Raw genomic sequence first — 113550 nt, forward strand, 5'->3', positions numbered from 1 at the left:
AAAAACCGTTGAGTAAACAAGGTTGTGGGAAATTCATAACCCTGCGGGCGTTTCAAGGACAACGCTGGACTGCTGCTGGCAACTTTTCCCCGTTTTTCAGTACTGTAGAGTTATCCCCGATTCGTGCACAGTGATTTCCAGGGCTTTTCCTTGGGTTATCCGCAGAGGTCTGTGGATAGTTGCTCCGCAGGGGAGGAGCCGTTCCCCAGGCGTTGAGCGCTTGTTCAAAAACTGTCCGAAATCAATTCGAGAGCGCCGCTACGCCGCGAAAATAGCGAGCTACGCATCTTCACGTCTCGTTGTGTCCGGCCTGCGTCGTCAGGCGGTCCGCAGCGGCGCTTCCTACCATGGCAACCTCCGACACCGGGGCTCCCGGCGCGCTTCTCCCCGGCGACACGTTCGCAACTGCCGAGACCGCCTGGCACCGCGGCAAATCTGAAGCCGCGCGCGCGATGTGCAAGCGGCTTGTTGACGCGAATCCTCAAGATGCCGATGCGCTGCACCTTGCCGGCCTGCTCGAGTTGGATCGTGACCGTTTGGCAGCACGTGCACTGATTGGCCGCGCGCTCGCGGTGCGCGAGAGTCCGGTTTTTCTCGTCAGCCTGGCCCTGACTTGTCATTCCGCAGCCGAGCGAGGCATTGCGATTCATGCACTGAACCGCGCGATCGAGTTGCAGCCGGATTTCCCCATCGCGTTAAATAATCTTGGCCACCTTTACGGCGAGCAGGGAGAGACCGATCAAGCATTGCGGCTGTTCGAACGCGCAATCGCACTGGCGCCCGATCATGCGGGCATCCGCTTCAATTACGGGACCATGCTATTGAACTCGGGTGAGCCGGCGCGCGCCGAGGCCGTGCTGCGGCGCACGGTGGATATCGCGCCGGCCCACGCGAATGCATGGAACAACCTCGCCAAAGCCCTGCTGGCGATGAATCGCAACACCGAAGCGCGCGCTGTTCTCGAACGTGCCCGCGCGCTCGCGCCGGATTCGGTCGAAGTGCTCACGAATCTGGGCTGCGTCTTGTGGGGCGCGGGCCACCTCGACGAGGCGAAGTCGACACTCGAACGCGCGCTCGAGCTTGATCCGCTGCGGGTGTCGGCATGGAACAACCTCGGCAACGTCTTCATGAGCCGCGGCCACCTCGACGAAGCGCGGGCGGCGTTTTCCCGCGCCATCGAACTGAAGCCCGATTTCGCCGACGCACACCTCAATCTCGGCAACGCCATGAGCAAGAGCGGATGCATCGAGGCCTCCATCGCGTGCTATCGCCGGGCGATGGAATGCGACCCGGCCAATCTCGGCGCGAATAGCAACTTGCTATTCGCGCTGATGTTCGCTGCCGACGATGCTCACGCGGTTCGCGCGGAGGCCGAGGAGTTCTCCGCGCGGCACGAGGCGGCGCTGCTTGCCGCAAGTGCGACCGCACACTATGCGAGTGCGCCGGAGCCCGAACGACGGTTGCGCATCGGCTATGTCTCGCCCGATTTTCGCAACCACTGCCAGTCGCTTTTCACGATGCCGCTATTGCGTCATCACGATCACGCAGCGTTCGAGATCGTCTGCTATGCGTTGAGCGCGCAGCGCGACGACGTAACCGCGCGTCTCATGAAGCTCGCCGACGTGTGGCGCGATGTGCGCGATTTCGACGACGCGCGCCTTGCACAGCAGATTCGCGACGATCGCATCGACGTACTCGTCGACCTCACGATGCATATGGGCGGCGCGCGGCGCCTCTTGTTCGCGCGGCGGCCCGCGCCCGTTCAGGTCGCGTGGCTTGCCTACCCGGGGACGACCGGCAGCCCGTCGATCGGATGGCGGCTAACCGATCCGTGGCTCGACCCGGTGGACATGCCGCACGTCGACGACCAGTACACCGAGCGATCACTGCGCTTGCCCGACGCGTTCTGGTGTTACGACGCGCTTTCCCCGGGGCTGGAACCGGGTGCGTTGCCGGCACTTTCAACGCCTTCGGCTGGGCACATCACGTTTGGATGCCTGAACAACCCCTGCAAGCTCACTGATGCGACGCTGGCGCTCTGGTCTGGTGTGTTCGCGGCGCTGCCCCAGGCGCGCCTCATCCTGATGGCGCCGCCCGGCAGTGCGCGCGAACGGCTTGCGACGCGCCTCGCGGCACATGGCATCGATGCCGCGCGCGTGCGCTTCGTCGGCTTTCAGTTGCGCGAGGACTATTTGCGCACGTATCACCAGATCGATATCGCGCTCGACACATTTCCGGCCAACGGCCATACCACGAGTCTGGATGCTTTCTGGATGGGGGTGCCGGTGCCTACGCGCTATGGACGCTCGGCGGTGAGCCGTGCGGGGCTCTGCCTGCTCGCCAATCTGGGTCTGCCGGAGCTTGCCGCGCAGAACGACGCCGACTACGTCGCTATTGTGATCGCACTTGCATGCGACCTGCCGCGGCTCGCTGCGCTGCGCGCGGGGTTGCGCGAGCGCATGCAACGTTCGCGGCTCATGGACGGAGCGCGTTTCGCGCGGAATATGGAGGCGGCGTATCGGAGGATGTGGGAAGCCTGGTGTGTGGATGCCAGCTTCAAACGTCTGCCGAACGGGGACTAAAAAAGAAACAGACCCATAGGCTTTTCAACTTATGAGTCTGTTTTCCGCTGCTTATGCGTCGATCAACAAAGTGTAGACGGTCACATATCCGGAGAAATTTGCCCTTCCCAGGCAAGGCTTGCCAGCCGGTGCGGATGCATATCCTGAGAAAAACGGACGCATAAGCCGAGAAATTCCGACCAGGGCCACGTCAAACGCGGTGGGGTGGAAGCCCCAGAAGCGAGCTCTCCCGTCAGCGGACGACGGTCGCGCACGCGCGCCGTTTTCAAAAAACTGCGCTTGAAGTAAGGAAATTCTAGCGATTTTCGCGGGTGATGGGAATCTGCCGGATGTGCGCCGACGCCCCTTCTCTATCCCCTCTCCGGCCAGCGATTTTGCTGGTGGGTCAAGACGGCCGCGGGCGCCTGTCTCGACCCGACATGGAGGGGGCCCATGAAATCGACCCGCCTGCCTTGCCTGCGGCAACGCGTTCGTGCCGCTGCTGCATGTTCCCCGTCAGGGATATTGCTCCTCGAAGGAGTGCCAGCGCGCACGTCGGCGCGACTGGCAGCGCAACCGGCTCGGTATCGACAGCGACTACCGCGACAACCAGGCCAGCATCACCAGCGCGTCTTCGCCATAAACGCTTTACAACTGGTTAGAGCCGTTCGGCATGCTACGGCGTCGTCTCCGAACAGTCGCGCTACCGCATACGGCGACAAATCTTCGAGTTTCTCCAGGCTTTCCTCAATCCGGGTAAAGGCTCTGTCGCGGCTCTTCGCGGAGAAGTTGTAACGCCCTGGTGGGAACCAGCCGCCGAACTCAGATTTATCGTGCAAGGCACGCGCGCTCTGGCAGGCCAGTGCAGCCATAATTTCCACCCAATCGAAATGAACGTCGAATTCGGCTGGAGATGTGAATTCATGGCCAACTTCGGTCCAGAGAGTTCGATGCATCCACATGCTAAGCGGAACCCGATGCCGTTCAAAACCCTCAAGCAGCTTGTCCGCTCCGTCCTCAATAAAATATGCAGGAGGCAGTGCCTCTGCGAGCGGTACGTCGTATCCGCGGATATTCACTTCGCCTTCGAACAACGATGCCATCGCGGGCAGGTTATCGCCCAATGATGCGCCAAGCAGCGCAGCGTACGTGAGCAACGTGGTTGGATAGTGCTGGTACCCACGAGCAATACACTCGCAGTGAGTCTTGGGCTTTGTCTGAGTTTGCTGACCGAATCGACAAGCGAGCAGTTTTCCTGACCCCTCAGGGTGTCTTGTTTAACAAAGGCCAAGAACAACGTTTGCGAGAAACTTTACTTCGTCGCGATGGAAAGGGCAGTCGGATAAAAGCGGTTGTCACATTGCCGCCGGGCGTGTTTGGGTCTACTGGTATCGCGGGTGCTATTACCGTGATAAGCAACGATGCCGCTAAAGACACTATCTACATGGCCGACCTCGGGCATGGTCGACGCGCGCTTGTTGAGGCCGGTGACATTGTGTCGGCCGGCAGAGAGATTGCACTTGGCTTGCTCGAATCGGATAAGGCTTTGGTACAGCCCGGCGACATTGTCATCACCATTAAGGGTTCGGTCGGAAGGGTTGCGTTGATGGGGACGTCTGCGCATCGCCAACCAATCATTCTGTCGCAGAGTTGTCTCGCACTACGCTTACGCCCCAGTTTGGGAGACAAAAATCTGTCGCCCGAAGTTTTACTCATGTACCTGCGTTCGCCTCATGGCCAAGCTCAACTAACCGGACTTCAGGTCGGCGCTGGTGTTCAGCATATCAGTCCCGCCACACTGTTGGGGACGGTTTCTGTGCCGATACCATCCGAACAGGCTTATGTCGAAATTCGGCACGACTATGACCGGCTCTGCGAACTCGAAGACCAGATTACGAACATTGAGAGCGAAATCGTGAACATCTCCTCTCGGCGTTGGCCCGACAATAACTGTTCGGCTTTGAGTGTCAACGAAACAGCTTAACTAGACTAGAAATATCGACATGGCTAATCAACTTACCCTCGAAGCCCTGGAGAGTTGGCTCTGGGAATCCGCCAACATTCTGCGCGGCTCTATCGACTCGTCCGACTTCAAGAACTACATCTTCGGGCTCTTGTTCCTCAAGCGTTTCAACGACGTGTTCGAAGAGCGCGTCAACCAGTTGATGGCCGATGAAGGCTTGAGCCGTGCAGAGGCAGATGCCGAAGTCTGCGAGGACCAGGGCGCCTAATGGTTGTTGCATAGGCTGAAAAGACAACGGCCACCTCTATGAGGCAGCCGTTTCTTCGATTCAGGCGGCGTGAACGACGAAGGCATCAATCCAAGCTATCAAGAATGCATAACCATAAATTTATCACGTTATGCGTCCGTTTTTCTCAGGATATGCGTCCGTCTACACAAAGCCTGTAGCGAAACCCATAAGGCCGGATTTTTGGCCCCGTCAGATAAGGCTCATCGGACCGTGGGAAGTATCGGGTGGGATTTTGGGAAGCATCGCGTCGGATTTTTACCTCACGGCCGAGCCGACCTTGTCACGACATACGTTCCTGACGAACGTCGCCCGTCACCATCTCCCATCAATGATGGGCGAGTAAGTCGCCGCTCAGGTCTGCCTGAGGAACCGCGAAAATTTGCGTGTTGGATGCGCAGCAATTTAGCAATTCGCGCTCGGGGGCGAACCACCCCTTTGCACGTCGGCCGCCGGGAAATGTCCAAGTTGCTGAGGTTGGCCTACTAACGCGTCCGGCAGGTCGCGGCGGTAATTTAACGAAGTAATTACCGAGTAACGTTCCCTCCTACCCCGTTTCGCGACAGTGATTTCAGTGGCTGGTCGAGGCGTGCGCGTTCGCCCGCCCCTTCCCGGCGCAACCCGACTTCGAGGGCCCCCATGAAATCGCCCCGCCTTTGTCTTGCATGCGGCAACTCGTTCGTGCCACTGCTGCATGTTCCCCGCCAACGTTATTGCTCGTCGAAAGCGTGCCAGCGCGCCCGTCGACGTGACTGGCAGAACCACCGGCTCCGCACCGACAACGACTATCGCGACAACCAGGCCCGGGCGCAGGCGAAATGGCGCTCAAGCCACTCGAGCTACTGGCGCGAATACCGAGCTGCTCATCCGGCGTATCGCGAACGCAACCGCAGTATGCAGCGGTTGCGCAACGCACGACGGGGTCTCAGGCCAATTGCAAAGATGGATGTCATCAGGCTCCCGCGGCCGCTCGGCTCTGGCTTCTACCTGCTGTCTCGCGCGGACGATGTCGCCGTTGCAAAAATGGATGCGTGGACCGTTCACATAGCCGTGCTGTCTGCGCCGACAGCGCCGCCTTGTTGATTGCAAAGAGATGACCTGATACGCATTGGTGTCGGGCCTGCTACCTTTGCCTTGTCACCGTTCGTTTTCGAACGCGACCTTCTGATGTAAAGCCGCGACGCTCGCATCCGGCGCTCACTTGCGCCCGGTGCGTGCCGCGTGTCCGTCTCTGAGTTGCGGGGTGGAGCATGTCATTCAATAACGCGGATGCACCGGTCGCCGCCAGTTCGTCTGCCGGGCGCGCAGCGGAGTACGTCCGCATGTCGACCGAGCATCAGCAGTATTCGACCGAGAATCAGCGCGACCGGATTCGGGATTACGCAGTCCGCCGCGGATTCGAAATCGTCCGTACATACGCCGATGAGGGTAAAAGCGGTCTTCGAATCGACGGTCGGCAAGCTCTCCAAAACCTCATATCCGATGTGGTCAATGGCAACGCCGACTTCAGCGTCATCCTCGTCTACGACGTAAGTCGCTGGGGGCGATTCCAGGATGCCGACGAGAGCGCCTACTACGAGTACATCTGCCGCCGCGCTGGCATCCAGGTGGCGTACTGCGCCGAGCAATTCGAGAACGACGGGTCACCTGTCTCGACTATCGTGAAAGGGGTGAAGCGGGCCATGGCCGGCGAATACAGCCGGGAGCTGTCGGCGAAGGTGTTCGCCGGACAGTGCCGATTGATTGAGATGGGATTCCGGCAAGGCGGTCCGGCCGGCTACGGATTGCGCCGCGTGTTAGTTGACGACCACGGTCTCATGAAAGCGGAACTGCGCCGCGGCGAACATAAAAGCCTGCAGACAGACCGGGTAATTCTCATGCCAGGACCGGAAAGCGAAGTGCGAACGGTCAACCTGATTTATGACTGGTTCATCGACGGGTCGCTCGATGAATACGAAATTGCCGCTCGTCTGAACGGCATGCACGTGCGGACTGACCTTGACAGGGAATGGACGCGCGCCACGGTGCGGGAGGTATTAACCAACGAGAAATACATCGGCAACAACGTGTACAACCGCGTGTCGTTCAAGCTGAAGAAAATGCGGGTGACCAACACACCCGACATGTGGATTCGAAAGGAGGGTGCATTTCAGGCCATCGTGCCGAGCGAGACGTTCTACACCGCGCAGGGCATCATCAGGGCGCGAGCGCGTCGCTATTCAAATGAGGAGCTCATCGAGCGACTGCGCAACCTCTACCGAAGTCGTGGCTTCCTGTCTGGCGTGGTGATTGATGAGACCGAGGGCATGCCGTCTGCGTCGGTCTATGTTTACCGCTTCGGCAGCCTGATTCGTGCCTACCAGACAGTCGGCTTCACACCTGGCCGGGACTATCGTTACATCGAAACCAACCGTTTCCTGCGGCAACTGCATCCAGAAATCGTTGCGCAAACCGAGACGAAAATCGCGGATTTGGGCGGCACGGTGATGCGCGACCCGGCAACCGACCTGCTGACCGTCAATGACGAGTTCACAGCCTGCATCGTGCTCGCGCGCTGTCAGGCGCACGAAAATGGCAGCAACCACTGGAAAGTGCGCTTTGATACCAGCCTCCTGCCAGACATCACGGTTGACCGAAAACATCGCGCGCAGACAATGTCGTCCCATCGAACGGCTTGCCGGCATCCGGCAATTGCAGGAGCAGGGATATACGCCGAAAGTCATTGCCGAAAAGACGGGTCTGACGCAGACCTACGTCCACGGCATCCTCACGCTGCTGCATCAGGGAGAAGAGAGACTCGTCGTTGCCGTGGAGAAAGGGCTCGTTCCCTTGAATGCCGCCCTCACCATTGTGGGCGCCGGCGAAGACGACGCTGAAATTCAGGCTGCACTTCAGGAAGCCTACGAGTCGGGCAAATTGCGGGGCAAGCAGTTGATGAACGCTCGCCGCGTCATCGAACGCAGAAAAGCGCTCGGAAGAAGCACCGCGCGCAATATGACCAGCAAGGCCGCTGCCGTTACGACTTCGAGTCTCGTGCGCACGTACGAGCGCGAAGTGGAACGTCAGAAATCGATGGTCAGGAAGGCCGAATTCACACAACAGCGTTTGCTGTTCGTCGTCGGCGCATTGAGGCAACTGTTTGCCGATGAGAACTTCCTCAACCTCCTGCGTGCGGAAGGACTGGCCAGCCTGCCGAAATATCTTGCCGAACGCGTCTGGCCAAGCGGGAGCGTTACATGACTGGCGTCACCCTCGGATTCATTCCCGAGCCTCTGTCGGTACCAGTCGGCAACATCTTGCCATCACGCAGGATACCGGCGCCCGTGGTCGAATCGCGGAAATACAAGCAGATAAGGACCTCCATTGAGGAGGTCGGTCTCATCGAACCGCTCTCTGTAACGGCTGCGGACCAGACCTCCGGTCAACACGTTCTGCTGGATGGTCATCTGCGCTTGCTCGCCATCCTGGACCTGAGGTACGAGAGCGTTGCCTGTCTCGTTGCGACCGACGACGAGAGCTACACGTATAACAACCGTGTCAATCGCCTTTCGACAATCCAGGAGCACTATATGATACGGCGCGTAATCGACAGAGGCGTATCACCTGAACGATTGGCTAAAGCGCTTTCCGTGGACGTATCGCTGATTATAAAGAAGATGTCGCTCCTCGACGGTGTGTGCCCGGAGGCGGCCGAACTTCTCGGCGACCGGCAGTTCTCGCCGGAACTTGTTCGCGCAATTCGTAAAATGAAGCCGACGCGGCAGGTGGAATGCGTTGAGCTGATGGTGGCCGCGAACAACGTGACCGTCTCCTACGCCGAGGCATTGTTGGTGGCCACGCCTGCAGCGCTGCTTGTAGAGGGCAAGAAACCACGTAAACTGACGGGCGTTAGCCCGGAACAAATGGCGAAAATGGAGCGGGAAATGAGCAACCTGCAGGGACAGTACAAGCTCGTGGAGCAGACTTACGGTCAAGACGTGCTGAATCTGGTACTTGCGAAGGGGTATCTCGCCAAGCTCCTTGAAAACGAATCTGCACGGCAATACGTTGCCCAACGCCATCCGGACCTGATGGCGGAGTTCGAGTCCATTATCGCAACGATTTCACTCGACCAGCAGCAGTTCAGCGCGGTCCTATAGTCGGACCCTGAAATAGTGGCCGACCGGCCACATCGCGAGAGACGAGCTTCGAGAAGAGTTCCATTGCATTGGCGTCTGTCTCCCCTGCGCTGACTGAACCGCCATCGGGCACGTGTCGTGAGAATGGACTGGGTCTACTGCCAAGAACGTTGGTATCTCGCGGCGTCAGCTCGACGCGGCCCGTTCGACCAGCTCGAATGCGAAGCGCAGTCGAAACCGGGCCTTTTGGCTACGCCAAGGCTCTACACTCAATCCCTAATGGGCAGCAGCTTGCCCGTGCCGCGAAAGACGCCGCTTTTCGGACGACGTCTGCGGAAACCTCGCTTGCGATTCTTTTTTAGCGCGCGTCTCAGCATGGCTTTGAGCAAACGCCCTAGCTGTCGCGACGGGAGTTCGAGCACTTCATCAATGCTATCCGGCGCAAGTGAGCAGGCGATATAGGCAATCTGTACGATGGTGGCGTGTGCTTTGGCTTCAAGGTTTCTCTTCGGGCGCCGAAGATGAATACGGCAATACCGGATGGGCATACCACTACGTCCGCCAAGACGCATATACATGAAACCTTGGTCCACTGTCGGGACAATATCTGCGCCGCGACGCCTCATCTGCAACAGCTCGCGCGCTTTCGTCCGGTTATTTACCGTTTGCATCTTCGGCTCCTCCAAGCAGCAGTTGGGTGACGTCAACGCACGACGTGACGTCGTACAGTTCACACCATCTTTTCCAGACGTATTCAGCCTGTATTGCGTCGCCGGGCTTGCCCACGAGCTCGTAGATGCGTCCGGTGTGTGTGGTGCCTCGCATGGCGACCAGGTCGAACGTAGCTATCGGAGAGCTGACGCGTCCAGAACGGTCCCACATATCGACGCCAACAAAATGCCGGGTACCGTCCGACAGCTCGAAAATGCGCCATCGGGATAACGGAATCACGGACAACTCCGAGACGGGAAGTGGTTTCCAGATGGGCATCGTGGTCTCCTGATGAACAAGCCAGGCAATCAGGCCGCGGGTACAAACAGGTCTTGCCCGGCTCGCGCGCCGAGTACCGCCAGGCGTCCCAGGTCAGCGATACGAAGCAGACCACCGCGCATCGCGCCACCAGGCAGCTGTTTCGCGCCTACCAAGGCGACACCGGACAGGTGGCGCGACAGCGCCGAGGACTTCGTTCCCATTTCCCGCGCCAGGTCTGCGAGAGGAACATAGGTCCGTCGGAACGCGAGCAACTGGTGCGGCAGCACGACGCGACATGGCTGACCACGTCGGTGAATCAACTCAGATTCCAGCAGGCCTTCGTCCACCCAATGCTGAATGGACTCCCACTTCCACCCGGTTTCCCGGGCGAGCTGCTGAATCGACATGCCGGCTTCGAGCAGCGGCGTGCCGAAATACTCCGACACATCTGTGCGCCGGAAAACGAACTCTCCGAGCGTGCGGCCGTGAGCGACAGCCTTCACGGTTCCGTCCGCAATGGCGTTCATCAGCGCCTCGATGGCTTTGCGGTCGCCCATGCGACGACTGGTGAATTCAGCCCAGGTAAGCGTTGCATCCACTGGGACAATCGCGGGCTCGACGTGCCGCTCCACGCGCGCATACAAATCCAGCAGGGACTGGTATCGCACCGGACCGCCTTTCAGCAGGTCCTCGCGCCAGCGGATGTCCGAGCGGATAACGCCAGCGGCTTTCATACGTTCGAGCACGGCAACCGCGACGCTTGCCAGCTCGCATGCCGCAACATCCGAAATCCATTCGGCACGTTGCTGCAAGATGCGCTCTACTTCCACGCGCGGGATTTCATAGACTTGGCCGCGTGTGCCGGTGCGGCGCATGCGATGCTCGCATTCGCCAGTAGCAATGGCGTCGTGCACGCGCGAAGCGCTGACACCGAATGCCCTCGCGACATCCGGCACGCGCATGTAACCCGTTACCTCGCCGGCCATATCTTTGGCCGAGTCCAGCCCGAGGACGCAATCCGATTTCTCGGCCGCGACGTCGATGATGATTTGCAGGAGCGGCTCCAGTGGCGTGCCCTGGCAGAGCTTGCGCAAGCCGATGTACCACTCACCCAATAAGGTGTTCAACGTACGGGCGTCTTTTCGACCGGCCGCGATACGCTGTTCGACGTGTGCCTGAAATCCCTTCGGCCAGTCAGCCAGCAGGACTTCAAGTGGCGCGAGAAATTCGACCGCTTCGCCAACAGATTTCGGCATTGAAGCGCGCCGAAAAGCTGGTGGCCTCGTCGGCCAGGCTCTGATATAGCGTGTCGCCCCCAACCTGGTATGCAATCTCACCCCAGAGTGTGTAGGGCTGAACCTTGGCACCTTTCACAGCCTGGACAGGTAATTCATCGCCAACCACACCGACAACTACGACGGAGCCTTCGTCCGGCAGATATTTGCTGTCCAACAGCGCATCCGTAACACCTGCCAGCCCTTTGCCGCGTTTGGCAATATGGGTAAGACCAATCAGCGTGTGGGTCTTGCCACCGCCGAAACCCGTTTCGAGTCGATGAACGGCCGGAGCCGACAGGTCACCCGAGAGGCGGCGGAACACATCTCCAAGCACTTGCCTCATACCGTTGGTCGGATAGGTCGCCTCAGTAAAGAAGACTTTGGGGTCGGTATAGACGGCGCTGGCAGCACTGGTACTACCTTGATAATGCTCGAAGACGGCTGAAAGGCTGGCAGTGAAGACCTCTGGATTGAAGCTGCCCTGAATGAGGTCGGCGCGCGGCTGGCAAGCTTGGTAGATAGTATTCATTGGTCTATGTTTGTTCGAGTTTCTTGTAGGAGTACCTCATCCTGTCGCCGAGGTATCTCTAGGTATGTCGCGCCAAAGCAGTTCGAAACGCGGCCCTAATTAGATTCAGTAAGTGCAGCCAGGTACGGCTCAATCTCCGCACGATTCTTCAATACGATTTGCTGCACCTCAGGTCGAGACTCGGATTGATGCAGCAATCCGAGTCTCTTGAGAGAGTAGAACAGTAGCGCCTGTCGACACTTCAATTCGACCTGGCCATCCTTCATGCCGTAATCCAACTCAATGGCACGCTGCCCTCCCAACGACAATCCAGGGTTTGGCGCTATCAGCAAGGAAAGCACCGTATTCCAGGCCATGTCCTGCGCTGCTATCGCTTCCGAAGGCTCAAATTCTCGAGTTTCGAGAATTCGACCCAGTACAAAGTCACGGAATGCGTGACGTGCGTGACAGAACGCTCGCACATGCCAACGAAAGCCATCGTGCGCAAATGCGTGGGGGGAAATAGTTCGCTCACCCGGCTCGGGCTTCGACATCGACTGGTAAACAATTTTCAAACCAGATGCCTCGCGCATGGCTCTCAGAAGCGCAGCCAAGGTAGCCGGCTCGACCTCGCGTCCGGGATGAGGTATTCCAGCAGCTACAGGTTGCCATCCGATAAAACTGGCCTCTCGCTCGATAACGCCCTGAGTAGACGCTAGTAACTCGTTGAGATACCGCCCTGGCTGCGTATCGGCGTAAATCGGTTGAAAGCCTTCTTGCGCTAGATAGACCCGTGCACGACGGTCGTACAGGAGATTTCCTGGAGCCAGCTCCATATAGCGGGAGAGGTCCAAGGAGGCTTGAGGGACCGATATTCCGAAGAAATCGGTCAAGTCACTTCGATTGATACGACCATCCCACCGGAGGCGGAAATCAATGAATGCTAGCCGACGCTCTTGCCCCCAGCGGGGATTTCCCCTTGCGGGAGACGCGGGCGTGAAGTCGTCAGTGTCTTCGTTCATGCCGTGCATCCTACACAAAGACTAAAAACTAGACTAGCATAAAAAATATTCGTATAGTAAGTGTACTCCCTGCGCTACTGCCCCGGGAATGTATTCAGGTCTGGCGCTGACAAGGGTCCCAATATTGCACGCGGCTTATTAGGGCCAGCATGTCGTTGGCTAACAACAACGAGGAGAAGACGATGACAACCGGTATTGAAATTGATTTTTTGCCTGTGGGCGAGGGTGAGCACAGTGGCGACGCGATTGCAATTCGCTGGCTGGAAGATGGGCGCTACAGGGTCATGCTGTATGACGGGGGAACCAAGGACTACGGCCAAGCGCTAGTGAACCATGTCAAGACGCATTTCGGCGCGGATTACGTCGACTATGTCGTCAACTCGCACCCGGATAACGACCACGCCGGCGGTCTCCTCTATGTCCTCGAGAATCTGAAGGTTGGCGAACTCTGGATGCACCAGCCGTGGAACTATAGCAGTCACATCCGCCAGTACTTCCGGGATAAGCGCATCACTGACGACAGCCTCGCGGAACGTCTGCAAAAGAAGATGGCTGCGGCATTCGCACTTGAGGAAATGGCCGAAAGCAAGGGAATCGCGGTGCATGAGCCGTTCGCAGGTTCCAAGATTGGCATTTTCACAGTGCTGTCGCCAGAACGCGACCGTTACGTCCATGAGCTGATTCCGGCATTCGAGAAATCTCCCCAGCTGCTGAAGGCCGCTACCGTGATGGATTCGATTGCAGACGCGTTCAAGGGGGCGATTGGGTATCTTGCCGACGTCTGGGATAAGGAGTATCTCCCCGACACGGTCACGACGTCGGCTGAGAACGAAAGCAGCGCTGTTCTTTTTGCCGCGTATGGTGGGCGTGGTTATCTGCTGACCGGAGATGCAGGCGTCGATACGCTTCGTGCGTCAGCGGATTACGCTGCACGCATGGGAATCCACTTGCCTTCTCAGGTCGCGTTCGCCCAGATTCCCCATCACGGAGGACGGCACAACGTCTCTTCCGAGACTCTCAATCTCGTGTTCGGTGAGCCGTTGGCCTTTCGTCCGGAAAATCCGAACCGCGTCGCATTCGTATCCGCCGCGGCGAAAGCTCCGAGCCATCCGAAAAGGGTCGTCACGAATGCTTTCAATCGTCGCGGTTTCAGGGTTGCTCAGACCAAGGGAATTAGCATTTGGCACCGTCGCAACATGCCTGAGCGTGCCGGGTATGGTCCGCTCACCTACGTACCGTTCTACGACGAGGTTGAGCAATGAGCGACTCCACAAGTATGGTAGGCGCTCTGACGAGTATGGTCTCTGCCTTCGGCGACAGGTACGACCGCAACGCCCGCCTGAAACCGGCGCTGTTGATGCTGTTGCCTGCTCTCGTGGCAGTTATCGCGCTCTATCATGACGCACTGGGAATGCTAGGCACTATTGTCACTCTTGTCGGCGGCTGCGGCTTGCCGTTTCTACTCGCGGATTTCGCCCGAAGCCGCGGAGTCGCTGGAGAGCAGGAACTGTGGAAAAGCTGGGGTGGCGCGCCTAGTACCCAGCTGCTTCGCCACGCAGACTCGACGGTCGACCCCGTGTCGAAAGCGCGGTATCACGGCTTTCTTGCGGAAAAAATCAGTACGAAATTTCCTACGCCAGCTGCGGAGAAGCAAAATCCTGAGAAGGCAGACGCCGTTTATGCATCTGCGACGAAATGGCTGCGAGGTGCAACTCGTGACGAAAAGAAGTTTCGGCTTCTTTTGAACGATAACATCACTTATGGGTTTCGTCGCAATGCGTACGGTCTGCGGGGTTTCGGCATCGCGGTTTCTGCGTTGACGCTCGTCTGGGTCTGCCTACGCCATGGACTTTCGCCCTTCATTGCTCGCCTTCGCGACGCGAAGGAAATCGAAAGCCTGTTCTCCGCCGGGGAATGGACGTCATTGCTTTTCGCGCTGGTTATGCTGGTCGCGTGGATAACGCTCTTCTCGAAGGCGTCGGTGCGAGCGGCCGCGTTCTCCTACGCCGACAAGCTGATGCTCGCTTGCGAAACGCTGATGGGGCCGGAGAAACAATCGGCGATACGCGATAGCAAGAAAGCTTCATCTTCTACGCGCCCCACCCGCACAAAGCCGACCTTGTGATGTTATTCTGGGAGGGTTGTGCCGCAGCCCGGCCCTCCTCGGCATCCGACCGGACGGCGAAGCCCCGGACCCCGAAAAAAGCGCGGACAGCGATTGTTCCTTAATATGAAAAATTGGCCGCTTTAATTAGGCGGCCATTGCTTACTGCTGGCAACTTGCTCAACGAGAAGCCATCAATCTAAGCTATCAATGAGCATCCACCAATAAAAATCCAGATGGATGCTTCCCAAAATCCAGCTATATGGCTCCCGCTACAAAGCCGATCAAACATCAATATTCCCCGCACGCAACGCATTGCTTTCAATAAACGCGCGACGCGGCTCCACATCATCGCCCATCAGCGTCGTAAAGATGCCGTCGGCAGCAATCGCATCTTCAATCTGCACGCGCAGCAAACGCCGCACCGCCGGGTCCATCGTCGTTTCCCAAAGCTGCCCGGGGTTCATCTCGCCGAGCCCCTTGTAACGCTGCTTCGAGACATTGCGCTCGGCATCTGCGATCAGCCACTTCATTGCGCTCTTGAAGTCGGTCACCGCCATGCTCCGCTCGCCGCGCTTGATGAACGCGTTCTTGCCGATCAAGCCCTTGAACGTATTGGCCGTGTTCACGAGCTGCTGATAATCGGCGGTGAGCTGGAATTCCTCGTCGATGACCGAGACCTTCACGTTGCCATGATGACGACGCTCCACGCGCAGCGAACGTTGCTCGCGCACCGGGTCGTACATCGGCACCACGGTGACTTCGGGCTTCAGCGGGTCGTCGCGCAGTTGCGCTTCGAGCGCGCGCGCCGATGCCTCGGTCGATGCCTCGCTCGACAGGTCGATCGCCACGCCGTCCATGATCGCTTCGAGCGCACGCACGTCATACAGGCGGCTCAGGCGGTCCACCACGCCACGCGCGAGCTGGTACGAGCGCGCGAGTTCGCCCAGTGCGTCGCCCGAGATCGGCGTCGCGCCTTCGCTCGGCACGAGTTCGGAGCCTTGCAGCGCGAGACGCAGCATGTGCGCGTTGAGATCGGCGTCGTCCTTGAGGTAACGTTCGTCCTTGCCCGCCTTGAGCTTGTAGAGCGGCGGCTGCGCGATGTACACGTAGCCGCGCTCGATCATGTCGGGCATCTGGCGATAGAAGAACGTGAGCAGCAGCGTGCGGATGTGCGCGCCGTCCACGTCCGCGTCGGTCATGATGATGATGCGGTGATAGCGCAGCTTTTCCAGGTTGTAGTCGTCCTTGCCGATCCCGCAGCCGAGCGCGGTGATCAGCGTAACGATCTGCTCGCTGGAGAGCAGCTTGTCGTAGCGCGCCTTCTCCACGTTGAGCACCTTGCCGCGCAGCGGCAGGATTGCCTGGAATTTGCGGTCGCGGCCCTGCTTGGCCGAACCGCCTGCCGAGTCGCCCTCGACGATATAGACTTCCGACTTCGCGGGATCCTTTTCCTGGCAGTCCGCGAGCTTGCCCGGCAGGCCCACGCCGTCGAGCACGCCCTTGCGGCGCGTCATTTCACGCGCCTTGCGCGCGGCATCGCGCGCACGCGCGGCGTCGACGATCTTGCCGCAAATGGTCTTGGCGTCGTTCGGCGTTTCCAGAAGGAACTCTTCCAGCGCCTTCGCCACGACTTCCTCGACCGGCGCGCGCACTTCGGACGACACCAGCTTGTCCTTCGTCTGCGAACTGAACTTCGGCTCAGGCACCTTCACGGAAAGCACGCACGAGAGGCCTTCGCGCATGTCGTCGCCCGAGGTCTCGACCTTGGCCTTCTTGGCGATTTCGTTATCGGCGATGTACTTGTTGATCACGCGCGTCATGGCCGCGCGCAAGCCGGTCAAGTGCGTGCCGCCGTCGCGCTGCGGGATGTTGTTCGTGAAGCACAGCACGCTTTCGTTGTAGCTGTCGTTCCACTGCATCGCGACTTCCACGCCCACGCCGTCCTTCTCGCTTTGGATGTAGAAGATGTTCGGGTGCAGGACCTGCTTCGCCTTGTTGATGTACTCGACAAAGCCCTTCACGCCGCCCGCGAACGCGAAATCGTCTTCCTTGCCGGTGCGCTGGTCGGTCAGGCGGATGCGCACGCCGTTGTTCAGGAACGAAAGCTCGCGAATGCGCTTGGCGAGAATGTCGTAGTGATATTCGACGCTGCCGAAGATCGTTTCGTCGGCCATGAAGTGCACTTCGGTGCCGCGATTTTCGGTGTCGCCGAGCAACTGCATGGGCGAGACCGTCAAGCCGTCGCGCTCTTCGAGCACGCGGTTCTGCGGCACGCCACGGTGGAATTCCATGAAGTGCTTCTTGCCGTCGCGGCGCACCGTGAGGCGCAGAAAGCTCGAGAGTGCGTTCACGCACGACACGCCCACGCCGTGCAGGCCGCCCGAAACCTTGTAGCTGTTCTGGTCGAACTTGCCGCCCGCGTGCAGCTCGGTCATCACGATTTCGGCGGCGCTGCGCTTCGGCTCGTGCTTGTCGTCCATCTTCACGCCCGTGGGGATGCCGCGGCCGTTGTCGGTAACCGAGATGGAGTTGTCCGCGTGGATCACCACGTGAATGTCGTTGCAGTAGCCGGCGAGTGCTTCGTCGATGGAGTTGTCGAGCACTTCGAAGACGAGGTGATGCAGACCGGTGCCGTCCGACGTGTCGCCGATGTACATCCCGGGCCGCTTGCGCACCGCCTCCAGTCCTTCGAGGATCTGGATCGACGAGGCGCCGTAGCTGTTGTCGGGTTGCGAGTTGTTCGTATCAGTCATGGATTTTTTCCGGTTCTGCGTACTGCCTGTGTTACTGCTCGAGACTTTTTCGAAAAGCCATAAAAACGCCAAAGGGGCGCAGCGCCCCCTGGTGTTCTTCTTCTGTCGCGTTTTTTAGATGCGCATCGGCATCACGACGTATTTGAATTCCTCGTTCTCGGGAATCGTGATGAGCGCGCTGGAGCTGGCGTCGCCAAGGCTCACTTCCAGCGTGTCGACCTTCAGGTTCGCGAGGACGTCGAGCAGATACGTGACGTTGAACCCGATGTCGATGGTGTCGCCCTGGTAGGCGATTTCCAGCTCTTCCTGCGCCTCTTCCTGGTCGGCGTTAGTCGACATGATCTTGAGCTGGCCCGGCTCGATGATGCAGCGCACGCCCTTGAACTTGTCGGACGTGAGAATCGCCGCGCGTTGCAGCGAGCGTTGCAGCTCTTCGCGGCCGATCTGGAAGGTGTTCTTGTGCGCCTTCGGAATCACGCGCTGGAAGTCGGGGAACTTGCCTTCCACGAGCTTCGAAACCAGTTCGACCTGGCCGAACGTGAACTTCACCTGCGTGGAGCCGATGTCGATCTTCAGCGAATCGTCGATGTCTTCAAGCAGGCGCTGGAGTTCGAGAATGGTCTTGCGCGGGATGATGACTTCCTGGCGCGCGAACGAGCCTTCGATCTTCATCGACGAGAACGCGAGGCGGTGGCCGTCGGTGGCGACAGCCATCAACTGGTCGCCATCGACGACGAGCAGCATGCCGTTCAGGTAGTAACGGATGTCCTGCTGCGCCATCGCGAAGTAAACCATGCCGAGCAACTGGCGGAAGGTCTTCTGCGGCACCGAGAGGTTCGCGCCGAAGTCCTTGGCCTGCGCCACCGTGGGGAACTCGTCCGCGGCGAGCGTTTGCAGGGCGAAGCGGCTCTTGCCCGACTGCACCGTGAGGCGCTTGTCGGCGAGCGTGAGCGTGACCTGGCCGTCGGGCATCGCGCGCAGGATGTCGAGCAGCTTGCGCGCGGCGACGGTGGTGGCCACCTGGTCGTTGCCGACGCCGAAGTCGGCGGTCGTGGTGATCTGCAACTCGAGGTCGGTCGACAAGAACGAGACGTCGGAACCGGTTTTGGTGATCAGCAGATTGGCGAGGATCGGCAACGTATGGCGGCGTTCGACAATGCCACTCACCGTTTGCAGCGGCCTCAGCAGGTTATCGCGTTCGGTCTTGACCAGTTGCATAGAGTTCCTTCGTTGATGTGACGGTCTGCGCACCCCGTCCAGGGCTGGCATTCGGCGCTCGCTTGGTGTTCAGCCGGCGCCACAAGCCCTGGAGCCGCCCTGCAGCGCAGCCCGCGGCGTGAAAGCCGCGCGACGGCCTGGCCGCCGCGCGGATAAACCCACATTGTGCCTGAAAACGGACCGCTCCCCTAAATTGGGGGCGATCCGCAAAATAAACAGGTGGCGCCGCCGAGCTCGGCCGCGCCGGTGTTGCTGCGCCTGACGAGCCCAATCAGCCCTTGAGGGTCTGCTCGAGCACGTGCAGCTCGTGGTTGAGCTGGGCGTCTTTGGTGCGCTCGTCGGCGATCTTGCGCACGGCGTGCAGCACCGTCGTGTGATCGCGCCCGCCAAACAGCTCGCCGATTTCCGGCAGGCTTTTCTGCGTGAGCTCCTTGGCCAGGTACATGGCGATCTGGCGCGGCCGCGCGATGTTCGCGGGACGCTTCTTCGAGTACATGTCCGCGACCTTGATACTGTAGAAGTCGGCCACCGTCTTCTGGATGTTTTCCACCGAGATCTGGCGGTTCTGCACCGTCAGCAGGTCCTTGAGCGCTTCCTTGGTCAGCTCGATGGAGATTTCGCGGCCGTGGAATTTGGAGTACGCGAGGATCTTGCGCAGCGCGCCTTCGAGCTCGCGCACGTTCGAGCGCAGATGCTTGGCGACGAAGAACGCCACGTCCTCGTTCAGGCTCACGCCTTCCGACTGCGCCTTGCGCATCAGAATCGCTACGCGCATTTCCAGCTCGGGCGGCTCGATCGCCACGGTCAGGCCCGAGTCGAAGCGCGAGATCAAACGGTCGTCGATACCCGAGATTTCCTTCGGATAGGTGTCGCTCGTGATGATCACCTGCGCCTTGTTGGCGACCAGCGCCTCGAATGCGTAGAAGAACTCTTCCTGCGTGCGCGACTTGCCCGAGAAGAACTGGATATCGTCGATCAGCAGCAGGTCGAGCGAATGGTAGTAGCGCTTGAAGTCGTCGAACGCCTTGCGCTGGTACGCCTTCACCACGTCGGAGACGTACTGCTCCGCGTGGATGTAGCGGATGCGCGCGCCCGGCTTGTCGATCAGGAGCTGATTGCCGATCGCGTGGATCAGGTGAGTCTTGCCGAGGCCCACGCCGCCGTAGAGGAACAGCGGGTTGTACGAGATGCCCGGGTTGTCAGCCACCTGGATGGCCGCCGCGCGCGCAAGCTGGTTCGCCTTGCCGGTCACGAAGTTGTCGAACGTGAGCACCGGGTTGAGCTTGGAACGCTCGTAAGTGGGGTCGGGCTCGCCACTCGCTGCGGCTGCGGCTGCCGCGCTTTGGCCGGGCCGCCAGCCACGCCGGCCCGCCGCGGCTTCGTTGGCGTCGAGGCTGGGCAGATCGAGATCGGCAGCGTCTTCGGCGGCTTGTGCGGCAGCGTGCGACATACTCGCGAGGCTCGCCAAAGTCGCCGCGCCCGGGCTTGCCTGGGACATGACGGCTTGAGCGGCGGCATGACCGGAAACATGGCCGGCAACATGAGCGGCTTCGGCCTGCAGGGCGGCCGCCAGCGGCGCGCGCGGCGCCGGCGCGCTTGCCGCCTGCGGAGCACGCATGCCTGCCTTCGGGTCGAGGACGAATTGCACGTCGACGGGCGCTTGCCAGAAATCGCGGGCCAGATCGGTGATGCGGCCCGAAAACTGGCTCTTGACCCAGTCGAGCTTGAAGCGGTTGGGAGCGGCGATCTGCAGCGTGTTTGCCGCAGCATCGAAGGCAACCGGGGCCAACGGTTTAATCCACGTCACGTACTGCTGGGGCGTCAGCTCGCGCTCCAGCAGTGCGGAACAGTGTTGCCAGAATTCGTTCATCGAGTTGCTGTGGTCGTTTTGTTTGCATGCATTGCGGTCGCCGCCGTTCGTGTCGCACAATGCAACGAGGCCCTGACGGGGCGACACCAAATGCTCCGGACGCCCGCGCGGCAAGGGTTTTGCGGCAAGCAGGCGGGCCAGAGCGGCATGCAGGATTCTTGGGATAGGCGAGATTCTAACGCCGAAATCCCCTTCCCTGGAAGTTATCCACAGGGACGGATCAACGCATCGTGCAGCGGCCTGTTCAATTGGCGACAGAACGGCGGCAGTGGAAATTCGAACGTCGCGATCCTCTAACCTATTGACGGCCAAAGAAAATCGGGATTAAATAGCGGGTTCCGCGAAAACCAATCCCTTGTACCACCGGCCATTGCTTTTTCCGCGATGCTCGCCGCGGTCAATTCTCAACAAGTGAGAGCAACATGAAACGTACTTACCAACCTTCCGTTACCCGCCGCAAGCGTACCCATGGCTTCCGCGTGCGTATGAAGACCGCCGGTGGCCGCAAAGTGATCAACGCGCGCCGTGCGAAGGGCCGCAAGCGCCTCGCCATCTAAGGCGTGCCGCTTTCCAGTTTTGTCGATAGCACCGCTATCAGCAGAATCGACCACCATCGAAGATAGCGGGCCTGACGTGAAACTGTCGGAAGAAGCGGACGACGCGCGCACCACCTTGTTGCGAACGCAGGCCGCTTTCCCGAAAGCCGCAAGGCTACTGAAAACGGATGAGTTCTCATCCGTTTTTCGTTTGCGCCCCTGGCGTCGCACCGAGCACTTCGTCGTGTACGGACGTCCCACCGGCAAGGATGCGCGGCTTGGGCTCGTGATCGGCAAGAAGTACGCGCCGCGCGCGGTCACGCGCAACCTGGTGCGCCGCATCGCCCGCGAGGCGTTTCGCGTGCGCCGCGCGCAGTTCGAAGGTTTCGACCTGCTGCTGCGTCTGCACACGAAATTCGATCGCAAGGCCATGCCGGGCGCCTCGTCGCCGCCGCTAAAGGCGTTGTGCCGTACCGAAATCGAGGCTTTGCTCGACAAGGCGGCTCGTGAAGCCGGAAAGCGCCGCATGCATGAGTCTGGGCCGCAAGTGGTCGATCGGCCCGCTGGCTCATGAACACGGCGCACGAAACCGGTAGTCCCGCTGTGCGGACCGCGCCCGACGGCACGGCCCGAGGTTCGTATTCCCATGCGGAGCCGTCCGGCCGCCACGCCATGCAAACGGTACTGATCGCTTTACTGCGCTTCTACAAGCTTGCCGTGAGTCCACTTCTCGGCAACCGGTGCCGCTTTTACCCTTCCTGTTCGGATTACGCGCGCGAAGCAATCCAGTATCATGGCGCCGCGCGTGGGACTTACCTTGCCGCGAAGCGGCTATGCCGCTGCCACCCGTTTTCGGCGGGCGGCGTCGACCTGGTCCCTCCTGCACCCCCGAAAAAGCGCTGACGCGCCACTCCATCGACACTGAGACAACGCATGGATATCAAACGCACCGTCCTATGGGTCATCTTCTTCATGTCAGCGGTCATGCTGTTCGACAACTGGCAGCGCGACCATGGACGCCAGTCGATGTTCTTCCCGAGCGCGACGCAAACCCAGCAGAACGCAGCCAGCGGCGCGACGCCGACGAGTCCGGTCAAGGCGGGCAACGGTAGCGCCGCATCCGACCTGCCGGCCACGAGCGCAGGCCAGGCGCCTGCGACCACGGCCCAGCCTGCCGCAGCGGCCGCGCAGCTCGTGCACTTCCGCACCGATGTCTATGACGGCGAGATCGACACGCGCGGCGGCACGCTCACGAAGCTTTCGCTCGTGAAGGAAAGCGCCGACGGCAAGAGCCCCGATCAGTACATGACGCTGTTCGACCACACCAAGGATCACACGTACCTCGCGCGTACGGGCCTGCTGGGTGGCGACTTCCCGAACCACAACGACGTGTACACGGCCATCAACGGCCCGCGCGAGCTGAGCGGCGACGCCAACTCGTTCCAGATCAGTCTCGAGTCGCCCGAGAAGGGCGGCGTGAAGGTCACCAAGACCTACACGTTCACGAAGGGCAGCTATGTGATCGGCGTGGACACGAAGGTTCAGAACGTCGGCGGCACGCCGGTCTCGCCCACGCTCTACATGGAGCTCGTGCGCGACAGCGAGCCGGTGGAAACGCCGCGCTTCTCGCATACCTTCATCGGCCCGGCGGTGTACTCGAACGAGCATCACTTCCAGAAGATCTCGTTTAGCGACATCGACAAGAACAAAGCCGACTATGTGAACAAGGCCGACAACGGCTGGATCGGCATGGTGCAGCACTACTTCGCGACCGCGTGGATTCCGCAGCAAGGCGTCAAGCGTGACATCTACGTCGAGAAGTTCGACACCAACCTCTACCGCGTGGGCGTGAAGCAGCCGCTCGGCACGATCGCGCCGGGCGCGACCGACAACGTGCAGGCACGCCTCTTCGCCGGTCCGGAAGAAGAACGCATGCTCGAAAGCATCGCGCCGGGTCTCGAACTCGTGAAGGACTACGGCTGGGTGACGATCATCGCCAAGCCGCTGTTCTGGCTGCTCGAAAAGATCCACAGCTATGTGGGCAACTGGGGCTGGGCAATCGTGCTGCTCACGCTGCTCATCAAGGCCGTGTTCTTCCCGCTCTCCGCCGCGAGCTACAAGTCGATGGCGCGCATGAAGGAGATCACGCCGCGCATGCAGGCGCTGCGCGAGCGCTTCAAGAGCGACCCGCAGAAGATGAACGCGGCGCTCATGGAGCTCTACAAGACCGAGAAGGTGAATCCGTTCGGCGGCTGTCTGCCGGTGGTAATCCAGATTCCGGTGTTCATCTCGCTGTACTGGGTGCTGCTCTCGTCGGTGGAAATGCGCGGCGCGCCGTGGATTCTCTGGATTCACGACCTCTCGCAGCAGGATCCGTTCTTCATCCTGCCGGTCCTGATGGCCGTTTCGATGTTCGTGCAGACCAAGCTGAACCCGACGCCCCCGGATCCCGTCCAGGCCAAGATGATGATGTTCATGCCGATCGCGTTCTCGGTCATGTTCTTCTTCTTCCCGGCCGGCCTCGTGCTCTACTACGTCGTGAACAACGTGCTGTCCATCGCACAGCAGTACTACATCACGCGCATGATGGGCAAAAGCAAGGCTGCTCCGAAGAAGGACGCTGCCTGAGCACAGGGGCGGCGCTGGACCGCCGCCCTCGCCTCACAACGAGGCCCGCAAAAAATGAAGCCGCCCGGCTCAAACCGGGCGGCTTTTTTGTTACAAGCGCCACGAAAGCGCCTCTCGTATGCGGCGCTTTGTCTGCTTGCCGCGCCAAAGCGCGATCAGGCGATACTGACGGCTAGATCTTCTTGCCGGTGCCGTAAAACTGCGAAACCAGTTCTTCAACCAGGTAGCGGTGATGCACGCTCAACGCCTCTATCTTCGAAGCCAGTTCGAGCGTTTCTTCGGAAAGCGGATATTTCTCGTCGTGTTTGCGCGGCAAGGGAACGGCGCCCGTGACATTGCCCGGCGACGGTCCGTAATGGAGCCAATGCACATCCACGTCAAACCATTTCGCAAGCGTGTCCAGTTTGTCACTGGTGGGAATGGTGCGGCCGCTCAGCCACTTGTGAGCAGTTTGTGGAGACACAGGCTGCTCGCCGTGATGGCGGAGGTTGAACTTGTTGGCGAGGTCGGTGCTGCCACGCAGCTTTTCCGGAGCGCGCTTCATGGCGAACTTGAGACGTTCGGAAAAAGCGGCTTTTTCTTCGATGGTCGGCATGTTTTAAATTGTGCAACCAGCTTTCACCGAAGTTAGCAACCATTTGAGCTATACATAGCTCAAAAAGGCTACATATCGCCCGAAGATGCAGGCAGCGCAAGAATGTTGCAATATCGATAGATGCGCATTCCGCCCGGCCTTTTTGCTAGTCGTCAGGACCTTTTGTCTCAAGATGATCAGTTTTGTCCCAAGACAAATCTTATCTAAATTGAGATAAGAGCGGATAGATCTTGGTGGTAACCGGCGTGGGAGTTGCATGCGTGCCTCGCGTTACAATCCACGCACTTCTTCGGGCGCGGCTGCGCAACTTCGGCACGCCGCTTTCCGCGACACTTCGCCAGCCCTTCACAACCGGCCGCACATCGCACGCCGCACTTAACCAGCTGTACCTAACCTCGTCGAATCACGTTGAACCAGTCCGCCATGCTCGCCGCCGATACCGATCCCATAGTCGCCATTGCCACCGCGCCTGGACGCGGCGGGATCGGCGTGGTGCGCATCTCGGCCGGCCGGGCTGGCGCCGCCGCCGCCGAAATGGTGATGCAGGCGCTGACCGGCCAGACCTTGAGTGCACGTCATGCGAGTTATGTGCCGTTCCTCGACGGCGCGGGCACGGTGCTCGACCGCGGCATTGCGCTCTACTTCCCGGCGCCGCATTCGTACACGGGCGAGCATGTGGTCGAATTGCAGGGCCACGGCGGCCCGATCGTGCTGCAACTCGTCCTGCAGCGCTGTATCGATGCGGGCCGCGCATTCGGCTTGCGCCTCGCCGAGCCCGGTGAGTTCACGCGCCGCGCGTTCCTCAATGACAAGCTCGATCTCGCCCAGGCCGAGGCCGTCGCCGATTTGATCGAAGCCAGCACCGAGGCTGCCGCCCGCTCGGCGGGCCGCTCGCTCGATGGCGCGTTCTCGCGCGACATCCACGCGCTCGTGGACGACGTCGTCACGCTGCGCATGCTCGTGGAAGCGACGCTCGATTTCCCCGAGGAAGAGATCGATTTCCTGGAGGCCGCCGACGCGCGCGGCAAGCTCTCGAAGATTCGGGCGCAGCTCGATCGTGTGCTTTCGGAGGCGCGCCAGGGCGCGCTGCTGCGCGAAGGGCTCGCGGTCGTGCTCGCGGGGCAGCCCAACGTGGGCAAGTCATCGCTGCTCAACGCGCTAGCGGGCGCCGAACTCGCGATCGTCACACCGGTTGCCGGCACGACACGAGACAAGATTTCGCAGACGATCCAGATCGAAGGCATTCCGCTGCACGTGATCGACACGGCGGGCCTGCGCGACACCGAAGACGAAGTCGAGAAGATCGGCATCGAGCGCACCTGGAGCGAGATCGGTCGAGCGGACGTGGTGCTGCACCTGCTCGACGCGCGTGTTGGCATGACCGCCGAAGACGATGCGATTGCCGGACGCTTTCCCGCAGGTGTGCCCGTCGTGCGCGTGCTCAACAAGACGGATCTGACCGGTGTTGCGCCCGAGGTGACCCGGCGCGAGGCGAACGATGGCAATGCCGTGTGCGAGGTGCGCCTATCGGCAAAACAAGGCGACGGCGTTGCCTTTCTGCGCGCCGAACTGCTGCGCATCGCGGGCTGGCAGGCCGATGCGCAAAGCGTCTATCTCGCGCGCGAGCGCCATCTGATCGCGCTGCGCACGGCGCGTGAACATCTCGCACAAGCCGCGGCGCACGCGGATCAGAACGCCCAGGCACTCGATCTTTTTGCCGAAGAGCTGCGGCTCGCGCAAGAGTCGCTCAATTCGATCACTGGCGAGTTCACGTCCGATGATCTGCTTGGGGTGATTTTCAGCCGGTTTTGTATCGGAAAGTAACCCTCGTCTCCCGCTGCCCAAGGTCAACCCAATGAAACACGGCTCAATGAAACGCATTGTCGTATCGCTTTTTTCCGTGGCCATTGCAGCCGCGAGCGCATTCGCAGTGGCAGGCACATCTACGACCAGTGACGTCCCGAAGGAATCGTGCGCAATCGGATATGTCACCGGCGTGGGTGGATCGCCGCAAAGCTTTCGCGAATACCAGTCGAGCGACAACAAATATCGCTATCTGGCTGACAATCCCATCCAGTGCCAGGTTTCCGAGGAAGGACGCACGTCCGGCTGCGTTGGCGTGGTCAGCCTGCGCAACGAGCGAGTGAGCGTGTATGACGACGGCGGCGACACGACAATGTCGGTGGTCACGCGCGTGGAACTCGAGCGCGGGACCTACCCCGTGATCATCGTCGTGCGCAAACAGGACGTTCGGTGCGAGGAATGAGCGCCGCGCGGGGTCGCCAACGCGTCATCCCACCGCTCATATCACTTTCGCGACCGAGTGGGCAAGCATCAACAGATCGTTGAACTGCGTAACCAGCTCGAAGCACACGAAGAACGCGAGCACTGAAGCCGGCCCCGGGTAGCGCATCGTCCAGCGCAGCACCGGCGCTGCGGTGCGCTCGCGCACGGGGTCGCGCGTCAAGACCCAGGTAATCACAATGCCGATCGCAGCGCCGGCCAGCAAGTCAGTCGGATAGTGAAAGCCGAGATACGCGCGCGGCAGGCAGATAAAGATCGCCGTATATAAAAGCGCCAACACGCCCACGGTGCGCCAAACCAGAAAAATCCCCATGGCGATTGCGGCCCATAGCATGGCGTGGTCGCTCGGAAAGGAACTGAAGCCGGTCAGTCCGCTATCGCGCAACGATTCCATGGCGAAGTGCAGGTGCAAATCCTGATTGAAGATCGGTCGTTCCCGGAACGGCAGAAAATGCGCCATGGAACGGCCGACCGCAAGCGAGATCAAGCCACTCGCTATTGTCGCGAGCACCATTTCGCGCCGCCATTCGCGGCGCTCACCAGGCTGAAACCAGATCCACCACAGCAATGGGATCAGCAAAAAGCCCTTGAAAGTATAAAGCCCCGCAATTACCCGTATCGCGTGATCGGCGATAGCCGGGAGATGGATTTGTGTGAGAAAAGTCAGAATGACTAAATCAAAAGTATTCATTTATTGTGGGCCATTCCGCAGGTTTAATCATATGAATGCGGTCTGTCACTAAAATAAAGACACGCTATTTCGCCAAAAGCCGTCCAGGAAACAGCGCATCGTAAGTTCCCATAAAATTTGCAAGCGTAAAGAATCGAAAGCAAGTGTAAGCAGTAGGTGGAAACACGCAGCGTGCATAGAAACCGACCGCCCTCGCCGCCCGCCGCGCGGGTTGTGTGGCTTCGTAAACTCCTGTCACAACTCGTTTCGTTTTCCAACGAGGCGCCCACCGACAATACGGGCATTGGGAGAAAACGATGAAGACAATCCGACTCTGCTGTGCAATCGCGCTGGCCATGGCGCTCGCGGGCCTCTCCGGCTGCGTTGTCGCCCCGCCTTATGCCTACGCACCGGCGCCCGCCTATGGATATGGCTATGCGCCCGGTTACTATGCAGCCCCGTCGGTTGATATTGGGGTCGGCTTTGGCGGCTATTATGGCCACGGCTGGCGACGCTAAGCACACCACCGGCGCGGGTCCACGCTATGTCCCGACACCAGCCTGCCGATGATCCGTCGCGAGGGCTGGACACGCCGGCTGGCAAGGGTTCGGCGAACTGGCCGTGCAAGCCTCCCCGCGCCCTATCCATTGTGATAGCTGTTCACACTTCGCCGGCGCATTAGAGTGGCAACAAGTAGCCAAAAATGGAGCACCTTCAGGCAATGAGCGCGATAGCCTGTGTGCGCCCGCCTCGCCTGCCCAGTCAAACCTGCTAGCCGCCTTCGCTGCGCCTGGCATCGCCGATTAACCTCGCCATGTAACCCGAGCATGGATTAGCCCGCCAGGAAGCGGGCTTTTTTCTTTTTGGGCGCGCGATAGCGATCCGATCCCACAGATAAATTCGCAGACAAAAAAATGCCGCGGCACAGGCCGCGGCCAAGAGCTTGCCACTACTAACTACAACTACACGGCGCGAGGGGACGTCGCCGCCAGATCATTGTCGCGGGTCGCCCAAAAGCCATCAACGATTACAACGCCGACCTGACAATCGTTAACGTTTGTGCCCGTCGGATCTTCCGACCCTCGGTGCGCGCTTTCCCCGCCAAGTTGGAAATCGGCGGGATCTTGAAATTGCTTCTTGTTACCTGCATGTACGCCCACTTTCATCGGAGAATTCTGATCGTGGGAAGCCGTCCCTCCTTCATCGACGATCTCGCTCGCGACCTTTCGCCTGACAGCGCGCACCCCGTCGCCCCAAGCGACGACATCTTGCTTGACGCCTATTCGCGAACCGTCATCGGCGCGCTCGAGCGCGTCCAGCAATCCGTCGCTCATATCGCCGTCGAGCGCCGGACACCCGGTAGCGATGCCGCGCGCGGCGGCAGCGGCTCGGGCTTTTTATTCACGCCCGATGGCTATTTGCTCACCAACAGCCACGTCGTGCACGGCGCAAGTACGCTACGTGTCACGCTTGCTGACGGTTCGACCTACGAAGCCGATCTGGTCGGCGACGACCCGAGCACCGACCTCGCCGTGTTGCGCATCGGCGCGTCCGAGATTCTGCCGCACGCCGAACTTGGCGACTCGGCGAAGCTGCGCGTCGGGCAGATCGCGATTGCCGTGGGTAGTCCGCTGGGGCTTGCGCAGACCGTCACCACCGGCGTGGTTTCCGCGCTCGGCCGCTCGTTGCGCTCGAACTCTGGACGCATGATTTATGACGTGATTCAGACTGACGCCGCGCTCAATCCCGGCAACTCCGGCGGGCCGCTCGTGAACTCTGCGGGCCAGGTGATCGGCGTGAACACCGCGATCATTCCCGGCGCGCAGGCCATCTGCTTTGCTACCGCGATCGACACCGCGAAATGGGTCATCACACAATTGTTTGCTCACGGGCGCGTGCGGCGCGCACACGTCGGCATTGCCGGCACCACGGCGCCGATCGCGCGCAAGGTTCAGCGTTATTTCGAACTCCAAACGACTAGCGGCGTGCGTGTGATGGAAATCGTCAAGGGGAGCCCGGCGGCTCTCGGCGGTCTGCGGGTGGACGATACGATCGTCGCGATCGATGGCGTGGCTGTCGACGGAATTGACGCGCTGCAGCGCTTACTCGACGCTTCGCGCATCGGGCGCGAGGCCGAATTCACGGTGATCCGGCTCACGCAAAAATTGAATCTGCAAATCACGCCCGTCGAACAAGCGCTTTTGGTGTGAACGAAAGGCCGCTGCCGAAGAACGCGGCAGCGGCATTAATTTGGATGACGAACCATCTCGCTTACCAGTCGGAAGATTGTCCGTAGTCGCCATAGTAGGGTGCCGGCGGTGCGGGCTGCGGCGGAGCACACGGCACATAGCGGCCAGAGTATTGATCGTAGCAGCTGCTCGGCGCAGGCGTGACAGCATAGACGGGAGCCGGCTGCGCATAGACCGGCGCGGCGACCGGGGCCGGTTCGGCATAGACCGGCGGCGGCTCATACGCGACTGCCGGCGCGCTGTTCATCGCGGCGCCCACCACTGCGCCGATCAGCGCGCCGCCGATCAGCGCCCCTACCACGTCACCGCCGCGGTCGTGCGCGCTGGCCGGGCCAGCCGCTGCCAGGCAGCCTGCCGTCACCAGTAGTACCGCTGCAATCTTTCGCATGTCGTTCTCCTCGAGAACCGTTCGAAAACATGCGTGCGATTGTGGGTGCGATGCGCGGATACAGGTGCTGCAAGTGGTAACGACGCATTACGTCGGCAATGAACGGCGCGGATACGCGTGCAGGTTGGGAGGATTGGCAGCAGACGCAGGCACGCGCCGCGAACGGTTCGTCGCGATGTATACCGGGTCTGCCATGAGTGAGGTCAAGCGAGGACACGCGCGTGGCGCGCGCCCCATCTGTCCGGGATTCGACCCGGGCGGTAGTCCTGCCACTGGGGGTCAGTGGTGCAGGATACTGCGCAGCGGATGACGCCAGTCGATATGAGGAGCCCCCGCTTCCACGCGCTGCCTATGCTCCTCGAGGATTTCGTCCGAAAACAGAAAAACGACAATGACGAGGGGAATAACCAGAAACGCGCCCAGTATTACGTGTTCGATCACGATAACCTCCTGGTTGTCAAGCGGTTGCAATTCCATTGTAGCTGGAAAGCTACAGCTTGCGCGAGAGGGGGTTATCGATTCTCTGGGCGAAGGTGGGCCGCCGCACGTTCAGGCCGTCGACTTCTTCCAGACAGCCGCGAAAAGCCCCGCGCCGATCAACAACGAGCCGCCAGTACGATTGACGAGGCGCTGCACGCGCGGACTGCGCACCGCCTTGCGCGCAGCAGCCGCGAGCAGCGCGTAGCCGAACGCGTTGAGCGTGGCGAGCGCAAGGAACGTGGCCTCGAATATGACAATCTGCGGCATCGCAGCCGTATGCGGATCAATGAATTGCGGCACGAACGCGACAAAGAAAATGATGCTCTTCGGGTTGAGCGCGGTGACGGCATAGGCATGCGCGAAGATTCGGCCTGTGCGGGTTTCGGAGGTGTCGGGCGCGTCGGCGGTGGCAATCGGTGCGCGCCAGAGCTTGATGCCCAGATAGATCAGATAGGCGGCTCCGACCCACTTGAGCATCGAAAAAAGCGCTGCGGAGGCGGCGAGGATCACGCCGAGGCCAAGCATGGACGCCGTCATCGCGGTGAAGTCGCCGAGCGCGACGCCTGCGGTCGTCGCCAGCGCATAGCGGCGCCCATGGCCAAGCGCATAGGAAACGACCAGCAAGACCGTGGGTCCGGGAATGGCGACGAGAATGGCCGACGCAATCGCGAAAGGCAACCAGTGGGCGAGGGGCATAGGTTTCTCCAGTGAGGAAGCCCGATTTATCCACGAAGATCGCAGGGATGCAAGCGAAGGTGAGGGCACGCTTTAGGCACTGGGTGCGAGAGAAAGCAATGCATTCCACGCGCCGCTGGCATCGTTTTTATTCTGCGTTTGATGACGAAATGGCGTTGCGCCCAAGCCTTCACGCCGCGACTTTATGTGCACTGCGTCATACATTTGAAAAGCGGATTGAAACGGTAATTTTGAGTACTTTGCACTGGCGCTGGCTCACGGTCGACTTGCAGCTGCTGCGCTCGCACACAAGTTCTTCTTGCAGTCCTTTTGCGGTCTTCTAGATTTAAAAAAGTGTGCCGTGCGTAGAAGTTAAATACATAGCTAACCTGAGTATAAGCCTGCGGCGCTATACGGAATCGGAGTAAGCCGTAAAGTGCCAACTCTGATAAGACAGGAGACAACCATGAAAATGCTGTTCGCAATGACCGCATTCGCCGCCGGTCTCCTTTGCGCCGTTTCCGCACAAGCGCAGGATTCCGCCTTGAAGCCGCAGCAAACCGTTCAACTCAAGCCCGGCTCGTATGGCTGCCTCTCGAAGGACAAGCTCGACGCGGTTTCCTTGCACGAGCAGGCCGGCGAGCATCAGCAGATGCAGGAGTATTTCACCGATTATCGCTGCCTCTCCACGCCCGAGAATCAGTCGTTCCGCATCGTGCGCGTGGTAGGCCATGACGTCGAATTCGTCAATGCGGCGAACACCGACGACCAGGGCCTCTGGACCACCGACCGCTTCATCAAGCAGTAAATGTTGCGTAGCATCGGCGAGCCGCCCGCCATGAGCGGCTCACGCGCCCCGACTGGACCTTCGACCCAGTCGCTCGCCTGCATTTAATCGGCTCGTCATTGGCCTGTCATCGGCCCATCCGCCTCGATCCCGTCATTGCATCGTCATTTTCGCGACCGACCATCGCGATGATCCAGCACGTCGCCGTCCGATGAATCCGGCACAGGATCTGCTGGAAACTCGCTATCATGTGCGGCTTTTGCGCGGCGCGGAATTCACACGGGATTCGCACCCATTCGATATGGCACTCAAATCGACCATCTATAAGGCAGAACTGCAGATCGCGGACATGGACCGGCATTACTACGCCGACCATGCGCTCACCATCGCATGTCATCCGTCCGAAACCGACGAGCGGATGATGGTGCGCATCGCCGCGTTCGCGCTGTTCGCCAGCGATCGTCTCGAATTCTGCAAGGGCCTGTCGGACACCGATGAGCCCTCGCTCTGGTGCAAGGACTACACCGGCGCGGTGCAGACCTGGATCGAAGTGGGGCAGCCCGACGAGCGCCGCATTGCCAAGGCGAGCGGGCGTGCCGAGGAGGTGATCGTGATCGCTTACGGCGGACGCACCTCGGATATCTGGTGGCAGGGCGTGCGCAGCAAGGTGGAGCGGCTGCGCAACGTGACGGTCTGGTCGCTGGGCGAGGGCGTGGCAGCGTCGCTCGGGGCTCTGGCGGAACGGACCATGCGCCTTCAGTGCACCGTACAGGACCATGCTGCGTGGATCGGCAACACCGCGAGCGAACCCGTCGCGGTCGAATGGACCGTCCTCAAGGCGCCTGAAAACGTCTGATTGCGCGGCGCTCTCGCACGCGTGCCTTTGGGGGTTGTCCGCGGGTCAATCAACGCACCGGCGGCCCTTTCAATTCGACCATGTTGCCCTCGGGATCGAACAGGTACAGCGACGGCCCGAAGCCTTCCGAGCCAAAACGCTCGACCACTTCGCCCGGGCGCGCGCCCATCTGCGTGAGCCAGGCCTTGAGCGCCTCGCCATCGAACGGTTCCACCCGCAGGCATAGATGATCCATGTTGCCGGCAGCGCCTGATGGCGTCGCGCCGCTGTCGCGGTCCAGCGCACCGCCGATCGCGGCGAGGTCGACCAGCGAGCGGCCTGCGCGCAGCTGCACGAGCCCCAATTTTTTCTCCTCACGTTCGACGCGGCAGCCCAACACATCGCAATAAAAGCGCGTCATGGCGGCGAGATCGGCCGCGCGAATGACGACATGATCGATTTCGCGAATCTGGATAAGCATGGCTCTCCCCAAAACGGCGCGCGCGGGCGCAATCCACACAGTGTAGGGGAGGAAAATCAGGCGGAAAATGGCGAAGCGCGAGCGCTCGGATCGAGCCGGGCAGGGTGATGCGGTCCGCTGACGAATTCGCTGGACGAAAAAAAGCCCGCTGCTGTGAGCGGGCTTAATCCATATCAGGAGGAGACATGGAGGAGACAGAAACCACTATACACAGCGACCTGACGCGGCGCAACAAGTTTTTAAGGGAAAACCCGCAATTGGGCCAAATTGTCGCAGTCACCGCCCCGCTTTTATGGCAGGCGGTTGCTGGCTGGGCATCTGCGGCTGGCAATCGGCAATCAGGCCAGATCTCCTGAACGACAGCGCAAGATCCGGCAGGCCGGCATGCATGGGAGCCGCTACAGTGGGTCCATCGAGTCCACCATTTCCGGAGTCACGAAAAATGAACGCCATCCCGACCGCAGCTCACGGCGAGCTTATCGCCGCCTTCGGGTGGGTCCCCACACTGACTACCGACGACGAGCGCTGGGCCGCCATCGCGGCGCGCGACGCGCGTGCCGACGGCCAATTCTTCTACGCCGTGCGCACGACCGGTGTGTTCTGCCGCCCGTCCTGCGCGTCGCGCCTGCCGCGCCGCGAGAACGTGGCGTTCTTCGCCGATGCCGATGCCGCGCGCGCGGCCGGCTATCGTGAATGCAAGCGCTGCCGCCCCGGGGGCCTGCCGCGCGAGCTCGAGATCGTGCGCCGCGCCTGCGCTGCCCTCGACGCCGATCCCCAGGCCCGCCTCACGCTCGCGCAACTCGGCGAGCTCGTGCACCTGAGCCCGTTCCATCTGCAGCGTCTTTTCAAGCGCGTGCTGGGCGTCTCGCCGCGCCAATACCAGGCGGCGCGCCGCGGCGCGGTGCTGCGCGACGCGCTCGCACAAGGCGCCGATGTCACGCGCGCGAGTGCCGACGCGGGCTTCAACTCGTCGTCGCGGCTCTACGAGAGCGTGGCGGGAGAGCTGGGCATGGCGCCGTCGGCGTTCCGCCGCAAGGGCGCGGGACTCACGATCCGCTATGCGGGCGCGGCCACGCCGCTCGGGCGCGTGCTCGTCGCGGCAACGGACAAGGGCATCTGCCGGATCGCGTTCGGCGACGATCCCGGCGCGTTGAGCGCAAGCCTCGTGGCCGACTTCTCGAACGCACATTGCATCGAGGACACGGCAGGGCTCGCGCCGTTCGTCGCGCAGATCGACGCCTATCTGCATGGCCGCCGCGAGCACATCGAGCTGCCGCTCGACATTGCCGCGACGGCGTTCCAGCAGCGGGTCTGGGACGCGCTCCAGCGCATTCCGTACGGCGAGACGCGCAGCTATACGCAGATCGCCGAAACGCTCGGCGCGCCGCGCGCGGTACGCGCCGTGGCAAGCGCTTGCGCATCGAACCCGGTGGCGCTGGCGATTCCCTGTCACCGCGTCGTGCAAAAGGGCGGCGCGCTCGCCGGCTACCGCTGGGGACTCGCGCGCAAGGCCGCGCTGATCGACGCCGAAGCGCGTGCGGGCGAAGTCCTCGTCGCGGCCACGGCACAGGCCGGCGGCCCGCCTCCGCGCGACGCGAAACGAGACTCAAAGCGCGGCCGCGCCGACGCCACATCGGAGACCGCCGCTTGAGCGCCGTCCTGCCGAACGAACCACAACAGCCGCGAAGCGGCGGCCCGGATCCCGACGCCACCTTCGAGCTGCCGTTTCGCGCCCCCTACGACTGGCAGCGCATGCTGCGCTTTCTGGCGGGACGCGCGACGCCAGGCGTCGAAACCGTGGAAGACGGCGCGTGGCTGCGTGCAATCGACTTCCATGGCGTGAGCGGCACGCTCGCCGTACGCCGCCATGCGCGCAAGCACTGCCTCGTCGTCGAAGTCGACGGGCCAGTGAGCGCCCATGCAGCCGCATTGGCTGCGCCGCTGGCGCGCATCTTCGACGTGCGGACAAATCCGGCCGCGATCGGCGCGGGATTCGCCGCCGATCCATGGCTCGCGCCGCTCGTCGCCGCCGCGCCGGGGCTGCGAGTGCCGGGGGCGTGGTCGGGCTTCGAACTCGTGGTGCGCGCGATCGTCGGCCAGCAGGTGAGCGTGAAGGCCGCGACGACCATCGTGGGCCGCCTCGTCGAGCGCGTGGGCAAACGTATCGAGGGCCACGCGCACGCGCGCACCGCATGGCGCTTTCCCACGCCTGCCGCATTGGCCGCCGCCGATCTTGCCGGGATCGGCATGCCGGGCAAACGGGTGGCCGCGCTCCAGGGGTTCGCGGCGGCCGTGGCGAGCGGGACGCTCGTTATCGAACGTCCCGCGGAACGTGCCCCGGAGCGCGCGCGTGCGCAAGGCGCCGCGCTTCGTGCCACCGGCAGCCGGCGCAGTCGCCATGACGAGCCCGCTGGCGATCCCGGGACTGCGCCCGCTGCAGAACATGCCACCGAACGCGCCACCCTCGACGCCATGCGCGCCGGATTGCTCGCACTGCCTGGCATCGGCCCCTGGACCGTCGAGTACGTGGCCATGCGCGCCTGGCGCGACGCCGATGCGTGGCCCGCCACCGACCTCGTGCTGATGCAGGCCATCGCCGCGCGCGACCCCGCGCTCGTGCGCCCCACGCAGCAGCGCGCGCGCACCGACGCATGGCGGCCCTGGCGCGCCTATGCCGCGATGCACCTGTGGAACGAGATCGCCGATCGGGCCGGCGCGGCGCGCGGCGGCTAGCAGACCACCCGCAAAGTCTCGCCCGAAGGGGGCCCAAGCAGGTCTTTCAGCGAGATGTTAAAGTGCCCGCTACCGAAAATCCCTTGCCGGCGGCACGTGCCGCACCGCGTCGCCGGCCAGAGCCCGACCCGCCCTTCAATGCCAGACACGACCTCTACACGCACGAACGACGTTCTCACGCAGCGCCTTTCCGTGCTGAGCGCCGGGCCGCATCGCGACGCGCTCACGCGCGGTCTGCGCGGCATCGAAAAGGAAAGCCTGCGGGTGACGCGCGACGGCCAGCTCGCCATGACGCCGCATTCGGCGGCGCTTGGCTCGGCGCTCACGCATCCGTCGCTCACGACCGACTACTCGGAAGCGCTGATCGAGATCATCACGCCGGCCGAGCACGATGCATCCATCACGCTCGAGAAGCTCGACGAGCTCCATCGCTTTGTCTACGCCATGCTCGCGCGCGACGGCGAGATGCTGTGGAACGAGTCGATGCCGGGCCTCCTGCCCGCCACCGACGACGGCATTCCCATTGCACGCTACGGCGGCTCGAACATCGGCCGCCTCAAGTACGTCTACCGCATGGGGCTCGCGCTGCGTTACGGCCGCACCATGCAATGCATCGCGGGGATCCACTACAACTATTCGCTTAACGAAGAGGTGTGGCGCGTGCTGCACGCGCACGAGCAGTCCACGGCCACGCAGATCGACTATCAGTCGGAGCGCTACCTCGCGCTAATCCGCAATTTCCGCCGCACGAGCTGGCTGCTGATGTATCTGTTCGGCGCCTCGCCGGCGCTCGATGCGCGCTTCCTGCGCGGCCGCGCGCATGCGCTCGAACCCTTCGACGCCGACACGCTCTATCTGCCCTACGCGACGAGCCTGCGCATGAGCGACCTCGGCTACTCGAACACCACGGGCCAGGCCGCGCTGCACGCCGACTATGACACGCTGACGGGCTACCTCGACGCGCTCACGCAGGCGGTGAGCCAGCCTTATCCGCCGTACGAAGCCATCGGCACGCACCGCGACGGCGAATGGGTGCAGATCAACACCAACGTGTTGCAGATCGAAAACGAGTTCTATTCGACGATTCGCCCGAAGCGCGTCACGTATCCGGGCGAACGGCCGCTGCATGCGCTCGCCGCGCGCGGCGTGCAATACGTCGAAGTGCGCTGCATGGACATCGATCCGTTCGAGCCCACCGGCATTTCGCTCGAAGCCGCGCGTTTTCTCGACGCCTACCTGCTCACCTGCGCACTCGAAGAAAGCCCGCTGCTGCCGGCGGCCGACTACGCACAGGCGAACGAAAATTTCGGCCTCGTCACGAAGGAAGGGCGCCGCCCGGGCCTCGAGCTCAAACGCGGCAACGACACGGTCTCGCTGCAGGATTGGGCCGCCGAGCTGCTTTCGAAGATCGAGCGCAGTGCCGCCGTGCTGGACGCGCTGCGCGGTGGTGACGAGCATGCGCGCTCGCTTGCTGCACAGCGCGCGAAACTCGCCGATGCGTCGCTCACGCCCTCCGCTCGCGTGCTCGAAGCGATGCGCGGCAACCAGCAATCCTTCCTGCAATTTGCGCTCACGCAAAGCGAGCGCCATGCGGCGCATTTCCTCTCGCGTCCGCTTTCTCCCGAGGCGATGGCACAATTCGAGGCGCTCGCGCGCGAGTCGCTGGAAGACCAGGCCAAGCTCGAGCGCGAGGAGGTGGGCTCGTTCGACGCCTTCGTGACCGCGTATAGCTCCTACACGCTCAATCGCTACAGCGTTTAGCCCTGCGCTCGTGGAGTATTTTGGGCATTCCACTTGCTGGAAACACCAGCGTGCGGGCGCGGTCCAACAATGCATGGGCAGTACGCCCCGCCGACGCCACCGCGTGCCGACGACAAGATAACCGGGCCGCGCTCGACGCGAGCTCATACAGGGAGGAACCACACGATGAAACGAATCCTGCCGATCCTGTTCTGCGCGGCACTGACGGCCTGCGCGCCGCGCGGCCAGGTCAACCCCGACGTCATGCAGATCGCCACCGCGCCGCTCACGTGCAACGACAAGCCGCAGTGCGACATCTGGTGGCAACGTGCCCAGGACTGGGTGCGCGACCATTCGAAGTACGAAGTGCAAACCGTGACCGACACGCTGATCCAGACCGCCGGCCCCGGCGGCGGCAAGCGCGCGCTCGCCTACGAAATCACGCGGACCCACAACAGCGACGGCACGACCACCATCGGCTTTGCGGCCCATTGTGACAGTTCGCTCGGCTGCAAGCCCGATCCATGGGCGGCCGGCGCGGCCTTCAAGCAGTACGTGCGCACTGGTGTCGAACAGCCGATCCAGGGAATCAGCGGCGACGCGGAAAACCCTGACGCGTCCGGTGCGGATACGGGCGCCGCATCGTCGGCTGGGGCGCGCGCGGCGAATGAGTCCAAGTGAGCCCGGCTGGTTCGCACCGCGTGATAGCTCGTATTCCGAATCGAATCACTTCGATTGTGCATTTAAGCATTATCTGATTGGGTGACGTGTCGAGGGATCGTATTGTGGCTCTGCTTCGGCGTGCGCCGGACGACAGTACATTCCTCTTCCATCATTCGAATCGAAAATGAAAATGCGACTTCTGCCAGCCAGCGCACTGGCTGCCCTCATCGTCGTCGCGGCTGGTTGCACGACCGCGTCAGGCCCGACCTACAACCTCGACGTCGTGACGCTCGCCAACGGCTCGCAGGCGTATCGCGTACAGTGCTTGGGCCTGCTGGAAAGCTCGAAGGCCTGTATGAAGAAGGTCACCGAGATTTGCGGCAACAAGGAGCCGCTGCGAGTGTCCTCAACCGACCGCGCTGCGTCCGGATTCAAGGCCGAAAACGACCCGCGCGAAATCATGTTCGTTTGCCAGGCGCCGCAGCCCGCTGTCCAGACACCGCCGCCGCCTCCGCCGCCGGTCGTCGAAACGCAGCCGCGCACCATTACGCTCAGCGCCGACGCCAACTTCGAAATCAACAAGTACAACCTGTTGCCGGAAGGCAAGCAGGCACTCAACAAGTTCATCGCGGACAGCGACGGCGTGAACATCGGCACCGTCGTGATCAATGGCCACACCGATTCGACTGGTTCGAACGCGCTGAACGACCGCCTCTCGCTGCGCCGTGCGGAAGCCGTCCGCAACTACCTGCAGTCGCATGGCCTGCATGCGGGCAAATACGAAGTGCACGGCTACGGCAAGTCGAAGCCGATCGCGAGCAACGCCACGGCCGACGGTCGCGCACAGAATCGCCGCGTCGAGATTCAGACGAGCGGCATCACCGTCCGCTAATACACCACGTTTATCACGGCAGCAACAGCACACGCCCGCGTTTGTCGCGGGCGTTCATCACGGGATCGCCAGTGGGCCATCAATGGCCCATTGCCGGTCCCGTTCCCTTTCTGGGCTTCGTAATCCAGACCAGCGCCGCAAGCACGACGAACATCGCGCATGAGATGCGGAAGAAGTCGTTGGTCGCCATCATGTAGCCCTGCGCCGTCACCACTTCATTGAGCTTCGCGGTCAGGCCCGGCCCTGCATAGCCGAGACTCGTCAACGCATTGCTGTATGCGCTGGTGTTGGGCGAATATACGCTCACGGACTCCGACAGCACCGCGTGGTGATAAATCGCAGAGTTCTCCCAGAACGTCGTGCTCGCCGCCGTTCCAATCGCGCCCGACAGCGTGCGCAAGAAGTTGGACAGACCCGAAGCGCTCGCGAGGCGCTCGTCGGAGATGCTCGACAGCGTGATGGTCGTCATCGGCACGAAGAAGCAGGCCACGCCGATGCCCTGCACGAGGCGTGGCAGGATCACCTGGTCGAACGGCACGTCGAGCGTGAACGTGGCGTTCCATAGCGAGACCCCCGCGAACACGACGAATGCGAAGCTCGCCACCATGCGCAGATCGAGCTTGTGCATATTGCGCCCGATCAGCGGCGAGAGCACGAGCGCGAGCAGCCCCACCGGCGCCGTCGCGAGGCCGGCGACGCCGGCCGTGTAGCCCATCACCGTTTGCAGCCAGAGCGGGAAGATCACGACCGAGCCGAAGAACGCCATGAAGCCGAACGAGATGATCAATGCGCCGAGCGCGAAGTTGCGATCGCGAAAGAGCGAGAGATCGACGACCGGCTCTTTCTCGGTGGCCTCCCACGCAAGCATGAACGCCAGCGACACCGCCGCGATGACTGCGAGCGCAACGATGAACTTCGAGCTGAACCAGTCACGGTCCTTGCCGAGGTCGAGCATCATTTGCAGGCACGACACGCCGATCACGAGCAGCACGAGGCCCACAGCGTCGATGCGCTGTTTCGTGGTCTTCGTTTCGCGTCCGCGCAGCAGCAGGAACGCGCAAACCCCCGAGAAGAGCCCGATCGGCACGTTGATGTAGAAGATCCACGGCCATGTGTAGTTGTCCGTGATCCAGCCGCCCATGACCGGGCCGAAGATGGGCGCGACGATCACCGTCATGGCCCAGAGTCCCAGCGCAAGCCCACGTTTCTCGGGCGGGTAGGAGCGCATGAGGATCGTCTGCGAAAGCGGCACCATCGGGCCGGAGACGAGGCCCTGCACGAGACGGAAGGCGATCAGCGTCTCGAAATTGGCGGCGAAACCGCAGGCCGCCGAGGCCAACGTGAACAGGATCACCGAAAGCGTGAAGAGCCGCACTTCGCCCACGCGCCGCGCGAGCCAGCCCGTGAGCGGCACGGCGATTGCCGAGGCGACCGAATACGAGGAGATCACCCAAGTGCCTTCGCTGTTGGCGACGCCGAGCGTGCCGGAAATGGTCGGCACGGCAACGTTGGCGATCGACGTGTCGAGCACCTCCATGAAAGTGCCGAGCGCGAGGCCCACGGTCAGCAGCGCGAGCTTGCCGCCCGAGAACGGCGCGGGCTCCGCGCTGGCAGGAGCGGGAGAGGGCGCGGCGGTGGATGCGTCCATTTTCAGGGTCCTTGCTCGGCTTCTTGCCGAAGTTTCCAGTTCGGGTGGCAGTCCATAAGTTCATGTCGCGGCATTGACTGCCCAGACAGTGATTTATCCGCAATGCGACGCGATCGAGGCGAAATCTAGCTGGCGCCAAGGCGCCATGACACCGGCTTCACAGCTTGTGGCGATCTTCCTCGGCTGCGCTGAATGGCACATCCGCGCCGCCTTCGACATGACTGCATAGCATCGACGTGTCCGCATCGTTCGCGATGAAACGTTGCAGCAGGCTGATGAGCGTGGTCACTTCGTCGGCGGAAAAGCCGCGTAGCTGGTCGTTCACCACCGAGGCGATCAGATCCGGCAGCTGCTGCGCCGCATCACGCCCCAGCGGCGTGAGCGCCAGTTCGACCACACGGCGGTCCGCGTGACTGCGCTGGCGCACGAGAAAGCCTTTTTTCTCCAACCGGTCGAGCATGCGCGTCATCGATCCAGTGTCGTATGACAGCACGCGCGACATTTCATTGGGCGTGCGGGCGTGCTCGAACCACAGTAGCAGGATCACGCCGATCTGCGATGAGGTCAGCCCCAGCGGCGCGACGGCGCGGTCCATCCGCGCGGCCAGCACGTTTCGGGCCGTCGACAGGAAATAGCCCAGGCTCGGCACAACACCGACCTTGCCTGGTACGTACGCACCCTCGCTCATGGGAAGCCGCTCTCACGCATCTCGAAAACAGGCGAATTCTAGCCGGTTAATGCCTGCCTGGGCAGATAAATTGGGTGACGCATCAGCCACCGATTCTCATGGTCGCTGCGTAAAAACAACATCACATTTGGTGCGTTGCAAAGTGTGTTGTGGTTTGATTGCATAGTCAATATTATGACAGGCAAGCACTTTATCTCCTCGTATTCCCCAATTCTCCTGTTGAATGCGCCATGCTGTACCTCAAAAACGCGCTCGGCGGCATCGGCCGCTCGGTTTCCTGCACTGCCAGGCTTGCTTTCACGCAAACCGGCGGCGCGGCGCGTTGGCGCAAGTTCGCGCTCTATGCAGCGATGTTTGTGCTGCCTGGCGGCTCGATTGCCGTCGCGCTGATGGTGTGGGCCGACCGACGCCGCGCCCAGCGAGACGGGGCGGGCACGTCCGTGGTGATGAGAGGCGTCATGCCGCCTGCAACGAGCCCAAGTATGGTCGCGGCAAGCATGAATGCAGCAGCGGCCACCACGGCGGCAGCCAAAGCCGCCTGCTCCGGCGTCCAGGTTGCGTGCCGCGCCAACATCATGCGGGGTGCACGTACGTGCGCAGGCCGCGCCGCGCTGCACGCCGTTCATGCGCTGGGTTGCTGGCGCCGTAACGACGCGTAATTTGCGACCGGCGTGCGGTAACACATCCTCATCCATTCCCGGCTTACCCTTGCAGGTTCCGCGCTGCGCGTGGCGCGTGCGCTACCATTGCCGCAACTTGCCAGCCCCTCGAACCGAGCCCGGCCCGCTGCATTGCCGCAGAGCGCACCACGCCGCGCGTCTTCGCGCACCAGCTGCGCGCGACTTTCACCCGGTTCGCCAGCCGCTTCGACAGGAATTCCTAGCATGTCTTGCCGTTTCGTCCCTCCCGGCCATCACGTTTCCCGCCGTAGCCGCGCCTGGCGCCTGGCGCCCAGGCCTGCCGTGCTGTGCGCGGTGGCAGCGCTCGCGCTCCAGTTTAGCGGTTGCGCCGTGGGCCCCGACTATCACAAGCCGGCTGCAGCAGTGCCCGAGTCGTACAAGGAAGCGCCCGAGGGCTGGAAGACTGCACAACCCGCCGATATCGCCGATCGCGGCCCCTGGTGGCTCATCTACGACGACGCGCAGCTCAACGGGCTGATGGATCAGCTCAACGCCAACAACCAGACCGTCGCGCAATACGCCGCAGCGTACCGCCAGGCGCGCGCATTGGTAGGCGAGGCGCGCGCGGCATATTTCCCGGTGGTGAGCGCCTCGTTTTCGGGCTCGCGCGCACGCTCCCCCGCGCGGGTTTCGAACTCTAGCAGCAACGGTTTTGCCGGCGGCGGATCGATCTCGAACAACGTCAACCTCGGCCTCGACGCGACCTGGGAACCGGATCTCTGGGGCAAGGTGAGCCGTACGGTCAGCGCGCAGGAAGCCGGCCAGCAGGGCGCCGCCGCCGATCTGGCCAACGCGCGCCTCTCGGCGCAGGCCACGCTCGCGCAAACCTGGTTCACGCTGCGCTCGCTCGACGCCCAGCAGAAGCTGCTCGATGACACCGTCGCGGCTTATCAGAAGTCGCTGCAGCTCACGCAGAACCAGTACGCGCAGGGCGTAGCGGGCCGCGCCGACGTCATCCAGGCGCAAACGCAATTGCAGTCCGCGCAAGCCGCCGCCATCGGCAATGGCGTGGCGCGCGCCCAGGACGAACACGCGATTGCCGTGCTGGTCGGCCAGCCGGCTTCGGCGTTCTCGATTCCGCCTTCACCGCTTATGGCTACACCGCCCGCCGTGCCGGTCACGATGCCTTCGGCGCTGCTCGAGCGGCGTCCCGACATCGCCTCGGCGGAGCGCAAGGCGGCGGCCGCGAACGAGCAGATCGGCATAGCGATCTCCGCGTTCTTTCCCACGCTGACGCTCTCTGCCAGCGGCGGGTTCGAGAGCTCGGTGCTCTCGCAGCTGCTCTCCATGCCGTCGCGCTTCTGGACGCTCGGGCCGTCGCTCGCGGCCACGGTGTTCGACGCGGGCCTGCGCCGCGCGCAGACCGAAGCGGCGCGCGCGTCCTATGACCAGCAAGTCGCGGCCTACCGGCAGACCGTGCTGGCCGCATTCCAGGACGTCGAGGACAACCTCGCGTCGCAGCGCATCCTCGCGCAGGAAATCGTGGTGCAGCAGCAGGCCGTGGAATCGGCTCAGCACGCACTGCGGATCGTCACGAACGAATACAAGGCCGGAACCACCGATTACCAGAACGTCCTGTCATCGCAGACGACGGCGTTCACGGCGCAGCAAAAGCTCGCGAGCATCGCGGGGCAGCGCATGGTGTCGTCGGTCGGGCTCGTGAAGGCGCTCGGCGGCGGCTGGGACGTCTCGCAGATGGCGCGCGAAACCGGCGGCGTAGCGGCGCCCGCGCCTGTCGCGGCATCGGACTCCGCGGTGCCGGGCGCGCCAGGCCAGGCGCCTTCGACGCGTGGCGCCGTGCAGGGTGCGGCAGCGCACGGCGCTCAACCGCAGTAAGCCCGGTGGCGCGCTACACCTCGCGGATTCATGGCGTCAGCGCATGAAGGTCAGCGCCACAGCGCCGGTTCCCGTGGGCCGTCCCAGCAGGTTCAGCAATCCCGCCAGATTCTCGCGCTGATCGGGCGTCGCGCTCGCGGTGCCATTGAACGACGCCGACGAGCGCGAAAACGTGCCATGCCCGTCGAGCAGCAACGGTCCTTTCTGCGTGCTCAGATCGAGCGTCGATGACGCGCCCTGCGCCTGAAGCACCGCCTCATACGAGCCGAGCGGCTTCACGAGCGAGACGCGTGAGCTCATGTCGCCGAGCGTGACGGTCAAGCGCCCGAATGCATCGGCGCCGAATACGCGCCAGGGGCTCCACGCGAGCCGCACGTTGCCATCCAGATCGAGCGTATTGAACGGCGCGCCGAGGCCCGCGAGCAGCGACGCGGGCACCGCGATCGCGCCCGACGTGACCGTCGCGCCGCGCAACGTCGCTTCGACGTCGACAGGGTCGGGCATGGCCTCGGTCTGGCGCATCTGCATGCGCACGCGGCCCGTGAGGAGCGCCCAGAACGACGTGCTCCATTCGATGCGGCCCGGCAGAAGCATCGCGCCCTGCACGTCGTGGCCGGCGGCGAGCATGAGCGTGGCCGAGCCGTGCCAGAGCGAGCCTTGCGGATCGACGAGGTTGACATGGCCCTGGGTCGCGCGCGCGAACTGTGGCGCGATCCACGCGGCGGGCAGCCGCACGAGCAGCACCGCGCCTACGGACAACACGGCTACGAATAGCCAGGGCAACACGGCGCGCGCGCGCCGCATCCAATAAGACATGCGAGGAATCTCCTGTCGACCAGAGTTGGCGCTTTAGCTGTCGGCCAGAGCTAGTGCTTCAGCACTTACTCCGGGCCCATGCAAAGCGCCTTACTCTGGTCCCATGCTTCGCGGTCGACCGCGTTTCGCGCCTTAGCGCGCGTTCGCCGGCTGCAGCGACGCGGTCAAATCGACCTGGCCGTCGGCCTTCAGCGCCGTGATGTGAGCCTCGACCACCTGCACCTTGTACTGCTTGCGCACGTCGTCGAGCCAGGCCGCCCACGCCGGGAACGAGGCATTCTTCATCTGCACCTGCGCCGTCGTGCCGATCAATTGCACCTGCGCGTTCGGCATGCCGTGGTCGGAGAGTGATGCGGTCAGCGCATCCTTGAGCGCCTGGCCGCCAGGCGCGACGCTTGCCGCCGCGCCCGCGAGCGCACGCGCCTCGTCGGCCTGCGCGGTCATCTGCGCAAGCTGGCGCTTCATCGCGGGCAAGTTCTCGCGCAGGCGCGCGCGGCCGTCCGCCGCCGGTTGCCATAGCACCGAATAGCCGATTGCCACGACCAGCACCGCGCCGCCCCAGGTCAGCAGCATTTTTTCGCGTGCGGTGCGGACTTCCCAAAAGTTGCTCCACTGCTCGCTCAAGGTCTGCACCCATGCGCTGCTCGAACCGGTTGTCTTCACGATGCGCTCCTGATCGTCCATTTGCCGCTGCTGCTGTCCTGCGTGGCCGCGAGGCCATTGCGCGCAAGCCGCTTGCTCAAGTCGGCGTCGACATTGACGCCCGGCTTGAAGGTCACATCGAGGCGCCGGTCGTGATAGTCGAGCGCTGCAATCGCATCCGCGGGCACCGGCCCGAGCGAGCGCGCGAAGCCGTCGGCGAGCGCGAGGAAATCGTCGGGCGAGGGCTCGCCCGCTGCCACGCGCAACTGGGAAAGCTGGCGCGCCATCTGCCCGGCGGGGTCGAGCACCACCGTCGTCTTCGGGAACGCGTTGAGCAGCAGCTCGGTCATCTGCGTGTTGATAGCGTCGCGCTGGCGCGCCAACATCAGCCACTGCACGTTCGCACCGACGATCGCGACCACGAGCGAAGCCGCCACCAGCGCGAGCGGCACGCGCAGCCGGCGCAGCGTCGCGCGATCGAGACGCCACGGCTGCACCGCGAATTCGAACTGGCAGAGGTCGAACTTGCACGCGAGCGCGCGCTTCGCGAGCGTCTCGAAGCCAAGCGGCTGCGCACCGGGCAGCGCCGCCGCGAGCACAGCTTTGTCGGCGGCGCTCGCGAATTCGCCTGGCACCCCCGTCAGCACGTAGCGCATGACGGGCGCGTCGCCGGCCAGCGCCGCCACGGTCGCGGCAAGATTTGCCGCCGGCACCGCAAAGCCTTCAGCCATCGCGCCGCGCACGATCGTGAGTTCGAGCAGCGCGCTGGACGCGCCTGCCACGGTGCTGGATACGGCCGCCGCCACGTCAGGCAGAAGCGCGGGCGCCGTCGACATGACCGGGCCGAATACGCAGGCCGTTACCGGGCTGCCTGCACTATCGGTACCATCGGCACTGCCTGCGCCGCCGGCAGCTTCGGCATGGTCGGCAACTTCCGTCAAGGCGGGCGGCATGGAGGGCTCGCCTGCGTACGCCTCGGCTTGCAGCGCCTGCGCAGCAGCAGCGCCGGTACCCCCCGCCGCATCGGGCAGGCTATCGGGCAAGCAGCGCGCCACCGGCACCGCGCGCAGGTTGCGGTGCCCCGCGCCCGTGAATCCTTCGATGAGGAAGCGGAACCACCCGCGGTCGACGGCCGCGACGGTCTGCATCCCGCCCGGCAGGCGCGCAGGATCCAGCGCGAGATGGCAAGTCTGCGGATCCTGGATCAGATGATCCTCGACGACGTTCGGCAGCGCCTGACGCAGCCGCGGCCCCTTGAGCGGCGGCACCGTGGCGGCGACCATGAGCAGATCGCGCGCGGCGATCAGCAGCACGGTGGCCGACGCCTTCGGCAACAGGCCGAGCGCCGCCCGGCCCGCGCGCTGCGTCTGGCCCGCTTTGTCGAGCAGCACGAACGGCAGTTCGGGCAATTGCCATTCCTGCGAGTGGACCGCCGGATCGCGCGGCGGCATCAGGACGATCAGCGTGCTCAAACGCACCTCTTTTCGATGTTGGACGGGTACGATTTCATGGTTCGTCGCGCACGCGCACGATGCGCGTCGTATGGGTGAGCGGGTCGCGCCACACGAGCGTGGTGCGGTCCACGACGGCGCGCTCGTGCTGCACGCGCCCATGAACCACAAAATAGCTTGTATTGACGTCGCATTGCGTCGAGTCGACGCTGGTTTGTCCGGCCCCCGCGCCTTGCAGCGCGAGCTGCACATCGGCGAGGTTGTGGAAAAACACGGTCTGGCGCCGCGCCACGAACGCCTGCGCGCCGGAGAGGCTCATGCCCTGCACGATCGCTGCGATCACCTCGGCGCTCGCCGTGTTCATGTTCACAGGCGTCGTGGTGGGCAGGACCGTCACGAACGGGCGCAGCCGCGCGACGATGTCGGGCGTGAAGCCGGGCACGTCGAGCAGCGCATCGGTGCTCGTCATGAGCAGCGGCGCGACGGCGCTGTTGGAGTCGGCATCGGACAGGCCGGGGTTGTCGGTGAAGTTCGCACCGCCTCCCGTGCCGCCCGCGACTTGCTGAGCATTCGCGGCCGTGCCGGTGCTGCCCGCCGCCGTGGCGCCGGTCTGAAAGCGCGTGATCGAGTGGGCGAGCCCCGAGCGCAGGTAGACGGCCGCATTTTTTGCAAGCTGACCATCGATGCCAAGCAGCTGCAAGAGGCGCGCGAACGCCTGGATTTGCGCGAGATTCAGTTGCAGCGCGCCCGGCGCGGAGGTGGAAACGAGATTGCGCAGATTGAAGCGCGCCTGAGCGTCTTCGATGGAGCCGGAGAGCCACGTGTCGGCGCCCTGTTCCGGGCGGGCTTCGCCAATCTGGCCGAGGAAGTCGGAAAGGCGCGTCTTCGCGACCGGCATGCCCCACGCGCCGCCCAGATAGGTCACGCCCGCCGAGGTGTCGCCCTCGGAGCGCAGCACGAGGCGCGTCCAGTCGAGCGCGGCGCGCGCGATCCACTGTCCTTGTGCGAGCAGCCGCTGATTTTCGATGCGGCGCACCTGCACCTGCTGGCGCCACAACATGCCCGAGACCAGAATCGCGGCGAGCGCGACCACCAGCAGCGCGCTGATGATCGCGGCGCCGCGCTGGCGACGCGCGGTAGCACGTACCGCGTTACGGGTAAGGAGGCGGGGAATTCGATGCTGTCGCACGCTCATTCCCCCACGAGAAAGACGCGCGTGACCGGCCGCGCAAGCGAGCGCGCGCTAACGCTCACCTCGAGCCCGGTTACCGCGCGCGGCACGGGCGCGTTGCCGAGTTGGGGCACCTTCACGCTGCTATTGTTCGTCGCGATCTGCGAGCGCACCTGGTTCATGTCCGAGGTCCAGCCCAACTTTTCCACGTAGAGCCGCGCGTCGATCGCGCCCACGCCCTGCATCATCGGCAAGGCGCTCCACGCATCGCTCTCGCCGCCACGCAGCGCGCGCCGCAAGTCGCCGAGATTGGCGAGCGGCGGCGACGCGTAGCGTACGACGCGCCCGTCGCTTACGCGGTAGCGCACCACCTGCAAACGCGGCGGCGCGCCGGGCGGCACCGCGAACGCGCGCACGATCTGCAGCGCGCCGCCGTCGACGGAGACCGCGGGCGCGCCCGCTTCGTCGTCGCTGACGGCGTGGCGCGCGTCGATGCGCATCTGGTCGAACATCTGCGCAAACACGCGCTCTTCGGCCATCGAATGCGTGAGGACGTCGCGGCCGCGCACGATCTGGTCCAGGCCGCGCCACGACAAGATCGCGACCACCGCGAGAATAGCGATGGCAACGAGCAGTTCGATCAGCGTGAAGCCGGCGGCGCGGCGGGTGCGCAAAGCCCTGCGCGAAGTAGCGTGCCCGGCGGACGGCCCATGCCACCGCCCCGGCGGAACGCGCTTTCGGCGCATCGCGCGATTACAGCGACCGGTTCGTCTCATTGCCGAGCACCGTGACGAGTTGCGCGAGATTGCCGTCACGGCCCGGTGTCGTCACCGAGACCTCCACGCGGCGGAAAACGGGATTGGGCGTGGCCGTGACGTGCTGCGTGCAGGTCAGCTGCAAATTGCCTTGCGAGCAGTCGAAGCTGCGCTCGCCGACCTCGGGCCACGCGTGTGCGAGACGCAGTTGCGCGAGCGCGTTGTCGGCGCTCCAGCCCGCGAGCAGGCGCTGGTGCAGATCGGCTTCGCTCGCCGCGAGGCTGCCCACGGCGCGCAACGAGGCCGCGAGTGCGATCGCCACGATGGCGAGCGCGACCAGCACTTCGATCATGGTGAAGCCGCGCATCGCGGTGCGAGCGTCGCGACGAGGAACCAGGCGGGTGGCCTTGCGCATCTCAGCGGACCTCATACCGGCCCGCGCCAGTACCGACGATGGTGGCACGGCCCGCCGCCGAGAACAGCGTGATTTCGACGGGCTGCTCGACGGCCTCGGTGCCGAACACGAGGCGGCTCGCATGCAGGTCATCGCTGCCGGAGTAGGTAATCGATACGCCCGTCACGCCGCCTTCCCACTTGCGCGGACCGAGCAGATCATCGCGCAGCGGACGCCAGCCGTCCTCGGTATGCACGTCGAAGCGAAACCCGCCCTCGACCGGCTGCCATGCGATGGGGCGCGCACGCACCTGCGCCTCGTCGCCGGCGGATTCGAACAGCAGCGCGAGGCGCTGCGCCTCTTCGTTCAGATCGGTGCGCGGATTGCGCGTAAGCGAAAGCGACGCGAGCGACACCAGCAGCCCCGCGATCATCAGCACGACCAGCATTTCCAGCAGCGTGAAGCCTGCCGAACGTGCGCGCGCCGCGCGCAGGGTGCGCATCGGCGTGCGGTCGCAACAGCGAAGGGGACGGGCGTGCATGGAGATGAAGAAAGCGAAGCTGGAGATGATCGGGAAACGGGGCCGCGAGCATGCATCCAGCCCCAGCGAGCCCCGGCAGACCTTGGTGGACCCGTCGGGATTCCATTGCCGGTTCGTAATCTATTCGTTGCCGGTTCGTCGCCGGCTCGTCGCCTATTGCCAGGACCCGACGTCGGCGTCGTTGCCTTCGCCGCCGGGCTTGCCGTCGGAGCCATAGCTGAAGACGTCGATCTCGCCGTGCACACCCGGATTCAGGTACTGGTACGGATTGCCCCACGGATCGTTGGGCAGGCGCTCGAGATAGCCGCCGTCCTTCCAGTTGTTCGGCACCGGGTCGGTGGTGGGTTTTTGCACCAGCGCCTGGAGGCCCTGATCCTGAGTCGGATAGCGGCCATTGTCGAGCCGATAGAGCTTCATCGCCTGCATGACCGTACCGATGTCCTGGCGCGCGGCGACGCGGCGGGCTTCATCGGGACGGCTCATGATCTTCGGCACGATCAGCGCCGCGAGAATACCGAGGATCGCGATCACGACCATGATTTCGATCAGCGTGAAACCGCGCTGGCGACGTGCGCGCCGGCGTTCGATTTCGGCATGGCTGCGGGTCCATATGGACATAAGTGGCTTCCCTCCTGGCGAATGATCGTTGCGGCGCACCCTGTGCGCCCTGTTTCGTTGTTGCGCGCGAACCGGATTCGCGGGTTCGCGCGCGCATGACGGGTCATTGTAATGTCACACGATGACGCCTTTGAGACCCGCACCCGCGGCTCCCGAGGCGCGCCATCAAAACGTTCACAATACTCCGTACAATGGAGCGCATGAACCCACTGCAAATCCGTCTTCTGTCACTCGCCGCGTTCGCGGTGTTCTGCGCCACGGTTGCGTGGTGGACGCTCGAAATCGCCGCAACGCGTGCCACCTCGGTGCAAGCCGCCGCCGCCCAGGCGCCGATTTCGGTCGCCGAGGCCGGCACGCTCTTTGGCGGCAAGCTCGAGCGCAACGTCGTGCAGGACATCCACCTGTTCGGCATCCTCGCGCTCAAGCAGGGCGCAGCGGCCATCGTGAGCTTCGGCGGCGACCCGGCCAAGGCCATCTCGCTCGGCGGCCCGATCGGCCCGGACGCGACGCTCGCCGAAGTGCGCGCCCGCTCGATCATCGTCGACCGCCACGGCGTGCACTCCGAAGTCTTCCTGCCGGCCAACGCCGCCGGCCCCACCATCTACGTACGCTGACCGACTCCGCGCGCCGCGCTGCTTGCTGGCAAGCTTTTCTGCTAGCGCCCGCGCGGCTCGCTGCGCGACTCACTGCACCAGATTGTTCAACTCGATGATCGGCAGCATCACCGCGAGCACGATCACCAGCACCACACCCCCCATCGCCAGAATCAACAGCGGCTCGAGCAGGCTCGTGAGAAACATCGTGCGTCGCTCCAGTTCGCGCGCCTCGCCTTCGGCGGCGCGGTCGAGCATGGTCGTGACATCGCCGGTCGCCTCACCCGAGCGGATCAGGTGCACCAGCACGGGCGGAAACGTCTTCGTATTGCCCAGCGCGCGCGAGAGCGACGTGCCTTCGCGGACGCGCACGATGGCGTCGTCCACGTTCATGCGCATGGCGCGGTTCGAAAGCGTTTCGCCGGCCGCCTGCAGTGCGCGCAGGATCGGCACGCCCGCCGCGCTCAGAATGCCGAGCGTGCTCGCGAAGCGCACCGTGTTGTAGCCGCGCACGAGCTTGCCCGCGAGCGGCGCCGTGAGGAGCCACCGGTCGAACGCGAGACGCGGCCCGGGCCGGCGCAAGGTCGCGCGCACGATCCACGCGACGATCGCCACCGCGATCAGCACGGCCCACCACCATTGCCGCACGAAGCCCGACAGCGCCATCATCACGATGGTCAGAAACGGCAGTTGCTGCTTGGTGCTCGCAAACACGTTCACGACCTGCGGCACCACATAGCTCAGCAGGAACGTGACGATGCCGAACGCGATGATCGTGACGATCGTCGGGTAAGTGAAGGCCAGCACGATCTTCTGCTTGAGCGCGTTGCGCTGCTCGATGTAATCGGCGAGGCGCGAGAGCACGATGCCGAGCTTGCCGGTGTGCTCGCCCGCCGCGACGAGCGCGCGGTAGATGTCGGGAAAATCGCGCGGATGCTGCGCGAGCGCGTTGGCGAGCGAGTGGCCGCCCAGCACTTCTGCGCGGATCGCGGCCATCAGTTCGCGAATGTAGTCGCGCTCGGCCTGCTCGGTGAGCACCGCGAGCGCCTCGCCAAGCGGCAGCCCCGCCACCAGCAGGCTCGCGAGCTGGCGCGTGAGAATCGCCTGCTCGCGCTGCGAGAGACGCCGCCCGAGCGCGAGGCGCTGGGCGCGCGCGCCGCGCGTGCGGGTCGCCGCCGGCTCGACCACGAGCGGCGTGAGGCCCTGGCCGCGCAGTTGCGCACGCGCGCCGCGCGCGCTGTCCGCGTCGAGCACGCCCTTTTGCGCCTTGCCCGCGGCGTCGATCGCTTCGAAACGGAATGCCGGCATCGTCTTCCTTGCCTTCGCCTGAGCGCTTTACGCACCGCCCGTCACGCGCAGCACTTCCTCTAGCGAGGTCGTGCCCGCGTCGAGCCAGCGCTCGCCGTCGTCGCGCAGCGTGCGCATGCCCTGCGCCCGGCCTGCGGTGAAGATCTCGGCGTCGGCGGCATTGCGGTGAATGAGGTTGCGGATCGGTTCGTCGATGGTGAGCAGCTCGTACACGCCGCGCCGGCCCGAATAGCCCGAATGGCCGCAGCGGTCGCAGCCGACCGGATGCCAGCGCTTGCGCCCATCGTCTTCGAGGCGTTCTTCCTTGCAATGCGGGCACAGTTGCCGCACGAGACGCTGCGCGAGCACGCCAAGCAGCGACGAAGCCAGCAGATAAGGCTCCACGCCCATGTCGGTCAGGCGCGTGACCGCCGAGGCGGCGTCGTTGGTGTGCAGCGTGGCCAGCACGAGGTGGCCCGTGAGCGAGGCCTGCACGGCGATCTGCGCGGTTTCGAGGTCGCGGATTTCGCCGATCATGATGATGTCCGGATCCTGACGCAGGATCGAGCGCAGCGCGCGCGCGAAGGTCATGCCGATGCGCTCGTTCACCTGGGTCTGGCCGATGCCCGCGAGGTCGTACTCGATCGGGTCCTCGACGGTCATGATGTTGGTGGTCGTGGTCTCGAGCCGCGACATCGACGCATAGAGCGTGGTGGTCTTGCCCGAGCCGGTCGGCCCCGTCACGAGCACGATGCCGTGCGGCCTGGCAATCAGCTGGTCGAACTGCTTGAGCGTATCGGCGGCCATGCCGAGCGCTTCGAGATTCAGGCGCTGCGCGTCCTTTTCCAGCAGGCGCAGCACCGCGCGTTCGCCATGGCCCGTGGGCAGCGTGGAAACGCGCACGTCCACGGGACGCCCGCCCACGCGCAGCGTGATGCGGCCGTCCTGCGGCAGACGTTTTTCGGCGATGTCGAGCTGCGCCATGATCTTGATACGCGAAATCAGCGCGCCGTGGAGCGCCTTCTTCGGCCGCACCACGTCGCGCAGCGTCCCGTCCACGCGAAAGCGCACCACCGAGGCATTCTCGAAGGGCTCGATATGAATATCGGAGGCCTGCTCGCGCGCCGCCTGGGTAAGCAGCGCGTTGATCATGCGGATGATCGGCGCGTCGTCTTCGGATTCGAGCAGGTCCTCCACCTCGGGAATGTCCTGCATCAAGCGCGAGAGATCGACTTCGCCTTCCACTTCGCCCACCACCTGCGCCGCGCTGCCGTCCTGGCGCGCGTAGGCCTGGTTGATCGCCTGGGCCAGCTCGTCAGCGGGAATGCGCACGAGCGAAAACGCCCCGAAATTGCGCGCGATTTCGGCAATCGCGGCGCCCGTGGTGCGCTCGCTGATCCACACCTCCAGACCATCCGCATGCTGCTGCGCGACGAGGATCTGGCCGCTGCGCGCGAAGCCGTACGGCACGAGCCGCGCGGCAACGGGCGAGGGGGCCTCGCGTGGCGTGGCGCTCTCGCGTGCGGCCGCTGGGGACGAGCGGGGCGTATCGGCCATGCTCAAGGCTGCACCCTCTGCCCGGTGAGCGGCTGTTGCACCGGCGACGATTGCACCGGCGCGTATGTCGCCGGAGCGCCTTGCTGCGGATAGGCCGGCTGCATCTGCGTGGCATTAACGGGGCCGGGGGCGGGGGCAGCGGTAGGCGCGAACGCCGTTCCCGCCGCCTGATCGCGCCGCATCTTGTCGAGATCGAACAGGTTCAGCGCCGATCCGCCTTCATTCGGTCCAACCGGCATCGGCGGCACCACCGGGTCGTCGCGGTCCTTGATCAGGTTGTTGTCGGACCGGTACGCGCCCGTCACGCCCTGAATGTAGTCGTAGCGGTTCGACGACACCGCCTGCGCCGTATTGCGATCGTTGATGATCACCGGGCGCAGGAACACCATCAGGTTGGTTTTCTGGCGTGTCTTGTTTTCCGAGCGGAACAGCTGGCCGATCCACGGGATGTCGCCCAGTAGCGGCACCTTGCTGTTGCTGACCTGATAGTTGTCCTGCATCAGGCCGCCGAGCACGATGATCTCGCCGTTGTCGGCGAGCACCGTCGACTGGATCGAACGCTTGGTGAAGTTCGGGCCGGCCGGATTGGTCGTGGCGTTGGTCGTGCCGGTCACGATCGCCGAATCCTCGGTGTAGAGCTGCAGCTTCAGGATGCCGCCGTCGGTGATCTGCGGCTTGATGTGCAGCGTCAAGCCGACGTCGACGCGATCATAGGTGTTGAACGCGGAACTCGTCGAGCCGCTCGTGAGGTTCGAATACGTGCCGGTCTGTATCGGCACGTTCGTGCCGACGACGATCTTCGCTTCCTGGTTGTCGAGCGTGATGAGGTTAGGCGTGGACAGCACGTTGGCGTCGCTCGTCTGCGAGAGCGCCTGCAGCAACGCGCCAAGTCCCTGGACGCCGAAGATATTGTGCACCCAGCCCACGTTCAGGCCCTGCTGGATGGTCGAGCCCGCGAGCGCGCCCGCCAGGCCGCCGGTAGCGGCGCTGGCCGCCGCTGCCGCCGTCAGGTTGATGATGCTGTTGCCGGAGCCGGTCGCGAGGTTGGTCCCGGCCACCACGTTGCTATTGCCGATCTGCCACTGAATGCCGAGATTGGCGTTGGTGTTCGAGTTGAGCTCGACGATCAGCGCCTCGATATAGACCTGCGCACGCCGCGCGTCGAGCTGGTCGATCACGGCGCGCAGGTTGCGGTACACCGGGTCCGAAGCCGTGATGATCAGCGAGTTGGTCGCCGCGTCGGCCTGGATCATGCCGCCGGGCTGGTTCTCGTCGCCCTTGTCCTTGTCGCCGCCGAGGAACGGCGAATCGGCGTTGCTGCCGCCTGACGCGCCGCCCGTCAGCGAATTGCCCGACGACATGCCGCTGCCGCCGCCGAGCGAACTGGGCAGCGGCGGGGTGCCGGAAGGACCGGTCGACGTGTTGCCGTAACCACCGCCACCACCGCCGGAACTGCCCGAATTCTGGTTGAACGAATTCGCGCTGTTGCCCGACGACGATTCGTTACCGCCTTTGCCCAGCATCCCGCGCAAGGTCTTGGCGAGCTGCACCGCGTCGGCGTTGCGCAGCGCAACGACGTGCATGTTGCCCGGCATGCTCGTCGGCGCGTCGAGCTGCTTCGCCAGTTGCACGGCGGCGGCGAGACGCTGTGCGTTCGAGGCGCGCAGCATCAGCGAGTTGGTGCGCGGGTCGGCCACGACCGAAACCTTCAGCGAAGGATCCGAGGCGCCGATCGAGCCCGGATCGAGCATCTTCGAAATTTGCGGCGCGATGTCGAGCGCGTTGGCGTTGCGCAGCGGCACCACCTGCACCTGCTGGCCCGCAGCCGTGTCCACGCCGGCGATGATCGCGGCGATGCGGCGCACGTTGTCCGCATAGTCGGTCACGACGAGCGAGTTGTTGCCCGGATACGCGGCGATCGTGTTGTTCGGCGAAATGAGCGGGCGCAGCACGGGCAGCAGGTTGTTCGCCGATTCGTGCTTGAGCGTGAACACCTGCGTGACCACCTGGTCGCCGCGCGCCGCAGGCGTGTTGCCCACATAGGTCGGCACGCCCTGGAGCTTGGCGTCGGCCTCGGGCACGACCTTGAGGACGCCATGATCCTGCACGAGCGCGAAGCCCTGCATGCGCAGCGCCGATTGCAGCGTCTTGAGCGCCTGATCCTCTGGCACCGGGTTCTCGGAAACGAGATTGAGCTGCCCCTTCACGCGCGGGTCGACAATGATCGTTTTGCCGGTGGCCGCGCCGATGGCCTTCGCCACCTGATCGATATCGGCGTTGACGAAGTTAAGCGTGACCTGGGCGTGCGCGAGTTGCGCCGCCATCAGCCCGCTTAGGAGCAGCGCCTTGGCGACGCGACGCAAAGCCATACGATTTCTTCTCATGGGTATCAATTCGAGGCCAGGGACGGACGCCGCCGGCCAGTCGTACTTATCGTACTCAACGTGCTTGCTGTAGCCGCCGCATGATTTCAGGCCGGGCAGCCCGCCGGCTGCGGCCCCGCCGGCGCTCCTCCACCCGGCAATCGACGGCCAGCAAAAAGTGCAACAGTAGCAGCTTTTCGTGTCGAATTTGTCACAAAGAAATTGCGTCTGGGGATTTACTCTAACTTCCGCCTGCATGGGGACGCATACTGAAAGGATTGGAAGCCGCCCCTGGAAGGAAATCGCGCCGCCGCACGCCAGGCGGTCCGCGCCTCTGCCTCGCTCCCGGCCAGCGTGCCATTCGGCTGTATTGACGCGACTTCTTCCGCAGGTATGATACGGGCGATCCACTGCGCACCATGCCGGCAGCACTCGACGCAAGCACGGGTTTCCCCCATATAGGGCAACGCAGGCCTGCGCTGCGGCTTACCGCAACGTCTCTCGACTTTCCATGAAAAAGGTTGCATCCGCCACGACCGTCGCTGCCCTGATGCTCGCCGCCTTCGCGAGCACGCCGGCGCGCGCAGACTGTTTCGACGAGGCGGCCCGCTACCAGAAAGTCAATCCGCTCATTCTGCGCGCCATCGCCTGGCAGGAATCGCACAACACGCCTGACGCATTGCACAGGAATACGAATGGTTCGGTGGACTACGGGGTGATGCAGATCAACTCGATTCATCTGCCCACGCTCTCGCAATACGGCATTTCGTCCAGCACGCTCATGCAGCCGTGCAAGAACGTCTATATTGCCGCCTGGCATTTGCGCCAGAAGATGAACAAGTATGGCAACACCTGGGCTGCCGTGGGCGCCTATCATTCCGAGACACCGGCATTGCGCGACCGCTACGCACAACAGATCGCGGCGATCTTGCGCAAATGGAAGCTGATGCCCTGAGCGGCACGGTACTGGCTGCCCTGCCAGCGCAGGGCTGGGACGCGTACTGTCAGCGCATCGGGCGCGCATGGTGCAAAATGCAGGCTTGCGCCGCGCGGCCGCGCGCGGCCCGATTCCCGCCTTTCTTTATCCTCACACCGCAATGAATCAGCCGCCACTGCCCGTCACCGTGCTCTCCGGGTTTCTGGGCGCGGGCAAGACCACGTTGCTCAACCACGTCCTCGCGAACCGCGCCGGCCTGCGCGTAGCCGTGATCGTCAACGATCTCGCCGCCGTCAACATCGACGCCTCGCTCGTGCGCGACGCCGCCGCGCTCTCGCATGTCGAGGAGCGGCTCGTCGAGCTGTCCAACGGATGCATTTGCTGCACGCTGCGCGACGACCTGCTCGCCGAAATCCGGCGGCTGGCCGACCCCGCGCAAGCCGGCCAGCAGTTCGACGCCATCCTGATCGAGTCGACCGGCATCGCCGAGCCGATGCCCATCGCCGAAACCTTCACCTTCGCCGATGAAGACGGCACGACGCTCGCCGATATCGCACGGCTCGACACGATGGTGACGGTCGTGGACGCCTTCAACTTCCTGCGCGACTACGCAAGCGCCGATCCGCTCGCCGAGCGCGGCGTGGCGGCGAGCGACACCGACGACCGCACGATCGTCGAACTGCTGATCGAGCAGGTGGAATTCTGCGACGTGCTCGTGCTCAACAAAGCCGATCTCGTGAGCGCCGACGAACTCGCGCGCCTGCAGCGCATTCTCGCGCGCATCAATCCGCGCGCGGTGCAGGTAGTGAGCCGCCATGGCCAGGTGCCGCTTGCCGAGGTGCTCAACACGGGCCGCTTCGACTTCGACGCCGCCGCGAGCGCGCCGGGCTGGCTAGCCTCGCTGCATGAGCACGATCACGACCATGACGACGGCAGCGCGTCCCACCACGCCCATAGCGAAGCCGATGAATACGGTATCGGCAATTTCGTCTATCGGGCGCGCAAGCCGTTCCATCCCGAGCGTCTGTGGGCGCTGCTCAACCAGGAGTGGAAGGGCGTGCTGCGCTCGAAGGGCTTCTTCTGGCTCGCGACGCGCAACGACGTGGCGGGCTCGCTGTCGCAGGCGGGCGGCGTTTGCCGCCATGGCCCGGCCGGCATCTGGTGGGCGGCGCAGCCGCGCGAGGACTGGCCGCAGGACGCCGAGCTCGAAAAGGAAATCGCGGCCGACTGGTTCGGCGACGCGAACGACACGCGCATCGGCGACCGGCGCCAGGAGCTGGTGATGATCGGCGTGGATCTCGACCGCGAAGCGTGGCAGGCAAAGCTCGATGCATGCCTTCTGACAGACGCCGAATATGCCGCGGGCGCCGACGCCTGGCAGGCGTATGCCGATCCGTTCCCATCGTGGGATTTCGACGATGAGCACGATCACGACCACGACGGCGAGGGGGAAATCGTCCACCGCCACGACTGAGCACACGCTGGGTGCGCAAACCCGGCGGACGAAAAAAACCCGCCAGGGGCGGGTGTCAACTTAAAGCGGCAGTCTTTTAGCGCTTGTTGACGGCGTCCTTGAACGCCTTGCCAGCCGTGAACTTGACGGTCTTGGCTGCGGGAATCTTGATGGTTTCGCCGGTCTTCGGGTTGCGACCCGTGCGGGCTGCGCGCTTGCCCGAACCGAAGCTGCCGAAGCCGATCAACTGGACCGCGTCGCCCTTCGACACAGCCTTCTTGACCACTTCGAGGAGCGTGTCCAGTGTTTCACCGGTTTGTGCCTTGCTAGCGCCCGTCTGTGCTGCGACGGCGTCGATCAGTTCCTGTTTATTCATTGAGAAGTTCCTTTCTGTGTTTAGGTTGACACGAACAGCGCGAACGCGCCGATTATACGGTCGCGTGCCGCGCCGTCGAGCAGCTACGGAGCCGGAGCACCCCGGCATGATTTCGTTGCGACGGCCATGCTGGCCCGCGACGTCCGCGCTGCCGCTTCCCTGGGCGGCGCTTGCTATGATAGCGCAGCGCAAACCCAATAACGACAAGGGTTTCGAAGATTTAGAGGGGTTTGCGCGAGTTTTGCGCGCCCGCCTGTATTTTTGCCGGCCGCCGCATGCAAAAAAGGCACCGCGACAGCGCCGCACCAGCAAATTTGACGCTTCCGGCGTTGCGCGGCACCAACGCTTTGTGCCCGCAAACCCAATGCCCGTGGGCCTTTGCCGCCGCATCCCGCGCTTCGAGACCCGCCGTTTCCCGCCAACGCGAACGCCATGACTGCCACACTGATCCCCGCCACGCTCGCGTTTCGCGAAGACGGCAAGCCGTATTCGCCACGCTTCGGCGACGTCTATCACAGTACTTTCGGCGCCTTCGAGCAGGCCGAATATGTGTTTTTGCGTGGCAACGGCCTGCCCGGGCGCTGGCAGGGCAAGCGCATTTTCACCGTGCTGGAGACGGGATTCGGCATGGGCGTGAACTTTCTGGCGACGTGGGCAGCGTGGCGCGATGCGCCCGCGCGCTGCGAGCGCCTGCATTTCGTCTCGGTGGAAAAGCATCCGTTTTCGCGCGACGATCTGCGCGCGGCCCTCGACGCGGTAGTTGCGCACGCACCGCACGCTTCCCCCGTTTCGGGCACATCGATCACACGCCTCGCGCGCGAACTCGTCGATGCCTGGCCGATGCTCGTACCCGGCACGCACCGGATCGATTTCGAAGGCGGACGTGTCACGCTCACGCTCGTATTCGGCGACGCGCTCGACGCGCTTCCCAAAATGTGGCTGCGCGCGGACGCCATCTATCTCGACGGCTTCGCCCCCGCGAAAAATCCCGAACTCTGGTCGCCGGCGATCTTCAAGGCGCTCGCGCGCGTCGCCGGCGAAGAGGCGACCTTCGCAACCTGGAGCAGCGCGGGCGACGTCAAGCGCGCGCTCGAACAAAACGGCTTCGAATACCGCAAGAGCGCCGGCTTCGGCACCAAGTGGACGATGCTGGTTGGCCGCTTCGCGCCACGCTGGCGCGTGCGGCGTTACGAACCGCCGCTGGCGCTGGAACTCGCCGAACGGCACGCGGTAGTGATCGGCGCCGGGCTCGCGGGCAGCGCGCTAGTCGAGCGACTCGCGGCGCGCGGCTGGCGTGTCACGCTGATCGAGCGGCACGCAGTGCCTGCCCGCGAGGCCTCGGGCAATCCCGCCGGCGTGTTTCATCCGCTCGTTTCGCGCGACGACAGCAGCGCGTCGCGCATCACGCGCGCCGGGTTTCTCTACGCATTGCGGCGCTGGGCCGCGCTCGACGCCGCCGCGCAAGCGTGCGGGCAGGGTGCAATCGAGGCGCCGGTGCGCTCGCACGCAGGACTCCTGCATCTTGCCTCGGACGACGAATCGCGGGCCGTGGCCGCAGCGCTCGCATCGTTTGGCTATCCCGAGGAATTCGTGCGCGGCGTCGACCGCGCGGAGGCCGAATCGATTGCCGGCGTCGCACTCGCGCACGGCGGCTGGTTCTATCCGCGCGGCGGCGCGATCGATCCGGCCTCGCTGTGCCGGGCGCAGCTTGCTGCCGCAAGCGCCTTTCCGGATGCGCGAATCGATTTGCGTTACGGCGTGCAAGTCGCGCGCATCGAGCGCGCTGGCGAAAACTGGCAAGTCTTCGATGAAAGCGGCGCGCTCGTCGCGCAGGCCGGCGCGGTGATCTTCGCGAACGCACACGATGCCGCGCGCGCAGCGGCGCTCGACTTCGCTCCCACCCGCAGCGTGCGCGGCCAGCTCACGCTGCTCGACGAAAGCCCGCTTGCGTCCTTGCGCGTGCCCGTGATCGGCGACGGCTACGCGGTGCCGCTGCCCGGCGGCGTGACGCTCACGGGCGCTACCTACGAAGTCGACGATACCGACACGACGCTGCGCAAAGCCGGCCACCTCGAAAATATCGAGCGCGCCGCGCGCATGTTGCCGGGCCTGCAAGCCACCGCGGCTGACGCCATGGCCGCCCCGGCCCTGGATTCCTCGCATCAGCGCGTCTGGCGAGGCCGCGTGGCCTTGCGCTGCGTCACGAGCGACCGTCTGCCCATGCTGGGCCAGCTCGGCGACGAAGCGGCGGCACGACGCGACGCACAGCGGCTTTCCGGCGCATGGCCGCTCGACCTGCCGCGCGCGCCCGGTCTGTACGGCGCGTTCGCGTTTGGTTCGCGCGGACTCGTGTGGGCGGCGCTAGGCGCCGAGCTCATCGCCTCGCAGCTCGAAGGCGAGCCGTGGCCCATCGAGCGGGAGCTTGCCGAGCAGGTCGATCCCGCACGCTTTCTCCAGCGCGCCCTGCGTCAGCGCAGCCTCTAGCCACGCGACGATTTCCTGACCAATACGGTTATTCACCCGGGCCTGTGGATAACCGCGCGAATTGTGGGTAAATCCAGTGTGGACGCGATGTGGACGTAAACGGGGTAACCCGGCGACCCATGTTCATGGCCCAAAAGTTACTCTTCGATACCCGAGCGCATCTCACACATTTCGCGCGTGGTTGTCCGAACGCCAAGCTGATGATTCACATAGGTATACAGAGGTTATCCACAGCAAAGTCACGCCTTTGTTAACTTCTACTACGTATACATACGGTAAACCGTAAACCCAAAGCTGGCGCCATCGGTCTGGAAGACGCCCAACGCGCTACTGCGCTGCCTGGAACCGGCTTGCCGCTGCACTGGCGAAACGGTCATTTTTTCCTTATTGTCATAAAGTCCGCCGAAAACGGACGCATTTACCGGCTTCGCCGAGCTTTACCGGCGGAGCGGGACAATTGCAAAAAAGCTATGGCACAATCGCCGTTCTTTTCCGCGTCATGCGCCGCTACAGACGGCCGGCGCGTCCAAGGAACGGATGCCGCATGTCCTGAATCTGATTGCTCAGGAAGGTCGGCAGCGTTCGTTCACCCATTGCGGGCGCTGACACTCCACACAGGACGCGCCCGCGCCGGCTGCTCGCCGCATGAGCGGCGCCGGCGCAGAGGTTTCCCGCTGTTGTCCGTCGTGTCTGGCCGCTACCCTCATCAGGTTGCGAGCCTGCGCGCCTCGTCTGTCAGCGCATGCGGCTCGACCGTGTGCCGGGCGCGAAGTGTCAGGTGTTTGGCGCCGCGCCCGGTCCGATCCCATGCAAGATGTTCTGCCAAGGAGAAGCCACTACGATGAAGTCGGCGTTTTCGTTCTTTCCCGCCTGGCCGTTGCAGCCGGACGGCATATTCTGGGCAGGTCTCGCGCTGCTCGCCGCCGGCCTTGTCGGCGAGCTGTGCTATCGCGCCTGGCGGCTGCCGCGCATTTCGAGCTACGCCATCATCGGGCTGATTGCCGGTTCAGCGGGCTTCGGCGTGATCGGCGGCAATGCTGCCGATGCCTCGCGGCCGCTGCTCGATGTCGCGCTCGGCCTGTTGTTGTTCGAGCTAGGCAGCCGGCTGGACTTGCGCTGGATCCGCCGCAATCCCTGGATCATCCTGTCGAGCCTAGCCGAAGCTACGCTGACCTTCGTGCTCGTGCTCGTCGTGCTGCTATTTCTTTCTGTGCCGGCGATCGTCGCCATCGTCGTGGCTTCGATCGCCATGGCGACTTCGCCCGCGATGGTGATCCAGCTGAAGACCGAGTTGCGCGCCGAAGGCCAGGTCACGCAGCGGCTGCTCACGCTCACGGCGCTCAACAGCATGTATGCGGTCGTGATCGAAAAGCTCGCTTCGGGTTGGGTGCACCAGGAAATTTACGGCAACGTTTTCGCCACCATCCTGCAGCCGCTCTATCTGCTGGTGGGCTCGATCATCCTCGCGTATGTGCTCGCGCACGCCTGCATGATGTTCTACCGCCGCCTGAGCCCGCAGGACGAGCATTCGTTCGTCGCGCTGTTCGGCCTCGTGCTGCTGGCGATCGCCGTGGCGCATCTGCTCAAGCTCTCGACCATCCTGAGCCTGCTGGCCGCGGGCATCATCGTGAAGAATCTCGAGGTGCGGCCGCAATTGTGGCCGCAGCATTTCGGCACGGCCGGCTGGCTGCTCACGGTGATCCTCTTCGTGCTCACGCTAACCACTTTCGAGTGGCATTACATTCTCGTCGGCGGCGTGGCTGCGGCAGGGCTCATCGTCGCGCGGCTGGTGGCGAAACTCGTCGGCGTGCTGATCTTCGCGAAGCCGAGCGGGCTCGAATGGAAGCAGGGCGTCGCGCTCGGTCTTGCGCTCACGCCCATGTCCGCGCTCGCGCTCGTGCTTGTGGAGGACACCTACGATCTTTACCCGTCGTTCGATCCGCGCCTGCGCGCGATCATGATGTGCGCGATCGTCGTGCTGCAATTGCTTGGGCCTTGGCTCGTCTACCGCGCGCTCGCGCTTGTCGGCGAACGCGGCGAAGAATGAATGCGGCGGCCCTGGCCGCCACGAAACACCGCCCGCCGCGCCATGCGCCGACTTGATCGGCAGCGATGCCCGGCACGGCTGAAAGAGGGGATGTCATGTCACTGGAAACTTTTGTCGATTCGCAGCCGTTCACGTTCGGTGTCGAACTCGAAATGCAGGTCGTCAACACGCACGATTACGATCTGACCAAGGCGGGCAGCGACCTCATGCGCCTCATCAAGGATCAGGAGATCCCGGGCAACATCACGCCCGAGATCACCGAAAGCATGATCGAGCTCTCTACCGGCATCTGCACGCATCACGAGCAGGCCGTGGCCGACCTGCGCAAGATCCGCGACGTGCTGGTTGCGGCCGCCGACCGCCTGAACGTGGGCCTGTGCGGCGGCGGCACGCACGCGTTCCAGCAGTGGAGCGACCGGCGCATCGTCGATACGCCGCGCTTTCAGTATCTTTCGGAGCTGTACGGCTATCTCGCGAAGCAGTTCACGGTGTTCGGCCAGCACGTGCATATCGGCTGTCCGGATGCCGATAGCGCACTGTTCTTGCTGCATTCGCTTTCGCGCTTCATCCCGCACTTCATCGCGCTCTCGGCATCGTCGCCTTATGTGCAGGGTGTCGACACCGGATTTCATTCGGCACGGCTGAATTCCGTGTTCGCGTTCCCGCTTTCGGGCCGCGCGCCGTTCGTGCTCAGTTGGGAGGAGTTCAAGGAGTATTTCTCGAAGATGGTGCACACGGGCGTCGTCAACAGCATGAAAGACTTCTACTGGGACATTCGCCCGAAACCTGGCTTCGGCACGATCGAGGTGCGCGTCATGGACACGCCGCTGTCGGTCGAACGCGCGGCGGCGATCGCCTGCTATATCCAGACGCTCGCGCGCCATTTGCTGATCGATCGGCCGATCCAGCCACGCGAAGACGACTACCTCGTCTATACGTTCAACCGCTTCCAGGCATGTCGTTTCGGCCTTGCCGGGACTTGCGTCAATCCGCAGACGGGCGAGCGTCGCACCATCTCCGAAGACATTCTGGCCACGCTCGACAAGATTGCGCCGCATGGCGAGGCGCTCGGCTCCGAGCGCGCGCTTGCCGAAATCGGCATGATTGCGCGCGCCCAGACCAACGATGCGACCTGGCTGCGCGGCGTGGTCGCCGAGGAAAAGTCGCTGCACGAGGCGGTGCGGCAGCAATGTCTGCGCTGGCGCGCCTGAGCGCGTGTGCCGTCCGGGCAACGTCGGACCCCTAATAAGCACAGGACAAGAGAGGGTAGCTCGCGAGCTGCCCTCGCGTTTTTTGGCGCCCGCGATACTTTGTGCCGCGTAAAAAAAGATTTTTTTGTCCCAGGCAAGTTACCAGGGGGTTCTTATTTTTTATGCTCGCGCAAACGGAGTCAATCGTTGCTGACCAAGTGCGCCATTTCTTGTGAAGAAGCGCCAAAATGCCTGAAAACTCAATGACCTGCGCAGTCGGCGAGCAGTTAGACTCCGCTTGCGCTGCAGGAAAAAATCAGGGATAACCAGGTATCGGTAGAGCCTGGAGTTGGGCAGCATCGAGTAGCAATACACCGACAATGGCGCACTTACTAACCGGTTATCCACAATTCGCACTGGATAAGTTAGCTGTGCGATTCGCCACTCTCGCATAGAATATTGGTCTGCTGCGCGGGCGCGAGGTCGTGAAGGGCACTTCGGGCCTGCGAGGCGAGAGATGGAATGACTGTGTGCGGCGGGCGTTTTTACGCCAGCGAAGCAGGATTTTTTTGAGATGGTGCGGCCGATCTCCAGGAGTATTCCCGGGCGTCGGGCGCGAACTTTCCCACAAGGTCGCCAGTAGTGTGGCGGCTGACGATGCAGCGCAAGCTGCCAAATAACCAGCGAAAGACTATGAGCGAAGGCGTATACGGAGAGCAGGCAGCCGGGCGGGTGACCCATAGCCTGCTGCGACTGAGCACGGCAATGCGGAGCCAGGCGTGGGACTGGGCCGAAGGGGCGGGACTCACGCCCACCCAGGGTGAAATTCTCGTGCTGCTGATGCAGCGCAAGGGGCCGATGCGCCTCGGCGAGATCGCCCGCGAGACGGCACTGACTGCCGCCACGACCAGCGATGCGGTGAGCACGCTTGAAACCAAGGGTCTCGTCGAAAAGCGCCGCGCGCTCGACGACGGCCGCGCGCTTGCGGTGCGTCTGACCGCGCGTGGCCGCACGGCGGCGAAAAAGGCCGCGCAATGGCCCGACTTCCTCTCGAAGGCCGTCGGCACGCTGCGCGCCGATGAGCAGGCGGCGGTCTACCGCACGCTGCTCAAGACGGTCTACGTGCTGGAGTCGCAGGAAGCCATGCCGCAGCATCGCATGTGTCTGACCTGCTCGCACTTCGAGCCGAGCAAGAACCCGAAGAAGACGCCGCATCATTGCGGGCTGCTCAACATCGACATGTCCGACACCGACGTGCGTCTCGATTGCTCGGTGTACGCGCAAGCCGACGCGACGACGCAGAAAAAGAACTGGAAGATCTTCGCGGCATGATGGCTGTGCGGGCCGTGCGGTGTCACGTGACGCCGAGGGCCTGCGGCTGCCCTTTTGCCACGAGCGGCCAGAAGTGGCCAAAAGTATCCGGTTCGACCGTGCGCGAGGGCGTCCTCGCGCGTGATCGTTTCACGCAGGTGCGTGCTCCAGTGTGTGCTTATCGTGCGATGGCGGCATGCCTGCCGCACGCACGAGCTTTTGCATTGTGTAGCTGACCCAGGGATTTGCCGATGAATCGCGAAGTATTGGCCATCCGCCACGTATATTTCGAGGACCTCGGCAGTTTCGAGCGGGTGCTCGGCGAACGTGGCCGTCCGGTGCGTTATGTCGATGTGGGCTTTGCACGCGTCGGCGCGCTCAATCCCGTGTCGGCTTCGCTGATGGTGATCCTCGGCGGTCCCATCAACGCCTGCGACGACGCGCGCTATCCCACTCTCGCGCCCATTGCCGGGCTGATCGAACGGCGCATTGCCGCCGGCTTGCCCACGCTCGGCATTTGCCTTGGCGCCCAGCTCATTGCGCGCGTGCTCGGCGCGCGCGTCTATGCGTCCGGTCGTCAGGAAATCGGCTGGACGCCGCTTACGCTCACCGACGCGGGCCGTGCCTCGCCGCTTCGGCATGTGGATGGCGCCGCCACGTCGATGCTGCACTGGCATGGCGATACGTTCGATCTGCCGCAAGGCGCGACGCGTCTCGCCTCCACGCCGCTGTGCGAAAACCAGGCGTTCTCGTGGGGCTCGCACGTGCTCGGCCTGCAATGCCATCCTGAAGTGCGCGCCGACCGCTTCGAACCCTGGCTGATCGGCAATGCCGCCGAGATCGATGCGGCGGGCATCGACGTCAATCTGCTGCGCGCGCAGACCGCACAACACGGCCCGACGCTCGAGGCGCAGGCGAGTCGCATGTTCGGCGAATGGCTCGACGCCGCCGATCATGCAGGCATCAACGCACCCGCGAAGTCGCCCTGAGGCACCCAGAAGCATCCTGAGGCGCCGTCAGCGCCTGTCAAAGGCGCGTGCTATTCTCGAACGCTCTCACCACCGTTCGCACTTTCTCCATGAGCAAGCTCTTCACTCCGCTCGAACTGCGTGGCGTGACGCTCGCCAATCGCATTGTCGTGTCGCCGATGTGTCAATACTCGGCAGTGCGAGGCGAGGCCACCGATTGGCACATGATCCACCTTGGCCATCTCGCGCTGTCGGGGGCGGCGATGCTGTGTATCGAAGCGACGGCTGTCGAGCCGGACGGCCGCATCACGCCAGCCGATCTCGGCCTCTGGGACGATGTGACTGAAGCCGCGCTCGAACCGGTGATTGCCGCCATCCGCCGCTATTCGCCGATTCGCATCGCCATGCAGATTTCGCACGCAGGGCGCAAGGCATCGAGCCATGTGCCCTGGGAGGGCGGTCAGCTGATTTCCGTGGCCGATGGCGGATGGTTGCCGCATGCGCCTTCCGATCTACCGCACAAGGACGAAGAAACGCCACCGCTCGCGCTCGACACGGCAGGCCTGAATCGAGTGCGTAATGCATTCGTGGCGACGGCGCGGCGGGCAGCGCGCCTCGGCATCGACGCGCTCGAAATTCACGCGGCGCATGGCTATCTGCTCCATCAATTCCTCTCGCCGATCGCCAACCGGCGCAGCGACGAGTACGGCGGATCGCGCGAAAATCGCATGCGCTTTCCGCTCGAAGTGTTCGACGCGGTGCGCGCGGAATTCCCGCACGATCGCCCGGTTGGCATGCGAGTGTCGGCAACCGATTGGGTCGACGGCGGCTGGAGCCCCGAGGACACGGTCGTGTTCGCGCAGGCGCTCAAGGCGCGTGGCGCGGACTGGATCGACGTATCGTCGGGCGGTGTTTCGCCGTTGCAGAAGATTCCGCTCGAGCCCGGCTATCAGGTGCCGTTCGCGCGCAAGGTCAAGCAGGAAACCGGCGCGAACACGATCGCGGTGGGACTCATCACCGACGCGCTGCAGGCCAATCAAATCCTGGAAGCGGGCGAAGCCGACATGATCGCGATGGCGCGCGCGATGCTTTACGATCCGCGCTGGCCATGGCACGCCGCCGCGCAGCTCGGCGCGAGCGTGAGTGCGCCGCCGCAGTACTGGCGCTCGCAGCCTCGCGAGCACAAGACGCTCTTCGGCGAGACGACGCTCGGTCAGCGTTGAACGTGCAGCGCGGAACACGACACAGGCAAGCGCCATGCGAGTTGAACGAACGAGGTGCGAACGTGTACGATGCCGGTTGCAGCGCGCCTATAGGGTCTTGAGGGTTTTCAGGGCCTTTCGATTGAACGCGTGCTCACGAGCGCGGCGCCGACAAGGCGCCGCGTTTGCGTGGCATGACTACACAAGGATTCTTCAATGAGTGTACGCAGGATCGTCGTGCGCCAATCGGGCGTGCACGGCAAGGGCGTATTTGCTGCCGGCGCAATCGAGGCCGGCGAACGGCTGATCGAGTACAAGGGCGAACGCATCTCGTGGAAGGAAGCATTGCGGCGTCATCCGCATAATCCCGACGAACCGAATCACACCTTCTATTTCGCGCTCGACGACGGCGATGTGATCGATGGCAAGGTCAATGGCAACAGCGCGCGCTGGATCAATCATTCGTGCGCGCCGAACTGCGAAGCCGAAGAAATCGACGGTCACGTCTACATTCATGCGCTGCGCGATATCGCCGAGGGCGAAGAGCTTTTTTACGATTACGGTCTCGTGATCGACGAGAAGCAGACCAAGAAGCTCAAGCGCGAATACGAATGCCGCTGCGGCGCGCGCAAGTGCCGTGGCACGATGCTCGCGCCGCCCGAAGAGAAGGGCGGCAAGTCGAAGAAGGGCAAGAAAAAGAAGTAAGCGTGGCGCGCGTGCATCGCCATGAATTGCCGATGTAAATATGGGCCGCAGATTTGAACTGCGGCCCATATTTTTTTGAAGTCAGTCAGCGACCGGCGTCCGGTGCGTCGGCTTCGCTTGCTTCGGCGTGCGCCGCGGCGGCCGAATCCTTGATGCGTTTCGCTTCCTTGCCGTCGTTCGCATCGAGTGCCGGACGGTTCATGAGCGGCACGCGCACGATGAAACGCGCGCCGCCTTCCGGCGCGTCCTCATAATGCACGCTGCCGCGATGCAGCGTCATGATGTCGTGCACGATCGCAAGGCCAAGGCCCGCGCCGCTGTCCACGCCGCTCTCGGTTTGCCCGTCACCGCGGAAGAAGCGCTTGAAAAGATCGGCTTGCTGCGTTTGCGGCACACCGCGGCCATTGTCCTCGACCACGATTTCGGCCATCGGCATGCCATCGGCGCGCGTCTGCGTGACGGTCACGGTAATGCGTCCGCCGTCGGGGCGAGCGGGCGGCAGATACTTCAGTGCATTGTCGAGCAGATTGGCGATCACTTCGTGCAGCAGCACGGGGTTGCCGCGCACCATCAGCGGCGTGTCGTTTTCGGGATCGTCGAGACGCTGGAAGCCGAGGTCGACTTGGCTCGCGAGCGCGCGCGGCACCCACTCGGCGCCCGTTTCAAATGCGAGCGCCGCCATGTCGATGTCGACGAAGCGCGCCGCCTGTTCGCCTGGCTCGGCGCGCGCGAGCGAGAGCAACTGGTTGGAGAGCCGCACTGCGCGGTCGGCGGCGGCGCGCAATTCGCGCACGGCGTCGCTGACTTTCTGCGGCTCGCGCGCGTTCACGGCTTGCTCCGCATGCAGCTTCACGGCCGTGAGCGGCGTGCGCAGCTGATGCGCGGCGTCGGCGATGAATTTGCGCTGGGCGTCGAGCGCGGTCTTCAGGCGTCCGAGCAGTGCGTTGAGCGCGCCCGTGAGCGGACGAATTTCGACCGGCACGAAGGTTTCGTCGACGGGTTCGAGCGAGGTGTGCGTCTGCCGATTGAGCGAGTCGGCGAGATCGGTGAGCGGGTTGAGCTGCTGGTTCACCACGCGCCATACGATCGCCCAGCCAGCGAGCAGGAGCAGCAGCAGCGGCATCATGATTGCCACGAGGAATTCGGCGGCGATGCGAAAGCGGTGATGCACGGGCTGGCCCACTTCCACGACGATGGGATTGCCCTTGGCTTGCGGCACGCGTACCTGCGCGACACGCACGCTCACGCCCTTGTAAAGGGTCTCGAACACGTACGCATAGTGCATGCGGCGCACGTTGGTGCCTTGCAGCGGCAGGTCGTGGTCGCCGGCAATTTCGGTTTCGCCGTCGCTGATACGGTAGACAAGATGCTCGACCGGGTCGGAGAACATCGCCTGTGCGAGCGGCGGCACGGTAATGGGTGCTTCAGGGCCGGCGATCTGGATCTGCCTGGAAATGGCGGTGGCAAGGTCGGCGAGCGAGCGGTCGACCACGTGCTGCGTGTATTGCCACGCGAGCCAATAGGCAATCAGGCCGCTCATCAGCGCGAGCAGCGAAAGTGGGGCGGCGAGGCGCCGCAATAGCGTGCGCCGCAGGCTCGTTGCGGCCGGTAGGGACATGGTCGGTTCGGGCGATGAAAGGTTACGCGCGCGGCAGGTTCGCGACGGGCGCGCCGCATGAATTGGAGCCCATTTTACGCGGGTGAGCGGGCCTAGGGCAGGCACGGGCCGAAGATGAGGGACGGAGCGAGGGCGGTGACGCGCTTCGCGGGTGAGCGGGCAGGTGTGCGGGTGCTCGCGCAACCGTGCAGTGCTCAGCAAGCCTGCGCAACGGCGCGCGGGGCGCCGCGGGCTTCAACCCATGCGTGAGCGGGCTTGAAGCGCAAGCGAAGGAGTGACTGCGGCGCATGAGGGCATGCGCCGCCAATCGAGTGCCTGATGGCTCGCCGGGGCCTCAGGCGGCCTGGCGGATTTCCTGCAGCAGGTAACCGAAACCACGCACCGTGACGATCTCGACACGGCAGCTTTCGAGCTTTTTGCGCACGCGATGCACGTAGACTTCGATTGCGGTGTCGCCGAGATCGCCGCCGAAGTGCGTGAGGTGGTCCTGCAGTTGCGCCTTGCTCACGACGCGGCCATGACGCAGCAGCAGCATTTCGAGCACGGCAAACTCGCGCGGCGAGAGTTCGAGCGGCTTGTCGTCATTGAAGATGCGGCGGTCGACGCCCGAGAGACGCACGCCGCCGAGCGAGACTTCAGGACGCGGCACGTCGCCGTGCGGGCCGCTGCGGCGCATCACGGCGCGAATGCGGGCTTCGAGTTCGGCCGGCTCGAACGGCTTGAGCATGTAGTCGTCGGCGCCCGAATTGAGGCCTTGCACACGGTCGTTCAACTCGTCGCGTGCGGTGAGCACGATGACAGGCGTGTGCCGGTTGCTCTGACGAAAGCGCGAAAGCAGCGTCATGCCGTCGATGCCCGGCAGGCCGAGGTCGAGAATCACGAGTTCGTGACGGTTTTGCGTGAGTGCCTGTTCGGCGAAGATGCCGTCGTGGACCATGTCGACCGTGAAGCCGGCTTGTTCGAGGCTAGACTGGATACCGCGTGCGATAGGGCGGTCGTCTTCGATCAGAAGGAGTCGCATGGGATTCGCTCAAATACAATGGGTTTAGCACTTACGCACGCAGTTCGCGTTTCGACTTCTGGCGCAACTGCTCGCCTTCGAGCGGCGACGAACTCGCGTTGTCGTTGGGCCAGGAAGCGCGTTCCAGACCGTATGCGCTGCTGATTGTACAGCGTCAGAACGTCTTCTCACCGGAACGTTTAGACCCTATGCAAGCGCTGCCTGGGAGTCTTACGTATCCTTCAAAAATGGCCTTCAAAGCTGAAGGTTTGGACGCCTGATACCCTGCATTATGCTTTCATTGCAGCGCTTATGCGTGCCGTGCGTCGTGCAGGTTTCCATTTAACGCGCGACGCACGCAAAGCGCTTACGCGATCTTCATTCAGGCCGAGGCGGCGAGGGGGCCGGGCGCGATCGAATCGATGAAGCGCGCGAGCTGGATGTCGCGCGTGGTGAGGCCGTCGGCCTCGTGGGTCGAAAGCGTGATTTCGACGCGGTTGTAGACGTTGAACCATTCGGGATGGTGATTCATTTCCTGCGCCTTGATGGCCACGCGCGTCATGAAGCCAAAGGCTTCGTTGAAGTCGGCGAAACGGAAATGGCGCTGGATGGCGTCGCGGCCCGCGACGGCATGCCAGCCGCGGAGTTCGGCGAGCTGCGTGGCGCGCTCTTCGGATGTGAGTCGATTGATCATCGTGGCACCTGTCTGTGCTGGGTGTATTCCGGGCCCGGCAAACGCGCCAGGTCAATAGGCCATTTTTTCACGGATGGGCAACCTGCGCGAGCTAGCCGGACAGTGGTGCGGCAATTCGCGCGTCCGGTCGGATGGCGCGCTTAGACGTCGCCGTCGTCGAGCCAGCCTTCGCGCGTGCCGAGTGTGTAGACCGTGTCGCTCTGCAGCACGTCGCCAGCGGCGTACGGCGCGGCGGCAATGAGCGGCGCGGGATCTGCGAGATGCGCGGCAATGCCCGTGCCCAGCGCGTCGAACAACTGCGCGAACGAGTCGATCACGAAATAGGTCTTCTGAAATGTGTCGATGCGATAACGCGTGCGCAGCACGCGCTCGAGGTCGAAGGCCAGCCGGTTGGGCGCGGCGCTTTCCACGCTGTAGAGCGATTCGCCCTTGCTCGACACAATGCCCGCGCCATAAATCTTCACGCCATGCGGCGCGTTTGCGTCGCCGCTTGTCTCACCGCTTGTCTCACGTATCAGGCCGAATTCCACCGCGTACCAATAGAGCCGCGCGAGCAGCGGCAACGCGTTTTCGTCTACTGCAAGCGCGGCTTGCCCGTAAGCGTGGATCGCATCGGCGAAAACGGGGTCGGTCAGCAGCGGCACGTGGCCGAACAGATCGTGGAAGCAGTCCGGCTCTTGCAGGTAATCGATCTGGTCCGGGCGGCGCATCCACCAGGTGACCGGGAAGCGGCGGTGCGCCAGGTGCTCGAAGAAAATGCGCTCGGGCACGAGCCCCGGCACCGCCACGATGCGCCAGCCGGTCGCGGCCATCAGCCGTTCGCTTACAGCGTCGAACACCGGCACGTGCGCGACGTCCAGGCCAATGCGGTGTGCGCCTTCGATGAACGCCCCGCAGGCGCGGCCTTCGAGCAGCGCCATCTGCCGCCGGTAGAGCTGCTCCCAGACGGCGTGATCGACTGCGTCGTAGCGTTCGAGCGGTTGGTCGATGGTGAAATCGGGACGGGTCGTGAGGCCCGCGTCGAACTGCTCTTGCAGCTTCGCGGTGGCAGCGGCAGCCATGTTTGTAGCGCTCCGATAAAAATGCGGGTGAATACGCAAGTGTAGAGCGGAGCAGGCGCGGCATGCGCGCATTAGAGGCAAATAAGACGTTATATATGCAATAATCGAGCATTATTAAATCCATTAATGCGAATTTTTTTCATGCTCGAACTCGATCATTTCGATCTTGCGCTGCTCGATGTCTTGCAGCGCTTTGGCCGCGCCACGCATCAGCAACTGGGCGAGCAGGTGCCGCTTTCGCCTTCGCAGATCGGCAGGCGGCTGCAGCGGCTGGAGGCGTCGGGGGTGATCGACGGCTATCGCGTCGTGCTGCGGCCCGAAAAGCTGGGCCTGGGCGTGACCGCGTTCACGAGCCTGAAATTGAAGCACCACGGGGATTCGATCATCGAGCAGTTCCAGCAGCAGATCGACGTGCTGCCGGAGGTGCTCGAATGCCATGCCGTGGTGGGAGACGCCGACTATTTGCTGCGCATCGTGGCGCCGGATTTGAACGCGCTGTCGTCGTTTGTCATGAAGAAGCTGATGCGGGTGCCCGGCGTGGATAGCGTGCGCTCGAATATCGTGCTCACGACCTTCAAACGCAATGGTCCGCTGCCGCTCGGGCATCTGGAGCCCGGCGCGGCGGCGCCCTGAATCCGGCGCCGCGAGGCGTGCGCTGCTGGCCGCTCAGACCGCCACGGCTGGCGCGTTGAGCAGATCGACGTAGGCCACGGCCACCAGATCGCTTTCATCCACGCCTAGCTGCCTGAACATTGCGTGGGCTTCGGCTTCGCCGCCTTGCTCGTCGTCCTCGGGGCCGAGCACCACTTCGAGCTCGACGAAGTCGCCCAGACCATCCACGCGGTCCAGATGGATGCGTGTGCGGCCCGCCAGATACACGTGGCGCTCCTTCGACACGATGCCGCGTGTCGTGAGCGCCGTGGCGAGCAGCGAGTGCATCGCCTCGGCATTGGTGACGGGGCTGCGCGTGTAGTACGAGGCCTTCGGGCCGTCACGGTCGTCGCGCTGATAGAAGATCAGCTCGGGCGGTGTGCCGTCGTCGAACTGGCGCAGCTTCAGGCGGCCGCGCGGCACGTCATAGAAAAAATCCTGCTGGCGAAAGATCAGCGGCGCGTCGGGTGCGAGTTGGGCGGCGCGTTCGCGCAGAGCGTCGAAATGACGGGCGCGGGCTTTGATTTCGATGTTGCGGGCCATGCACGGCTCCTGTGGGACGGGAAACGATGGGCGAGGCCAGGAACGCGCCGCGCCTCCATGCCTGCATTCGCGCGCATCGGGCGTATCAGGTGGCCAGGGTGCGCAAAACGCGGAGCGAATTGCGAATCTAGCAAAACTTGTGTGACCGCGCTGTTACCCCCGCGGTTTCACCCGCCTCTGTCATGCACACGTTCATGAGCACGGCTCATATCGCCCATTGCGTTTCGATGGCCTTGAGCGCAGCCGCAATGGCCGGTTCGTCGCGGCGCGCGGCGAGCGTGATGAAAGTGAGTTCGGTGGGCACCGTCACGCCTTCGACGATGGTGAGCGCATGCGCGTGCGCTTCGGCGATCGCGGTGGGCTCGCGGGCCAGCGAGAGCCCCACGCCCGATTTCACGAGATCGAGCATCGACGGCTCCTGGTCCACCTCGGCGACTTTCACGGGCTTGGCGTGCGCGGCTTCGAAGAGTCCCGAGAGCAACCGGTTATGCGCCGACGCGGGCGGCGTCCAGATCCACGGCAGGGCCGCGAGCGCGCGCCAGTCGCGCGCGCCCTTGACGCGGTCTTTCCAGCCGGCGGGCGCGAGCACGCGGTATTGAAAGCGGGTGAGCGTGAGCGTGTGGAAGATGTCGGGATCGGGCGCGGGCTGGCCGATGTAATAGCCCACGTCCAGTTCGCGGGCGCGCACCTGGTCGAGCACCCAGCCCGACATGCCGTGACGCAGCGCCGTCTCGATCTGCGGCCAGGTTTCCACGAGCTGGCGCAGGAAGCCGCCGAGGCGCAGGAACGCGGGGTCGAGGATGGTGCCGATGCGCAGCCGCCCGCGCACCTCGTGGCGCAGCGCGGCGGCGGCGCGCTGTACGTCGCCGGCGGCGGCGAGTGCGCGCTCGGCGTGCGGCAGCAGCGCCTGGCCGTCGCGCGTGAGCACGAGGCCATGCGAGGTGCGGGTGAAAAGCGTGACGCCGAGCGTCTCCTGCAAATGCTTGATCTGCAGGCTCACGGCCGGCTGGGTCAGATGCAGATGCGTGGCCGCGCGCGTGAGATTGCCCTCTCGCGCGACCGTCACGAACGCGCGCAACAAGGTCAGGTCCATGCGCTGATATTAACTCGCCTTATATCTCTGTTGAGGATTAATCATTGGATCGCCAATGCCTTGCGCGATTACGCTAACTGGCACAGAACAGGCGTTACGAGCACAAAAGCTCTGCACGGGATGGAACCAGGCACGAAAGCGCCAGGCCCCATCGACAGGAGACACCGAGCCATGGCCATACAAGAACGCGACGCACCCACGCGCCGCCTGGAAGGCGAATTCGATTATGTGATCGTCGGCGCCGGCTCGGCGGGCTGCGTGCTCGCCAACCGCCTCACGCAAGACCCCGATGTCTCGGTGCTGTTGATCGAGGCGGGCGGCAAGGACGACTATCACTGGATACATATCCCGGTCGGCTACCTGTACTGCATCGGCAATCCGCGCACGGACTGGCGCTACAAAACCGTTGCCGAGGAAGGCCTCAACGGCCGGGCGCTGTCGTATCCGCGTGGGCGCGTGCTGGGGGGATCGTCGTCGATCAACGGCATGATCTATATGCGCGGCCAGCGCGAGGACTACGACGAATGGGCGCGCGTGACCGGCGACTCGGGCTGGTCGTGGGATGCGGTGCTGCCCGTGTTTCGCAGCAGCGAGGATCACCACGGCGGCGCGAACGCGTATCACGGCGCGGGCGGCGAATGGCGCGTCGAGAAGCAGCGCCTGAAGTGGCGGATTCTCGAATCGTTCGCGCAAGCCGCGCAGGAGCAGGGCATTCCCGCTGTCGACGATTTCAATCGCGGCGACAGCGGCGGCCCGAACGGCGGCGTCGGCTATTTCGAGGTGAACCAGAAGCACGGCGTGCGCTGGAACACCTCGAAGGCCTTTCTGCGAGCGGCCATGAAGCGGCCCAATCTCACCGTGATTACGGGCGCGCTCACCGAGCGCATGATCTTCGAGGGCACGCGTTGCGTGGGCGTGGAATATCGCGGCGACGTTGCGTATTTCGCGCGAGCGCGCTGCGAAGTCATTCTGAGCGCGGGCGCGGTGAACTCGCCGCAATTGCTGGAGCGCTCCGGCGTGGGCGATGCGGCGCGGCTCGCGCGGCTCGGGGTGAGCGTCGTGCAGGATTTGCGCGGAGTGGGCGAAAATCTCCAGGACCATCTGCAACTGCGCATGGCGTTTCGCGTGAACGGCGTGCGCACCCTCAACACGGCCTCCGCGCACTGGTGGGGCAAGCTGATGATCGGCATGGAATATGCGCTGTTCCAGAGCGGTCCGATGTCGATGGCGCCCTCGCAGCTCGGCGCGTTCGCGAAGTCCGATCCAGGCAAGACGCGTCCCGACCTGCAGTATCACGTGCAGCCGCTTTCGCTCGATCGCTTTGGCGAGCCGCTGCATCGCTTCAACGCGTTCACGGCATCGGTCTGCAATTTGCAGCCCACATCGCGCGGCAGCATTCATGCAGTGTCGGCTAACCCCGAGGACGCGCCCGTGATTGCGCCGAACTATCTGTCCACCGAGGAAGACTTGCGCGTGGCTGCGAATGCCATGCGGCTTACGCGTCGCATAGCGGCCTCGGCTGCGCTCGCGGGTTATCGTCCGGAGGAAATACTGCCGGGGTCCGCGTTCCAGAGCGAGGCGCAACTGCGCGAGGCGGCAGGCAACGTGGGCACGACGATTTTCCATCCGGTGGGCACCTGCCGCATGGGCCGCGCCGACGACCCGGACGCCGTGGTCGATGCGCGGCTGCGCGTGCGCGGCGTGCAGGGCTTGCGTGTCGTGGATGCATCGGTGATGCCGATCATCACCTCGGGCAACACGAATTCGCCCACGCTGATGATTGCGGAGCGCGCCGCGCAGATGCTGCGCGAAGACCGTCGGACAGGCGCATCCACGAACGTGCGCAATGAGGCGAGTGCGTCTGCGACACCTGCGTGACGCGCGTTTCGGACCACTATCCAGGACTTGCGCCGCGCAAGGCGGCGCAAGCGCTTTTGCCACGTCTTGCGCGCAATCGCGGTGCATTCAAATCAATGTCATCACGATGCCTTCATGCTGCTATTTGCTGTCAAATTGCGTGTTGAGAGAATGTGAACCGTGTTGCTCACCCGTAAGTGCAAATCCCAATGATTGCGCTGCATCATTGGCGAGACAATGGCGCGGAATGAGAGAGCGGGCAAACGCGCGCCCAAACATGGCGCGTCGTGCAAAGTCGGGCACTGCCCAGCACGAACGATCTGAAGTGTTACGCCTTACTTCGCGTGGAAGGGGACATGATTCTCGGCGACACGATTCTGGAGACACGCGGCCTCACGAAACAATTCAAAGGTTTCACGGCCGTCAACGGGGTGAACCTGCGGGTGTGCCGCGGTTCGATTCACGCGCTCATTGGACCGAATGGCGCGGGCAAGACCACTTGTTTCAACCTCCTAACTAAATTTCTGGTCCCGAGCTCGGGACGCATCGTCTTCAACGGCATCGACATCACCCATGAGCGGCCCGCGCAGATCGCGCGGCGCGGCATCATTCGCTCGTTTCAGATTTCGGCGGTGTTTCCGCATTTGACGGCGCTGCAGAACGTGCGCATCGGCCTGCAGCGCCAACTCGGCACCGCGTATCACTTCTGGAAGAGCGAGCGCACGCTCGCCGAACTCGACGATCGCGCGATGGATCTGCTCACCCAGGTGGGCCTCACCGATTTCGCCGACGTGCCGACCGTCGAGCTCGCCTATGGACGCAAGCGCGCGCTCGAGATCGCGACCACGCTCGCGATGGAGCCCGAACTCATGCTGCTCGACGAGCCCACCCAGGGCATGGGTCACGAAGACGTGGACCGCGTCACGGCGCTCATCAAGAAGGTATCGAGCGGCCGCACGATCCTGATGGTCGAGCACAACATGAACGTGATCGCCGGCATTTCCGACACCATTACGGTTCTGCAGCGCGGCGAGGTGCTGGCGGAGGGCAGCTACGCGGAAGTGTCGAAGAACCCGCTCGTGGCTGAAGCGTACATGGGCAGTGCCGACGCGGCGCTCGTGGGAGCGCACGCATGAGCACGGTGACGGAACATGGGCACGAAGCGGCCGTGAATGCGGCATCCGGCGAAAGCGCCCTCGAAATCGCGGGCCTGCAAACCTGGTATGGCGAATCGCACATCCTGCACGGCGTCGATTTTTCCGTGAAACGCGGTGAAGTCGTCACGCTGCTCGGGCGCAACGGTGCGGGGCGCACGACCACGCTGCGCGCGATCATGGGCCTCACGGGCCGGCGCACCGGGTCGATCCGCATTGGCGGGCGCGAGACCATTCATATGCCTACCTACCGCATCGCGCATTGCGGAGTGGGCTACTGCCCCGAGGAGCGCGGCATTTTCTCCAGCCTCTCGTGCGAGGAAAACCTGCTGCTGCCGCCCGCGATCGGCATGAAGGGCGCGAAGGGGATGTCGCTCGACGAGATCTACTCGATGTTTCCGAATCTCGCGGAACGCCGCAACAGCCAGGGTACGCGACTCTCGGGCGGCGAGCAGCAGATGCTCGCCGTGGCGCGCATCCTGCGCACGGGCGCGAACCTGCTGCTGCTCGACGAGATTTCCGAGGGCCTTGCGCCGGTCATCGTGCAGACGCTCGCACGCATGATCATCACGCTGAAGTCGCGCGGCTACACGATCGTGATGGTCGAGCAGAACTTCCGCTTCGCGGCGCCGCTCGCCGACCGTTTCTACGTGATGGAGCACGGGCGCATCGTCGAGCGCTTCGGCATTGCCGAGCTCGAAGGCAAGATGCCCGTGCTGCACGACCTGTTGGGGGTCTAGTTCCCATTTTTTTTGTCGCGTGCGGGCGCAGGACCGCGCCGCGCGATTCGTTTGCCTCCGGTGTTCATGGAGTGTTCCTGAATAACAACGCAACCAAATGAAGGAGACTGCAATGAAGAAAACCACGTTCGCGCGGCTTGCGGGCCTGTTTGCCGCCTCGGCTGCCGTGATGGCGTTCAGCGCAGGGACCGCGCAGGCCGCCAACGACGCGGTGAAGATCGGCTTCATCACCGACATGTCGGGCCTCTATGCGGACGACGACGGCCCGGGCGGCCTCGCCGCCATCAAGATGGCGGTGGCGGACTTCGGCGGCAAGGTGCTCGGCAAGCCAATCCAGGTGGTGTACGCCGACCATCAGAACAAGGCGGACATCGCGGCGTCGAAGGCGCGCGAATGGATGGACCGTGACGGGCTCGACCTGCTGCTCGGCGGCACGAACTCGGCGACCGCACTGGCAATGAACCAGGTCGCGCTCGAGAAGAAGCGCGTGTACATCAACACCGGCGCGGGCACCGATGCGCTGACGAACGAGCAGTGCACCCCGTACACGGTCCACTACGGCTACGACACGGTGGCGCTCGCGAAGGGCACGGGCCTCGCGGTGCTCAAGCAGGGCGGCAAGAGCTGGTTCTTCCTGACCGCCGATTACGCGTTTGGCAAGTCGCTCGAGAAGAACACCGCGGATGTCGTGAAGGCGAACGGTGGCCAGGTGCTCGGCGAAGTGCGCCATCCGCTCTCCGCGTCGGACTTCTCGTCGTTCCTGCTGCAGGCGCAGTCGTCGAAGGCGCAGATTCTCGGCCTCGCGAACGCGGGCGGCGATACGGTCAACGCGATCAAGGCCGCGAAGGAATTCGGCATCAACAAGACGATGAAGACCGCCGCGCTGCTGATGTTCCTGCCCGACGTGCACAGCCTCGGGCTCGACACCACGCAGGGCCTCGTGCTCACGACCGGCTGGTACTGGGACCAGAACGACGCGACGCGCAAGTGGGCGCAGCGCTACTACGACCAGACGAAGAAGATGCCGTCCGAGTTGCAGGCGGCCGATTATTCGGCAGTGACCTCGTATCTGAAGGCGGTGCAGGCGGCCGGCACGACCGATTCCGACAAGGTGATGGCCGAGCTCAAGAAGACGAAGATAGACGACATGTACACGAAGGGCGGCTACATTCGCGCGGATGGCGTGCTGATCCACGACATGTATCTGGTCGAGGTGAAGAAGCCGTCCGAATCGAAGAAGCCGTGGGACTACTACAAGGTCCTGCAGACGATTCCGGGCGAGCAGGCGTACACCACGAAGCAGGAGAGCAAATGCGCGCTGTGGAAGTAAGCGCCCTGGCGTTTTGTCGGACCCGAAGGGTGTGACGCAGGGGTGTCAGGCATGCGGCACGCGGCGCGGCGCAAGAGAAGCCCGCGCCGCGCGCTGCTTGTGTGCATAACCGTTGTTGGCATTCATGGCGGCTTTCATGACGATCTTTGGCATTCCGCTTCCGGCAATGCTGAGCCAGTTGTTGCTCGGGCTCGTGAACGGCTCGTTCTACGCGATCCTGAGCCTGGGCCTCGCGGTGATTTTCGGCATGCTCAATGTGATCAACTTCGCGCACGGCGCGTTGTTCATGCTGGGCGCGATGCTCACGTGGATGGGCCTCGCTTACTTCGACCTGCCGTACTGGGTGATGATCTTCGTCGCGCCCATTCTGGTGGGTTTCATCGGCGTCGTGATCGAGCGTTCGATGCTGCGCTGGCTTTATCGGCTCGATCATTTGTATGGACTCCTGCTGACCTTCGGGCTCACGCTCGTGGTGGAAGGGGTGTTCCGCTCGATCTACGGTTCCTCGGGGCAGCCGTATAACGTGCCCGACGCGCTTTCGGGCGCGACCAATCTCGGCTTCATGTATCTGCCCAACTATCGCGCGTGGGTCGTGGTCGCATCGCTGGCCGTGTGTTTCGCCACCTGGTTCGTGATCGAGAAGACGCGCCTTGGCGCCTATCTGCGCGCCGGCACCGAGAACCCCAAGCTCGTCGAGGCGTTCGGCATCAACGTGCCGCTCATGATCACGCTCACCTATGGCTTCGGCGTTGCGCTTGCCGCGTTCGCGGGCGTGCTGGCCGCGCCGGTCATCCAGGTCTCGCCGCTGATGGGCCAGCCGATGATCATCACGGTGTTTGCCGTGGTCGTGATCGGCGGCATGGGCTCGATCATGGGCTCGATCATCACGGGCCTCCTGCTCGGCGTGATCGAAGGCTTCACGCGCGTGTTCTGGCCTGAGGCTTCCGCTACCGTGGTGTTCGTGATCATGGCGATCGTGCTGCTGATTCGCCCCGCTGGCCTCTTCGGCAAGGAACGATGATGCAAAGAAAAGTGCTTTATGGCGTGTTGCTGATCGGGCTGATCGTGGCGCCTTTCGTCGGCGCGTATCCGCTCTTCGTGATGAAGGTGCTGTGTTTCGCGCTGTTTGCCGCGGCGTTCAATCTGCTGATCGGCTATACGGGGCTGCTCTCGTTCGGGCATGCGATGTTCCTCGCGACGGCGGGCTATACCACTGGCTACACGATCCAGTCGCTCGGCTTCACGCCGGAGCTGGGCGTGCTGGCCGGCACGGTCGCGGGCACGGCGCTCGGGCTGATCGTGGGACTGTTCGCGATCCGCCGCCAGGGTATCTACTTCGCGATGGTCACGCTCGCGCTCGCGCAGATGGTGTACTTCGTGTACCTGCAGGCGCCGTTCACGCACGGCGAAGATGGCCTCCAGGGCGTGCCGCGCGGCAAGCTGTTCGGGCTCGTCTCGCTCGACTCCGATCTCACGCTGTACTATGTCGTGCTCGTGGTGATGGTGCTCGCGTTCATGTTGATCGTGCGGACCGTGCACTCGCCGTTCGGGCAGGTGCTGGGCGCGATCAAGGAGAACGAGCCGCGCGCCGTTTCGCTCGGCTACGACACCGATCGCTTCAAGCTGCTCGCGTTCGTGCTTTCGGCGGGCCTCGCGGGCCTCGCCGGGTCGCTCAAGGTGCTCGTGCTCGGCTTCGAGACGCTCGGCGACGCCTACTGGACCATGTCCGGTCTTGTGATCCTGATGACGCTCGTGGGCGGCATGGGCACGCTGTTCGGGCCGTTGCTCGGGGCGGCGTTGATCGTGGCGCTCGAAGACCGGCTCGGCGACATCGGCACCGCGCTCGCGCATCTGACGGGCGTGGATTGGTTCCGCTCGCTGGGCGAGTCGGCGACGATCGTGACCGGGCTCATCTTCATCGCGTGCGTGCTGGCGTTCCGGCGCGGCATCGTTGGCGAGATCGTCTCGCGCGTGCGGCCGTTGCGGGCTTGATAGAGCGGCGCAGCAAATGAACGTCCGGCTTCATGGTTTTTGGTCGGCGGCAATGAGACAATGGCACGCCAGAACGCCCGTGGAGCGCTCCCGCAGCGCTCGCGCGGTGCCCTTTCAGTTGCCCTCTTAAGGTGCCGCACTGCACCACTAGGGGTAAATGCTAGTTGCCCGAGAGGGGGGTGAAGTTTAAAGTCCCATCTAGTTCTGATGCACCAAATTTGCAGGTGGAGAACGAGGAGACAACTGAGGCACAAAGTGCCCGGACAAGGAAGCGCTGTTGGATGGAAATCCAACAGCGCTTTTTATATTCGTGCGCCGTTTTTGGCTGGCATACGTTCTCGTTTTCAGATTATCTTTTCCCTTCCGGTTTTTCTTCTTTTCCCTCTCGTTACCTCGGTATGGCGTTCGCCAATAATCGGCGCTTTTCGACGATTACGTCCGCATTCTTTCACGTTTCGAATTAAGCAAACGTTGCCGCCGCAAGCGTGAGCCCTGCCAGGCGTTGCATTCGCGCCGTAAGCCATTGGAAAGCGCTTGCCGCGCCAAACATCGCTCCGTTACACTCGCCATTCGCCGACCATGCGGTCAGCATTATCTGCCCGGATGGTTTTACGGATTCGCCGAAAATCCGGGGCAATAAAGAAAGAGAACGATTGTCGAAGGAGTCGAGATGCGGTTGGTTTGGCGTTGGATGAGCGCGGCTTGTGTCGCGACCGGGGTGCTCGCGGCGACCGCAGGTGCGGCGCAGGCGGACGTGAAGATCGGCGTGACGCTGTCGACCACGGGGCCGGCGGCATCGCTGGGGATTCCCGAGAGGAATACGGTCGCGCTGCTGCCGAAGGAAATCGCCGGCCAACGCGTCGCGTACATCGTGCTCGACGACGCCACCGATTCCACCCAGGCCGTGAAGAACGCGCGCAAGCTGACGAGTGAAGAGCACGTGGACGCGCTGCTCGGCTCGACCGTGGTGCCGAATTCGCTCGCGATGATCGACGTCGCTGCCGAAACGTCCACCCCGATGATCTCGATGGCCGCTGCGGCCACGATCGTCGAGCCGATGGATGCGAAGCGCGCTTGGGTCTTCAAGACGCCGCAGAACGATCAGCTGATGGCCGGCGCCATCGCGCAGCACATGGCCGCGCACGGCGTGAAGACGGTGGCCTTCATCGGCTTCTCGGACGCCTATGGCGAGAGCTGGTACAAGGAATTCAGCGCCGCTGCCGCGAAGCAGAGCATCAAGATCGTGGCGAACGAGCGCTTCGCGCGCAACGACGCTTCGGTCACTGGCCAGGCGCTCAAGATGATCTCGCAGCATCCCGACGCCGTGCTGATCGCCGGCGCGGGCACGCCGGCCGCGCTGCCGCAGAAGACGCTCAAGGAGCGTGGCTACGCGGGCAAGATCTATCAGACGCATGGCGTGGCGAACAACGATTTCCTGCGTGTGTGCGGCAAGGATTGCGAGGGCACCTATCTGCCGGCGGGGCCGCTGCTTGTGGCCGACCAGTTGCCGGCCACGAATCCGGTCAGGCAATCGGCGCTCGCATACAAGGCGGCCTACGAAAAGGCCTATGGCGCGGGCTCGATCTCGACGTTCGGCGGTCATGCGTGGGACGCGGGCCTGTTGTTGCAGCACGCGATTCCGGTCGCGCTGAAGGCGGGCCAGCCGGGCACGAAGGCGTTCCGCGAGGCGCTGCGCAAGGCGCTTGAGGAGTCGCACGACGTTGCTGGCGCGCATGGCATCTTCAACATGAGCGCAACCGATCATGCGGGCCTCGATCAACGCGCGCGCGCGATGGTGCAGATTAGCGGCGGCAAGTGGAAGCTGGCCGGCGACTGAGTTTCACGAGGAACGCGCAAGCACAGCAAGCAAGAGACGAAAAAGGCACGCTCGAATCGAGGTGCCTTTTTTTGTTGCCGATGCAACGAAGCGGGGCGGGCAGGGAAAACCATGCATCACACGCAGGACCCTGATTACTACACTCAGAGGCCAGCGCTGGATTTACGAAGATCATAGTAATTGGCGCCGGATGACTCGATAACACGCAGACAAAGCGTTTGGAGACGCGCAATGAAAACGAAAAAGTGGGTTTTGAGATCGATTAGCGCCGGAATCGCAGCGGCGCTGATGGGGGCGGCGGGCATGGCCGCCGCGCAGGTGAAGATCGGTGTGACGCTGTCAGCAACGGGGCCGGCTGCGTCGCTCGGCATTCCGGAGAAGAACACCGTGGCGCTGTTGCCCAAGGAGATCGCAGGCAAGAGCGTGCAGTACATCGTGCTCGACGACGCCTCCGACACGAGCAAGGCCGTGCAGAACACGCACAAGCTGATCGACGAGGATCACGTGGACGCGATCATCGGTTCGTCGGTGACGCCCAACTCGCTGGCGATGCTCGACGTCGTGATGCAAGGCAAGACGCCGATGATCTCGCTTGCGGCGTCGGCGGCCATCGTGCAGCCAATGGACGACAAGCGTAAATGGGCGTTCAAGACGCCGCAAAACGATGACCTGATGGCCAATGCGATCGCGGGCTATATGGAGAAGCATGGCGTGAAGACGGTGGGCTTCATCGGCTTCACGGATGCCTACGGCGAGAGCTGGTACAAGGAATTCGGCGCGGCGGCCGCGAAGCATAATCTCAAGGTTGTCGCAAACGAGCGCTATAACCGCGCGGATTCGTCGGTCACGGGGCAGGTGCTCAAGCTGATGTCGGCGAATCCTGATGCCGTGCTGATCGCAGGCTCGGGCACGCCGGCGGCGCTGCCCGCGACCACGCTCAAGGATCGCGGCTACAAGGGCAAGATCTATCAGACGCACGGCGTAGCGAACAACGACTTCCTGCGTGTGTGCGGCAAGGACTGCGAAGGCGAGATCCTGCCCGCGGGCCCGATTCTGGTTGCGGATCAACTGCCTGATTCGAACCCTGTGAAGACGTCGGCGCTCGCGTATAAGGCGGCCTACGAGAAGGCCTACGGCGCGGGCTCCGTGGCGACCTTCGGCGGCCACGCCTGGGACGCGGGCCAGATGCTCCAGCGCGCGATTCCGGTGGCGCTGAAGGCCGGGCAGCCCGGTACCGAGGCGTTCCGCGTGGCGCTGCGCGACGCGTTGGAAAACGTCAAGGAACTGCCGCTCTCGCACGGCATCATGAACACCACGCCCACCAATCACAACGGCCTCGACGAGCGCGCGCGCGTGATTGTCGAGATCGTCAACGGCAAGTGGAAGTTGCAGGCCGAGTGAGCGCCGCGCACGATGTAGTGGCGTGACGCTGCGCAGCGTCACGTGAAACGCACGCCGCGCCCTCAACACTTGCGGTCCATTCCGGTCACTCACAATGGCCGCGCACCGCGTCTTCGCGGTGTCTCTTTTAAGGCGGCACAGCCCGGCGGCTGCGCCGCGCGCTTTTCTTGCATCGCCGGTTTTTTCGACGTATCCAGCTTGTTCCTGGTTTCACGCGCTACACAAAGAGGGGTTATGGATTTATCGATCGCCGCGATCCTCGCGCAGGACGGCATCACCACCGGAGCGATCTACGCGCTGCTTGCGCTCGCATTGGTGCTGGTGTTCTCCGTGACGCGGGTGATCTTAATTCCGCAGGGCGAGTTCGTCTCATACGGCGCGCTCACGCTGGCCGCGCTGCAATCGCAGAAGTTTCCCGCAACCTGCTGGCTGCTCGTTGCGCTGGGCGCCGCGTGCTTCGTGGTGGAGACTGCCGGGGTCGTGCGGCACGCCGAACGGCGCAAGCACGCGCCGCGCACGCTCGTGACGCTCGCGGGCAAGTATCTGCTGTTTCCTGTCGCGCTCTATGCGCTGACGCGCGGCGTAGCCGGGCAGCCGCTGCCCATGCTCGCGCAGATCGCGCTCACGCTCGCGATCGTCGTGCCGATGGGGCCGTTCGTCTACCGGCTCGCGTACGAGCCCATCGCCGAGGCGACCACGCTGCTGCTGCTGATCGTGGCCGTGGCCGTGCACTTCGCGATGGTGGGGCTCGGGCTCGTGATGTTCGGCGCCGAAGGTTCGCGCACGAACGCATTCACCGACGCAACGTTCAACGTCGGAAGCCTCTCGATTTCGGGGCAGAGCCTGTGGGTCATCGGCACTGCGGTGGTGCTGATCGTCGCGCTGTACTTCTATTTCGACCGCACGATCCCGGGCAAGGCGCTGCGCGCGACCTCGGTGAACCGGCTGGGCGCGCGCCTCGTGGGCATCGGCACGACCCAGGCCGGGCGGCTCGCGTTCACGCTCGCGGCAGGCCTGGGCGCGCTGTGCGGCGTGCTCGTGGCGCCGCTCACCACCATCTACTACGACTCGGGCTTCCTGATCGGTCTGAAGGGCTTCGTGGGCGCCATCATAGGCGGCCTCGTGAGTTATCCGCTTGCGGCTGCCGGCTCCGTGCTCGTGGGCCTGCTGGAGTCGTATTCGTCGTTCTGGGCAAGCTCCTACAAGGAAGTGATCGTGTTCACACTGATCATTCCCGTGCTGTTGTGGCGCAGTCTTTCCACGCCGCATGCTGAAGAGGAAGAGGAGTGACGCGATGAAACGACTCGTTTTGCACAACCGCTTCTTCTGGCTGTTCCTCGTGGTCATGTTCGCGCTGCCGGTGCTGCCAGGCCCCGTGCACGTGCCCGAGTACTGGATCACGCTGCTCAACTATATCGGCCTCTATTCGATCGTCGCCATCGGGCTCGTGCTGCTCACCGGCATCGGCGGGATGACGAGCTTCGGGCAGGCCGCGTTCGTCGGGCTCGGCGCCTATGCGACGGCTTTCCTGACCACGCAATACGGTGTTTCGCCGTGGCTGGCGCTGATCGTCGGTGTCGTGATCACGGCGCTTGTCGCGCTCGTGCTGGGGCTCGTCACCATGCGGCTTTCCGGTCACTTCTTGCCGCTCGGCACCATCGCTTGGGGCCTCGCGCTGTTCTTCCTGTTCGGCAACCTTGAGATGCTCGGCAAGTACGACGGGATCAATGGCATTCCGGTACTCAACGTGCTCGGCATCAAGCTCGAATCGGGGCGCCATATCTATTACCTGATCTGGGTGGTGGTGCTGGCGTCGGTCATCTCTGTTCAGAATCTGCTTAATAGCCGCACGGGCCGTGCCATCCGGGCGTTGCGCGGCGGTGGTTTGATGGCCGAGGCGATGGGCGTGAACACGGCGTGGATGCGCGTGGTGATCTTCGTTTACGCGGCGGTGCTCGCGGCGGTCTCCGGCTTCCTCTACGCACATCTGCAACGTGCGGTGAACCCGACGCCCTTTGGCCTGAACCACGGCATCGAATACCTGTTCATGGCCGTGGTGGGCGGCGTGGCGCACGTCTGGGGCGCAGTCCTCGGTGCTGCGATCCTCACCGTGCTGCAAGACTGGCTGCAGACGCTGTTGCCGAAGCTGTTGGGCGAGAACGGTAACTTCGAGATCATCGTGTTCGGCATCTTGATGGTGCTGCTGCTGCAATATGCTCGGCGCGGCGTGTGGCCGTTCGTGGCGCGCCTCTTTCCGCGCGGGCCGCAGGCTCACGTGCCCGAGCATGCCGAGGCCTTGCCGCAGCGCAGCAAGCCAGCCGCGGGCGAAATGCTGCTGACCGTCGATAAGGCGCGCAAGCAGTTTGGCGGGCTCGTCGCCGTCAATGATGTGAGTTTCGAGGTGCGGGCGGGGCAGATCATCGGCTTGATTGGCCCGAACGGCGCGGGCAAATCGACCACCTTCAACCTCGTGACCGGCGTGCTGCAACCGACCAGCGGTGCGATTACGTTCCGCGGCGAGCGCATCGACAAGCTGACTTCACGTGAAATCGTCGCGCGCGGTATCGGGCGGACGTTCCAGCACGTCAAGCTGCTGCCGACGATGACCGTGCTGGAGAACGTGGCGATTGGCGCGCATCTGCGCGGCCATTCGGGTGTGCTGCGCAGCGTCGTAAAGCTCAATGCTGCGGAGGAAGGGCGTCTAATGAGCGAGGCGGCCAGGCAGATTCGCCGCGTCGGCCTCGAGCAGCACATGTACGACGAGGCCGGCAGCCTCGCGCTTGGCCAGCAGCGCATTCTGGAGATTGCGCGGGCGCTCTGCTGCGATCCGACCCTGCTGTTGCTCGACGAGCCCGCAGCCGGCTTGCGTTACAAGGAGAAGCAACAGTTGGCGGGTCTGCTAAGCAGATTAAGAGAGGAGGGGATGAGCGTGCTGCTGGTCGAACACGACATGGATTTCGTGATGAACCTCACCGACCGCCTGGTCGTGATGGAGTTTGGCACGCGGATCGCGGAAGGATTGCCGGAAGACGTGCAGCAGGACCCGGCGGTGCTCGAGGCCTATCTGGGCGGGGTGGAGTGATGAGCGCACCTGTACTCGAAGTCTCTGGGCTCGCCGTCCGTTACGGCAAAATCGAGGCGCTGCACAAGGCCACAATCAAGGTGGGCGCGGGGCAAATCGTCTCCGTGATTGGCCCCAATGGAGCTGGCAAGTCCACGCTGCTCAACGCCATCATGGGTTCGCTGCCCGTCACGGGCCATGCCAGCGGCCGGATCGCCTATCAGGGTGAGGAAATCGGCATGCTGCCGATCGAGCGACGCGTCGCGCGCGGCATGTGTCTCGTGCCCGAGAAGCGCGAGCTGTTTGCTTCAATGACCGTCGAAGACAACCTCGTGCTCGGCGCTTATCGGCGTAAGCGGGCAGGGGAGCGCAACTTTCTCGACCAACTCGATCACGTCTTTCAACTGTTTCCGCGTCTGAAGGAGCGGCGCGCCCAGGCTGCGGGCACGCTGTCGGGCGGCGAGCGCCAGATGCTCGCGGTCGGGCGTGCGCTAATGGGCAAGCCGGATCTGCTGATGCTCGATGAGCCTAGCCTCGGGCTTGCGCCGCTGATCGTCAAGGAAATCTTCCATATCATCAGCGCCTTGCGACAGACGGGCGTGGCGACGCTTCTGATCGAACAGAACGCTCGCGCCGCACTGCAGATTTCCGATTACGGCTACGTATTGGAAACCGGCGATCTGGCGCTCGAGGGGCCGGCGCAATATCTGGCGCAGAATCCGCGGGTGATCGAGACTTACCTTGGTTTGGCTAAAAAGCAGGTCTGATCTCGTCAACCTCTGTAGAAATGAGCGGCGTGTTTCACGTGAAACACGCCGTTTTTTATTCGCGTGCGCTAACTGGCTCTGCGGCTCTGCATGGGACCGGAGTTGAAGCACTAACTCCGGCCGACAAAAATTCGGGTGTGAACGACCTAAAACCTGAAACCGTTATAATTCGCGCATACCACATTTTTCTGAGAAGGCTCACGCGGTCCATTCGTCCATGCGTGAGGTCCAGCCATGCTTTTTCCCACAGAATTTGACGTCATCGTCGTCGGCGGCGGTCACGCCGGCACCGAGGCTGCGCTTGCCGCCGCTCGCATGGGCGTCAAGACGCTCCTGCTCACGCACAACATCGAAACGCTCGGCCAAATGAGCTGCAATCCGTCGATCGGCGGCATTGGCAAAGGCCATCTGGTCAAGGAAGTCGACGCGCTAGGCGGTGCGATGGCCGCTGCCACCGACGAGGGGGGCATCCAGTTCCGGATTCTCAATTCGTCCAAAGGGCCGGCTGTGCGTGCGACGCGTGCGCAGGCCGACCGTATCTTGTACAAGGCAGCGATCCGCCGACGGCTCGAAAATCAGCCGAACCTGTGGCTGTTCCAGCAGGCGGTTGAGGATCTGATGGTTGAAGGCGACCGCGTTGTCGGGGCTGTGACGCAGGTGGGCATCCGCTTCCGCGCACGCGCGGTGGTGCTGACGGCGGGAACGTTCCTCGACGGCAAGATTCATGTAGGCCTGAACAACTACACAGGCGGCCGTGCCGGTGACCCGGCGGCGGTGACGCTGTCTGCACGCCTGAAAGAGCTGAAGCTGCCGCAAGGGCGCCTTAAAACGGGCACGCCGCCGCGCATTGATGGTCGCTCGATCGATTTTTCGATGCTCGAAGAGCAGCCAGGCGACCTCGATCCGGTGCCTGTGTTCTCGTTTCTGGGCAGGGCAGAGCAGCATCCGAAGCAGATTCCCTGCTGGGTTACACACACCAACGAACGTACGCACGACATTATTCGCGGCGGTCTCGACCGCTCGCCCATGTATACAGGCGTGATCGAAGGGGTGGGGCCACGCTATTGCCCGTCCATCGAAGACAAAATCCACCGATTTGCCTCAAAGGAATCGCATCAGATCTTCCTGGAGCCCGAAGGCCTGACGACGAACGAGTTCTACCCAAATGGGATCTCGACGAGTCTGCCGTTCGACGTTCAGCTGGAGCTCGTGCATTCGATGCGCGGGCTGGAGCATGCTCATATTCTGCGCCCCGGCTATGCGATCGAGTATGACTACTTCGATCCGCGCGGCCTGAAGGCATCGCTGGAAACGAAGGTGATTAGTGGTCTGTTCTTCGCGGGCCAGATTAATGGCACGACCGGCTACGAAGAGGCCGCAGCGCAAGGCCTGCTTGCGGGCATCAACGCAGGCTTGCAGGTGCAGGGTAAGGACGCGTGGTGTCCGCGCCGAGATCAAGCGTACCTCGGCGTGCTGGTCGACGACTTGGTGACACGCGGCGTTTCCGAGCCGTACCGCATGTTTACGAGCCGCGCGGAGTACCGTCTGAGCCTGCGCGAAGACAATGCCGATATGCGCCTGACGGAAATCGGCCGTGAACTTGGTGTTGTCGACGATATTCGCTGGGATGCATTCAGCCGCAAGCGCGACGCTGTTTCACGTGAAACAGAGCGCCTGAAGTCGACTTGGGTGAATCCGAAGACATTGGGCGCAGAAGAGGCAACCGCGCTCTTCGGCAAACCCATCGATCGCGAGTACAACCTCGCGGATCTGCTGCGCCGTCCTGGTGTGAGCTACGATGGCGTGTGCGGCCTGCGCGAAGGCGCCTGCGCGCCTGACACACCGCTTGCTGACGACGAAATCCTGCTTGCCCAGATCAAGGAGCAGATCGAAATCGGCATCAAATATCAGGGCTATATCGATCGTCAGGCCGATGAGATCGAGCGCAACGGCGCTCACGAGAATACGCGTCTGCCGGACGGCATCGATTACGCTGAAGTTCGCGGTCTATCGTTCGAGGCGCGCCAGAAATTGAATCAATTCCGCCCCGAAACCATTGGCCAGGCGTCGCGCATCTCGGGCATCACGCCTGCCGCTATCTCTCTGCTGATGGTTCACCTGAAGCGCGGCTTGGGCCGCCGGCGCCAGAACCCGTCCGATCAGGGCGCCGACAACACGACGGTGGCTCAATGACGGGGCGCGCAAGGCAACCCGGCATCACGGATCGCGACGCGCTCGCACGGCTGCTGAAGGATGGCGCGCAGGCGCTCTCCCTTGATTTGAGCGAGCGGCAGCACGAGCAGTTGCTGGACTATGTCGCATTGCTGGCGAAGTGGAACGCCGTCTATAACCTGACGGCGATCCGTGATCCGCGCCAGATGCTCATCCAGCATATCCTCGATTCGCTTTCGATCCTGCCGCATTTACCCAAATGCGCCGACGCCTCGGTGCTCGACGTTGGCTCGGGCGGCGGCTTGCCCGGCATCGTACTCGCGATTGCGCGTCCGGACTGGCAAGTCACCCTGAATGACATCGTGCAAAAGAAGTCGGCGTTCCAGTCGCAGGCCAAGGCTGAATTGGGTCTCGCGAATCTGTCTGTGGTGACGGGGCGTGTTGAATCGCTGCGTCCTGGGATCGAAGTGTCAAAAAAATTCGATCTGATCGTCTCGCGGGCATTCGCGGAACTGGCCGATTTCGTTACACTGGCCCGTCACCTTGTTGCGGACGGTGGTGCGATCTGGGCGATGAAGGGCGTGAGGCCCGACACCGAGATCGAGCGCTTGCCAGATGGGGCGCGCACGCTGCAGACGATTCGTCTGACGGTACCGATGCTCGATGCGGAGCGGCATCTGACCGAAGTGGTGGTTGAGCCGACACAATAACGTAGTTCACTGGCGGAGATGGCCAGGCTCATACGGCCCAAGCCGAATGGCCCAGGCCGAATGACCGGATAGCGCGCCCAGCGGCATATACGCTATAACGTAAGCAAACTTTTTAAGGCAGTAAAAGGGACACACAAAAGATGGCAAAAATCTTCTGCGTTGCGAACCAGAAGGGTGGCGTCGGCAAGACGACGACAACGGTCAATCTCGCCGCGAGCCTCGCATCGCAGGGACAGCGTGTCCTTCTCATTGATCTCGACCCGCAGGGCAATGCCACGATGGGCAGCGGCATCGACAAGGCGGCGTGCGAGAACACGGTTTACGAAGTGCTGGTCGACGGCGTTTCGGTGCCGGAGGCGCGCACGCGGCCGGAGCAGGCGGGCTACGACGTTCTGCCGGCCAATCGCGAGCTCGCGGGTGCCGAAGTGGAACTGGTGACGGTCGAGCAGCGCGAGCGCCGCTTGCGGGCTGCGCTCGCCCAGGTCGACGACGAATACGATTTCGTGCTGATCGACTGCCCGCCGGCGTTGTCCTTGCTCACACTCAACGGACTATGCGCGGCGCACGGTGTCGTGATTCCGATGCAGTGCGAGTACTTTGCGCTCGAGGGGTTGTCAGACCTCGTCAACACGATCAAGCAGGTGCACGCGAACATGAATCGCGACCTGAAGGTGATCGGTCTTTTGCGCGTGATGTTCGATCCGCGCATCACGCTGCAGCAACAGGTTTCTGAGCAACTGAAGGAGCACTTTGGCGACAAGGTGTTCGACGCGGTGATTCCGCGCAACGTGCGGCTTGCCGAAGCGCCTAGCTATGGCTTGCCGGGCGTGGTGTTCGATCGCGCGTCGCGCGGCGCGCAGGCTTATGTGCAATTCGGCGCGGAAATGATCGAGCGCGTACGCGCACTCTGACTCGGACTGGGGAAGCACGATGAACGCAGTAGCACGGAAGAAAGGACTGGGCCGAGGACTCGAAGCATTGCTCGGCGGCAGCGCGGACATTACCGAAGCGGTGAAGATCGAGGGCGCGCCCAATACGCTCGCGCTCACGCAGATGCAAGCCGGCAAATACCAGCCGCGCACGCGCATGGACGAAGGCGCGCTACAGGAACTCGCGGCGAGCATCCGTGCGCAAGGGCTGATGCAACCGATCCTGGTGCGCCCGGTTGGCCCCGAGCGCTATGAGATCATCGCGGGCGAGCGACGCTTCCGTGCGGCGCACATTGCCGGTCTCAAGGAAGTGCCGGTTCTCGTTAAGGATGTGCCCGACCAGGCCGCAGCCGCGATGGCGCTGATCGAGAACATCCAGCGCGAAGACCTCAATCCGCTTGAAGAGGCGCAGGGCATTCAGCGTCTGCTCGACGAGTTCAGTTTCACGCACGAGCAGGCCGCCGAATCGGTGGGGCGCTCGCGTAGCGCGGTGTCGAACCTGCTGCGTTTGCTGAATCTTGCTGCACCGGTGCAGACCATGCTGCTCGCAGGCGATCTCGACATGGGCCACGCGCGTGCGTTGCTCGCAGTCGATGCGGCCACGCAGATCACGCTCGCCAATCAGGTGGTCAACAAGCGCATGTCGGTGCGTGAAACGGAAAAGCTCGTTTCGAACACCACCAAGGCCGCCCCCGCAGTGAAGGCGAAGGCCGCGCACGACGGCGGCCGCGACACGCGCCGTCTCGAAGATGAGCTGTCCGATTTGCTGGCTGCCACGGTCAAGATCAAGCTTGGCAGGAGAGGGCGCGGCCAGCTCACTGTCGATTTCGGCGACCTCGATGCGCTCGATGGTATTCTGCTTCGCCTGCGTGGCGAAGCTGCTGTTTGACTCCATGCTCATAGTCGTTTGCCGTGCGTGAATCCCATACTGCTTTGCGCGGCCCGTTAAGCGTGCTGCGCGGGGTCGGCGCGTTCGCGCTTGCCGAGCCGGTTTTGTCGATACTCGTTGTCGCGTTCGTCGCGTTGCAGATTTGCGCGCCGCGCGCATGGTCTTCGCTTCCCGCGCTGGTCGACTGGCAAACGGTGATGACGCTCGCCGGTCTGCTGATTCTCACCAAAGCGCTTGAATACTCAGGATTCCTGACGTGGGTGGCGCATCGGCTGGTGCACCGAATTCGTTCCGAGCGCTCGCTCGCATTCCTTCTCGTTGCATTCGCAGCGTTGCTCTCGACGGTGGTGACGAACGACGTCGCGCTTTTTGTCGTGGTGCCGCTCGTGCTGTCGTTGCACCGACTTACGCCGCTGCCGCTAAAGCGGCTTGTCATCGTGATCGCGCTCGCCGTGAATGCGGGCTCAGTGCTCACGCCGCTAGGCAACCCGCAGAACCTGTTTCTTTGGCAACTTAGCGGTGCGTCATTTGGTCGCTTCGTTGCGTCGCTTGCGCCGCTCTGCGCGCTGTTGATGGCGCTGCTGTTCGTGCTCGCCGCGCTTCTTTTCAAGCCTAAGCCACTCGATTTGACGATCGACGTCGAACGGCATCCAGTCGATCGCGCGCTGGCAGGCGTTGCCGCATTACTTTTCGTCGCGTTCGTGCTGCTTGCAGACACGCATCGCGCGGGCATCGCATTGGGTGGCGTCGGAGTCGGTTTTCTCATCTGGCGCATGAAAATCGTGCTGAAGATCGACTGGCTTTTGCTGCTGATCTTCGTGCTGATGTTCATCGTGTTACGCAGCGCCGCCGCGCTGCCGTGGATTCACCACGCACTTGAGAATCTCGGGTTGCAGACGCCGCTACGCGCCTATGCAGCAGGCGCCATCCTCTCGCAGGGCATCAGCAACGTGCCTGCCGCCATCGTGCTCGCGGGTTTCACGCACGACTGGCGCGCGTTGGCGTTTGGCGTGAGCGTCGGTGGTTTCGGGTTTGCCATCGGTTCGCTGGCGAATTTGATTGCCGTGCGGCTTTCCGGCGTGCAAGGCGTGTGGCTGCCGTTCCATTTGATCTCTATCCCGTTCTGGGTAATCGCCGTTATCGGTGGTGGACTAGTGTTGTATTTTTTCTGACAGAAAAACCACAATGCAGCGACACAGTCATCTTTCCACGGTAAAATCGCGCCCCGTTTTGCTTGGCTCTCCTGACGTTCGCGCGTGACCTTACAGTTTCCGTTACCTGCGGCGTAATGGTGAGTTTTCCGCATGATGAAGTAGTATTTCATGCGTGTTATGAAACGGCCTAAAGTCTTGAATTGGCTGCAACTATCGCTTACAATCGCCCGGATTTATTTGGTTGGCGGGGCTGTAAGCGCGCTGCAAGAAACCGGGCGGAAGCCAAATATCCGGAATAACGCAATGGTGGGTCAGAGGCCAGACGAGGCGCCGCAGGCGCATGAAGGGCCCGATGGTCCACAACGCGGAGCCGAAGCATCCAGCGAAAAGCAGGGGGCAGGTCCGGACAGAGGACGAGCCGCTAGTGCGCGTGTTGATTCCACAACGGATCACAACGCACGATGGGATCAGCTAGACGCCGACCAGCAAGATAACAACGACATCGTTCCGCTCACCCGGGCCGAAGCCGAGCAGCTCTTCGGCGCACAGGTGAGCCGCCCGTCGCGCGTCACGCCGTTTCGTGTCGTGGCAGCGCAAGTGGCTTTGTCCCTGGTTGCCGCTTTGTTGTGGTGGCTGTTTTATAAGCCGCCGGGGGCGACTGCGCCGGACGCCGTAGCGCTGTCCGCGTTGCTGGGCGGAGCGATCTGCTGGATACCCGGAGCGCTGTTCGCGGCGCGCCTGAAGCAGTTGAGCAGGGCCGGCACGGTGATGAACTGGATGCTCGGCGAAGCATTCAAGATGGGGGCGACGATTGCGATGTTCGTTGCCATTGCGTTCTGGTATCGCGACGTGCAATGGATCCCGTTGCTCGCCACTTACCTGATCGTGCTGAAGACATACTGGATCGCGCTCGCGTGGCGCTGACCCGCAGCTGGCATCGCGCCGCCTTTCATGTGGAAGGCGTGGAGGCGAACAAAGCGGCAAGTGGTTGGCACATGTTGGAGTAAGACTCGATCCGAGGCGGTGCGTTCCCGCAACAGGTTGTTGCGCGGGAGTGGCCGAAACCGATTTTCGACAATTTGGGTGGTTTTAACGATATGGCAGCCAGCGAAGGAACGAGCGCTCCGGGTCCGTCCGAGTACATTGCGCACCACTTGCAGAACTTTGCCACTGGGCACCAGACGTCGATCGTCGATTTCCATGTCTGGAATCTCGACACGCTGTTCTGGTCGATCCTTTGTGGCCTCGTGACCATCCTCTTGCTGCGCCTCGCCGCGCGCAAGGCGACCCCGGGCGTGCCGGGCCGTTTCCAGTGCGCCATCGAAATGCTGGTGGAAATGGTCGAGGATCAGTCGAAGGCCATCGTCCACGGCAACCGTAAATTCATCGCACCGCTCGCGCTGACCGTGTTCGTCTGGGTCGCGCTCATGAACTCCCTCGACTTCATTCCCGTCGATCTTCCGACTCGCGTGATTGGCTGGCTCGGCCTGAGCGAAGTGTTCCCGCATCAGCGCATCGTCCCGACGGCCGACCTCAACGGCACGTTCGGCATCGCGCTCGGCGTGTTCGTGCTGATGATCTATTACAACCTCAAGATCAAGGGCGCAGGCGGCTTCGTGCACGAACTACTGTCGGCCCCGTTCGGCGCGCATCCGGTCCTGTGGATCCCGAACCTTGCACTTAACATCATCGAGTTCGTCGCCAAGACGGTTTCGCTCGCCCTGCGGTTGTTCGGCAACATGTATGCAGGCGAACTGCTGTTCCTGCTGATCGCGCTGCTGGGCGGTCTGTGGAGCTTCGGCGCGGACACGACGGTGCTTGGCTTCATCGGCCACGTGATTGCGGGCAGCGTCTGGGCGATCTTCCACATCCTGATCGTTCTGCTGCAGGCGTTCATTTTCATGATGCTGACGCTGGTGTACATCGGCCAGGCACACGACAAGCACTAAGGGCTTGTCGAACCCAGAATTGCAGTTTTAAATCCCCAGTTCCAAAAAATCTCACAAAGGAGTGATCATGCAAGCTTTCATCGCCAACATCCAGGGTTTCACGGCCATCGGTATCGGCATCATCATCGGCCTGGGTGCAATCGGCGCCTGTATCGGTATCGGCCTGATGGGCGGCAAGTACATCGAAGCCTGCGCACGTCAGCCTGAACTGATGAACCCGCTGCAGACGAAGATGTTCCTGCTGGCTGGTCTGATCGACGCGGCGTTCCTGATTGGCGTGGGTGTTGCAATGCTGTTCGCGTTCGCTAACCCGCTGCTCTCGAAGCTCGCGGGCTAAGTTCCCTGGATGGTTGCGCCCGACCTATAACTATAGACGCGGGCGCAGGACGGAACGGGTGACGAGGCGCTGATCGAGTTTCACAACCGATGAGCGCCTTGCCGTTTCAACTCCCCGGAATAGCAACGTAAAAGGAAACACCGTGAATATCAACGCAACCCTGTTTGCGCAAATGGTCGTGTTCCTGATCCTCGCGTGGTTCACGATGAAGTTCGTGTGGCCGCCGTTGATCAACGCCCTCGACGAGCGCTCGAAGAAGATCGCTGACGGCCTCGCTGCCGCGGATAAGGGCAAGGCGGAACTCGAAGCCGCGCACAAGCGCGTTGGCGAAGAACTCGCTTCGGCCCGTAACGAGGGTCAAAGCCGCATCGCGGACGCAGAAAAGCGCGCATTGGCCGTCGCAGAAGAAATCAAGGCCCAGGCACAAGCCGAAGCGGCTCGCATCATCGCTCAAGCTAAGGCCGACGCCGACCAGCAGGTCGTGAAGGCACGCGAAGCGCTGCGCGCCGAAGTCGCGGCACTTGCCGTGCAAGGCGCCGAGCAGATCCTGAAGCGCGAAGTCGACCAGGCAGCACACGCCGACCTGCTGAATCAACTGAAAGCTGAGCTCTGATCATGGCCGAACTTGCAACCATCGCCCGCCCGTACGCAGAAGCGCTGTTTGGCGTGGCCGAAGCTGGTGACACCGCCGCCTGGTCCACGCTCGTCACGGAGCTGGCTCAGGTTGCGGCCTTGCCCGAGGTGCTGTCGGTCGCGACAAGCCCGAAAGTGAGCCATGCCCAGGTCGTGGAGCTGCTGCTTGCAGCGGTGAAGTCCCCGCTCAAGGATACGGCCGAGGCCAAGAATCTCGTGCAGATGCTGGTCGCGAACCACCGCCTGGAGCTGCTGCCGGAAATTCACGCACAGTTCGAAGCGCTCAAGAACGCCAAGGCCGGTGCGGCCGACGCGCTGATCGTGAGCGCATACCCGCTCGAAGGCGCGCAGTTGACCGACCTCGTCGCGAGTCTCGAACGCAAGTTCAAATGCAAGCTGAAGCCGGCAGTCGAAGTCGACAAGTCGCTAATCGGCGGCGTGCGCGTCACGGTCGGCGACGAAGTCCTCGATACCTCGGTCCGCGCGCGGCTCGCCAGCATGCAGGTGGCTTTGACCGCTTGAGCGCCCCGATAAATACATCGGGCGCAGCGGCTGGCACGCAACAGAATTGAACATCAGGAGCGAATAATGCAACTCAATCCCTCTGAGATCAGCGAGCTGATCAAGAGCCGGATCCAGGGCCTTGAAGCGAGCGCGGACGTTCGCAACCAGGGCACCGTGATCTCCGTGACCGACGGTATCGTGCGTATCCACGGCCTGTCGGACGTGATGCAGGGCGAAATGCTCGAATTCCCGGGCAACACCTTCGGCCTCGCGCTGAACCTCGAGCGCGACTCGGTCGGCGCCGTGATTCTGGGTGAGTACGAGCACATCTCGGAAGGCGACATCGTCAAGACGACGGGCCGCATTCTCGAAGTGCCGGTGGGCCCGGAACTGGTCGGCCGCGTGGTCGATCCGCTCGGCAACCCGATCGACGGCAAGGGCCCGATCAACGCCAAAATGACCGACGCAATCGAAAAGATTGCTCCGGGCGTGATCTGGCGTGAAGGCGTGTCGCAGCCGATGCAAACGGGCCTCAAGTCGATCGACTCGATGGTGCCGATCGGCCGTGGCCAGCGCGAGCTGATCATTGGCGACCGTCAGTGCGGCAAGACTGCAGTGGCCGTCGACACGATCATCAACCAGAAGGGCAAGGACCTCATCTGTATCTACGTCGCGATCGGCCAGAAGGCTTCGTCGATCCAGAACGTGGTGCGCAAGCTCGAAGAAACGGGCGCGATCGAGTACACGATCGTGGTCGCCGCTTCGGCTTCGGAATCGGCTGCGCTGCAGTACCTCGCGCCGTACGCCGGCTGCACGATGGGCGAATACTTCCGCGACCGCGGTCAAGACGCCCTGATCATTTACGACGACTTGACCAAGCAAGCTTGGGCATATCGCCAGATCTCGCTGCTGCTGCGCCGCCCGCCGGGCCGTGAAGCTTACCCGGGTGACGTGTTCTATCTGCACTCGCGTCTGCTCGAGCGCGCTGCACGCGTTTCGGCCGACTACGTCGAGAAGTTCACGAACGGCGAAGTCAAGGGCAAGACCGGTTCGCTGACGGCACTGCCGATCATCGAAACGCAAGCAGGCGACGTGACCGCATTCGTTCCGACGAACGTGATCTCGATTACCGACGGCCAGATCTTCCTGGAAACCGACCTCTTCAACGCAGGCATCCGCCCGGCTATTAACGCCGGCGTGTCGGTCTCGCGTGTGGGTGGTGCGGCACAGACCAAGGTCGTGAAGAAGCTGTCGGGCGGGATCCGTACCGACCTCGCACAGTACCGTGAACTCGCGGCATTCGCCCAGTTCGCATCGGACCTCGACGAAGCAACCCGCAAGCAGCTCGAGCGCGGCCGTCGCGTGACGGAACTGCTCAAGCAGCCGCAATATCAGCCGCTGCAAGTGTGGGAGCTGGCTGTTTCGCTGTTCGCGGCGAACAACGGCTACCTCGACGACCTCGAAGTCAAGGACGTCCTGGCATTCGAGAAGGGCCTGCGCGAATACCTGAAGTCGAAGCACGCCGACCTCGTCGGCCGCATCGAGGACAAGAAGGACCTGTCGAAGGACGACGAGACCGCGCTCCACGCGGTGCTCAAGGACTTCAAGAAGTCCGGCGCATACTGATCCGTCCGGGAATCAACCACGATAAACGGACATTGAAGCGGCGCGGGTTCGCTGTAGTCAGGGTGCCCGCCCCGTTTCGATCAAGGAGCAAGCAATGGCTGGAATGAAGGAAATTCGCGGCAAGATCAAGAGCGTGCAAAACACGCGCAAGATCACCAAGGCGATGGAAATGGTCGCGGCGTCGAAGATGCGCCGTGCCCAGGAGCGCATGCGCGCCGCCCGCCCGTATGCCGACAAGGTCCGCGACATCGCTGCGCACATGAGCCGTGCGAACCCCGAGTATCGCCATCCGTTCATGACGGAAAACAACGATGCGAAGGTCGCCGGCGTGATTCTCGTCACGACCGACAAGGGTCTGTGCGGCGGGATGAACACCAACGTGCTGCGTGCGACGCTGCAGAAGTTCAAGGATCTGGAAGCATCGGGCACGTCGATCGAAGCAACGGCGATCGGCAGCAAGGGCCTCGGTTTCCTGAACCGTCTGCGCGCGAAGGTCGTCTCGAACGTCGTGCAGCTCGGCGACACGCCGCACCTCGAGAAGCTGATTGGCGCGGTGAAGGTGCAGCTCGACCAGTACTCGGAAGGCAAGCTCTCCGCGGTGTACCTGGCGTACACGCGCTTCGTCAATACGATGAAGCAGGAGCCGGTCATCGAGCAACTGCTGCCGCTGTCGAACGAGCGCCTCGAAGGCAACGACGACGGCACGACGCCGAAGTCGCAGTGGGACTACATCTACGAGCCGGACGCGCAAACCGTCGTGGACGAACTGCTGGTGCGTTATGTCGAAGCCCTGGTCTATCAGGCCGTGGCGGAAAACATGGCGTCGGAGCAGTCGGCCCGTATGGTCGCGATGAAGGCAGCGTCGGACAACGCGAAGACGGTCATCAACGAACTGCAGCTCTCGTACAACAAGAGCCGCCAGGCCGCGATTACGAAGGAACTTTCGGAAATCGTCGGCGGCGCCGCAGCGGTCTGACCGGGCACAAGCCGAACGCGAACCGCGCCGCTATGACTGGCGGCCGAGTGAAGAATTCAGGTATCTAAAGGAAAAGCGATGAGTACAACTGCTTTGGTAGAAGGCAAGATCGTACAGTGCATCGGCGCGGTGATCGACGTGGAATTCCCGCGCGAGAGCATGCCGAAGATCTACGACGCGCTGATTCTCGAAGGGTCGGAGCTGACCCTCGAAGTGCAGCAGCAGCTCGGCGACGGCGTCGTGCGCACCATTTGTCTGGGTGCGTCGGACGGCCTGCGCCGCGGCACCGTGGTCAAGAACACGGGCGAGCCCATCAGCGTGCCGGTCGGCAAGCCGACGCTCGGCCGTATCATGGACGTGCTGGGCCGCCCGATCGACGAAGCGGGCCCGATCGTCAGCGAGCACAAGCGCGCGATCCACCAGAAGGCACCGGCGTTCGACGAACTGTCGCCGTCCGCAGAGCTGCTCGAAACCGGCATCAAGGTTATCGACCTGATCTGCCCGTTCGCAAAGGGCGGCAAGGTCGGTCTGTTCGGCGGTGCTGGCGTGGGCAAGACCGTCAACATGATGGAGCTCATCAACAACATCGCGAAGGAACACGGCGGCTTCTCCGTGTTCGCGGGCGTGGGCGAGCGTACCCGTGAGGGCAACGACTTCTACCACGAAATGAAGGACTCGAACGTTCTGGACAAGGTCGCGCTGGTGTACGGCCAGATGAACGAGCCGCCGGGCAACCGTCTGCGCGTCGCGCTGACGGGTCTGACGATGGCCGAGCACTTCCGTGACGAAGGCCTCGACGTGCTGTTCTTCGTCGACAACATCTACCGCTTCACGCTGGCCGGTACCGAAGTGTCGGCACTGCTCGGCCGTATGCCTTCGGCAGTGGGCTATCAGCCGACGCTGGCAGAAGAGATGGGCAAGCTGCAAGAGCGCATCACGTCCACGAAGAAGGGCTCGATTACCTCGGTTCAGGCCGTGTACGTCCCTGCGGACGACTTGACCGACCCGTCGCCGGCTACGACCTTCGGCCACCTGGACGCAACCGTCGTGCTGTCGCGTGACATCGCCTCGCTGGGTATCTACCCGGCAGTCGATCCGCTCGACTCGACCTCGCGCCAGATCGACCCGAACGTGATCGGCGAAGAGCACTACTCGATCACGCGCGGCGTGCAGCAGACGCTCCAGCGCTACAAGGAACTGCGCGACATTATTGCGATTCTGGGCATGGACGAACTGTCGCCGGAAGACAAGCTGTCGGTCGCCCGCGCACGCAAGATCCAGCGTTTCCTCTCGCAGCCGTTCCACGTCGCGGAAGTCTTCACGGGCTCGCCGGGCAAGTACGTGCCGCTGAAGGAAACCATCCGCGGCTTCAAGATGATCGTGGGCGGCGAGTGCGATCACCTGCCGGAGCAGGCGTTCTACATGGTCGGCACGATCGACGAAGCCTTCGAAAAGGCCAAGAAGATCCAGTAAGGGTCGCGTTGCAGGCAACGAGGCGGAATGAGTTATCTCGTATAAGTGACGCGTTACTCAATCCGCCGCCGCAACTTTTTGACCCGAGCTTTGCATGGGATCGGAGTAACCGCTAAAGCGCTAACTCCGATCGACAGGAGTCGACAGATATGGCAGCAACCATCAAGGTAGACGTCGTTAGCGCCGAAGAGAGCATCTTCGCCGGCCAGGCGAAGTTCGTCGCGCTTCCGGGCGAGGCGGGCGAGCTGGGCATTCTGCCGGGCCACACGCCGCTCATCACGCGGATTCGTCCGGGTGCGGTGCGCATCGTGGGCGCGGAAGGCGATGAAGAGTTCGTGTTCGTCGCCGGCGGCATTCTCGAAGTGCAGCCGGGCGCCGTGACGGTGCTCGCCGACACCGCGATCCGCGGCAAGGATCTCGATGAGGCGAAGGCCGGCGAGGCGCGCAAGCGCGCCGAAGAGGCACTGCAGAACGCAGGTTCGAACCTCGAGTACGCAACGGCGCAGGCGGAACTCGCCTACGCAGTCGCGCAGCTTGCGGCAATCCAGCGCCTGCGCAAGATGAATCAGCATTGATTCCGGCGCGCCCGCCCTGTGTGGCGGGCGGTGGCCGCGAACGAGAAGGGCTCCCACTGGGAGCCCTTTTTCATAGGTGAGCCGTTAGCCGCGGCCACTGTCGTTGAGCACCTCCACGCGCATCACGCCTTGGCGTTCGCTGAAGTAATGCGTATTGGAGAACAAATAGTCGCCCACCTGTACGTGCCCGAGGATCAGGTCACGGCCCGCCGGCGTGAGCTTCGGGTCGGCGAGCAGGGCGTCGAGGTCGGCTTCGGTGATGCGACGCTGGTTTTCGTCGTCGCGCCAGTCTTCACCCGTGCGCAGCGCGCCCTGCAGTTTGAACTCCGAGGTGAACAAACGCGAGCCGTCCGTCCGGTAGACGCTCATGCTTATCGGCCAGAGGCCTGCGTCGTACGCGTCCTGGGACACGATTTCGTGAATGAACACGTTGTTGCCGGAGGTGAAGCCGTCGAGCCGCAGCTTCCCGCCGGGACCCGTGACCCCCAGGCGCACGATGCCGCGGGAATTGCCGTTGTCGGCGCGCGGCAGTATGCCGAGATACGAATCGGTCGCGACAAACAGGATGCCAACCTTCTCGCTTTCTTGCGCACCAGGCGTGAATTGCTTTTCGATCTGGACTGACACCGACTTGTTGATGCCGACCACGTTGACTTCCGAGGTCTGTGCGCCGATCTCGAAGGCGATTGCGCCATCCGTGTCGTCGATGGGCGCGCGGCGCTCGCCGTCGACGAGTGCAGTGAAGTCCCACCCGGTGCGCTGAAGGAACCGCAGCGCGCCGCCGTCGTCGGCGCGCGCGATCACGAATTCATAGAGCCAGTACGAACCCGGGGCGAGCTGCAGCTCGATGGTGTCGGCGCCCACTACCATCAGGACACCTCCGATCAGCTTGTTCGTGTCCACGGCACCCTGGGCATCGGCGAGGGCGCTGTAATGCGTTCCAGCCGGCACCACGCCGAACGCGTACTGGATCGTGCCATCAGGTTCGGAATAGCCATTGGCATCGGAGCCAGGTACGCCGGCCCAGATTTTCTTCGAGAGTCGCAGCTTGCCTTTGCGCCCGTTGTTGTTGGTCACTTCAACGCGCATCACGCCCTGTCGCTGGTAGAAGTAGTTCTGGTTGGTGAACAGCCAGTCGCCGGCATGCACGTTCGCACGGATCAACTCGCGTGCTGCGGGTGTGAATTTGGGGTTGTGCAACAGAGCCGTCAGTTCTTCCTGCGTGATCTCGTGAGCGTCGGGAAAACCAGCGCTGTACCAGAATGCGCCATCGATGTTGTAGACGTCCATCTTCTCGGGACGCACGCCGGCGTCGTAATACGCCTTGGGCACGATCTCGTGAATGAACACGTTGTTGCCCGACACAAAGCCGTCCAGGCGCAGCTTGCCATCGGCGCCCGTCACGCCGAGGCGGACCACAGCGGTGCCGTCGAAATTCGGCGAACCGGTTTGCGTGAGGCCGAGATACGAGCTCGTGCCGAAGAACAAAACGCCTTCGGTGCGGCCCGTGCCGCTGCTCATGCGCTTGTCGATTTCCACGCACAGCGCCTTGTTGATGCCGACGATGCGCACATCGGCTACGCCGGTGCCGATTTCGAACGCAATGGCACCGTCCTGATCATCGACCGGTGAGGTGCGCTCGCCGTTTACGACGGCCGTGAAATCCCAGCCGGTGCGCTGACTGAACTGCAACGAGACGCCGTCGGCATTGCGGCCAATCACGAACTCGTAAAGCCAGTATTTGCCGGGGGCGAGCGCCAGTTCGACTTCATTCGCGCCAACCACCATCAGCACGCCGCCGATCAGCTTGCCGGCATCGACCGAGCCGTCCGGATTCGCGATGCTCGCGTAGTGCATACCCTCGGGCACGACTCCGAAGGCGTACTGAATCGTATTGGAGGGATCGGAATATCCATTGGCGTCGGAGCCGGGCGCACCGGCCCAAATTTTCTTGCTCAGACGAATGTGGCTGGATGTGTTGCTGGCGTTCATCGCTGCTCCTTTGAAGTTGAATTTCTGGATGCCTGATTAATTTGGACTGCAAATAAATTGGCGGAAACGAGAACATCGTTAAATGTTTGCAAAGAAAAGTTCATTTCATTACACATTGAAAGAAAAATCTATCAGGCGGGCGAGGCGTGCGATGCGAGAGCACAGCGCAGAGTCAAAAAATGGCGGGGTTTCTGATCCGGCGAGCAGGAGCGCAGCCCGAGGCGCCGCCATGGAGGCTGTCGGGCCACGGAAGAAAATCTACTTGACGTTTACGGAAAGGTAATGCGAAATCATGGCTTCGCAGCGGCTGGAGACGCGCTGCGGATCTGGTCCCCGCCCATGCGTTGCGGGTATTACTTGATGCTGCTGGCCGCGCGCACAGTGGCACAATGTTTTTCAAATCCATTTCAATCGGGAGCGAGATTCCCGGGGAGACAGCCATCATGGCCATCGACGCTGCCGGTGCGCGCGAAGCGCTCATCGCGCCGAAAGACGGGCTTTCCTACGTGCGTGGGAGGACCGACATACCGCTCTCCAATGCGACCATCGGCGCTTTTCTCAGCGAGACCGCGCAGCGCTTTCCTGAGCGCCCGGCGGTGGTGTTCCGCGAACAGGACATCCGCTGGACCTGGCGCGAATTCGCAGAAGAAGTGGACGTGGTGGCGGCTGGTTTGCTGACGCTTGGCGTGAGGGCGGGGGACCGGGTCGGCATCTGGTCGCCCAATCGCTTCGAGTGGCTGCTCACGCAATTCGCCACGGCGCGGATCGGCGCTGTGCTCGTCAACATCAATCCTGCCTACCGCCTCGCCGAACTCGAGTACGCGCTGAACAAGGTGAGCTGCAAAGCCATCATCGCCGCGGAAAGCTTCAAGACGTCGAAGTATCTCGAAATGCTGCAAACGCTCGCGCCCGAGCTCGCGAGCGCAACCCCAGGCGACCTGCATGCGGCGAAGCTGCCTGAACTGCGTGCAGTGATCCGCATGTGCGATGCGGAAACCCCCGGCATGCTGAACTTCGGCGATCTGATCGAGCAAGGGCGGGAGCGGCTCGAACTCAACGGCCGTGCTGAACTCGATGCGATCGGCGCGACGCTCGATGCCAACGACGCCATCAACATTCAGTTCACGAGCGGCACCACGGGCAATCCGAAGGGTGCCACGCTCACGCATAGCAACGTGCTCAATAACGGGCGCTTCATCGCCATGGCGATGCGGCTCTCCGAAGAAGATTCGCTATGCATTCCGGTGCCGCTTTATCACTGCTTCGGCATGGTGCTGGCGGTGCTCGCGTGCGTGTCGGTGGGTGCGGCGATGGTGTTTCCGGGTGAGGCGTTCGACCCGCGCGCTACGCTCGAAGCGGTGTCGGAGGAGCGCTGCACCGCGCTGCACGGCGTGCCCACCATGTTCATCGCGGAGCTCGATCATCCCGACTTCGAGCGCTTCGACCTCTCGCGCCTGCGCACCGGCATCATGGCGGGATCGCCGTGTCCGATCGAAACAATGAAGCGCGTGGTCTCGAAGATGCACCTCGCCGAGATCACCATCGCGTACGGCATGACGGAGACGAGCCCGGTGTCGTTCCAGAGCGCGACGACCGACCCGTTCGACAAGCGCACGACCACAGTGGGGCGGATCCAGCCGCACCTGGAGGTGAAGATCGTCGATCCGCTCGGCAACATCGTGCCGGTGGGCCAGACGGGCGAGCTCTGCACGAAGGGCTACTCGGTGATGCGTGGCTACTGGGACGACGAAGCGAAGACAGCCGAAGCAATCGTCGATGGCTGGATGCATACGGGCGACCTCGCGACGATCGACGCTGAAGGCTATTGCAATATCGTCGGGCGCCTGAAAGACATGTTGATCAGGGGCGGAGAGAACATTTATCCGCGCGAGATCGAGGAGTTCTTGTTCCGCCATCCGAAGGTGCAGTCGGTGCAGGTGTTCGGTGTGCCCGATGCGAAGTATGGCGAAGAGGTGTGCGCGTGGATCGTGCTTCGCCAGGGCGAAGCCGCGACGCCCGAGGAGATCCAGGCGTTTTGCCAGGGGCAGATTGCGCACTACAAGATCCCGAAGTACATCCGTTTTGTCGACGAGATGCCGATGACGGTGACGGGCAAGGTGCAGAAGTTCGTGATGCGCTCGCGCATGATCGACGAACTTAAAATCAGCGAGCAAAAAACCGCTTGATGCCGTTATTTCGCGGCGGTTTCGCGGCACGCTGCCGCCGCGAAACCGGCAAAAGGACAAGCGCCATGAATGAACCGATGTTTGGCAGGCCGAACAAATTGGCTGGCCAATCGACGCGGTTGCGAATTAACCGTCCGGCTAACACGGCGAGCAATCAAATAAGAAATGCAGGCGAATGAGTTTGTGCCCGCGATTATTCCCGCGATCGCAACAAATCGACGATAAAAGCGAGTGGGAAAGCAATAGACGAAAAAAAAGCGGGCCTGGAGCCCGCTAAAAACCACACGCTACGGGGTTAGCGCGAGGAGACCAAAGGAGGAGCCGGGTCTTGGAACGCAAAACGCCGGTTACGGCTCCAACAAGGATGCCCCTGACAGGGCTTCGGATTGACGCCGACAGGTAGGTGTATTGTGTCCGCTCACACTTGCACCGCACCGCATCCGTGTTGAAACCGTTGAAGGCATTGTGGGCGAATTAATGAACCTTGGCGGTAACAAAGTGTTTCAGGTTGTAACGCCCGTCAGATAAGGCTTTGTGGGATTTTTTGCCGCCCCGAGCGCTTCATGAAAGTCATTTTTACCTGCGTTTTTTGGATGCTGTCAGACGCTGCGTGGACGCGAATTAGAGATGTTATTCCAAGTGCATGAAGAATGCCGCGCTGTGTGGCCATTACCGGAAATCGGCTGCATAAAAACGCAAACCGCATATGCGGATCGAGTCGATATTTCCGGTTGAATCCATGCGTGCGGTGCAAGGATTGCTCATATGGCGTTGCAACGAGTAGTTGCAACTCCTCATATGGATGAACTAATGATGCCGCGCCGGGATGAGTCCCGGCGCAGTTTATTGCTTCGTCACCTTACTTGAGCCATTTGTCGGAGATTGCCTGATACTCGCCGCTTGCGCGCGCAAGGTGCAGCCATTGATCGACATATTGCTGGAATACCACGTCGCCGCGCGGCACCATCCATGCTTTCTCGCCGTACTGGAATGGCTTGTCGGGGTGCACCGAGCACAGTCCCGGGTTGAGCTTCTGCTGCAACAGTGTTTCGGATGCGTCGGTGACCATGACGTCCGCCTTGCCGGCCAGGATCTGCTTGAAGATCGTTACGTTGTCCGGATAGACGGTGAGATTCGCGTGCGGGAAAAACTGCTTTGCGAAGCGTTCGTTCGTGCCGCCGGGATTCACGATCACGCGCGTGGCGGGCTGATCGATCTGCGCAACCGTTTGATATTTGCTCACGTCGTCGCAGCGCACGATAGGCGTCTTGCCGTCGATCTGGTACGCCTCGGTGAAGAATGCGCGCTTTTGCCGTTCGAGCGTGGTCGACACGCCACCCACGGCGACGTCGCATTTCGCGAGGAAGTCGTTCATCAGGTTCGACCATGTCGTCTTCACGAACTCGGCCTTCACGCCCAGCGACTTCGCGAGCGACTCGGCCATGTCGATATCGATGCCCTCGAACGTGCCGTCCTGCTTGTAGAACGAATACGGTTTGTAGTCGCCCGTCGTGCACGCGCGCAGCGTGCCGCGCGAGAGCACCTGGTCGAGCCGCGAGGGCGTACTGGCGCTCTGCGTCGCGACGCCCGGCGTGGCGACGCCCGGCGTGGCCGCGCTCTGCGCAAATGCGTGCGGCGCTCCGGTGGGCCCGCCGACCAGCGCGGCGATGGCTGAGCAGGCAGCGGCGACCTTCTTCTTGTTCATGCTGTGTGTCTCCTCTTCTAATGGCGGTTTCGATGTAATGGATCGGAAAGGCATCCGATCATAGCCCGCCCGCATTCATGCGTTAAGCGTGGGCTGACCTGGTTGGTCTCCGGTGGACGCGTGTGCGGCGCGCGGTCCGGATCGCCTTATCCCGGCCATCAGCGTCATGTCGCGGCGGCGGCTCCGGTAGAATGGCCGTCTGCTTTCGAATCTCGCGCGACCAGCGCTTCCCGCCCGTGGCCCACACTCTTCTGAATGACACCTTTCTGCGCGCCTTGCTGCGTCAGCCGACCGAATACACGCCAATCTGGCTGATGCGCCAGGCGGGCCGCTATCTGCCGGAGTACAACGCCACGCGCAGCCGCGCGGGCAGCTTTCTCGGTCTCGCCAAGAATCCCGATTACGCGACCGAGGTGACGCTGCAGCCGCTCGATCGCTATCCGCTCGACGCCGCCATTCTGTTCTCTGACATCCTCACGATTCCCGATGCGATGGGTCTCGGCCTCTCGTTCCAGGCTGGCGAAGGTCCGAAGTTCGCACATCCGGTGCGCAGCGAAGAGGATGTCGCGAAGCTCGCGGTGCCCGACATCGGCGAGACGCTCGGCTATGTGACCGACGCCGTGCGCGAGATTCGCCGCGCGCTCACCGACGCGCAAGGTCGCCAGCGCGTGCCGCTCATCGGCTTCTCGGGCAGCCCGTGGACGCTTGCCTGCTACATGGTCGAGGGCGGCGGCTCGGACGATTTTCGCACCGTGAAGTCGATGCTGTACGCGCGCCCCGATCTGATGGAGCGCATTCTCGAAATCAACGCGCAAGCCGTGGCCGCGTATCTCAATGCGCAGATCGAAGCCGGCGCGCAAGCCGTGATGATCTTCGACACCTGGGGCGGCGCGCTCGCGGACGGCATCTATCAACGCTTCTCGCTTGCATACATCAAGCGCGTGGTGGAGCAGCTCAAGCGCGAGCACGACGGCGAGCGCGTTCCGGTGATCACCTTCACGAAGGGCGGCGGCCTATGGCTCGACGAGATCGCCGAAACGGGTGTCGACGCGGTCGGCCTCGACTGGACCGTCAACCTCGGCCGTGCGCGCGAGCGCGTGGGCGATCGCGTGGCGCTTCAGGGCAACCTCGATCCGACCGTGCTGTTCGCCTCGCCGGCGGCGATTCGCGAGCAGGCGCGTGCGGTGCTCGAGAGCTACGGCGCTCACCCGGGCCACGTCTTCAACCTTGGGCATGGCATTTCGCAGTTCACGCCGCCGGAGAGCGTCGCCGAACTCGTGGATGAAGTGCATGGCCATAGCCGCGCCATGCGCGCTGCGTCGGCCTGAATTTTGTTGCATTGCAACAAGCTGGGCTCCGGGCATCAGGGTCCAGCTTGATTCGCGACCGGCGCGAGAGGCCCTCCAGATGCCGTTGCGTTGTTGTCAAGACTTGACTTATACACACTTACCTCGTTGCGGCGCGCAAGAGGGAAAAATTGCCGCACAGCGTCAGCGGGGCTTGTGAACAATCAATCGAGACCTTGACAGGTAAGGCTTTCGGCGCTCCGAGACCCTTTGTGCGGTGTCTCACATAATGGGTCCGTCGTCTTCCAGGCAAACCAGGGTGGCCAAGTTCTTAACAAAGTTATCCACAGGCGCAGCGACGAAAGCGCGATTGTTCTGCGGAATCCAAAACTTAGCGCAGAAAGTGAAGTTCTACTTTAACTTCGGACGTCGGTGCGCCAGCGCACAGTGTTTGCCCCGCCCACGTTGGGGCGGAGCATGATGCCGTGCTTCGTGCGCGTGGCGCTCGACCACCCGCTGCCTGCACTCTACGACTACCGCTATCCGCCCGAGGCTCCGGCGCCGCAGCCCGGCATGCTGGTGCGCGTACCGTTCGGCCGCCGCGACGTGGTGGGTTTGATCTGCGAAGTGAGCGCTCACAGTGATGTGCCTGCCAACAAGCTGCGCGATGTGGGCGCCGTGTGTGCGGATTTACCGCCGCTTTCGGCGCAGTGGCTCGCGCTCGCGGGCTTTGCCGCCGACTACTATCAGCGCGGGTTGGGGGAGGTCGCGCTGCCGGCGCTGCCACAGGCGCTGCGCGACCCGGCGCGCTGGCCGCGTTTGCTTGCGCCCGAGGAGCGTTACCGGCTGCTGCCGACGGGACGCGAGGCGCTGCCCGTCGCGTTGCCCGCGCGCGCCCAGGCATTGCGGCGGCTCGCGCAGGCCTTGGTGGATGCCAGCGAATTCGATCTCGCCGATGCCCGCTCGCTGCATCCGAAGGCGGCGGCCACACTCGAATCCTGGCGCGAAGCAGGCTGGGTCGAATACGAGTGCGTCGCGTTCGGTGGCGCAGGACGCTTGCCGGGCGGCGGTGGCGGCGGTGGCGGCGGTGGCGGCGAAAGCCGCGCCGATCGCGCCAGCATCCCCTGCGATGCCGTTGTGGCTGCGGCCTTGCCCGTGCTGAGCGACGAACAGGCTGTCGCCGTCGAGACAATCCTCGACGCGCGCGGTTTTGCGCCGTTCCTGCTTCACGGCGTAACTGGCAGCGGCAAGACCGAGGTTTATCTGCGCGCGCTGTCGGGCTTGCTCGAACGCGAGCCGGACGCCCAGGCGCTCGTTCTCGTCCCCGAGATCAATCTCACGCCCCAGTTCGAGGCGGCATTTCGCACGCGTTTCGCGGGTGTACTGCCCGACGACGCGATCGTCACGCTCCACAGCGGCCTCGCCGAGGGCGAGCGCGCACGCCATTGGCTCGCCGCGCACACGGGGCGCGCACGCATCGTGCTGGGCACGCGCCTCGCCGTGCTGGCCTCGCTGCCGCGCCTGGCCATGCTGGTGGTGGACGAGGAGCACGACCCCGCTTACAAGCAGCAGGAGGGGCTGCGCTATTCGGCGCGCGATCTGGCGGTCTGGCGTGCGAAGCAGTTGGGCGTGCCGGTCGTGCTGGGCTCGGCCACGCCGTCGCTCGAAAGCTGGTGGCAGGCGGAGCAGGGTCGCTATACGCGCCTCACGCTGTCACGCCGGGCCATCGCCGATGCGGTGCTGCCGGTCGTCAAGCTGATCGATCTCGAAGAAGAGCGCCGGCGCGGCCGCGCCTCGTTCGAGGGCCTTTCGGGCCCATTGATCGCGGCGATGAAGGCGCGTCTCGAGCGCGGCGAGCAGAGTCTCGTGTTCCTGAACCGTCGCGGCTATGCCCCCGTGCTGTCGTGCGATGCCTGCGGCTGGGTGGCGGGCTGCCCGCGCTGCAGTGCCTATGTGGTGCTGCACAAGCCCGAGCGGACGCTGCGCTGCCACCATTGCGGCTGGGAATCGCGCATTCCGCATTCGTGTCCCGACTGCGGCAACGTCGATATCGCGCCGATGGGGCGCGGCACGCAGCGCATCGAGGAAGCGCTGGCGAGCGCGGTTCCCGGTGCGCGGGTGTTGCGCATCGATGCCGATAGCACGCGCCGCAAGGGCAGCGCGCAGGCGCTGTTCTCCGACGTGCACGCCGGCGATGTCGACATCCTCGTGGGCACGCAGATGATCGCGAAGGGGCACGACTTCCAGCGCGTCTCGCTGGTGGGCGTGCTCAATGCCGACAACGCGCTGTTCTCGCACGATTTCCGCGCGAGCGAGCGGCTATTCGCGCAGTTGATGCAGGTGAGCGGCCGCGCCGGACGCGCAGGGCTACCCGGCGAGGTGATCGTGCAGACGCGCTACCCGCGTCACGCGATCTATCACGCGCTGGCGCGCCACGATTATGTGGGCTTCGCGAATTCACAGATCGCCGAGCGTCGCGACGCGCATCTGCCGCCGTTCGTCTACCAGGCGTTGCTGCGCGCCGAAGGCCGCACGCTGGAAGCGGCGCTAGCGTTTCTCGCCGAAGCGGCGCAGGCGCTCGCGACGATACCGGCCGCGGAGCGCGTGACCGCGTACGACGCGGTGCCGCTC

The 113550-nt window shown here is 63.1% G+C and carries 102 protein-coding genes and 2 pseudogenes (1 of these 104 running past the window's edge); 67 read left to right on the top strand and 37 right to left on the bottom strand.

Annotation, left to right across the window (positions count from 1 at the left end; genetic code table 11):
* The first annotated feature begins 347 nt into the window (after nucleotides 1-347).
* Entirely contained in the window at nucleotides 348-2582 is a 2235-nt protein-coding gene (locus PWP93_RS12535; RefSeq protein ID WP_421044693.1) for a tetratricopeptide repeat protein, read from the top strand.
* Nucleotides 2583-3181: 599 nt separating this feature from the next.
* Here PWP93_RS12535 and PWP93_RS12540 read toward each other — a convergent pair.
* Nucleotides 3182-3685: a hypothetical protein gene (locus PWP93_RS12540; protein ID WP_421044694.1), complete on the bottom strand. Its 504-nt coding sequence runs from the start codon at nucleotides 3683-3685 to the stop codon at nucleotides 3182-3184.
* Between the two features lie 89 nt (nucleotides 3686-3774).
* Here PWP93_RS12540 and PWP93_RS12545 point away from each other — a divergent pair, with 89 nt between their 5' ends.
* The 6 genes and pseudogenes from PWP93_RS12545 to PWP93_RS12570 all read left to right on the top strand — a co-directional run bounded on the left by PWP93_RS12545 (nucleotide 3775) and on the right by PWP93_RS12570 (nucleotide 8949).
* On the top strand, nucleotides 3775-4545 hold the full coding sequence (locus PWP93_RS12545) for an N-6 DNA methylase (RefSeq protein ID WP_421044695.1): 771 nt from the start codon (nucleotides 3775-3777) through the stop codon (nucleotides 4543-4545).
* Between the two features lie 19 nt (nucleotides 4546-4564).
* Nucleotides 4565-4792 (top strand): type I restriction-modification system subunit M N-terminal domain-containing protein, encoded by a 228-nt coding sequence (locus tag PWP93_RS12550; RefSeq protein WP_421044696.1) that lies wholly within the window; start codon nucleotides 4565-4567, stop codon nucleotides 4790-4792.
* Nucleotides 4793-5449: 657 nt separating this feature from the next.
* Complete coding sequence (locus tag PWP93_RS12555; RefSeq protein WP_421044697.1) at nucleotides 5450-5893, top strand: hypothetical protein; 444 nt, start codon at nucleotides 5450-5452, stop codon at nucleotides 5891-5893.
* Nucleotides 5894-6060: 167 nt separating this feature from the next.
* Nucleotides 6061-7440 (top strand): annotated as a pseudogene (locus PWP93_RS12560) (recombinase family protein); the annotation flags it as partial.
* Nucleotides 7382-8050: a plasmid partitioning protein RepB C-terminal domain-containing protein gene (locus tag PWP93_RS12565; protein ID WP_421044698.1), complete on the top strand. Its 669-nt coding sequence runs from the start codon at nucleotides 7382-7384 to the stop codon at nucleotides 8048-8050. The pseudogene PWP93_RS12560 and the gene PWP93_RS12565, both read left to right, overlap by 59 nt.
* Entirely contained in the window at nucleotides 8047-8949 is a 903-nt protein-coding gene (locus tag PWP93_RS12570; RefSeq protein ID WP_421044699.1) for a plasmid partitioning protein RepB C-terminal domain-containing protein, read from the top strand. The genes PWP93_RS12565 and PWP93_RS12570 overlap by 4 nt, the downstream gene beginning before the upstream one ends.
* 248 nt (nucleotides 8950-9197) lie before the next feature.
* On the opposite strand, the gene PWP93_RS12575 is transcribed toward PWP93_RS12570, so the two are convergent.
* The 5 genes from PWP93_RS12575 to PWP93_RS12595 form a co-directional block, all read right to left on the bottom strand.
* Nucleotides 9198-9599 carry a hypothetical protein gene (locus tag PWP93_RS12575; RefSeq protein WP_421044700.1) on the bottom strand — a complete coding sequence of 134 codons (402 nt, stop codon included), beginning with the start codon at nucleotides 9597-9599 and terminating at the stop codon, nucleotides 9198-9200.
* Nucleotides 9583-9918, bottom strand: a complete 336-nt coding sequence (locus PWP93_RS12580) for a hypothetical protein (protein ID WP_421044701.1) — start codon at nucleotides 9916-9918, stop codon at nucleotides 9583-9585. Before PWP93_RS12580 ends, PWP93_RS12575 begins: the two co-directional genes overlap by 17 nt.
* Nucleotides 9919-9947: 29 nt before the next feature.
* On the bottom strand, nucleotides 9948-11156 hold the full coding sequence (locus PWP93_RS12585; protein WP_421044702.1) for a hypothetical protein: 1209 nt from the start codon (nucleotides 11154-11156) through the stop codon (nucleotides 9948-9950).
* Entirely contained in the window at nucleotides 11110-11706 is a 597-nt protein-coding gene (locus PWP93_RS12590) for a hypothetical protein (RefSeq protein ID WP_421044703.1), read from the bottom strand. Before PWP93_RS12590 ends, PWP93_RS12585 begins: the two co-directional genes overlap by 47 nt.
* A gap of 95 nt (nucleotides 11707-11801) precedes the next feature.
* A complete protein-coding gene (locus tag PWP93_RS12595; RefSeq protein WP_421044704.1) occupies nucleotides 11802-12707 on the bottom strand; it encodes a WYL domain-containing protein in 906 nt (301 codons plus the stop codon).
* A gap of 182 nt (nucleotides 12708-12889) precedes the next feature.
* On the opposite strand from PWP93_RS12595, the gene PWP93_RS12600 reads away from it, so the two are divergent.
* Complete coding sequence (locus PWP93_RS12600) at nucleotides 12890-13969, top strand: ComEC/Rec2 family competence protein (RefSeq protein WP_421044705.1); 1080 nt, start codon at nucleotides 12890-12892, stop codon at nucleotides 13967-13969.
* Entirely contained in the window at nucleotides 13966-14832 is an 867-nt protein-coding gene (locus PWP93_RS12605) for a hypothetical protein (protein ID WP_421044706.1), read from the top strand. Before PWP93_RS12600 ends, PWP93_RS12605 begins: the two co-directional genes overlap by 4 nt.
* Before the next feature lie 263 nt (nucleotides 14833-15095).
* Here PWP93_RS12605 and gyrB read toward each other — a convergent pair whose 3' ends face one another.
* From gyrB to dnaA, 3 genes are all read right to left on the bottom strand, one after another.
* Nucleotides 15096-17567, bottom strand: coding sequence for a DNA topoisomerase (ATP-hydrolyzing) subunit B (gyrB, locus tag PWP93_RS12610; RefSeq protein ID WP_421044707.1), 2472 nt, complete (start codon nucleotides 17565-17567; stop codon nucleotides 15096-15098).
* 114 nt (nucleotides 17568-17681) lie between these two features.
* Nucleotides 17682-18785 (bottom strand): DNA polymerase III subunit beta, encoded by a 1104-nt coding sequence (dnaN, locus tag PWP93_RS12615; protein WP_035523302.1) that lies wholly within the window; start codon nucleotides 18783-18785, stop codon nucleotides 17682-17684.
* A gap of 271 nt (nucleotides 18786-19056) precedes the next feature.
* Nucleotides 19057-20655: a chromosomal replication initiator protein DnaA gene (dnaA, locus tag PWP93_RS12620; RefSeq protein ID WP_421045082.1), complete on the bottom strand. Its 1599-nt coding sequence runs from the start codon at nucleotides 20653-20655 to the stop codon at nucleotides 19057-19059.
* A gap of 422 nt (nucleotides 20656-21077) precedes the next feature.
* Between dnaA and rpmH the strand changes: the two genes are divergently transcribed.
* The 4 genes from rpmH to yidC all read left to right on the top strand — a co-directional run bounded on the left by rpmH (nucleotide 21078) and on the right by yidC (nucleotide 23819).
* On the top strand, nucleotides 21078-21212 hold the full coding sequence (rpmH, locus tag PWP93_RS12625) for a 50S ribosomal protein L34 (RefSeq protein WP_004198824.1): 135 nt from the start codon (nucleotides 21078-21080) through the stop codon (nucleotides 21210-21212).
* Nucleotides 21213-21288: 76 nt separating this feature from the next.
* On the top strand, nucleotides 21289-21765 hold the full coding sequence (gene rnpA / locus PWP93_RS12630; RefSeq protein WP_421025132.1) for a ribonuclease P protein component: 477 nt from the start codon (nucleotides 21289-21291) through the stop codon (nucleotides 21763-21765).
* A gap of 98 nt (nucleotides 21766-21863) precedes the next feature.
* Nucleotides 21864-22094, top strand: coding sequence for a membrane protein insertion efficiency factor YidD (yidD, locus tag PWP93_RS12635; protein WP_043287862.1), 231 nt, complete (start codon nucleotides 21864-21866; stop codon nucleotides 22092-22094).
* A gap of 30 nt (nucleotides 22095-22124) precedes the next feature.
* Nucleotides 22125-23819, top strand: a complete 1695-nt coding sequence (gene yidC / locus PWP93_RS12640; RefSeq protein ID WP_421044708.1) for a membrane protein insertase YidC — start codon at nucleotides 22125-22127, stop codon at nucleotides 23817-23819.
* Between the two features lie 172 nt (nucleotides 23820-23991).
* Here yidC and PWP93_RS12645 read toward each other — a convergent pair whose 3' ends face one another.
* Complete coding sequence (locus tag PWP93_RS12645; protein WP_421025130.1) at nucleotides 23992-24414, bottom strand: transcriptional regulator; 423 nt, start codon at nucleotides 24412-24414, stop codon at nucleotides 23992-23994.
* A gap of 423 nt (nucleotides 24415-24837) precedes the next feature.
* Here PWP93_RS12645 and mnmE point away from each other — a divergent pair, with 423 nt between their 5' ends.
* Nucleotides 24838-26238, top strand: a complete 1401-nt coding sequence (gene mnmE / locus PWP93_RS12650; RefSeq protein WP_421045083.1) for a tRNA uridine-5-carboxymethylaminomethyl(34) synthesis GTPase MnmE — start codon at nucleotides 24838-24840, stop codon at nucleotides 26236-26238.
* 46 nt (nucleotides 26239-26284) lie between these two features.
* Nucleotides 26285-26680: a hypothetical protein gene (locus tag PWP93_RS12655; RefSeq protein WP_421044709.1), complete on the top strand. Its 396-nt coding sequence runs from the start codon at nucleotides 26285-26287 to the stop codon at nucleotides 26678-26680.
* Nucleotides 26681-26716: 36 nt separating this feature from the next.
* Here PWP93_RS12655 and PWP93_RS12660 read toward each other — a convergent pair whose 3' ends face one another.
* A complete protein-coding gene (locus PWP93_RS12660; RefSeq protein ID WP_421044710.1) occupies nucleotides 26717-27409 on the bottom strand; it encodes a phosphatase PAP2 family protein in 693 nt (230 codons plus the stop codon).
* Nucleotides 27410-27705: 296 nt separating this feature from the next.
* Here PWP93_RS12660 and PWP93_RS12665 point away from each other — a divergent pair, with 296 nt between their 5' ends.
* Nucleotides 27706-27906, top strand: coding sequence for a hypothetical protein (locus tag PWP93_RS12665; RefSeq protein WP_421025127.1), 201 nt, complete (start codon nucleotides 27706-27708; stop codon nucleotides 27904-27906).
* A gap of 663 nt (nucleotides 27907-28569) precedes the next feature.
* Nucleotides 28570-29598: a S1C family serine protease gene (locus PWP93_RS12670; RefSeq protein ID WP_421044711.1), complete on the top strand. Its 1029-nt coding sequence runs from the start codon at nucleotides 28570-28572 to the stop codon at nucleotides 29596-29598.
* A 61-nt stretch (nucleotides 29599-29659) separates the two neighbouring features.
* Here the strand turns inward: PWP93_RS12670 and PWP93_RS12675 are convergent, their stop codons facing one another.
* The 3 genes from PWP93_RS12675 to PWP93_RS12685 form a co-directional block, all read right to left on the bottom strand.
* Nucleotides 29660-30025, bottom strand: coding sequence for an ecotin precursor (locus tag PWP93_RS12675; protein WP_421025125.1), 366 nt, complete (start codon nucleotides 30023-30025; stop codon nucleotides 29660-29662).
* Between the two features lie 279 nt (nucleotides 30026-30304).
* Entirely contained in the window at nucleotides 30305-30466 is a 162-nt protein-coding gene (locus PWP93_RS12680) for a hypothetical protein (protein ID WP_027815941.1), read from the bottom strand.
* A 108-nt stretch (nucleotides 30467-30574) separates the two neighbouring features.
* A complete protein-coding gene (locus PWP93_RS12685; protein ID WP_421044712.1) occupies nucleotides 30575-31201 on the bottom strand; it encodes a LysE family translocator in 627 nt (208 codons plus the stop codon).
* Nucleotides 31202-31646: 445 nt separating this feature from the next.
* Here PWP93_RS12685 and sap1 point away from each other — a divergent pair, with 445 nt between their 5' ends.
* Together sap1 and PWP93_RS12695 are read left to right on the top strand one after the other, a co-directional pair.
* The gene (sap1, locus tag PWP93_RS12690; RefSeq protein ID WP_421025123.1) at nucleotides 31647-31988 is read left to right on the top strand and encodes a surface attachment protein Sap1; all 342 of its coding nucleotides are present in this window, start codon (nucleotides 31647-31649) and stop codon (nucleotides 31986-31988) included.
* Nucleotides 31989-32268: 280 nt separating this feature from the next.
* Nucleotides 32269-32823, top strand: coding sequence for a YaeQ family protein (locus PWP93_RS12695; RefSeq protein WP_421025122.1), 555 nt, complete (start codon nucleotides 32269-32271; stop codon nucleotides 32821-32823).
* 49 nt (nucleotides 32824-32872) lie between these two features.
* On the opposite strand, the gene PWP93_RS12700 is transcribed toward PWP93_RS12695, so the two are convergent.
* On the bottom strand, nucleotides 32873-33283 hold the full coding sequence (locus tag PWP93_RS12700; protein WP_421044713.1) for a VOC family protein: 411 nt from the start codon (nucleotides 33281-33283) through the stop codon (nucleotides 32873-32875).
* 185 nt (nucleotides 33284-33468) lie between these two features.
* Here PWP93_RS12700 and PWP93_RS12705 point away from each other — a divergent pair, with 185 nt between their 5' ends.
* The 6 genes from PWP93_RS12705 (at nucleotide 33469) to PWP93_RS12730 (ending at nucleotide 39311) form a co-directional block, all read left to right on the top strand.
* The gene (locus PWP93_RS12705) at nucleotides 33469-33639 is read left to right on the top strand and encodes a hypothetical protein (protein ID WP_421044714.1); all 171 of its coding nucleotides are present in this window, start codon (nucleotides 33469-33471) and stop codon (nucleotides 33637-33639) included.
* 86 nt (nucleotides 33640-33725) lie between these two features.
* Entirely contained in the window at nucleotides 33726-34934 is a 1209-nt protein-coding gene (ada, locus tag PWP93_RS12710; RefSeq protein ID WP_421044715.1) for a bifunctional DNA-binding transcriptional regulator/O6-methylguanine-DNA methyltransferase Ada, read from the top strand.
* Between the two features lie 101 nt (nucleotides 34935-35035).
* Nucleotides 35036-36016, top strand: coding sequence for a DNA-3-methyladenine glycosylase family protein (locus tag PWP93_RS12715; protein WP_421025302.1), 981 nt, complete (start codon nucleotides 35036-35038; stop codon nucleotides 36014-36016).
* A gap of 138 nt (nucleotides 36017-36154) precedes the next feature.
* Complete coding sequence (gene gshA, locus PWP93_RS12720) at nucleotides 36155-37777, top strand: glutamate--cysteine ligase (protein WP_421044716.1); 1623 nt, start codon at nucleotides 36155-36157, stop codon at nucleotides 37775-37777.
* Between the two features lie 165 nt (nucleotides 37778-37942).
* The gene (locus PWP93_RS12725; RefSeq protein ID WP_421025117.1) at nucleotides 37943-38437 is read left to right on the top strand and encodes a hypothetical protein; all 495 of its coding nucleotides are present in this window, start codon (nucleotides 37943-37945) and stop codon (nucleotides 38435-38437) included.
* Between the two features lie 166 nt (nucleotides 38438-38603).
* A complete protein-coding gene (locus PWP93_RS12730) occupies nucleotides 38604-39311 on the top strand; it encodes an OmpA family protein (RefSeq protein WP_421044717.1) in 708 nt (235 codons plus the stop codon).
* Between the two features lie 79 nt (nucleotides 39312-39390).
* On the opposite strand, the gene PWP93_RS12735 is transcribed toward PWP93_RS12730, so the two are convergent.
* On the bottom strand, nucleotides 39391-40959 hold the full coding sequence (locus tag PWP93_RS12735) for a DHA2 family efflux MFS transporter permease subunit (protein ID WP_421044718.1): 1569 nt from the start codon (nucleotides 40957-40959) through the stop codon (nucleotides 39391-39393).
* A gap of 157 nt (nucleotides 40960-41116) precedes the next feature.
* Nucleotides 41117-41647, bottom strand: coding sequence for a MarR family winged helix-turn-helix transcriptional regulator (locus PWP93_RS12740; RefSeq protein WP_421044719.1), 531 nt, complete (start codon nucleotides 41645-41647; stop codon nucleotides 41117-41119).
* 230 nt (nucleotides 41648-41877) lie between these two features.
* On the opposite strand from PWP93_RS12740, the gene PWP93_RS12745 reads away from it, so the two are divergent.
* Nucleotides 41878-42306, top strand: coding sequence for a hypothetical protein (locus PWP93_RS12745; protein ID WP_421044720.1), 429 nt, complete (start codon nucleotides 41878-41880; stop codon nucleotides 42304-42306).
* Nucleotides 42307-42531: 225 nt separating this feature from the next.
* The gene (locus tag PWP93_RS12750) at nucleotides 42532-44163 is read left to right on the top strand and encodes an efflux transporter outer membrane subunit (protein ID WP_421044721.1); all 1632 of its coding nucleotides are present in this window, start codon (nucleotides 42532-42534) and stop codon (nucleotides 44161-44163) included.
* Nucleotides 44164-44199: 36 nt separating this feature from the next.
* On the opposite strand, the gene PWP93_RS12755 is transcribed toward PWP93_RS12750, so the two are convergent.
* The 8 genes from PWP93_RS12755 to gspG form a co-directional block, all read right to left on the bottom strand.
* The gene (locus tag PWP93_RS12755; RefSeq protein ID WP_421044722.1) at nucleotides 44200-44979 is read right to left on the bottom strand and encodes a type II secretion system protein N; all 780 of its coding nucleotides are present in this window, start codon (nucleotides 44977-44979) and stop codon (nucleotides 44200-44202) included.
* Nucleotides 44980-45111: 132 nt separating this feature from the next.
* Nucleotides 45112-45663 carry a type II secretion system protein M gene (locus tag PWP93_RS12760; protein WP_421025110.1) on the bottom strand — a complete coding sequence of 184 codons (552 nt, stop codon included), beginning with the start codon at nucleotides 45661-45663 and terminating at the stop codon, nucleotides 45112-45114.
* Nucleotides 45639-47093 (bottom strand): type II secretion system protein GspL, encoded by a 1455-nt coding sequence (gene gspL / locus PWP93_RS12765; RefSeq protein WP_421044723.1) that lies wholly within the window; start codon nucleotides 47091-47093, stop codon nucleotides 45639-45641. The genes PWP93_RS12760 and gspL overlap by 25 nt, the downstream gene beginning before the upstream one ends.
* 34 nt (nucleotides 47094-47127) lie before the next feature.
* Nucleotides 47128-48267 carry a type II secretion system minor pseudopilin GspK gene (gspK, locus tag PWP93_RS12770; protein WP_421044724.1) on the bottom strand — a complete coding sequence of 380 codons (1140 nt, stop codon included), beginning with the start codon at nucleotides 48265-48267 and terminating at the stop codon, nucleotides 47128-47130.
* Nucleotides 48264-48989 carry a PulJ/GspJ family protein gene (locus PWP93_RS12775; protein ID WP_421044725.1) on the bottom strand — a complete coding sequence of 242 codons (726 nt, stop codon included), beginning with the start codon at nucleotides 48987-48989 and terminating at the stop codon, nucleotides 48264-48266. The genes gspK and PWP93_RS12775 overlap by 4 nt, the downstream gene beginning before the upstream one ends.
* 7 nt (nucleotides 48990-48996) lie before the next feature.
* Nucleotides 48997-49413, bottom strand: a complete 417-nt coding sequence (gspI, locus tag PWP93_RS12780) for a type II secretion system minor pseudopilin GspI (protein WP_421044726.1) — start codon at nucleotides 49411-49413, stop codon at nucleotides 48997-48999.
* Between the two features lies 1 nt (nucleotide 49414).
* Nucleotides 49415-49933 (bottom strand): GspH/FimT family pseudopilin, encoded by a 519-nt coding sequence (locus PWP93_RS12785; protein ID WP_421044727.1) that lies wholly within the window; start codon nucleotides 49931-49933, stop codon nucleotides 49415-49417.
* A 153-nt stretch (nucleotides 49934-50086) separates the two neighbouring features.
* Entirely contained in the window at nucleotides 50087-50551 is a 465-nt protein-coding gene (gspG, locus tag PWP93_RS12790) for a type II secretion system major pseudopilin GspG (RefSeq protein WP_035523236.1), read from the bottom strand.
* A 200-nt stretch (nucleotides 50552-50751) separates the two neighbouring features.
* On the opposite strand from gspG, the gene PWP93_RS12795 reads away from it, so the two are divergent.
* On the top strand, nucleotides 50752-51165 hold the full coding sequence (locus PWP93_RS12795) for a hypothetical protein (protein ID WP_421044728.1): 414 nt from the start codon (nucleotides 50752-50754) through the stop codon (nucleotides 51163-51165).
* Between the two features lie 69 nt (nucleotides 51166-51234).
* On the opposite strand, the gene gspF is transcribed toward PWP93_RS12795, so the two are convergent.
* The 3 genes from gspF to gspD are packed head-to-tail and all read right to left on the bottom strand — an operon-like array spanning nucleotide 51235 to nucleotide 56357.
* Nucleotides 51235-52452 carry a type II secretion system inner membrane protein GspF gene (gene gspF, locus PWP93_RS12800; protein ID WP_421025104.1) on the bottom strand — a complete coding sequence of 406 codons (1218 nt, stop codon included), beginning with the start codon at nucleotides 52450-52452 and terminating at the stop codon, nucleotides 51235-51237.
* A gap of 27 nt (nucleotides 52453-52479) precedes the next feature.
* Nucleotides 52480-53988 (bottom strand): type II secretion system ATPase GspE, encoded by a 1509-nt coding sequence (gspE, locus tag PWP93_RS12805; protein ID WP_421025103.1) that lies wholly within the window; start codon nucleotides 53986-53988, stop codon nucleotides 52480-52482.
* Between the two features lie 2 nt (nucleotides 53989-53990).
* A complete protein-coding gene (gene gspD, locus PWP93_RS12810) occupies nucleotides 53991-56357 on the bottom strand; it encodes a type II secretion system secretin GspD (RefSeq protein ID WP_421044729.1) in 2367 nt (788 codons plus the stop codon).
* Between the two features lie 505 nt (nucleotides 56358-56862).
* Here gspD and PWP93_RS12815 point away from each other — a divergent pair.
* The gene (locus PWP93_RS12815; RefSeq protein ID WP_421025101.1) at nucleotides 56863-57306 is read left to right on the top strand and encodes a lytic transglycosylase domain-containing protein; all 444 of its coding nucleotides are present in this window, start codon (nucleotides 56863-56865) and stop codon (nucleotides 57304-57306) included.
* A 142-nt stretch (nucleotides 57307-57448) separates the two neighbouring features.
* The gene (locus PWP93_RS12820; protein WP_421044730.1) at nucleotides 57449-58762 is read left to right on the top strand and encodes a GTP-binding protein; all 1314 of its coding nucleotides are present in this window, start codon (nucleotides 57449-57451) and stop codon (nucleotides 58760-58762) included.
* 76 nt (nucleotides 58763-58838) lie between these two features.
* Here the strand turns inward: PWP93_RS12820 and PWP93_RS12825 are convergent, their stop codons facing one another.
* Nucleotides 58839-59117, bottom strand: a complete 279-nt coding sequence (locus PWP93_RS12825; RefSeq protein ID WP_027815965.1) for an HU family DNA-binding protein — start codon at nucleotides 59115-59117, stop codon at nucleotides 58839-58841.
* 432 nt (nucleotides 59118-59549) lie between these two features.
* On the opposite strand from PWP93_RS12825, the gene mnmC reads away from it, so the two are divergent.
* The 7 genes from mnmC (at nucleotide 59550) to PWP93_RS12860 (ending at nucleotide 69024) form a co-directional block, all read left to right on the top strand.
* Nucleotides 59550-61601, top strand: a complete 2052-nt coding sequence (gene mnmC, locus PWP93_RS12830) for a bifunctional tRNA (5-methylaminomethyl-2-thiouridine)(34)-methyltransferase MnmD/FAD-dependent 5-carboxymethylaminomethyl-2-thiouridine(34) oxidoreductase MnmC (protein ID WP_421044731.1) — start codon at nucleotides 59550-59552, stop codon at nucleotides 61599-61601.
* Nucleotides 61602-62442: 841 nt separating this feature from the next.
* Complete coding sequence (locus PWP93_RS12835; protein ID WP_421025098.1) at nucleotides 62443-63648, top strand: cation:proton antiporter; 1206 nt, start codon at nucleotides 62443-62445, stop codon at nucleotides 63646-63648.
* A 95-nt stretch (nucleotides 63649-63743) separates the two neighbouring features.
* The gene (locus PWP93_RS12840) at nucleotides 63744-64859 is read left to right on the top strand and encodes a YbdK family carboxylate-amine ligase (RefSeq protein WP_421044732.1); all 1116 of its coding nucleotides are present in this window, start codon (nucleotides 63744-63746) and stop codon (nucleotides 64857-64859) included.
* Between the two features lie 672 nt (nucleotides 64860-65531).
* Entirely contained in the window at nucleotides 65532-66170 is a 639-nt protein-coding gene (locus tag PWP93_RS12845; RefSeq protein ID WP_421044733.1) for a MarR family winged helix-turn-helix transcriptional regulator, read from the top strand.
* Between the two features lie 230 nt (nucleotides 66171-66400).
* Complete coding sequence (locus tag PWP93_RS12850) at nucleotides 66401-67138, top strand: glutamine amidotransferase (protein ID WP_421044734.1); 738 nt, start codon at nucleotides 66401-66403, stop codon at nucleotides 67136-67138.
* Nucleotides 67139-67227: 89 nt separating this feature from the next.
* Nucleotides 67228-68340, top strand: coding sequence for an NADH:flavin oxidoreductase/NADH oxidase (locus tag PWP93_RS12855; RefSeq protein ID WP_421044735.1), 1113 nt, complete (start codon nucleotides 67228-67230; stop codon nucleotides 68338-68340).
* A 195-nt stretch (nucleotides 68341-68535) separates the two neighbouring features.
* Complete coding sequence (locus PWP93_RS12860; RefSeq protein WP_421044736.1) at nucleotides 68536-69024, top strand: SET domain-containing protein; 489 nt, start codon at nucleotides 68536-68538, stop codon at nucleotides 69022-69024.
* Nucleotides 69025-69109: 85 nt separating this feature from the next.
* Here the strand turns inward: PWP93_RS12860 and PWP93_RS12865 are convergent, their stop codons facing one another.
* Both PWP93_RS12865 and PWP93_RS12870 read right to left on the bottom strand, forming a co-directional pair.
* Nucleotides 69110-70642, bottom strand: coding sequence for a sensor histidine kinase (locus PWP93_RS12865; protein ID WP_421044737.1), 1533 nt, complete (start codon nucleotides 70640-70642; stop codon nucleotides 69110-69112).
* Nucleotides 70643-70976: 334 nt separating this feature from the next.
* The gene (locus PWP93_RS12870; protein ID WP_091999860.1) at nucleotides 70977-71663 is read right to left on the bottom strand and encodes a response regulator; all 687 of its coding nucleotides are present in this window, start codon (nucleotides 71661-71663) and stop codon (nucleotides 70977-70979) included.
* A 26-nt stretch (nucleotides 71664-71689) separates the two neighbouring features.
* Here PWP93_RS12870 and PWP93_RS12875 point away from each other — a divergent pair.
* Nucleotides 71690-71907: pseudogene (locus tag PWP93_RS12875) on the top strand (DUF3717 domain-containing protein); the annotation flags it as partial.
* A 117-nt stretch (nucleotides 71908-72024) separates the two neighbouring features.
* Here the strand turns inward: PWP93_RS12875 and PWP93_RS12880 are convergent.
* A complete protein-coding gene (locus PWP93_RS12880) occupies nucleotides 72025-72363 on the bottom strand; it encodes a 4a-hydroxytetrahydrobiopterin dehydratase (protein WP_421025300.1) in 339 nt (112 codons plus the stop codon).
* Nucleotides 72364-72476: 113 nt separating this feature from the next.
* A complete protein-coding gene (gene phhA, locus PWP93_RS12885) occupies nucleotides 72477-73397 on the bottom strand; it encodes a phenylalanine 4-monooxygenase (protein WP_421044738.1) in 921 nt (306 codons plus the stop codon).
* 141 nt (nucleotides 73398-73538) lie between these two features.
* Here phhA and PWP93_RS12890 point away from each other — a divergent pair, with 141 nt between their 5' ends.
* The gene (locus tag PWP93_RS12890; protein ID WP_065062258.1) at nucleotides 73539-74030 is read left to right on the top strand and encodes an Lrp/AsnC family transcriptional regulator; all 492 of its coding nucleotides are present in this window, start codon (nucleotides 73539-73541) and stop codon (nucleotides 74028-74030) included.
* A gap of 33 nt (nucleotides 74031-74063) precedes the next feature.
* Here PWP93_RS12890 and PWP93_RS12895 read toward each other — a convergent pair whose 3' ends face one another.
* Both PWP93_RS12895 and PWP93_RS12900 read right to left on the bottom strand, forming a co-directional pair.
* Nucleotides 74064-74591, bottom strand: coding sequence for a class IV adenylate cyclase (locus PWP93_RS12895; protein WP_421044739.1), 528 nt, complete (start codon nucleotides 74589-74591; stop codon nucleotides 74064-74066).
* Between the two features lie 205 nt (nucleotides 74592-74796).
* Nucleotides 74797-75684 carry a LysR family transcriptional regulator gene (locus PWP93_RS12900; protein ID WP_421025088.1) on the bottom strand — a complete coding sequence of 296 codons (888 nt, stop codon included), beginning with the start codon at nucleotides 75682-75684 and terminating at the stop codon, nucleotides 74797-74799.
* A gap of 171 nt (nucleotides 75685-75855) precedes the next feature.
* On the opposite strand from PWP93_RS12900, the gene PWP93_RS12905 reads away from it, so the two are divergent.
* From PWP93_RS12905 to PWP93_RS13025, 25 genes are all read left to right on the top strand, one after another.
* On the top strand, nucleotides 75856-77562 hold the full coding sequence (locus PWP93_RS12905; RefSeq protein WP_421044740.1) for a GMC family oxidoreductase: 1707 nt from the start codon (nucleotides 75856-75858) through the stop codon (nucleotides 77560-77562).
* Between the two features lie 335 nt (nucleotides 77563-77897).
* Nucleotides 77898-78677, top strand: coding sequence for an ABC transporter ATP-binding protein (locus tag PWP93_RS12910; RefSeq protein WP_421025086.1), 780 nt, complete (start codon nucleotides 77898-77900; stop codon nucleotides 78675-78677).
* Nucleotides 78674-79435, top strand: coding sequence for an ABC transporter ATP-binding protein (locus tag PWP93_RS12915; RefSeq protein WP_421025085.1), 762 nt, complete (start codon nucleotides 78674-78676; stop codon nucleotides 79433-79435). The genes PWP93_RS12910 and PWP93_RS12915 overlap by 4 nt, the downstream gene beginning before the upstream one ends.
* Before the next feature lie 112 nt (nucleotides 79436-79547).
* Nucleotides 79548-80765: an ABC transporter substrate-binding protein gene (locus PWP93_RS12920; RefSeq protein ID WP_421025084.1), complete on the top strand. Its 1218-nt coding sequence runs from the start codon at nucleotides 79548-79550 to the stop codon at nucleotides 80763-80765.
* Between the two features lie 136 nt (nucleotides 80766-80901).
* Nucleotides 80902-81786 carry a branched-chain amino acid ABC transporter permease gene (locus PWP93_RS12925; RefSeq protein ID WP_421044741.1) on the top strand — a complete coding sequence of 295 codons (885 nt, stop codon included), beginning with the start codon at nucleotides 80902-80904 and terminating at the stop codon, nucleotides 81784-81786.
* Complete coding sequence (locus PWP93_RS12930; RefSeq protein WP_421045084.1) at nucleotides 81786-82757, top strand: branched-chain amino acid ABC transporter permease; 972 nt, start codon at nucleotides 81786-81788, stop codon at nucleotides 82755-82757. Before PWP93_RS12925 ends, PWP93_RS12930 begins: the two co-directional genes overlap by 1 nt.
* Before the next feature lie 670 nt (nucleotides 82758-83427).
* A complete protein-coding gene (locus PWP93_RS12935; RefSeq protein WP_421044742.1) occupies nucleotides 83428-84594 on the top strand; it encodes an ABC transporter substrate-binding protein in 1167 nt (388 codons plus the stop codon).
* A 231-nt stretch (nucleotides 84595-84825) separates the two neighbouring features.
* Nucleotides 84826-85995: an ABC transporter substrate-binding protein gene (locus PWP93_RS12940; protein WP_421044743.1), complete on the top strand. Its 1170-nt coding sequence runs from the start codon at nucleotides 84826-84828 to the stop codon at nucleotides 85993-85995.
* A gap of 234 nt (nucleotides 85996-86229) precedes the next feature.
* Entirely contained in the window at nucleotides 86230-87285 is a 1056-nt protein-coding gene (locus PWP93_RS12945; protein WP_421044744.1) for a branched-chain amino acid ABC transporter permease, read from the top strand.
* 4 nt (nucleotides 87286-87289) lie between these two features.
* Nucleotides 87290-89077, top strand: coding sequence for an ABC transporter permease subunit (locus PWP93_RS12950; RefSeq protein ID WP_421044745.1), 1788 nt, complete (start codon nucleotides 87290-87292; stop codon nucleotides 89075-89077).
* Nucleotides 89077-89823, top strand: coding sequence for an ABC transporter ATP-binding protein (locus PWP93_RS12955; protein ID WP_421044746.1), 747 nt, complete (start codon nucleotides 89077-89079; stop codon nucleotides 89821-89823). The genes PWP93_RS12950 and PWP93_RS12955 overlap by 1 nt, the downstream gene beginning before the upstream one ends.
* Before the next feature lie 234 nt (nucleotides 89824-90057).
* Nucleotides 90058-92016, top strand: a complete 1959-nt coding sequence (gene mnmG / locus PWP93_RS12960) for a tRNA uridine-5-carboxymethylaminomethyl(34) synthesis enzyme MnmG (protein WP_421044747.1) — start codon at nucleotides 90058-90060, stop codon at nucleotides 92014-92016.
* Complete coding sequence (gene rsmG, locus PWP93_RS12965) at nucleotides 92013-92705, top strand: 16S rRNA (guanine(527)-N(7))-methyltransferase RsmG (protein WP_421044748.1); 693 nt, start codon at nucleotides 92013-92015, stop codon at nucleotides 92703-92705. Before mnmG ends, rsmG begins: the two co-directional genes overlap by 4 nt.
* Before the next feature lie 140 nt (nucleotides 92706-92845).
* Complete coding sequence (locus tag PWP93_RS12970; RefSeq protein WP_421044749.1) at nucleotides 92846-93616, top strand: ParA family protein; 771 nt, start codon at nucleotides 92846-92848, stop codon at nucleotides 93614-93616.
* A gap of 19 nt (nucleotides 93617-93635) precedes the next feature.
* Nucleotides 93636-94523 carry a ParB/RepB/Spo0J family partition protein gene (locus PWP93_RS12975; RefSeq protein ID WP_421025073.1) on the top strand — a complete coding sequence of 296 codons (888 nt, stop codon included), beginning with the start codon at nucleotides 93636-93638 and terminating at the stop codon, nucleotides 94521-94523.
* A 62-nt stretch (nucleotides 94524-94585) separates the two neighbouring features.
* Entirely contained in the window at nucleotides 94586-95695 is a 1110-nt protein-coding gene (locus tag PWP93_RS12980) for an SLC13 family permease (RefSeq protein WP_421044750.1), read from the top strand.
* Between the two features lie 285 nt (nucleotides 95696-95980).
* Nucleotides 95981-96601: an ATP synthase subunit I gene (locus tag PWP93_RS12985; RefSeq protein ID WP_421045085.1), complete on the top strand. Its 621-nt coding sequence runs from the start codon at nucleotides 95981-95983 to the stop codon at nucleotides 96599-96601.
* 173 nt (nucleotides 96602-96774) lie between these two features.
* Complete coding sequence (gene atpB, locus PWP93_RS12990) at nucleotides 96775-97626, top strand: F0F1 ATP synthase subunit A (RefSeq protein WP_421025072.1); 852 nt, start codon at nucleotides 96775-96777, stop codon at nucleotides 97624-97626.
* A gap of 67 nt (nucleotides 97627-97693) precedes the next feature.
* Entirely contained in the window at nucleotides 97694-97963 is a 270-nt protein-coding gene (gene atpE / locus PWP93_RS12995) for a F0F1 ATP synthase subunit C (RefSeq protein WP_028203308.1), read from the top strand.
* 142 nt (nucleotides 97964-98105) lie between these two features.
* Nucleotides 98106-98576: a F0F1 ATP synthase subunit B gene (locus tag PWP93_RS13000; RefSeq protein ID WP_421025071.1), complete on the top strand. Its 471-nt coding sequence runs from the start codon at nucleotides 98106-98108 to the stop codon at nucleotides 98574-98576.
* A gap of 2 nt (nucleotides 98577-98578) precedes the next feature.
* Nucleotides 98579-99118: a F0F1 ATP synthase subunit delta gene (locus PWP93_RS13005; RefSeq protein ID WP_035523148.1), complete on the top strand. Its 540-nt coding sequence runs from the start codon at nucleotides 98579-98581 to the stop codon at nucleotides 99116-99118.
* 66 nt (nucleotides 99119-99184) lie between these two features.
* Nucleotides 99185-100726 carry a F0F1 ATP synthase subunit alpha gene (gene atpA / locus PWP93_RS13010; protein ID WP_421044751.1) on the top strand — a complete coding sequence of 514 codons (1542 nt, stop codon included), beginning with the start codon at nucleotides 99185-99187 and terminating at the stop codon, nucleotides 100724-100726.
* Between the two features lie 94 nt (nucleotides 100727-100820).
* Nucleotides 100821-101702 carry a F0F1 ATP synthase subunit gamma gene (gene atpG, locus PWP93_RS13015; protein WP_035523142.1) on the top strand — a complete coding sequence of 294 codons (882 nt, stop codon included), beginning with the start codon at nucleotides 100821-100823 and terminating at the stop codon, nucleotides 101700-101702.
* Between the two features lie 78 nt (nucleotides 101703-101780).
* Complete coding sequence (gene atpD / locus PWP93_RS13020) at nucleotides 101781-103175, top strand: F0F1 ATP synthase subunit beta (RefSeq protein WP_213298554.1); 1395 nt, start codon at nucleotides 101781-101783, stop codon at nucleotides 103173-103175.
* A gap of 149 nt (nucleotides 103176-103324) precedes the next feature.
* Nucleotides 103325-103750 (top strand): F0F1 ATP synthase subunit epsilon, encoded by a 426-nt coding sequence (locus PWP93_RS13025; RefSeq protein ID WP_035523136.1) that lies wholly within the window; start codon nucleotides 103325-103327, stop codon nucleotides 103748-103750.
* Between the two features lie 84 nt (nucleotides 103751-103834).
* Here the strand turns inward: PWP93_RS13025 and PWP93_RS13030 are convergent, their stop codons facing one another.
* Nucleotides 103835-105742 (bottom strand): hypothetical protein, encoded by a 1908-nt coding sequence (locus PWP93_RS13030; protein WP_421044752.1) that lies wholly within the window; start codon nucleotides 105740-105742, stop codon nucleotides 103835-103837.
* 443 nt (nucleotides 105743-106185) lie between these two features.
* Here PWP93_RS13030 and PWP93_RS13035 point away from each other — a divergent pair, with 443 nt between their 5' ends.
* Entirely contained in the window at nucleotides 106186-107928 is a 1743-nt protein-coding gene (locus tag PWP93_RS13035) for an AMP-binding protein (protein ID WP_421044753.1), read from the top strand.
* 859 nt (nucleotides 107929-108787) lie between these two features.
* Here PWP93_RS13035 and PWP93_RS13040 read toward each other — a convergent pair.
* On the bottom strand, nucleotides 108788-109633 hold the full coding sequence (locus tag PWP93_RS13040) for a transporter substrate-binding domain-containing protein (RefSeq protein ID WP_421044754.1): 846 nt from the start codon (nucleotides 109631-109633) through the stop codon (nucleotides 108788-108790).
* A gap of 236 nt (nucleotides 109634-109869) precedes the next feature.
* On the opposite strand from PWP93_RS13040, the gene hemE reads away from it, so the two are divergent.
* Nucleotides 109870-110961 carry a uroporphyrinogen decarboxylase gene (gene hemE / locus PWP93_RS13045; RefSeq protein WP_421044755.1) on the top strand — a complete coding sequence of 364 codons (1092 nt, stop codon included), beginning with the start codon at nucleotides 109870-109872 and terminating at the stop codon, nucleotides 110959-110961.
* 435 nt (nucleotides 110962-111396) lie between these two features.
* Nucleotides 111397-113550, top strand: the 5' portion of a protein-coding gene (locus tag PWP93_RS13050; RefSeq protein ID WP_421044756.1) for a primosomal protein N'. The gene runs 159 nt beyond the window's last position; the window shows 2154 of its 2313 coding nt (coding positions 1-2154); its start codon is at nucleotides 111397-111399; its stop codon lies beyond the right edge, outside the window.

This window comes from Paraburkholderia sp. A1RI-2L (assembly GCF_048957375.1).
Lineage (GTDB): Bacteria > Pseudomonadota > Gammaproteobacteria > Burkholderiales > Burkholderiaceae > Paraburkholderia.

Excerpts from the sequence above, each read along its gene's own strand:
- PWP93_RS12535 (WP_421044693.1), top strand. The coding sequence starts at position 348 with ATGGCAACCTCCGACACCGGGGCTCCCGGCGCGCTTCTCCCCGGCGAC.
- PWP93_RS12550 (WP_421044696.1), top strand. The coding sequence starts at position 4,565 with ATGGCTAATCAACTTACCCTCGAAGCCCTGGAGAGTTGGCTCTGGGAA.
- PWP93_RS12555 (WP_421044697.1), top strand. The coding sequence starts at position 5,450 with ATGAAATCGCCCCGCCTTTGTCTTGCATGCGGCAACTCGTTCGTGCCA.
- PWP93_RS12565 (WP_421044698.1), top strand. The coding sequence starts at position 7,382 with ATGGCAGCAACCACTGGAAAGTGCGCTTTGATACCAGCCTCCTGCCAG.
- PWP93_RS12570 (WP_421044699.1), top strand. The coding sequence starts at position 8,047 with ATGACTGGCGTCACCCTCGGATTCATTCCCGAGCCTCTGTCGGTACCA.
- PWP93_RS12575 (WP_421044700.1), bottom strand. The coding sequence starts at position 9,599 with ATGCAAACGGTAAATAACCGGACGAAAGCGCGCGAGCTGTTGCAGATG.
- PWP93_RS12580 (WP_421044701.1), bottom strand. The coding sequence starts at position 9,918 with ATGCCCATCTGGAAACCACTTCCCGTCTCGGAGTTGTCCGTGATTCCG.
- PWP93_RS12585 (WP_421044702.1), bottom strand. The coding sequence starts at position 11,156 with ATGCCGAAATCTGTTGGCGAAGCGGTCGAATTTCTCGCGCCACTTGAA.
- PWP93_RS12590 (WP_421044703.1), bottom strand. The coding sequence starts at position 11,706 with ATGAATACTATCTACCAAGCTTGCCAGCCGCGCGCCGACCTCATTCAG.
- PWP93_RS12595 (WP_421044704.1), bottom strand. The coding sequence starts at position 12,707 with ATGAACGAAGACACTGACGACTTCACGCCCGCGTCTCCCGCAAGGGGA.
- PWP93_RS12600 (WP_421044705.1), top strand. The coding sequence starts at position 12,890 with ATGACAACCGGTATTGAAATTGATTTTTTGCCTGTGGGCGAGGGTGAG.
- PWP93_RS12605 (WP_421044706.1), top strand. The coding sequence starts at position 13,966 with ATGAGCGACTCCACAAGTATGGTAGGCGCTCTGACGAGTATGGTCTCT.
- gyrB (WP_421044707.1), bottom strand. The coding sequence starts at position 17,567 with ATGACTGATACGAACAACTCGCAACCCGACAACAGCTACGGCGCCTCG.
- dnaN (WP_035523302.1), bottom strand. The coding sequence starts at position 18,785 with ATGCAACTGGTCAAGACCGAACGCGATAACCTGCTGAGGCCGCTGCAA.
- dnaA (WP_421045082.1), bottom strand. The coding sequence starts at position 20,655 with ATGAACGAATTCTGGCAACACTGTTCCGCACTGCTGGAGCGCGAGCTG.
- rpmH (WP_004198824.1), top strand. The coding sequence starts at position 21,078 with ATGAAACGTACTTACCAACCTTCCGTTACCCGCCGCAAGCGTACCCAT.
- yidD (WP_043287862.1), top strand. The coding sequence starts at position 21,864 with ATGCAAACGGTACTGATCGCTTTACTGCGCTTCTACAAGCTTGCCGTG.
- yidC (WP_421044708.1), top strand. The coding sequence starts at position 22,125 with ATGGATATCAAACGCACCGTCCTATGGGTCATCTTCTTCATGTCAGCG.
- PWP93_RS12645 (WP_421025130.1), bottom strand. The coding sequence starts at position 24,414 with ATGCCGACCATCGAAGAAAAAGCCGCTTTTTCCGAACGTCTCAAGTTC.
- mnmE (WP_421045083.1), top strand. The coding sequence starts at position 24,838 with ATGCTCGCCGCCGATACCGATCCCATAGTCGCCATTGCCACCGCGCCT.
- PWP93_RS12655 (WP_421044709.1), top strand. The coding sequence starts at position 26,285 with ATGAAACGCATTGTCGTATCGCTTTTTTCCGTGGCCATTGCAGCCGCG.
- PWP93_RS12660 (WP_421044710.1), bottom strand. The coding sequence starts at position 27,409 with ATGAATACTTTTGATTTAGTCATTCTGACTTTTCTCACACAAATCCAT.
- PWP93_RS12665 (WP_421025127.1), top strand. The coding sequence starts at position 27,706 with ATGAAGACAATCCGACTCTGCTGTGCAATCGCGCTGGCCATGGCGCTC.
- PWP93_RS12675 (WP_421025125.1), bottom strand. The coding sequence starts at position 30,025 with ATGCGAAAGATTGCAGCGGTACTACTGGTGACGGCAGGCTGCCTGGCA.
- PWP93_RS12685 (WP_421044712.1), bottom strand. The coding sequence starts at position 31,201 with ATGCCCCTCGCCCACTGGTTGCCTTTCGCGATTGCGTCGGCCATTCTC.
- sap1 (WP_421025123.1), top strand. The coding sequence starts at position 31,647 with ATGAAAATGCTGTTCGCAATGACCGCATTCGCCGCCGGTCTCCTTTGC.
- PWP93_RS12695 (WP_421025122.1), top strand. The coding sequence starts at position 32,269 with ATGGCACTCAAATCGACCATCTATAAGGCAGAACTGCAGATCGCGGAC.
- PWP93_RS12700 (WP_421044713.1), bottom strand. The coding sequence starts at position 33,283 with ATGCTTATCCAGATTCGCGAAATCGATCATGTCGTCATTCGCGCGGCC.
- PWP93_RS12705 (WP_421044714.1), top strand. The coding sequence starts at position 33,469 with ATGGAGGAGACAGAAACCACTATACACAGCGACCTGACGCGGCGCAAC.
- ada (WP_421044715.1), top strand. The coding sequence starts at position 33,726 with ATGAACGCCATCCCGACCGCAGCTCACGGCGAGCTTATCGCCGCCTTC.
- PWP93_RS12715 (WP_421025302.1), top strand. The coding sequence starts at position 35,036 with ATGCTGCGCTTTCTGGCGGGACGCGCGACGCCAGGCGTCGAAACCGTG.
- gshA (WP_421044716.1), top strand. The coding sequence starts at position 36,155 with ATGCCAGACACGACCTCTACACGCACGAACGACGTTCTCACGCAGCGC.
- PWP93_RS12725 (WP_421025117.1), top strand. The coding sequence starts at position 37,943 with ATGAAACGAATCCTGCCGATCCTGTTCTGCGCGGCACTGACGGCCTGC.
- PWP93_RS12730 (WP_421044717.1), top strand. The coding sequence starts at position 38,604 with ATGAAAATGCGACTTCTGCCAGCCAGCGCACTGGCTGCCCTCATCGTC.
- PWP93_RS12735 (WP_421044718.1), bottom strand. The coding sequence starts at position 40,959 with ATGGACGCATCCACCGCCGCGCCCTCTCCCGCTCCTGCCAGCGCGGAG.
- PWP93_RS12740 (WP_421044719.1), bottom strand. The coding sequence starts at position 41,647 with ATGAGCGAGGGTGCGTACGTACCAGGCAAGGTCGGTGTTGTGCCGAGC.
- PWP93_RS12745 (WP_421044720.1), top strand. The coding sequence starts at position 41,878 with ATGCTGTACCTCAAAAACGCGCTCGGCGGCATCGGCCGCTCGGTTTCC.
- PWP93_RS12750 (WP_421044721.1), top strand. The coding sequence starts at position 42,532 with ATGTCTTGCCGTTTCGTCCCTCCCGGCCATCACGTTTCCCGCCGTAGC.
- PWP93_RS12755 (WP_421044722.1), bottom strand. The coding sequence starts at position 44,979 with ATGTCTTATTGGATGCGGCGCGCGCGCGCCGTGTTGCCCTGGCTATTC.
- PWP93_RS12760 (WP_421025110.1), bottom strand. The coding sequence starts at position 45,663 with ATGGACGATCAGGAGCGCATCGTGAAGACAACCGGTTCGAGCAGCGCA.
- gspK (WP_421044724.1), bottom strand. The coding sequence starts at position 48,267 with ATGAGCGTGCGACAGCATCGAATTCCCCGCCTCCTTACCCGTAACGCG.
- PWP93_RS12775 (WP_421044725.1), bottom strand. The coding sequence starts at position 48,989 with ATGCGCCGAAAGCGCGTTCCGCCGGGGCGGTGGCATGGGCCGTCCGCC.
- gspI (WP_421044726.1), bottom strand. The coding sequence starts at position 49,413 with ATGCGCAAGGCCACCCGCCTGGTTCCTCGTCGCGACGCTCGCACCGCG.
- PWP93_RS12785 (WP_421044727.1), bottom strand. The coding sequence starts at position 49,933 with ATGCACGCCCGTCCCCTTCGCTGTTGCGACCGCACGCCGATGCGCACC.
- gspG (WP_035523236.1), bottom strand. The coding sequence starts at position 50,551 with ATGTCCATATGGACCCGCAGCCATGCCGAAATCGAACGCCGGCGCGCA.
- PWP93_RS12795 (WP_421044728.1), top strand. The coding sequence starts at position 50,752 with ATGAACCCACTGCAAATCCGTCTTCTGTCACTCGCCGCGTTCGCGGTG.
- gspF (WP_421025104.1), bottom strand. The coding sequence starts at position 52,452 with ATGCCGGCATTCCGTTTCGAAGCGATCGACGCCGCGGGCAAGGCGCAA.
- gspE (WP_421025103.1), bottom strand. The coding sequence starts at position 53,988 with ATGGCCGATACGCCCCGCTCGTCCCCAGCGGCCGCACGCGAGAGCGCC.
- gspD (WP_421044729.1), bottom strand. The coding sequence starts at position 56,357 with ATGGCTTTGCGTCGCGTCGCCAAGGCGCTGCTCCTAAGCGGGCTGATG.
- PWP93_RS12815 (WP_421025101.1), top strand. The coding sequence starts at position 56,863 with ATGAAAAAGGTTGCATCCGCCACGACCGTCGCTGCCCTGATGCTCGCC.
- PWP93_RS12820 (WP_421044730.1), top strand. The coding sequence starts at position 57,449 with ATGAATCAGCCGCCACTGCCCGTCACCGTGCTCTCCGGGTTTCTGGGC.
- PWP93_RS12825 (WP_027815965.1), bottom strand. The coding sequence starts at position 59,117 with ATGAATAAACAGGAACTGATCGACGCCGTCGCAGCACAGACGGGCGCT.
- mnmC (WP_421044731.1), top strand. The coding sequence starts at position 59,550 with ATGACTGCCACACTGATCCCCGCCACGCTCGCGTTTCGCGAAGACGGC.
- PWP93_RS12835 (WP_421025098.1), top strand. The coding sequence starts at position 62,443 with ATGAAGTCGGCGTTTTCGTTCTTTCCCGCCTGGCCGTTGCAGCCGGAC.
- PWP93_RS12840 (WP_421044732.1), top strand. The coding sequence starts at position 63,744 with ATGTCACTGGAAACTTTTGTCGATTCGCAGCCGTTCACGTTCGGTGTC.
- PWP93_RS12845 (WP_421044733.1), top strand. The coding sequence starts at position 65,532 with ATGAGCGAAGGCGTATACGGAGAGCAGGCAGCCGGGCGGGTGACCCAT.
- PWP93_RS12850 (WP_421044734.1), top strand. The coding sequence starts at position 66,401 with ATGAATCGCGAAGTATTGGCCATCCGCCACGTATATTTCGAGGACCTC.
- PWP93_RS12855 (WP_421044735.1), top strand. The coding sequence starts at position 67,228 with ATGAGCAAGCTCTTCACTCCGCTCGAACTGCGTGGCGTGACGCTCGCC.
- PWP93_RS12860 (WP_421044736.1), top strand. The coding sequence starts at position 68,536 with ATGAGTGTACGCAGGATCGTCGTGCGCCAATCGGGCGTGCACGGCAAG.
- PWP93_RS12865 (WP_421044737.1), bottom strand. The coding sequence starts at position 70,642 with ATGTCCCTACCGGCCGCAACGAGCCTGCGGCGCACGCTATTGCGGCGC.
- PWP93_RS12870 (WP_091999860.1), bottom strand. The coding sequence starts at position 71,663 with ATGCGACTCCTTCTGATCGAAGACGACCGCCCTATCGCACGCGGTATC.
- phhA (WP_421044738.1), bottom strand. The coding sequence starts at position 73,397 with ATGGCTGCCGCTGCCACCGCGAAGCTGCAAGAGCAGTTCGACGCGGGC.
- PWP93_RS12890 (WP_065062258.1), top strand. The coding sequence starts at position 73,539 with ATGCTCGAACTCGATCATTTCGATCTTGCGCTGCTCGATGTCTTGCAG.
- PWP93_RS12895 (WP_421044739.1), bottom strand. The coding sequence starts at position 74,591 with ATGGCCCGCAACATCGAAATCAAAGCCCGCGCCCGTCATTTCGACGCT.
- PWP93_RS12900 (WP_421025088.1), bottom strand. The coding sequence starts at position 75,684 with ATGGACCTGACCTTGTTGCGCGCGTTCGTGACGGTCGCGCGAGAGGGC.
- PWP93_RS12905 (WP_421044740.1), top strand. The coding sequence starts at position 75,856 with ATGGCCATACAAGAACGCGACGCACCCACGCGCCGCCTGGAAGGCGAA.
- PWP93_RS12910 (WP_421025086.1), top strand. The coding sequence starts at position 77,898 with ATGATTCTCGGCGACACGATTCTGGAGACACGCGGCCTCACGAAACAA.
- PWP93_RS12915 (WP_421025085.1), top strand. The coding sequence starts at position 78,674 with ATGAGCACGGTGACGGAACATGGGCACGAAGCGGCCGTGAATGCGGCA.
- PWP93_RS12920 (WP_421025084.1), top strand. The coding sequence starts at position 79,548 with ATGAAGAAAACCACGTTCGCGCGGCTTGCGGGCCTGTTTGCCGCCTCG.
- PWP93_RS12925 (WP_421044741.1), top strand. The coding sequence starts at position 80,902 with ATGACGATCTTTGGCATTCCGCTTCCGGCAATGCTGAGCCAGTTGTTG.
- PWP93_RS12930 (WP_421045084.1), top strand. The coding sequence starts at position 81,786 with ATGCAAAGAAAAGTGCTTTATGGCGTGTTGCTGATCGGGCTGATCGTG.
- PWP93_RS12935 (WP_421044742.1), top strand. The coding sequence starts at position 83,428 with ATGCGGTTGGTTTGGCGTTGGATGAGCGCGGCTTGTGTCGCGACCGGG.
- PWP93_RS12940 (WP_421044743.1), top strand. The coding sequence starts at position 84,826 with ATGAAAACGAAAAAGTGGGTTTTGAGATCGATTAGCGCCGGAATCGCA.
- PWP93_RS12945 (WP_421044744.1), top strand. The coding sequence starts at position 86,230 with ATGGATTTATCGATCGCCGCGATCCTCGCGCAGGACGGCATCACCACC.
- PWP93_RS12950 (WP_421044745.1), top strand. The coding sequence starts at position 87,290 with ATGAAACGACTCGTTTTGCACAACCGCTTCTTCTGGCTGTTCCTCGTG.
- PWP93_RS12955 (WP_421044746.1), top strand. The coding sequence starts at position 89,077 with ATGAGCGCACCTGTACTCGAAGTCTCTGGGCTCGCCGTCCGTTACGGC.
- mnmG (WP_421044747.1), top strand. The coding sequence starts at position 90,058 with ATGCTTTTTCCCACAGAATTTGACGTCATCGTCGTCGGCGGCGGTCAC.
- rsmG (WP_421044748.1), top strand. The coding sequence starts at position 92,013 with ATGACGGGGCGCGCAAGGCAACCCGGCATCACGGATCGCGACGCGCTC.
- PWP93_RS12970 (WP_421044749.1), top strand. The coding sequence starts at position 92,846 with ATGGCAAAAATCTTCTGCGTTGCGAACCAGAAGGGTGGCGTCGGCAAG.
- PWP93_RS12975 (WP_421025073.1), top strand. The coding sequence starts at position 93,636 with ATGAACGCAGTAGCACGGAAGAAAGGACTGGGCCGAGGACTCGAAGCA.
- PWP93_RS12985 (WP_421045085.1), top strand. The coding sequence starts at position 95,981 with ATGGTGGGTCAGAGGCCAGACGAGGCGCCGCAGGCGCATGAAGGGCCC.
- atpB (WP_421025072.1), top strand. The coding sequence starts at position 96,775 with ATGGCAGCCAGCGAAGGAACGAGCGCTCCGGGTCCGTCCGAGTACATT.
- atpE (WP_028203308.1), top strand. The coding sequence starts at position 97,694 with ATGCAAGCTTTCATCGCCAACATCCAGGGTTTCACGGCCATCGGTATC.
- PWP93_RS13005 (WP_035523148.1), top strand. The coding sequence starts at position 98,579 with ATGGCCGAACTTGCAACCATCGCCCGCCCGTACGCAGAAGCGCTGTTT.
- atpA (WP_421044751.1), top strand. The coding sequence starts at position 99,185 with ATGCAACTCAATCCCTCTGAGATCAGCGAGCTGATCAAGAGCCGGATC.
- atpG (WP_035523142.1), top strand. The coding sequence starts at position 100,821 with ATGGCTGGAATGAAGGAAATTCGCGGCAAGATCAAGAGCGTGCAAAAC.
- atpD (WP_213298554.1), top strand. The coding sequence starts at position 101,781 with ATGAGTACAACTGCTTTGGTAGAAGGCAAGATCGTACAGTGCATCGGC.
- PWP93_RS13025 (WP_035523136.1), top strand. The coding sequence starts at position 103,325 with ATGGCAGCAACCATCAAGGTAGACGTCGTTAGCGCCGAAGAGAGCATC.
- PWP93_RS13030 (WP_421044752.1), bottom strand. The coding sequence starts at position 105,742 with ATGAACGCCAGCAACACATCCAGCCACATTCGTCTGAGCAAGAAAATT.
- PWP93_RS13035 (WP_421044753.1), top strand. The coding sequence starts at position 106,186 with ATGGCCATCGACGCTGCCGGTGCGCGCGAAGCGCTCATCGCGCCGAAA.
- PWP93_RS13040 (WP_421044754.1), bottom strand. The coding sequence starts at position 109,633 with ATGAACAAGAAGAAGGTCGCCGCTGCCTGCTCAGCCATCGCCGCGCTG.